The following is a 115,343-nucleotide window of genomic DNA, read 5'->3' as shown; positions in this document are numbered from 1 at the left end:
AGCTCGTTGAAAATATGGTTGTAAATGCACAATCAGAGATGAGAGCATTGCTTCTTCATTTACGCCCAGTACAGTTAGAAGGTAAGAAACTAACAGAAGGTATAGAAGAATTATTAACAGAACTATCTAGAAAGCAACATATGAAAATTGAATGGTTAATTGAACCGATTCAATTAAAAAAAGGTGTAGAAGATCACTTATTCCGCATTGTACAAGAGGCGCTATCTAACACTTTACGTCATGCGAAGGCAAAGAAAACGGAAGTGCGTCTTCGAAAAATTGATCAATATGCAATATTGAAAATTATTGATGATGGTGTAGGTTTTAAAGTAGGAGTGAATAAGGCTGGTTCTTACGGATTAAGGTCAATACAAGAGCGTGTTCATGAAATTGGTGGGACATTAAAGGTACTTAGTTTTCCGAATAAAGGTACACAAATAGAAGTAAAAGTACCGATTATGATTGAGAGAGGGGGAGAATCATGATTAAAGTATTACTAGTGGATGATCATGAAATGGTTCGAATGGGTGTATCAGCATATTTATCAACGCAGCCAGATATTGAAGTAGTTGGAGAAGCTGAAAATGGAAGAAAAGGTTCAGAGTTAGCTTTGCAATTAAGGCCGGATATTATTTTGATGGACCTTGTCATGGATGAGATGGATGGTGTTGAAGCAACACGTGCTATTATTCAAGAATGGCCAGAAGCAAAAATTGTAGTTGTAACGAGCTTTTTAGATGATGAGAAATTGTATCCTGTTATTGAGGCCGGAGCGACAAGTTATTTATTAAAAACATCAAGAGCGAGTGATATAGCAGACGCTGTACGAGCTACTTATGATGGAGAAACGGTATTAGAGCCGAAAGTTACTGGTAAAATGATGTCTCGTATGCGTCAGAAGAAAGAACAACCTTTGCATGAGGAGTTAACAGAAAGAGAGTCTGAAATTTTGTTATTAATTGCAGAGGGGAAAAGTAATCAAGAGATTGCAGACGAGTTGTTTATTGCCCTCAAAACAGTAAAGACACATGTGAGCAATATATTAAATAAGCTAAATGTAAGTGACCGGACACAGGCGGTTATTTATGCTTTTCGACATCAATTGACGAAATGATAAAGTGAAATTTTAACCAGTGGGGTGATCCCCACTGGTTATTAGTTTGTACAAAATCTTTTTATTGACGCTAATAAATGTAAGCGTTATCATTTAGTTGTTAACAGTACATACAAAGGGGAGAATGTATATGCTAGTTCAAACGATATTTGGCATGGATAAATCAAAAAAATTAGGGGATTATGTGAACGCATTACAAGCGCTTTGTGAACAATATAATGTTGAAACAGATAAAATTGCAATTGTTGAGGCGACAGAAGAGTACTATTTATTTTTAATAAAGCAAGAAGAGTGCTACGATGTTGTCAAAGTAGAAACAGTGGATACAAATATCGACTATTATACGAAAGCGTATAAAATAAGCAGTTTTAATCATACTGCTTATCAAAAGTAAAAAACTCCCTTTTGGGAGTTTTTTTAGGATGCTTTTACTTCACGAGATTCGGTTAGTAAGGGAACTTTTTTCGCGCCACTTAGCTTAGCGATTGCAAGGCCAATAAGAGCTCCGGATAATGCAGGTATTAGCCAGCCTATGCCTTCATTATATAAAGGGATAAATTCAAAATATGATGTGATAAATGAAACTGAAATACCCCCTTGTTTTAATCCATCAAATACGCTCACTATAGCTGCTCCAATTAAAGCACCTACATAAACAGAACGATATCCACCAAAATATTTATGAAGTAACGATAGTAGAACAAGTACAATCGCAACTGGATATACAACGAGTAGAATTGGAACAGAGATGGAAATGATTTTTGTTAAACCTAAGTTGGCAACTAATAATCCCAATACACAAATGATACTTGCGAACGTTTTGTATGAAAATTTAGTCAATAATGTCGAGAAATATTGACTACATGCAGATACAAGTCCAACACATGTTGTTAAGCAAGCGAGTGTAACGATAAGAGATAATAAAAGTAGACCATATGGACCGAATAATTGTTGTACGATCACAGTAAGTAATTGTCCACCATTCTTTGCATATCCGAGCGAGACGCTAGTTGCACCGAGCCAGCCAAGCGCACCATATACAAGTACGAGGCCAGTAGCAGCAATAAGTCCAGCTTTGGCTGTTGCGATGGCAATGGATTTACGATCCTTTACACCTTTAGAGCGAATGGTATTTACAACGATAATTCCAAATGCAAGTGCTGAAATGGTATCCATCGTTAAGTATCCTTCCATAAAGCCTTTGAAAATCGGAGAAGTTTGATACTCTTGCATTGCAGGTCCGGATTGTCCAAGTGGTGTAAATACACTTTTAACAAATAATAAGAAAATAGAGAGTAATAAAATAGGTGTTAATATATTTCCAATACGATCTACAAGTTTAGATGGATTCAAACTCAGCCAATATACGATAGCAAAGAAGATGATTGTATATACAAAAAGTACGAGGTTGCTAGAGCGAATCGTTTCTGGTAAGAAAGAACTAGCGCCCATTTCATAAGCGACATTTGCAACGCGTGGAATACCCATAGAAGGGCCAATGGCGATGTATACAACTACCGTAAAGAATATTCCGAATAATGGGTGAACATGACTTGCAAGTTGTTGCATACCATTTCCTGATAAAGAAATTGCGATAACTGTTAGTAGTGGTAAACCGACTCCTGTTAGTAAAAATCCAATCATTGCCGGCCAAAAGTTTTCACCTGCATTTTGTCCAAGCATGGGAGGGAAAATTAAATTACCTGCCCCAAAAAATAAAGAAAATAGCATAAGACCCGTGAAAAAAATATGTTTTTTTGATACAGTGTTCATTGTTTTTCCTCCTTTTTTAAAATTCATTTGTAAGAACACAAAAAACTCGTCCCTAAAGAAAGGGACGAGTTATATTTACCCGCGATACCACCCTAATTTATACATGTAGAAATAATTCTATATGTATACGGCTTTGCAACGTACAACATGATACGTGTTCCTTGTAACGGGGGACAGCCGGTAAGAACTTACTATAACATTCGGTTCTACTTCTCGGAGATGATTTTCGGCTACGCACTGAACGTTGGCTTTCAGCAAATCGCCAACTCTCTGGGGAACAGTTCTATAACGTACTCGTTCTCGTCAATGAATTTTTATTCAAGTATTCTGACAGTATTGTTACATTTTTTTTTTAGAAAGTCAATATATTTTTTAATAAAATATATATATGCGGAAATGTTATTTGTTTTGAAATGAATAGTTGATGTAAATTGAATTGTAAAACAGAAGTAAAAATTTGCGGAGAATTGTAAAAATTATAGAGAAAGTTGATATTTATAGGAGTAAAGAAGGGATTATTTGAATTTACAGAGAATAATACAACAATCCACTTGCTGGAAAGAACAAACCAAAAGAGGTGACTGGAATGCTTGCGATGGGAGTATTATTTGGCATTATTGCTATAATTGGTTTTATGTGGTTATATTATTCGCGTTCGTTTAAACAAGCAGAAGTTTTACTCTTTCAAAAAGGTAGTTTGTTGACAAATCAGTCTAGATATTTAGTATGTCCGAAGTGTGGAAGTGCACAGGCCAGAAGTGGAGGGTATCAAGAGTGTTGCAAAATTAGATTATGAAAGAAGGAAGCCTCACATTATTTTGTGAGGCTTCCTTCCTTACAACTTCATGGCGCTCCAAATGGTCCACCGATCCCTTTCGATAATAGGAGAGACGTTTTGTAAGGCAGTCTGTACTTGTTGTAGAAGTTGAGAAAGTTCATAATCTGTTAATTCGTATAGAATGGATCGACCTGTTCGGGGGGATAAATCTTGCAATAATGCTTCGACAGACTCATGTATTTTTCGTACTTCCCATTGTGTTTGAGTGGGGAACACGTGAAGAAAATATTTTTGTAATTCTTGTTGTATCGTGGTGGTTTTTGGTCGTCTTTTTGATTCTATTTCGATAAGTTTCGGAAATATAGAGAAAAAATATCCACGAATGTGTTCAGGGCTTCCAGGAATTGTACAATCTTCAATGGTTCGGTCTTGTACAATAAGTACACCGTTTTTCTTTAATATACGAGAAGCTTCACGTAGAAATGTAGGAATGTCTTGCAAATGATGAATAACCGCACGCGAAATAACAATGTCGAATGTATCGTTAGGATATGGAGTACTATGTGCATCACCGTGAATGAATGAAATATTTGAAAATCCACTACAGTTTTCTTTTGCAGCTTGTAATATTTCTTTTGAAAAATCAAGCCCAACAACACTTTTTGCTCCCATAAGAGCAAGTTCTTTCGTATAAATCCCGCCACCACAGCCGATATCAATTATTCTTTTGTTTTGTATGTCTGTAATATTTTTTATCATTTCTCTCCAAGAAATATGGGCGTTTCGCTGTGCGTATGTGTATTTATTATTTGCATCGTGAAAATTAATGGGCATGAAAAAGACCTCCTTTCAATGCTTAGTATAGCGTATTTTATAGTGTGTCACGTTTTTGTTTTTTATATGAAGATTATAAGAATTTCTTATTGTAAAAGGAGGATTCAGTTGAAAAGGAAATATGTATTGTTGTTATTTGCTATGTTACTAGCATCTTGTAGTCAAGTTGAGCAAAAAAAAGAAACAAAAAAAGTGGAAGAGACGGTGAATGAAGTGAAAGAAACAATAGAGGTAACCGTTATACAAAAAAAAGATAAAGAGAAAAAGTTACAGGAATCTGAAGCTAATGTAGTAATAGACATTATAGATAAAGCTGAAAAACAAGAAATAACAGGTAGCTTCGGTGAACCTGAATATGAAATACAAATTAGTAGAGATGGGAAAAAGGAAACATATTATGCATGGCTAAGAGGAGAGGATAGACGAGGATGGATACAACATAAGAAAGCTATGTATATGCTGGATAAAAAAGATACAGAAAAGCTTTTGGCTATATTTCCAAATGTATCAGAACAAAAAGAAGGTGAGATACAAGTAGGTCCTTTAACGGAAGTAACGAAAAAAGATTTGCAGATTACCGCGTTTCATATTAAAGCGGGCTATCAAAAAGTGAATTATACAGTACGGTATACGATTTCACAATCACTATACAACAAGTTAGAGAAGGAACAAAAATACTATTTGCAGGTTATTTTTCCAGAAAAAGTTCAAAAATTAATTGGAGCAAAAGAGAGTGAAAAAATCTTAGGAGAAAAGGTAAAGGAAGGATATAAACAGTATGAATTGCATGCTACTGTTCCGGTACAAGGTGCTTCAGAATCACAATTAAAGTCATTAGAAACATATTATAAAAATTATGATTTAAAAATATTAAATAGTAAACAAGAAAAAATAGGTGTTTTTCAAAATATTATTCAAATTGTTAAAGAGTATGGTGAAAAAATGAATTTACAAAGATAAAGTGAATCTTTATTTAGTCCTTACGGATTGGGGTGAATAAAAATTTGTCAATTTTATATGTACTTTCCTAGGAAATGATAATAGAGAGGGGACGCCCCTCTCTATTACTTTGCTTTTGCAGATGGCTCATTCATTGATTTTCGTGTAATAAGGAAAGAAATCATAAGAGCGGAAAGGATGATAAGGGCAATAAATACGTGATTGGGCAACAAATCTATTAATAATACGTAACTAACGGTATAAAAAATAAGAGTTGAAGCTAAAAACGATAGAGCGCCTATTATGAGAGATTGTAAATTCAATTGTGTGCACCTCCTTTTATTTATATTTTTGGCTAAAAATGGATTATATAAACATTATTTCTAACAATAGAAAAAAATATGTCATAATAGAGAAAAGAACAAGCTTTGATGAATGTATATGATTCATTAATGAAAGATAAAGGAGAGGAATATGAAAAATAATAAAAAAGGATTATGGGGAATTCTTGTTGCAATAGGGCTATTTTTACTTTCTAAGTTAAAGTGGGTATTTGCAATTTTTAAATTAGCAAAGTTTTCAACGGTATTTAGTATGTTTCTATCACTTGGTGCGTACGCGGTTATATATGGTTGGAAATTTGGGGTAGCGCTCATTTATTTGTTGTTTATTCATGAAATGGGCCATTTATGGGCTGCGAAAAGAAAAGGTATACCAACATCGCCAGCAATATTTATTCCATTTATGGGCGCTCTTATTGGGATGAAAGAGATGCCTAAAAATGCAAAAGATGAAGCATATATTGCCTATATGGGACCTCTTTTCGGATTACTTTCATTTTTACCGGCTATTCCACTTTATATGATAACGAAAGAGCCGTTTTGGACGCTCATTATTTTACTCGGAAGTATGATTAATTTCTTTAATTTAATTCCGGTTTCTCCGTTAGACGGGGGACGGATTATTTCAGTTGTAAGTACGAAAATTTGGGGAGCGGGGCTTGTTTTATTACTTGGGTATTCAATTTATTTTAAAAGTATTTTGGGAGGGTTTATTGTTATTATCGGCTGTATGGAATTGTATAGAGTAATAAAAAGAGATGAGCCAATTAAGGAATTAGGATATAAAATTGATGGAATGAAAGAATATGTTGCAAGGCTTGAAGAGGAGTTAAAAGAAACTGGTGCTGTGCATCGAAATATATATATGATGCAACATGAAATAAATGTATTAAGGCAAAAAGAAAGAGAGAAAGAATTAAAAACAGGAGAATTTCAAAAGATTCAAGTGTTAGAGTATTTGTTACCGAAGTTTGAGCCACTGGATTACGTCCCGTATGAAGATGAAAAAGAAACACATACCATTCATATAAGAGAAGCATTTGAAATGTCAGAAAGAAAATTAGAGGAATGGGATGCGGAAAAGAGACAACAGGAAAACTACTATAAAGTGGATACAAAAACGAAATGGACGGTATTTGCTTGTTATATCGGATTAATGGCTATACTTGGCTACGCAGCTTATGAAGGATATATTGTTTTACAAGAACATTTGCCAACGAGAAATGTATAAAAGAATATTGTCGAAATGATAGGAAGAATTTATACAGGAATTATATTTCTACGAGAGAATGTTACAAGTATAGTCATACATTGTAATATCTTTAGTAGAGAAGGAGTTCTGTATATGAAGAAATTGTTAAATGTATTCGTGATTATTATCGTAATGATCATTGCGAGCTATAGTCTTATGAAAGTATTATTACATTATGCGAATAAGCCCGCTGAGGTAAGTACAACAGCTGAAATAGAAGATGTGCAAGAAGAGACAAAAGTACTAGATTTTATTCGTATGACACATGAAAGTTATAATAATTTCTTAAATTATGGCAAAGCAGAGAATTATACAGAAGGGGACTGGAACCAATTTAAACAATGGTTTCAACAACAAGAATCATCGTTAAAAAATATACATACAGACATAAAGAATGAAAAAATAAAACGTGATGTAAATAGAAGCTATGAAATTGTAAAAAAAGGTGTGGAGCTCCAAAATATTGAGTATGTAGTGTATGCACATCGCGTATACCATGACTTAGACATTATTGTAAATAAATATAGGGGTGAAACGAACATCTGGGGGTATACAGAAGTTGGAGATGGGAAAGATATAAGGGTAATTGAACAAGCGATACAGTCTAAATAATAAGCGAGCTAGCATTCTAGTTGGCTTATTTTATTTTGTAAGTTCAATGTTCATATATTTTTCACAAAAACACCGTGTTAATAGTGATTAAAATCACAATCTGTATTATACAATTCAGTTAAACTAAAAACAGTTAAGGAAATAGAGGAGTGGGATACAATGTTAAGTGAAAAAACAATTGAAATCGTAAAGTCAACAGTACCATTATTACAGGAAAAAGGCGTTGAAATTACAACGAGATTTTATGAAATTTTATTTTCGGAACATCCGGAGTTATTGAATATTTTCAACCATACAAATCAGAAAAAGGGAAGACAACAACAAGCGTTAGCGAATGCTGTTTATGCAGCTGCAACGTACATTGATAATTTAGAAGCTATTATTCCAGTTGTAAAACAAATTGGTCATAAGCATAGAAGTTTAGGTATTAAAGCAGAGCATTATCCGATTGTGGGTACATGTTTATTACGTGCAATTAAAGAGGTCGCAGGTGCACCTGATGAAGTATTAAACGCATGGGGAGAAGCGTATGGTGTCATTGCTGATGCATTCATTAGCATTGAAGCAGAGATGTATGAAGAAGCGGCACATAAAGAAGGTGGATGGAAAGATTTCCGTAACTTTGTAGTTGTTAAAAAAGTGAAGGAAAGCGATGTTATTACGTCATTTTATTTAAAACCTGAAGATGGAGGGAAAGTTTCTTCATTCATCCCAGGACAATATGTAACGGTTCAAATAAATATCGAAGGTGAAACATATACACATAATCGTCAATATAGCTTATCAGATGCTCCTGGAAAAGAATATTATCGTATTAGTGTAAAGAAAGAAAAAGGTATAGATACGCCGGATGGGAAAGTATCTAATTACTTACATGATCATGTAAAAGAAGGCGATATGTTACCAGTAAGTGCACCAGCAGGAGATTTCGTATTAAATATGGATTCAACTTTACCAGTTGTCTTAATTAGTGGTGGAGTAGGTATTACACCAATGATGAGTATGCTAAATACGTTAATTGAACAAGATTCAAAACGTAATGTATGTTTTGTTCATGCAGCGATAAATAGTAATACACATGCAATGAAAGAACACGTTGAGACAGTAGATAATGAATATGAACAAGTTAAAGCATATACTTGTTATTCTGCACCAACTGAAAAAGATTTAGAAATGAAGAACTTTGATAAAGAAGGCTTTGTTGAAAGAGAATGGTTACAAACTATTATTCCGACAACTGAAGCAGAGTTTTATTTCTGTGGTCCAATACCATTTATGAAACATATAAATGCTGTACTAACTGATTTAGGTGTGAAACAAGAACATATTCATTATGAATTTTTCGGTCCAGCAGCAAGTTTACAATAAATTGAGCTTTAAGAAGCAAAAAAAACGAGGTGTTATTTTACCTCGTTTTTTATTTGTTCTCGTAATAGTCGATTTACTGTTTCACGGCGTATACCGATCAGTTGACCAATTTCAGTTTGCGTTAATATTTCATATATAGGAATGTCACCTAAATATAGTGTGAACCATTCTTGTAAGCGATGAAGGCGTTCTTTCGGAGAGACGGTCGTCAATTGGTCGATACGTTGCTGCATCATTCTTAATTTTGACTGTAATTGCATGGCGATATTTGCATATGATGCAGGATCCGCTTGAAGTTGATCATACCATTCATTACTCATTATAGGTTCAACTTCTGTTTTCATTAAAGCGATTGCTGTACCGTGATATTCCTTCGGTGAAATTAAAGAATGGTGAGGTATCGTTTCTCCTGGAACGATAATATTGAATAGAAATGGTGTTCCATTTTCTTCTAACCTTACTACTTTTAATAAACCTGTTTTTATAAAATATAAAGGACCGTCCTCACCTTGACGGAATAGTACATCTCCTTTGTGTAAAATCAATGTTAGCCCCCCATTTAAACATCTCTATTTCTTTTATTTTAGCGTATATGTATAAAGATAATATACTTTACAACAGCAATTTCATTGACGAAATATATGCTATTACAGTAGTATACTATTTAGTGTGTAATAGTACTAGCAATGAATACGCTGTAGGGGGTTTAGTATATTGTTAGATGCGATAAAAATGACGGATATGAGAATTCCAGCGAATGCCATCATTCATGTAGAAGAGATGAAAGGTGGAGTCGTGTTATCCGTTGAAGTAGACGGCCAAATTATTTATACGATGGCTTATGATGAAGAAACAGATAGTTATGCTGAATTATATGATCGAAACGATAAGAGGGCGTGCCAAGTACATGAAGATTTTATGGGATGGTCACTTCTTCATTAAAAAAGATGTCAATATGACATCTTTTTTTATTAAACCGATAGAATATACAAAGAAATGAAATATAAGGATAAAATTTGTAATAAATGATTTTGCATTGTTAGCACTTTGTAACTGCAACTGAATTATTTTTTCGCTATCATAAAGATAACAGTCGCAGTCATAGGAGTGGTCAACGTGAAGAAAGTACATATTTCCAATTACATGTTATTATGTGTTTGTCTAATTTTATTTGTTCTCTTAGGAGGATTTTTATATTCATGTGTATAAAAAAAACGCATTCTAAAAAGAACGCGTTATAAAAAAGAAGTAATGATTAATCTAGTCCCAAGAATAATTAATGTGATACGCAATAAATTAATTACGGCGTTACCGCTTAATTTTGTATTAATATATGCCCCGATTTTTCCACCAATCCATGCACCAGGAATAAGAATTAATGCGTAAATCCAGCTGACATTTCCAAGGGAGATGTGAGTTGCAGAACTTACAATTGCTGATAGAAATACGATAAACATCGAAGTTGCTACAGCAATATGTGCTGGGAATGCAAAAAGTAGCATCATTGCTGGAACAAGTAAAGCACCGCCACCAATTCCAAATAATCCAGATATAAAACCAACTATAAAGGCGATAAAGATAGCGAGAAGCGGTGGGAATTGATAGTGTACAGTGTTTCCTTCGTTATCTGTAAAAGAGCGCTTGATTACAGTCATATTTGATAAAGAAAGGGGTTTTAATTTGTCTCGTAACATAAGAAGAATGGAGACAAAAATAAGAAAAATCCCAAAATATAAAGAAAATGTATCTTGGTTTAAAAATTTATTCGCCCACGAGCCGATGATACCACCAGGGCCACTCCCGATAAATAAAATAAGTCCACTTTTGTAATCTACTCGTTTATGCTTCATATAAGTAAGGGTGGAAGATAGTCCCGTAAAAACGACTGTTACCATTGAAGTTCCTACTGCAAGTTGTGGTGACAGGCTATGTAATCCGATTAATAACGGAACAATAATAATTCCGCCGCCAAGTCCGACTAGACTCCCGACTGTCCCGGCGATTAGCCCGATGAAAAGTAACATGATGTATTCCAAAATTGCCAACTCCTCTATATAACTTATCCACTAATTATTATACACGCTTTTTCATGAGAAAAAGCTTTGTTCACAAAAAAGTCGTCTTCCTAGAAAAATAAGGAAGACGACTTTTAATTAAAAGATTAAGTGCAATAAAGAATAAAATAAAGCAGCTAATGAAGCTGAAATAGGAAGTGTAATAACCCAAGTAATTAACATGCGTTTTGCAGTTCCCCATTTTACACCTTTTACACGATGAGAAGCACCAACCCCTAAAATAGAAGAGGAGATAACGTGCGTCGTACTAACTGGTAAGTGAATGAATGTTGCCCCGAAAATAACAAGAGATGATGATAAATCAGCAGCTACACCATTTACAGGACGAATTTTCATAATTTGTCCACCGACAGTTTTAATAATTTTCCATCCGCCGACAGAAGTACCAAGACCCATTGCAATGGCACAAGATAATTGTACCCAGAACGGAATGTCGCTAGAAGTATGATAACTATTCGCCATAAGAGCCATTGTAATAATTCCCATTGCTTTTTGCGCATCATTCGTACCATGTGTATAAGCTTGTAATGCAGCAGTGAAAATCTGGAATATACGGAAGTTTTTGTTCGTCTTCGTTAAATTAAAGTTTTTAAAGACGACTTTAAAAATACTGTATACGATATAACCAATAACAAATGCGATAATTGGTGAAATGATTAAAGCTTCAATAATTTTTATGAATCCTTTAAAGTTTAATGAACTAAAACCAGCAGCAGCGATAGCTGCACCTGCGATGGAGCCAATGATTGCATGCGAAGAACTACTTGGAATACCGTAGTACCAAGTAATCAAATTCCATGCTATTGCCGCAAGTAAAGCGGCTAAAATTACAAGAGAACCATTTTGTAAAGCGAACGGATCAACGATATCTTTCGTAATCGTTTTTGCTACACCTGTAAATGTCATCGCACCTAAAAAGTTCATAATAGCTGCCATAATAATTGCATGTCTAGGCTTTAGAGCTTTCGTTGAAACAGCCGTTGCAATAGCGTTTGCTGTATCGTGAAATCCATTAATAAAGTCAAAAGCTAAAGCGCAAATGACTACTAAAACGGTCAGTATCAAGAGTGTATCCATGATCAAACTCCTTACGCGTTCTTCATAATAATTGTTTCTAATACGTTTGCAACGCTTTGGCAGCTATCCGCTACTTCTTCAAGCTCTTCGTAAATCTCTTTGTATTGAATGATCTTAATTGGATCTTTTTCACGAGAGAATAAGTGCTTAATCGCGTGACGGCGAATATCATCACATTGTGATTCATAATCTTTAATCTTAATCGCATTTGTACGAATGTCGACTAATTTTTTGTTAGACATTAATTCAACAGAGTTTGCAATTTCAATCGCACATTGATTAATTGCTTCTACGAATTTAATCATGTATTCATCAGCTTCTGTAATAGAATACATTTCGAATAGACCAGCACTATGATCTAATCCGTCTAATACATCATCCATACTCATTGCAAGCTGTAGGATGTCCTCACGTTCAATAGGAGTAATAAACGCTTTATTTAGCTCCATAATGATTTCGTGAATAAATGAGTCACCTTTTGACTCATACTCTTTCATGCGCATAGAAAACTCTTTTAAATCGCTAGCATTTTTAATTTTATACTCCACGAAAAACTGCGCGCCTTCTTTTAAATTTTCGGAAACATTCATTAACATTTCAGAAAATTTATCTTTTTTTGATTTAAAGACCATTATTAGTTACCCCCACAAAAGTAATATATGTAAAATATATTGGCTAGTCAATTCTAACAAAAAACTGTCGTTTTTTAAAACATTTTATCGAAAAGTTTACAAAAACTTAACATAACTCTTATTGTTGTATTAATAATATTAATAATCAATATTGAATATCTTACTTGTAGAATGTCCTTTTCTTGCAAAAAGTATGAATGTGAAAGAAAAGCTTTACACTACAGGAAAGACTACGTTATTATAATAAATTTAAAAGGAGGTATATTCTTCCTTTTGAAAAGAAGAGTGTAAACAAACGAAGGAAGTGAACGAATGAAATTGAAGAACACTCACTTAAAAAAAATGCAGGAGTGGTTCAACAAGAGGAAGAAGCTTCGTAATTCATTAATTGTATTAGGAAGTTTGCTCGCTACTCTATTTATTGCTATAAATATAATAATTTCTATTCAAGACATATCTGAATTAAAGCAAGCTGTTCCGCAGCCGACCTTAATTTATGATGCAAATAATGAAGTTGCGACTAAATTAGCTTCTTCTAAAACAGAAGGCGTAAAAAAGAAAGATATTCCTGATATTATGGTTCAGGCCATTGTTGCAGTAGAAGATAAGGAATTTTTTAACCATCACGGGATTTACTATAGTGGAATTATAAGTGCAGTTTTTAAAAATATTACAGCAGGAGAAGTTGTAGCAGGGGGAAGTACAATTACACAACAACTTGCGAAAAATGTATTTCTGACACAAGACCGCACATACTCTCGAAAAATTAAGGAATATTTTTTAACAAAAAAAATAGAGCGTACGTATACGAAAGATGAAATCATTGAAATGTATATGAACCAAATTTATTTTGGTGAAGGTGCTTGGGGTATAAAAAGAGCAGCTAAATCTTATTTTGATAAAGATGTAAAAGATTTAACAATTTCAGAAGCAGCAACGATTGCGGGCTTGATTAAAGCACCATCTGCGTATTCACCTTATAAAAACTTTAACAAGTCAATTGAAAGACGTAATGTCGTATTAAGTTTAATGAAAGAGCAAGGGTATATTTCGGACGAACAGTATAATAAAGAAAAAGAGAGTGGACTTGTGTTAAAACGTGGCGTTGATGATAAATACAAGGGAAAATACTCTCAATATGTAGACTATATTGTTAGAGAGGCGATGGACAAGTACGAATTAACACAAAATGAAATTTTAGCAGGTGGTTATCGTATTTATACAGAGCTTGACCCGAAAAAACAACAGGCCGTAGAAGACGTTGTGAATAATGATAGTTATTTCAAAGATAGTGGCTCAGACCAACTCATGCAAACGGGTGTAGTTCTTATGAATCCCAAAACAGGTGGTATACCAGCTTTAGTTGGAGGCAGAGGGCCGTATCAGTTTTTACAGTTTAACCATGCAACCCAATTAAAAAGACAACCGGGCTCAACGTTAAAACCTTTGGCTGTATATGTACCAGCGTTAGAACAAGGATATGAAGTATACGATATATTAAAAGATGAACCATTTAACATTAAAGAATATAAACCACAAAATAGCGATCATACTTTTCACGGTGATGTGACAATGTATGAAGCCGTAGCAAAGTCGTATAATGTTTCAGCTGTGTGGCTATTAGAACAAATTGGATTAGATAAAGGATTGAAATCTTTAGAGCGATTTGGTATTCCATTAGTGCCAGAAGATCGTACGTATCCGATTGCTTTAGGCGGTATGCATGTGGGGACATCTCCATTTGTAATGGCTCAAGCATACAGTACATTTGCAAATGACGGAGTCCAAGTGGAAGCTCATGCAATTAGGGAGATACAAAATGCTGAAGGTGAAACGCTTGGAAAGTGGTATAAGAAAGAGACACGAGTGACGAGTGAGAAAGTTTCTCAAAAAATGACATATTTATTAAAAGGTGTTGTCGAAAAGGGAACGGGCGAAAAGGCAAAAGTTAATAATGTTGATACGGCAGGTAAGACAGGAACTACTCAAATTGTAAATGGCCCGAGCACCGGTGCAAAGGATTCATGGTTTGTTGGATACACACCAGATTTAGTAGGTGCGATTTGGGTAGGATATGATAAAACCGATAGCGATCATTATGTTCCGGGTGGTAGTCAAATTACGACGACAATGTTCCGGGATATTATGAAAAAAGCGAACGCAAATCCAGCTCAAAAAGCATTTCAGTTATCGCTCATATCTGAGGCTGATTATAAAAAACAATTGACTACAATAGAAGAGGAAAAACGAAGAAAAGAAGAAGAGAAGAGAAGGAAAGAAGAGGAACAACAACGAAAACAAGAGCAACAAGAGTGGCTTGATAAAGTGAAAGAATGGATTCCTTCATTTTGGTAAAAGAAAGAGGCGAATAAAAAAATTCGCCTCTTATTTTGTATGAAAACAAAATAAAATTTTAATCGGTAGAGATTTTTGTCTATCTTAATTAGCTATTAATCCATATCCGTTGAGATACATGAGATTACTCGTTAAGTACAATATTCGTACTGCCAAAGGATTCGGAATCGTATGTTACGATTATTTTGCCTTTACTAATAGGTTCGTAAGGTAATTCTTCTTCGTAATTACCGTTATTTTCATTGTGGATAGAAAGTGTAATTTCATCGATTTTTTTATTTGTATACTGATTTTTAATCGTTTCAGCAATTTGGAGTAACGCCTCGGAACTAGAAGCTTTCGTAATAAGCATTCCTTTTATAACCCTTTTTTCATTATTTGTGGAATTGGAATAAGGGATGTTGCTTTGTTTTGTATACAAAAGTTTGTATGGAGCAGTTTTTCTCTCTGCTTTTGATATAGTGGAATATTTTAGAGTTAAAAAAAATCCTACACATAAAATAATGCATACCATAAGTGCAAACCAAATGCGTATTAGTGACATAACTCTCATTTTCATCCCTCTTTCATATCTTTGACTTCACTATTTATCATACAAAATAAGGATTAAGATAGAGTAAATTTGAGGTAAAGAAACGTAAAGAAGGAGCACTTATCCTCCCAAATAAGTGCTCCTTTCTATATAAAGAGAGATTTAATGCACGGTTAAACGATACATATTATTATAAATATACTTCTTAAGCGAAAATTAGTAAATTCGGAATACAGATAGTGTTGCTGTTGTATCGCCTGTGTTAGGAATAGAAATAGTGTTTGCTGTAGGCTGTATAGCAATCGTTGTACCAGCTTGTAAAGTAACAATTGTAGAGAAAGAAACAGCACTACCGATAACGTTAGTTGAGAAATTACGAGTAGGTGGTTGACCATTGAATGAAATACCGAATCCAAATGGTGAAGACCCTGGGAAAGTTGTAGACGCTGAGAAACTAATATCATATACGCCTGTTTCTAAAATCGTTAAAGTATCTGAAGTATCATTGAAAGAGATATTAGTTAATTCAAACACTTGATTGAATTGAAGGTTTGTTCCAGGTGATATAGTTTGTGGATTTGAGTTTCCGATTGCCGCGATCGTTACAGGAATTGGTGTACCCGCTGGTCCGGTTGCACCAGTAGCACCTTGAGCACCAGTAGCACCTGTTGCGCCCGCCGGTCCTTGAGGTCCAGTAGCACCTTGAGCGCCTGCTGGTCCTTGAGCACCAGTAGCACCTTGAGCGCCTGCCGGTCCTTGAGCACCAGTAGCACCTGTTGCGCCCGCCGGTCCTTGAGCACCAGTAGCACCTTGAGCGCCTGCTGGTCCTTGAGCACCAGTAGCACCTGTTGCGCCCGCCGGTCCTTGAGCACCAGTAGCACCTTGAGCGCCCGCTGGTCCTTGAGCACCAGTAGCACCTTGAGCGCCCGCTGGTCCTTGAGCACCAGTAGCACCTTGAGCGCCTGCTGGTCCTTGAGCACCAGTAGCACCTTGAGCGCCTGCTGGTCCTTGAGCACCAGTAGCGCCAGTAGCCCCTGCAGGCCCTTGAACGCCTTGAGGTCCTTGAGCACCAGTAGCGCCAGTAGCCCCCGCTGGTCCTTGAACACCTTGAGGTCCTTGAGCACCAGTAGCCCCTGCTGGCCCTTGAACACCTTGAGGTCCTTGAGCACCAGTAGCGCCAGTAGCCCCTGCTGGTCCTTGAACGCCTTGAGCACCAGTAGCGCCAGTAGCCCCTGCTGGCCCTTGAACGCCTTGAGGTCCTTGAGCACCAGTAGCGCCAGTAGCCCCCGCTGGTCCTTGAACACCTTGAGGTCCTTGAGCACCAGTAGCGCCAGTAGCCCCTGCTGGTCCTTGAACGCCTTGAGCACCAGTAGCGCCAGTAGCCCCCGCTGGTCCTTGAACGCCTTGAGGTCCTTGAGCACCAGTAGCGCCAGTAGCCCCCGCTGGCCCTTGAATACCTTGAGGCCCTTGAGGTCCAGTAGCGCCTTGAACACCTGCAGGTCCTTGAGCGCCTTGAGGTCCTTGAGGTCCTTGAGGTCCAGTGGCACCTTGAGCCCCCGCCGGTCCTTGAGGCCCAGTAGCACCAGTAGCCCCCGCCGGTCCTTGAGGCCCAGTAGCGCCAGTAGCGCCGGTAGCACCAGTAGCACCGGTAGCGCCTCCGCCTCCAAGACAACCTGATCCGTATTGAACTAGGATAGCTTGGATCTCTGTTATGAGTTTAACTAGTTTGTCGGTCGTACAACAATCTACTTTGAATAACTTAGCGATATACAATAAATAATTAAGCAGGCTTTGTAGTTCAACGTACAACGCTCCGCATGAGAAAGGTGTTGTTCTTAAAATAGTTAATAGATTAGCAATGATAGAATTTCCAATTTGTTTTTGTGCTGGAGATAAATCTAAGCAATTGAGAAATTTTTGTAAGTTATTTAGGGCAGCGATTAAGTTATCGATATTATTTTGAGAAGGGTTTTGAAAGACAGCTTGAATAGCTTGGCCAAGAGCTTGAAGAAGTCTAACAAATTCTGTAAGTTCGGACTTAGAGATGTTAATATGACTACAAGCTCTGACTTCGCAACAGTCATTACCATAAAATACTTTTCCTTTATTTTTATTGTTCATCTTTTCATTCCTTTCTTTCATAGAATCAATAGTCATTACTATATATTAAAATGAAATTTATACTGAATTCGTGATGGACAAACTACCATTTCTAAAAAAATAAGAAATTGGCCCGCTTGGCAAACAAATAAGTAAGATATAGAGAAGGTTTCATATAATGTAAAGAAGAAAAGTTCAACATAAAAAACTGCATGTCAATTGTTAAGGGATTTAACAATTGACATGCAGTTCGTGGATTGGATTTTATTTGTCTTGATTTAATCTTTCAAGGGCTGTTTTAGGTAAGATTGGAATTGAAATAGTAAAAGTAGTACCATCTTCATTACTAGTCATTTTTAATGTACCGTTATGATTTTGAATAATTTTTTTCGTTACTGCCAAGCCGAGTCCTGTACCGGAATCTTTTGTTGAGAAGAATGGATCAAAGATATATTCTTGAATCGCTGATGGAATACCAGTCCCATTATCAGTGAAAGTAATACGAACAAAATTATCTAGGCGGTAACTAGTAATTTGGATAGAAAGTTTTTTTTCCCCTTGAGCATCGACAGCGTTCTGGAATAAGTTTAAAAAAACTTGCACAAGTTCATGACGATCAATATGAACTAAAATATCATCTAATTCGGTAGAAAAATTATAATTAATTGAAATGTTATGTAAAAAGACTTCGCTAGCTAGTAACTGTTGAATATACTCACGTAAAAATGTATTAATTTGAAAGGGTTCTCTTGTAAATTCACGTGTTTTTGAAATAGATAAAAATTTTGTAATGATACTATTTGCGCGATCTAATTCAGGAATAAGTAAGTTTTTAAATAGTTCTTTATTAGATGGAGAAACAGTTTCTTGTAAAAATTGTAAATAACCTCGTACGGTTGTAAGAGGATTACGGACTTCATGTGCAATACCAGCTGCGATTCGCCCTGCTAACGAAAATTTTTCTGCATCACGTTCTGTGTTTAAATAATGAAAGACACTAATAACTCTAAAAATTTCTCCGTTATAATCACGAATAATTCGGTTATTTAAAATACCATAGTTTTTGTCTAAAACTTCTTCATTATATATTTCTGTGCCTGTTCTTAATGTTTCAAGAGCTTTAATTTTTTCTTCAGGTAATTTTAGTAATTGTTGAATTGGCTTTCCGATTATATCATTTCGTACTACACCAAAATCATCTGCCGCAGCCTGATTACATAAAGTTATATTTCCTTTATTATCAACAAAGGTTACATGATGTGAAAAAGCATCAAAAATATGAACAAAGTATGTTTCAAGTTGTTTAAATAAAAATAATGAATCGCAAGTAAGCTGAAAATCAGCCTCTTTATTCTCTTTTTGTATGTTTTGAATAGAATGAGTTGATCTCGTTTTCTTTATTTGTAAACCAATCTGTGGATTTTTATATGTGAAATGATGTGGTAATTGATTCACAAGTTCTTCATAAAAACGTACTTTATTTTCTAATTCTTCTATTCGTTTTTCATGAGACACAATATCATCTTTTGGAAGCATAAATAAATAACCCCTCAATTTAAAAATTCTTCCATCTAGTATATCATATTTTTATACGGATACTCTTAAAGAAGGGACTACTTAATGAAATTGATTGGTCGAAGTGTTCAGGAAGTGAGTAGAATGGATAGTAGGTGAAGTTAAAAAGGGAGGAATATATTTGCTTTTCATTGGAGTAACAGGGTGGGGAGATCATGATTCTTTATATATAGACCCCTATGAAAATAGAAATAAATTACGAACATATAGTGAGTATTTCCCTATAGTAGAAGTGGATAGTTCATTTTATGCGATGCAACCTGCACGAAACTATACAAAATGGGCAATGGAAACACCGAAAGATTTTTCTTTTATCGTCAAAGCATATCAAGGAATGACAGGACATATGAAAGGTGAAGTTCCTTTTTCTACGTTCGATGAGATGTTTGATGTATATAAACAATCTATTCTTCCTTTAATTGAAGCTGGTAAATTAAAAACGATTTTATTTCAATATCCACCATGGTTTGATTGTAAAAAGAAAAATGTAGATTTTCTTCGATATACGAAAGAAAAAATGGAAGGTTTGCCGTGTGCAATAGAATTTCGAAATCAAACATGGTTTTATCCAGAAATGAGAGATAAGACGTTACAGTTTCTAGAGCAAGAAAAATGGATTCATACAATTTGTGATGAGCCACAGGCAGGAATAGGTTCAGTACCACTCGTATTAGAAGTAACGAATGCAGAGATGGTGTTAATACGTTTTCATGGCCGAAATGTTCATGGCTGGCTTGATAAAGGGGAAAATTGGAGAGCGGTTCGTTGCTTATATCGCTACAACAATAAAGAATTAGAAGAATGGGTAGAAAGACTAGAACAATTAAAAAAGAAGACAAAGGACATATACGTATTATTTAACAATAATTCAGGCGGAGATGCAGCTGATAATGCGAAACAGCTTATGAAAATGATGAACATTACATATGGTGAGCCAAAGCCTGAGCAATTAAATTTGTTTGAGTGATAATAAACAAGAAAGGCACTGTACAAACAGGGGGAATGTACAGTGCCTTTCTATATGAAAAAGAGGGGTAACAATGTTACTGAGCGTTTGGTTGATTCATCAATTGTTGGCTTCGTAATAAATGATAATGGTTATCATTATCATTGTCAATGGTTTTCCTGAAAATAAATAAAAAATTTTTTATGGGATAGTAACGATAGGGAGATCCCTAATAGGAGTTTGACTAAAGTAAAGAATTGTTTCGAGGTAGATTTCCTGCAAACCCCTGATAAAGTGAAACTTTAATCAGGGGGGTGTTCATCCCCCACTGATTATCAGCCCTCACCAATCGGGCTTTTACGGGCAGCCCGACCTCCATCTAACTTCTTTACTTCCGCTGAATTTTGAGGTGGGGGTCTTACTGCCCGTTAATGCGGGATAAAGTATAAAAAAAGAACAGCAATTAATGCTGTTCTTTGCTAGTGATGAATTGTTGTAAATCAAAAGGAGTTATCGCTTGGATAAATTCTTTTGAGATAAGTGTTTGAACAAGAGTACTCTCAGAAATAGAAGCACCTGTTTTCTTTTCATAAGCTTGTTTCAATAAATCAAGTTTTTCAGCCGTTTCTTTCGGTAATTCAATTGTTAAAGTGTTCATAATTTCTCCCCCTTACTATTAGAGTACCACTACAATATAGGAGAGACAAGAAAAGAGAATGTGAAACATAAAAAAGGTTACCATTTATAAATGGTAACCTTTTTTATGTATAAGAGTTATTAAGCAATACCGATATACTTTAAAGTTTTTGATGGAGTACTATGATCAAAGAAGTGTTGTAAAAATGCGATATCAACACCTGATTTGTATGCGCAATATCCCCAAGTTTTTCGAAGTGTATGTGAGCTAATCCCTTCTAATCCAACTTCTTTTGCAGCTTTGTTTAAAATGTACCACGCATGTTGTCTCGTAATAGATTTTGTTCCTTTTTGAGACTTTAACAATGGTTCATTACGTTTCCAAGTTTTACGTTCTTTCATGTAGTCTTCGATCGCGTGCTGTAAGTCTTCATTTACAGCGAACCATTTATGTTTCTTTACTTTTTCATTGTAAAATAAAATGGAATGGCGAACATTTTCATTTTCATCGATTACATCACTAACTTTTAATTGTAAGATTTCACTTACTTTTAAGCCAGAATTTACAGCTAATACGAATAATAAGCCATCACGTTTCGAAGATTGTAAAAGTATATTTTTGATAGTTTCTAATTGTTTTTCATTTTGAATAGGTTGTCCTGCTTGTTTCATTTCACGCACTCTCCTCTTTTATATGTGTAAAGGAAAGGATTAACTTGTTTCTTACTATAAAGGGAGAGTGTGAATTTCATGTGAACTCCTAGTGAAATTAAGACAAATTATTTGACTTCTTTTACTTTTTGTAAATTAAAGTAGAATACAACACTATTAGTTGTGTTATATACACCGTACTCCGCATGGTGAAGGTCTAAAATGTTTTTTACAATTGATAATCCGAGACCAGTACCACCAGTATGACGGCTACGAGATGCATCTAAACGGTAGAAACGATCCCAAATTTTTTCAAGACTTTCTTCTGGGATAGGGTTTCCTGTGTTTTCGATTTGTATTTTTACTGTATCTTCCATTGCTATAACGGAAACTTGTATTTTTTCTCCTTCTGGCGTATAGCGAATGGCATTGCTAAGTAAGTTCACAACCACTTGTTCAATTCGACTACGATTCGCTTGAACAAATATAGAAGAGTCTACATCTATATTCACTTGTAAATGCTTTTCTTCCATGCTAAATAATAACTTTGTATAGACTTGTTGAATTAGTTCACCGATTGAGAATGTCGTCATATCTAGCTTGTACGTACCTGATTCTAATTTTGCTAATTCTAACATTTCAACAATAAGTCTGTTCATGTTTTCGGTTTCTTCTAAAATAACATCTGTGTAATACGTCGTATCTTTACTAACGCCATCTTTAATTCCTTCTGCGAAACTTCTAATTACACTAAGTGGTGTTTTTAATTCGTGTGATACACCAGAAATGAATTCTTTTCGCGTTTTCTCTAATTGACGTTCACGTTCAATATCTTGTTGTAATTTTGTATTGGCAACATTTAATCGATCAATTCGGTCTTTTAAGTTTACAGATAATGTATTAATACTACCGGAAAGTCCACCAATCTCATCGTCTGCTGTCACAGGTAACTTCTCGCTAAAATCAAAATTGGCCATTTTTTTTGTAACGCGATTCATTTTAATTAATGGTTTCACAATGATTTTTGAGTAGTAGAAGGATAATAAAATAATTACGAGAAATACGATGATTAAGGCATAGACATAATAATCTTTCAAAACGAGCATCGCTTCATTAACAGGTTGCAAGGATGCTATCGCAAAAGCATATTCTGTAATCTCTCCATTTTTCATAATAGGTTTTACAAAGATACTATTCTTTATATTCTCCCCGCTATCTATTATATAAGTGTTTAATTGCTGCGAGTTAGCAGTGCCATTTCTAATAAGCTCTGCAAAATATTGAACGGCTTGCAATGTTTCAATATCATTTGCAAGACGAACCTCCGCTTTCGATGGAAGTTGTAACTTAGAGATCGTACCAGTAAACTCAATTTGAGTAACAGTTTTGTATCGGTTTGTAAGTCTATTTTTAGAAGGGTTACCATTAATAGATGAAAAATCTGAATTGGTATATTCGTTTTGCCATCGATTGTAATTTGTTGTCAATTTTATTGGTGTTATTGTTTTGTTTTGTAGCAAACCGACGACATTTATCACATCGTCTTTTTTCAATCCTAAGTTTTCGAATTTCTTATATTCTTCGGGTGTTAAAAGATTATTGAGAGGAATAGAATATGTCTCATTATTTTTAGGATTAAATACGTCAATATAGTAATTGTTGTCGCTTTTAATAATGCCATTCGTATTTAAAAATTGCATGTCAGCATTTGTTTTATCATGAAATTCTTGTTTTAGTTTTCGAATTTCTTCATAAGTTTTCCCACTTTTTTCGTACGTATCTACGAACTTTTCAAAAGCAGTTTGAACTGTTTTTACTTTTTTATTAATATAAAATTTCTCTAAAAATAGAGATTGTCCTAAGAAAAAAAGGAGGAATATGATTGTAAATAATGTCGATGTTAATAAAAATAGTTTAAAGACGATACTTCTGTTTTTCACTGCGTCACCTCTTGTGAGAAATACTGTAAATGATTTCTTTATTATAACAAATGGTACAAAAAAGTAGAGGAGAAAATCTGTCTCTTCCGAAAGTAGTTTTTAATAAAAAGTCACATAAAAAGAACTCGACAGACGTATGACGAGTTCTTTAATGTATTATTGTTGAATTGCTGCATCTAAAGCGATTTCAATCATTTCGTTAAATGTAGTTTGACGCTCTTCAGATGTTGTTTCTTCACCAGTGAAGATGTGATCACTTACTGTTAAGACAGATAATGCATTTACACCGTATTTCGCTGCTAATGTGTAAAGCGCAGTTGTTTCCATTTCTACTGCTAGTACACCGTAATCTCCAAGCTTTTTCACCATGTCCATGCTCTCACGGTAAAATACATCTGCTGTTAAAACGTTACCAACACGAACGTGTAGGCCTTTTTCAGTTCCAGCATCGTAAGCTTTTTTTAGAAGGTCGAAGTTTGCAGCTGGTGCAAAATCAAATCCTGGGAATGTTAAACGGTTCATATTAGAATCCGTACAAGCTGTCATTGCAATAATAACGTCACGTACTTTTACGTCTTTTTGAATAGCACCGCAAGTTCCAACGCGAATTAAATTTTTAACTCCGTAGCTTTGGATTAATTCGTTTACATAAATAGAAATAGAAGGAACACCCATACCTGTACCTTGCACAGATACACGTTTTCCTTTATAAGTTCCAGTGAATCCTAACATTCCACGTACGTTATTATAGCAAGTAACGTCCTCTAGAAATGTTTCAGCAATATATTTTGCACGCAATGGATCACCAGGTAATAGAATAGATTCAGCGATTTCACCTTGTTTTGCTTCAATATGTACACTCATGAAAAGTCCTCCTTATAATGTATTGATAGAAATCAATATCATTTGCATTATACACTATGAATCCTTTCAATTAAAATCTTTTTTATCCTTTGTAATATGTGCAAAACAGAAGGATTTCATAAATCATAATCTAGAATATATATGAAAGAAGTTTTGTATGAATAGAGACTATAAAAATGGTAGGTGATGTTTTGAAAAATCTTGTCATTGGACTTGTTGCTTTGTTATTTATTGTGGTAGGTGGATTTTACATAAAAAAGTATCAGGAAACTACAGAGACTGTAGGTGATGTTCAGGAAGTAAAATGGGATGTATCAAATGGAAAAGGAAATAAGAAAACGGATATTTCATTTCAATTATTAAATAATAAAAATAGCGAAGTTCGTGGTGTGAATGATCAAATTCGTGCAGTTATTGTAGACGGACAATTAAAACACGTACAACAAATGAAACCTACATTCGCAGGAAATGGATCATATAAAGTATCTTCTAAAATAGCGAAAGATGAAGGATATACAATATTTTTATATGAAGACAAAAATAAGTCTGTGCAATCATTTGCGAAGAAAGATTTTGGGAAAGAAATAGACGAGAAAAATAAGAAAAAAGTAAAATTTCCAATCGATAGTGTACTTACAAAAAAAATAGGGGAGTATGAAGTTTCTCTATTATTTGGTGCATTGCATCCGAATGAGCCAGTGACGTTAACATTTCAATTTCAAGCGAAAAAGGGTGAGAAATTGAAACTACATGCAGAGAGAGGAGAAGTGGAGGCGCTCTATATCGTGGACGAAACGAGAGAAAACTTTTTATATGCAATCCCTGTTGATACAGATGAGCAATTACAATATCGCATTACATTTCCTGCTGAAGGAACGTATAAAATATGGGGAGATTTCTATATAAATGGTAAGAAATATGAAAAAGAATTTATTGTACAAGTTCAAAAAAGAAAAAACAGCTAACTATTTAGCTGTTTTTTCTTTTTCCTATTAATTTTGTTACAGAGAGCATTGTAATTGGTAAAGAATGATTCTTTCTAAATGCTAAATATTTACCGCTCCATGCTGGTTTATATTTTTCTTTAAAATGTCGTAACCCGCTGAAACTATATGTATAACGAACATTATTAAAGATGGCAGCGGCAACTCGTTCAGACCAGAAAGATTGTGTCGATAAACCTACATTCGAAAGTGGCGCCATGCCAATATTAAAGGAGTGGTATTCATTTTCTTTTGCCCACTGGAATAGGTGGATGAAAATGGCATCCATAATGCCGCTAGGTGCATCTGGATAATACCGCATTAAATCAACAGACAATGATCCGTCTTGATATACTGGCATAAAAGTTGTAAATGCGATGATTTTTCCATCTGCATCAGATAATGTAGCGATAGGTGCTCGGCTAATATATTCATGATCAAAGTATCCGAGTGAGAAACTTTTCTCTTTTTTTCCACCGAGCCACGCATCTGAAACTTTTCGTAATTCTTCAAATAATTCGTTTGAGAACGGTGGCTGGTGAATAGAGAATGTATAGCCCTCTCGTTCAAAACGGTTGAAAGTTGCTCGCATACCGGCGCGTTTTTTTCCTGTTATTGTAAATGCATTCAAATCAACGACAGCTTCTTCACCAAGCTTAAAGAAGTTGTAACCAAAATCATGATATAAACTCATCCATTTACTTTCGATTTGGTAGAATACACAAATGTATCCAAATCGGTCAGCTTCAGCTAAAAACTCTTGTAACACAGTACGGTAGGAGGAAGGATCTCCAATTGGATCACCTAGTACAACAAGACGTTTTCCAGTTATAGAGAAGAGAAGGAGCGCTTTCCCATCGCTACTGAAGAAGAATTGTTTATCACCTAAAAATCCTAAATGACTAAGTACATTTCCGCCATGTTCATCTAAAAAGTTTTGCAATCTTTTATCATTAGCTGGTTGCCCGGGAAATTCATTTCGATAACGATTAGCAATGAGTGAGCCAATCAATAAAAATGTAGGAACGAAAAAGGCAGCAGCTAATGCACTTCGTTTCACTTGCGTAATATTACGAACGACAAAATCGGGTTTAAAAGCTTCTTTTGCACCTGCAAATAAAATACCTAAGTTTTTATATAAATATAAAGTTATAAGTAAGAATATAAAAACTTTTACGATATCAGAAAGTGAGACTTCCATTTTCTCGCGTACAAATCTTTTACGAAGCATATATAATACAGCGAGTACAATTAATAAAATAAACGTTTCTTCAATATCAATCCCTTTTAGCGTATTAAAGATAGCTGCTCCGATTAAAGAAATAATCGTCATATAGTAAGAACGCTTTGTTCCATAATATATGCCTCGTGAAAGGATCAGGAGGAGAATACCGAATGTTAGTGATAAGCTAAAAGAAAATTGAATAAGATGTTTTGGAGCTAGAATATGTAAGGCGTGTGCTCTGTTTATACTTGTCGGTAGAATGGTCGATAAAATAACCATTAATCCAGCAAATACTGTTAAAGCAGCAGAGGCCCACGAACCTAGTTTTCCTAGAAAATCACGCTGCAAAGTCCATATAACACCAGTTGTTTCTAATGCAGGCGCAATAAAAGGCTTATCTTCAAACTTTTTAATGGCCACGCCTGTCATTTCAAAAGCTGCAAAAATAAGACCAAGGCAGAATGGTAAAATGTAATAGACGAGGCGATATAATAACATAGCAGGTAGTAATACGCCTGTATCAATGCCATATTGTCCGAGCCCAGTTAAAAAGACAAGATCAAATGAACCTAGTCCACCAGGAACAAGACTAACAACACCAGCTAAAGCAGCAATTACATACACACCTAAAAACTTTTGAAATTCGATATCGATCCCAAATAATATTAATATGACGTACATAACAATACCAGCAGATACCCACTCAACTAATGAAACTAATGAGTATAAAACAGTTGGATTTTTCTCTTCTTCTCCTTCATCTTGTCCTTCCGCTTGCTTCGTTTTTCTATTTTTTAGTTTAGAGAAGCCAATGTATATAGGGACGAAAAGAGCGAAGAAGATAAGAACAGGCCATAGCCACGGTTTTTCATGCAAAATAAAACTTGTGTCTAATATTCCGATAAGACCGAGGAACGAAAGAATAGCTAGTCCGTTAATAAAAGCGGTTGTCATCCAAGCGATACTTTTAATAAGTTTGCCATTTTCTTTTATGTATGGACGATACAGCATTGTGCGTACACCTGCTCCAACGAGACCACCAAATCCAATAAATCCATTTAAGGTATTAGCAATCCATGAGATACGAAAAATCTTTTGGACAGGTATATCAGCTTTTAAATAACGAAGCATAACATAGTCGTAAAAGAACATTGTTGATACGGCAAATGCACCAAGTGTAATGGCTAAAAAGACTCCTCCGGTTGGAATGTTTTTAATTGTATTGATTGCTTCTAAAAAAGAAATGCCTGCTAATTCTTTTTTTGCTTGAAAGAATACAATTGTTAATACAACAAATGGGAAGATAATTTTCCCGATTTGTAAGAAACGTTTCCATGAAAACGACATAAATACAACTCTCCTTGTATAAGAAAACTGAGACAATAATATTATTATGACAAACTTCAAGAAAAATAAAAAGGTAAATTCCTGTATAAGGAAGCTATTTTTTATAAGGGTTATATTTAAAAGAGTATTTCGTTTGTCAGAAAATTAAGTTAAAATGAATTGAAAGAAGGAAGAGAGGGGAAGTAGATGATTATAATAGGTTATGCGGGATATGAGCTAGAGAAAGCAAAACCTAATACGTCAGAAGATTTTTTTAATAGATCTGAAGTGACATATATATTAAATGATAAAGAAAGAACCTTTTCTGTTTTATATGTTCGGTATTTTGAAGAAGTTGTACAAGAAATTACTCCTTTTGAAGGAAATCCGGTATGTAAAGTAGAAAATCAAGACATATATTTGCGGGATATTGTAGCGATCTGTTGTTTACTGAAAGAGAATGAGCTTCGCATGCAAAAACGTTTGTATTTAAATAATATAGAAGAATTCCAACAATATTTTGATGAGGAAATAGTCGTGAAAGTACAAGAAATATTGGCTGAATTACATAAAAATAAAAGAGTAGAAATAGAGTGAACTGGCAAAGGAGAGGGAAAAATGTCTAATCTAATGGTGGAAAATCAAACAGAACAAGTCTCTATGTTTTTAGAAGATGTTATTCATTTGATAACCAATTATGTAAATTATCATACGTTGCCTTCTTTATTAGAAGAGACACCGGCAGGAAACGAACAATATTATAAAGGGTTATTAGCGTCAATAAGACGTCTTCTCGTTTTTTGTGAAGAAGGGCATGATGCGTGTTTTGTTTTGTTAAATAGCCAGCCATTTCGAAAGACAGCAGCTGAAAAGATTTTATATAAAATTTATCATCAAGTAATTGCAGAGTTTTTTTCACCAAAGAGTGATCATTGGTATGAAAATAGTCGGTCTGCTTATACAGGGAAAAACTCCATCGTTTTTCAACAAACACCACCTGCATCTGTAGAGGAAGTAATGAAGAGCTTAGAGGGGAAATTCCAATTGATGCGTGAAGAATTAGAATATTATGAGACGGATTATCAAACAAAGATGTTACACAAATATTAACTGCGAAAAAGAAGCTGAGGGGACTTAGCTTCTTTTCCTTTTGTACAGTTATATAAGAGATTTCCTTTGAATATATTTAAGGGGATAGCATTAAGGAGGTGTAACATGAGTCAGCAAGGTGTATTCACAGATTACTTTCATGAAGTAGAAAGCTGGTGTGAAAGTGTTCTTCACGTATTAGATAGCCGTGCAATGGAAGTTTATGATGTCCATATGCTTGCTTATAAAATTCAAACGTTATTAGACCGTATGAAAGAGCATGAGTATGATACAGATGCAGAGTTTATGTATGAAATAAGTGATGATGTAGAACATATTCAACATCATTTGCAGGAAGTATTCGTGCAGGGGGAAGAGGAATATGAACTATGTGAAAGAGGGGATAGTGAACGAGCTGTTCCAATTGGAGGGCATACACTCCCACCACTACCTTATCCATATAATGCGTTAGAACCGTATATTTCTAGAGAAATTATGATGTTACACCATGATAAACATCATCGTAGTTACGTGGAAGGATTAAATAAGGCAGAGAAGATGATGGAAGAAGCGAGAAAAACAAATCAATTTGATTTAATTAAGCATTGGGAAAGAGAAGCTGCTTTTCATGGATCAGGTCATTACTTGCACACAATATTTTGGAATAACATGAAAAAAGGTGGCGGCGGAAGTCCAAGAGGGGCTCTTTCACACCGGATTGAACAAGATTTTGGAAGTTTCTTGCGTTTTCAAAAACATTTTACAGAAGCAGCCTCTAAAGTGGAAGGTTCAGGATGGGCAATTCTCGTTTGGGTTCCCCGATCGGGAAGATTAGAAATTTTACAGAGTACACTTCATCAATTATTTACACAATGGGATACGATACCGCTCCTTGTACTAGACGTGTGGGAACATGCGTATTATTTACAATACCAAAATCGAAAAGATGAATATATTAAAAATTGGTGGAATGTTGTAAATTGGCCGGATGTAGAAAAAAGATTTGAAAGTGCAAAACAAATAGAATGGACACCTTATTAGACGCAGGTTCTCTGCGTCTTTTTTATTGGAAGGAGAGGGAGATTTCGTTCATATTTTAAAAGGCCAAGCATACACTTGTACAAAAAGTGCCAAAAGGACGTGGGGGGAAATATGAGACGAATTTGTGTAATCATTACGCTTCTTATTATGTACGCAAGCGTTATGCCAATTCCTACATATGCAAAGATGACCAGCAATGTTAGTGCTCGAAATGCTGTATTAATGGAGCAACAGTCAGGTCGCGTATTATACGGAAAAGCAGAACATGAGCCGCAAAAGATTGCTAGTATAACAAAAATTATGACTGCCTTGTTAGCTGCTGAGTCAGGAAAAATGAAAGAAATGGTCTCGGTTAGTAATGAAGCAGTGAGAGTAGAAGGCTCAGCAATTTATTTAAAGCCTGGACAGAAAGTAAAATTAGAGGATTTAGTATATGGACTCATGCTTAGATCTGGTAATGATGCAGCACAAGTAATTGCTGAAAATGTAGGAGGAAGTATAGAAGGGTTTGTATATTTAATGAATGAAAAGGCGAAACAAATTGGAATGAAAGATACTCACTTTTCAAACCCACATGGTTTGGATGGAGATGGATCCCATTATTCGTCGGCCTATGATATGGCACTTTTAACAAGGTATGCAATGGGGAACGAAACCTTTAAGAAAATTTTTGGAACAAAAACGTATAAATCAGATTCGTGGGATTATCCGTGGAAAAACAAACATAAACTTGTGACGTCGTATTATGAATTTGCAACAGGGGGAAAAACAGGTTTTACGAAGAAAGCAGGAAGAACGCTTGTTACAACGGCATCAAAAGATGGACTAGATCTAATTGTCGTAACTTTGAGCGCTTCTAGTGATTGGGATGATCATATGAATTTATTTGATAAAGGTTTTGACCGTTTCGAACAAACAAAAGTTTTAGGACAAGGAGCACTTGCTGAAATAACCGAAAAGAAATACGCCAATCATGTTTACACGAAAAATAGTTTTTCAGTACCTTTAACTGAAGAAGAAAAAAAGAGCGTAGTATTAAAAGTTGAACTAGATAAAAGTGCAAAGCTTGTGGATGGAGTAAAGGTTGGAAAGACAGACGTTTATGTTGGCAATGAGAAAGTTGGAGAACGGAATTTATTTTATAGTAAACGAAAGTTAGTAGCTACAACGGGAATGTACTGGAATAATGTGAAAGAAATTTTTTCTTACATGATAGGTGTTGGGAACGATGGTTAATCTCGTATGGGTAGCGATGGCTGTCATTGGGATTGTGTATGCGATGATAAATGGAACAATGGAAGAAATAAATAAAGCTGTATTTGATGGAGCGAAAGATGCGGTAACGATTTGTATAGGACTCATTAGTGTTTTAGTATTTTGGCTCGGCTTAATGAAAATTGCAGAGGAAGCTGGATTGTTAAAAAAGTTAGTGGCACTTTTTATGCCGATAGTAAAAAGGCTGTTTCCAGAAATACCGAAGGATCATCCGTCAATGGGATTTATTTTATCAAATATGATGGCAAACTTTTTTGGTTTAGGTAATGCAGCGACCCCTCTTGGCATTAAAGCGATGGAACAATTGAAAGAGTTAAATGGAGGGAAGGATTCGGCGAGCCGTTCTATGGTAACGTTTTTGGCATTAAATACATCAGCGATTACTTTAATTCCTACGACCGTCATTTCGATTCGAATGACGTATGAATCAGCAAATCCAACTGAAATTGTTGGGGTAACATTCATTGCACAAGTACTCTCTATGATCGGAGCGATTTGGATTGACCGCTATTTTTACCGAAGAAGGAGTAGGAAGGGGCGGAAAAAATGAGCATTGTCAATACGATATCATTATGGGTAATCCCTTGTGTCATTGGTTTTATCCTTCTATATGGCACGATAAAGAAAGTTCCGACGTATGAATCGTTCGTTGAGGGGGGAAAAGAAGGGATTCAAATTGCAATCTCTATTTTACCGTTTATGGTTGGAATGCTCGTATCTATTTCCATATTTCGAGCTTCAGGTGCATTAGATGCAATGATATCAGTAATGAAGCCGATGTTAGATTTAATTCATGTCCCAGCAGAAATTGTTCCACTAGCACTTATACGTCCTATTTCGGGCTCTGCTGGTTTAAGTATTACGACCGATTTAATTGCGACGTATGGACCGGACTCGTTCATTGGGCGATTGGCTTCTACGATGCAAGGGAGTACAGACACAACTTTTTATATTTTAACAGTATACTTCGGAGCTGTTGGAATTAGAAAAATGGGAGATGCATTAAAAGTAGGACTTTTTGCCGATTTAATCGGAATTATTTGTTCGATTGTATTTGTTTCTCTATTGTTTCAGTAATGCTATTCATTTTTTATGCTATTTCGCTTATAATACGTATACGACCACTATTAAGGTGTTGCTTAATAGTGGTTTTTTTATGCGGTATTTTTGACAAAATAATGAACTTTTATTGTGAGCAATATGAAAAATATGGACAATAATAAAAGGTAAAAACATGATTTGACCTTTATATGTTTATTATCATCGCTATGTTGTTTAAGTAAGATGGAGCAAAAAGCCGTCAAGCGTATGCGGTTGCCAAGTCTTTCTAATGTAAGGTAAGATAAATTCGAGGTGAAAAAAAGAAATGGAACGATTACAAAAAGTGATTGCGCAAGCAGGTATTGCATCGAGAAGAAAGGCTGAGGAATTAATTCAGCAAGGAAAAGTGAAAGTTAACGGAAAAATAGTGAAGGAGTTAGGAACGAAAGTAACTCCTCAAGATAAAGTAGAAGTAAATAACATCCCTCTTGAAAAAGAAGAACCTGTTTATTTTTTACTATATAAACCAACTGGCGTAATTTCAAGTGTATCAGATGATAAAGGAAGAAGTGTTGTAACAGACTTTTTCCCGGAAATTACACAACGTTTATTCCCAATCGGACGTTTAGATTATGATACGTCTGGCGTATTATTAATGACAAACGATGGGGACTTCGCAAACGTATTAATGCACCCTAGATATAAAGTTGAAAAAACATATGTTGCAAAAATAAAAGGGCCTCTAACAGGTGAAAAAATCCGCATGTTAGAACGCGGTGTGATGTTAGAAGACGGAAAAACAGCACCAGCACGTGTGAAGATTATTTCTTGGGACAAGCGTAAAGAAATGGCGATTGTACAATTAACAATTCATGAAGGACGTAACCGTCAAGTACGTCGTATGTTTGAAGCGTTAGATTGTAAAGTAGTGAAACTAAAGCGTGAACGCTATGCTTTCTTAGAAGTAGGAAGCCTGCGACCTGGTGATGCAAGAGAATTGACACCACATGAGGTAAAACAATTACGTGCATTGGCTTCTACAAAGCCTCGCTAATCGATATTGTGAAAATTTCACCAGTGGAATGCTCCGCTGGTGATTTATTAAAAAATACATATATTCATCACTCGTCGAAGAGAGGGGAGACAATATGAAAAAAAATCGCTTATTATTTCGCGTTATTATTCTGCTCATTTTATGTGGTGCTGTAGGATTTACACTTTATCAAGGATATTTCTCTAAAGAAGAGAAAATGGAAATTGGAAAAGAAGCACCTAACTTTGTTGTGACAGATTTAGAAGGAAAGAAAATTGAGCTAAAAGATTTTAAGGGAAAAGGTGTATTTTTAAACTTTTGGGGTACGTGGTGTAAACCTTGTGAGAAAGAAATGCCTTATATGAATGAACTATATCCAAAGTATAAAGAAAAAGGCGTTGAAATCATTGCGTTAGATGCAGATGAAACGGATATTGCTGTTAAGAATTTTGTGAAACAATACGATCTTAAGTTCCCTGTTGCAATCGATAAAGGTGGAGAAATTATAAAAACGTATGGAGTAATACCATTACCAACAAGCTTCTTAATTGATAAAGATGGTAAGGTGATTCAAGAGATTAAAGGTGAACAAACGAAGGAACAATTGGAGGAGTATTTAAAGAAAATCACTCCGTAATAAAGAAAACCTTTACATACAAGGCGCTTACCTATAGTGCCTTTGGTTTAAAAATTCTGAGTATTGCGGTAACTTGAGGTTAGAATATACAATAGTACATATAGATACAGGGGCGGTGAGAGTGTTGAAAGAAATTAAATGTGAATGTGGACATGTGAATCCGATAGGAACTGTTTTTTGTGAAGCTTGCGGGAAACCATTTGAAAGCAATGAAAATATAAAACTATTGGATATGCGCTATGAGGGGAGTGCTCGGAGATCTCTCACGCAAACAAAAACGATTATTGATAAAATTTGGAGCTTTTTCTCTTCTGTAAAAGTCGGTGTATGGCTCATTGTAATCACTTTAGCTGCATCGGCGATAGGGACTATTTTTCCGCAAGAAATGTACATAACTCCAGGAATTGCACCAGCTGAATATTATAAGCAAGAATACGGATTTTTAGGGCAATTATACTATCAATTAGGCTTTAATAATTTATACGGTTCGTGGTGGTATATGATTTTAATTGCTTCAATTGGTATTTCACTTGTGATATGCAGTTTAGATCGTGTCATTCCACTTTATAAAGCTTTAAAGAAGCAAGGGGTGAAAAGACACCCTAGCTTTTTAAAGAGACAAAGATTATACGGTACTGGTACACCGCAAGATGGTGATTTTGAAAGAGTTCAAAAGAATTTAAAGAAAAGAAACTATAACGTAAAAGTGGAAGACGGAAATATTTTGGCGGAAAAGGGACGGTTTTCACGCTGGGGTCCATATGTGAATCATATCGGTCTCATCATCTTTTTATTCGGTGCGATGCTCCGTTTTTTACCAAGTATGTACGTAGACGAAGCGATTTGGTTACGTGATGGAGAAATGAAAGAAATACCAGGGACAGATGGTCAATACTATTTAAAAAACGAGAAGTTTATAAAGGAAGTTTATGATAAAAGTAAGGACAAGGAGGTTTTTGATGAAGCAATTGACCGTGTAGGTGATAAAATGATTGCGAAAAACTTCCAAACGAATGCTGTATTGTATAAAGCAGTAGGGGAAAATATAGCAGGACAAAAGCCGAAATTGGAAAAAGTAAAAGAAGCGGAAATTCGAGTGAATGAACCACTGAAATTTGATAAGTTTGCAGTGTATCAAGTGGATTATAAAGAAAATGAATTTAAAAGTATGTCCTTTAACTTGCAAAATAAAGAAAATAATCAAAAGTGGGGACCGATTAAAGTTGATTTAACAAACCCTACAGAAAAATATGATTTAGGAAATGGTTATTCTTTAGAACTATTAAGCTATTTCCCTGATTTTTATTTTGATGAGAATGGAAGACCAAATACAAAAACAAAATTACCAAACAACCCTGCATTTGTATTTAAAATGTTTACACCTGAAACACCAGATGGTGAAGTGAGTTTTGTTGGTATTCAGCAAAATATAGAACCTGATGGGAATAACAAATATAAAATGTCCTTTGCAGGTGTGGAAATGCAAAATGCAACAGCACTTACTGTAAGAAAAGATTTAACGCTTTGGATTCTCGGTATTGGAGGGTTTATATTTATGGTTGGTGTCATTCAAGGAATGTATTGGAATCATCGCCGTATTTGGATACAACGCGTTAATGATGAATGGTGGATTGCAGGACATACGAATAAAAACTGGTTCGGTTTAAAGAAAGATATTGAAAGAGTACTAGAAGGTACAGCAATTCCGCAACCAAATGATAAAGTAGTCGATAAAAAAATTAGTTAAGGTGGGGAAACGATATGGTGCAAATAAGTAGTAACTTTCTCTTTACCGCATTTATTTTATATTTAATTGCCACTCTATTTTTTGGGGGAGCAATTAAAGAAAAGGGTCATAAATGGGCAAATGTAGGAATAACGATTACAATTTTAGGGTTTATTGCACAAACAGTTTATTTTGTAACAAGGTGGATTGCATCAGGTCATGCGCCAGTTAGTAACTTTTTTGAATTTGGTACGTTTTTCGGCATGATGCTTGTCGGAGCATTTATTGTCATGTACTTTATGTACCGCGTAAGTATAATCGGACTATTTGCATTACCAGTTGCGCTTTTATTAATTGCTTATGCAAGTATGTTTCCGAGGGAAATATCACCGCTTATTCCATCTTTAAAAAGTAATTGGTTACATATTCACGTGACGACTGCGGCTGCAGGACAAGCAATTTTAGCAATTAGTTTTATTACGGGCGTTATGTATTTATTGAAAAATGTAGATCAATCAGTGAAAAGTAAACGTACATTTTGGCTAGAGACGGTAGTATTCACACTTGTTTGTACAGTTGGGTTTATTGGAGTAACAACGGTATATTCTAGTATGAAATATGAAGCAAAGTTTCAATGGATTGATAAAAATGAACAACAAGTGGAAATGAAATACAATCTTCCGGCTTTAGTGGGGCCGCATGAAGGGAAGTTACTGACAGACAATAAATTAGAGCCGACAGTTGAAGTTCCGGCGATTGTAAATGCGAAAAAATTAAATACTGTTATTTGGTCAGTGTTAGTCGGAACGTTACTCTATATTGTATTAAGACTAATTTTACGTAAACGAGTATCAGCGGCACTTCAGCCGTTAGTGAAAAATACGAATAGCGATTTGTTAGATGAAATAGGATATCGTTCTATTGCAATTGGATTCCCAGTTTTCACATTGGGTGCATTAATTTTTGCCATGATTTGGGCTCAAATAGCGTGGACACGTTTTTGGGGTTGGGATCCGAAAGAGGTTTGGGCACTTATAACGTGGCTCTTTTATGCGGCGGTATTACATTTACGTTTATCAAAAGGATGGCATGGAGAGAAGTCAGCATGGTTAGCGGTAATTGGTTTTGCAATCATTATGTTTAACTTTATTGTAGTAAACTTAATTATCGCGGGTTTACATTCATACGCATAGAGAAATAAAATAGGAGAGTGTATGTCACTTTCCTATTTTATTTTTGTCAACTTTTCTTCTTTTTTGAGAAAAACATGACAAAGTAGCGGTTGATTTTGTAAAATGATGTCGAGGACATTATATACTGTTCAAAAAAAATACATAGTTTTGGAAAAAAATTGAACAAACTTTATTATTCTTGTGAAGCATAATATGGGAAGTGAAACATTTAGAAGATTGCTTAAATAAACGAGAATAGCGCAACATAATAGTATAGAAGGGTAGGTGTGAACCGTTGTGGTAAAAGTACGCAACGGGTAGAAATGGAAAATGAATCAAGAATTTTAATTGTAGACGATGAGGATCGTATTCGTCGTTTGTTGAAAATGTATTTAGAGAGAGAACAATACACAATTGAAGAAGCAGACAATGGTGATACAGCTTTAGAAATGGCGCTGCAAAATGATTATGATTTAATTTTATTAGATCTTATGATGCCTGGTAAAGATGGTATCGAAGTATGTAAAGGGGTTCGTGAGAAGAAAGCGACGCCAATTATTATGTTGACAGCAAAAGGTGAAGAAGTAAATCGAGTACAAGGGTTTGAGGTAGGAACTGATGATTATATTGTGAAACCATTTAGTCCACGCGAAGTAGTGCTTCGAGTGAAAGCGGTCTTACGCCGTTCTGTACCAACAACATTCTTTACACAAGATACAACGACAAAAGATGTTACTGTGTTCCCTCATTTAACAATTGATAATGATGCACACCGTGTTACAGCAGATGGTAATGAAGTGAATTTAACACCGAAAGAGTACGAATTACTATTATTCTTAGCGAAAGCGCCTGATAAAGTATTCGATCGTGAGCAATTGTTAAAAGAAGTATGGCAATATGAATTCTTCGGAGATTTACGCACAGTTGATACGCATGTAAAGCGTTTACGTGAGAAGTTAAGCAAAAAATCACCAGATGCTGCGAAGATGATTGTTACTGTTTGGGGCGTAGGTTATAAGTTTGAGGTTGTGAACGACTGATGCTTTGGAGAAGTGTAGTAGGGAAGTTATGGATGACCATATTACTTCTCGTTTCGTTCGTGCTTGGATTTGTTGCGATTTTACTTTCACAGTTTTTTAGAACATATTATGTTGATATGAGTGAAGCTAGGCTTCAAAAAGTTGCAACAAGTGTTTCAGAGTTAATTGAAGAAGGTGCCGATGTAAAAACGATTGAGAATATCGCATACAAATTCTCTGATCCACTTTCAAGGATCATTATTGTAGAAGATGGTAAAGAAATATCTTCTTCACCGAAACAAGAAGGATTAGTCACTCTTACAATGGATGACTTAAAAGAAGATAAAGAATTAGCGGCTGTTTTTACAGACAAAAAAGAAATTAAGAATAACATTAGAAAAGCCTCTAATAGTAGAAAGAATAAAAATACTGAAAATGATATTATGATTGTCGGAAAACCAGTGCAGTCAAAAAATCAAAGTGCAGTGTTTGTATACGAATCTTTACAAGTACCGATACAAGGTATGGAAAGAACGACTGATTTTATATTCTTATCAGCAGGGATTGCGATTATATTAACAACTTTCTTTGCATTCTTTTTATCTACTCGAATTACAGCGCCACTTCGTAAAATGCGTGAGGTTGCTTTTGAGGTGTCGCGTGGGAAGTTTGATGCAAAAGCTCCTATGGTATCCCAGGACGAGATTGGTGAGCTTGCAACGGCCTTAAATCAAATGGGGAAACAGTTGAAGTTTAATATGAATGCCCTGCAGCAAGAGAAAGAACAGTTAGCTAGTATATTAAGTAGTATGGCAGATGGGGTTATTACATTAAATCAAGAAGGTGAAGTCGTTGTAATCAATCCGCCGGCTGAACATTTCTTACAAGTTTGGCAAGAAGAAAAAGAGATAGAGCTCAGTAAAAAACTGCCTTCTGAACTTGTTGAACTATTCCATCTCGTTGTAGAAAGCGAACAACAACAAGTGGTTGAAATTAATTTACAAAAAGGTAACTATGTAGTTCTTATGACGCCGCTTTACAATCAAACGAAAATTCGCGGGGCTGTAGCTGTATTGCGTGATATGACGGAAGAACGCCGTCTTGAGAAGATGCGTCAAGACTTTATTGCGAACGTATCACATGAACTTCGTACACCGATGGTCATGCTTCAAGGGTATAGTGAAGCAATTTTAGATGATATTGTGCAAACAAAAGAAGAAATTAATGAGTTTGTTCAAATCATTTATGATGAATCCGTTCGTTTAGGGAAACTTGTAAATGAATTGTTAGATTTAGCGCGTATGGAAAGTGGTAATGTAGAGTTACATATAGGTGAAGTTGATATTCATCCTTTCGTTGAAAAAATAGGTCGTAAATTCCAAGGGATTGCGAAGGATAAAGAAGTCGCGTTAACAGTTGATTTCAAAGATCCAATTGAGCAATACCCGTTTGATGCAGATCGTATGGAACAAGTATTGACGAATTTAATTGATAACGCAATACGTCATACGAACGCAGGCGGACATGTAACGCTTGTAATTGATACGAAAAATAATGGTCTTATTTTTGAAGTGCAAGATTCAGGCGCCGGTATTCCAGAAGAAGATATTCCATTTTTATTTGATCGTTTCTATAAAGCTGATAAAGCAAGAACACGTGGAAAAAAAGGTGGAACAGGACTCGGGCTTGCGATTGCAAAAAATATTGTGCAAGGTCATGATGGGAAAATTGCTGTTTCAAGTGTTGTTGGAGAGGGAACTACATTCTATGTCTATTTACCGAATCGTATAATTTAGATATTTGTTTTTAAAGTTGATAATGAATAAAGTTCTACTGTTTTTTATTTTTTTGTAAAATCAATTAAATAAATAATAGTAGAACTTTTTTTCTAACTTAGTCGAATGAAGAATAATGAGAGGGGTGTCGTAAAGCGATGAAATTATATACAAAAACAGGAGATAAAGGAACAACAAGTGTAATAGGTGGCAGAGTGGATAAAGATAATATCCGAGTGGAAGCATATGGCACGATTGATGAGGCGAATTCTCATATTGGATATGCGATGACTAAACTACAAGGCGGGGTTTTCGGAGATATTTACAATGAACTTGAAACGATTCAACATGAACTATTTGATTGCGGGGGAGACTTGGCGATAGTAGGTAAGAAAATTCCTTATAAAGTAAAAAATGAAATGGTCGAAAACTTAGAAGGTAGAATTGATTCATATATAGAAGAAGCACCGCCGCTAGAGCGCTTTATTTTACCAGGTGGAAGCGAGTCGGCAGCTGCTATTCATATTGCACGTACAGTTGTAAGGCGAGCAGAACGATGTATCGTGTCCTTGCAAAAGGAAGGAGAAATAAATGCAGTTGTTCTAAAGTATGTCAATAGATTATCTGACTATTTATTTGCAGTAGCTAGAGTAATAAACGCTCGATTACAAGTAAAAGATGTAGAGTATAATCGCAGTGCAATCGTTTTTCGTGATAAGAAAGAGAAGGAAGTGGAGTGATTCACTTTCTTTTTTTGTATACTTTTTTCTGTAATATACCAAAATAGAGAAGGTATGGTCGTAATTAGAAAACGGAGGATGTATATGAAAGCTTTAAAATACGGCGTCATGTTATTGACAGTACTGTTTTTATCTCAATTACATGTGTACGCAGAGGGAAATCAATGGGCATGGCCTGTTGAAGGACAGATAAGTGATTATTTTGGGACAAGGCACGGAAAACACTACGGTATAGATATAGCGGCACCGATCGGCGCGCCTGTGTCAGCTATTCAAGAAGGGAAGGTAACAAAGTCTTATTATTCAAGTAGTTATGGAAACGTTATATTTATTAAACATGGAGAATATGAGGCTGTGTATGCACATTTAAATAAGAGATATGTAGTTCAAGGGGATTATATTTCAAAGGGAGAAATAATTGGAGAAGTAGGAAATACAGGAGAATCCCGAGGTGCACACTTACATTTAGAAGTTCATCAAGGAAGATGGACGATGGCAAAAAAAAATGCGATGAACCCATTGCTTGTTTTACATGAACAAAGAAATGAAGCAGTTTCTTCATCGTTATACGTCGTCCAAAAAGGCGACACTCTAGTTAGCATTGCGCGGAAATTTAGAATGTCCGTTAAGGAAATTCAAGAAAAAAATGGGTTGCAACAAGAGCTGATTTATCCTAATCAACAATTATATGTAAAGTAAAAAAAAGAGCTAGTAACTAGCTCTTTTTTACCAAAAAATAAAGACACATATAAATCCAGAAATAGCTAAGTAGCTATATAAGTAAAATACTTTCGCTCTTGTTTTTTCGTTTGTTCGAAATAGTACAATAGTCGGTTCAATTAAACCAATTGTCAAACAAAGTAAACCAAGAAGCATACAACCGATTGAAATAGAGTACAGGGCGATTTGTGGTCCTTGAAATGGAATCATCCATTTTAATAAAAATGCAATGAGTGCAGTATAGCAAATGCTGCCGATGTATTTATTCAACGGTGCATTAGAACGGAAACCAGGAAGTTTTTTTAAGAAAGAGCGGGAAACAACTTCAGTTTGTAAAGATGTATGCTCTTCGATTATTTTTTGAGCTTCTTTTCCTTTTTGGAAAAGGGATAATATCCAGTTTCGCTCACCTTGAAAAATAAATTGTGAAGTTGTTAAATAATGATCCACCTTCACTTTATTCCAACTCTTCCACGGATGACGCTCACATAATTTTAATTTACTTTCTGTCTTTTTATCATACTGATAAATACTGATGCCATCTTCATCGAAAGCAGCATAGTATGTCTCGCTTGAGAATGTGCCTAAATCAATTGGACAGTAGAAAAGTAATTCTTTTTTTAAGTAAAAGTATTCTTTCCTTAAGTTTTTTTTCATTGTTTCTCGAATAGAGTGTCTCTTCTCTTTCTTCATGACATTTCCTCCATAATCCAGAAAATGTTCTTATCTTAACAATTCAACATCTTATCACTTTTAATTATATATGACTAGGGGATTCATAGGAGAAATGCCGAATACTAAAAAATATGGAGTGTATTGTAAAATATAATGAATGATTTTGATTATGTAAAATCAATAACTTATTTTTAATAAGTTACGATTTTTTTGTTCACAATACGATCATGTTGTTGTATAATGAAGTGGAAAATAGAATATCGGTCTATCTTCGGGGCAGGGTGAAAATCCCGACCGGCGGTGATGAACTATATGTGATTTTGTTCTAAGCCCGCGAGCCGTTAAGGCAGGATTTGGTGTGATTCCAAAGCCGACAGTACAGTCTGGATGGGAGAAGATGGAGGTTCAAGCGTTCAAAAAAGATAAGTATTTGAACGTCTGTTTGATGTGCCTTAAATTCTCCCTTTGTGTAAAACACAAAGGGTTTTTTCGTTCTATGAAAAAGTAGGCATAGCAGAACCTTTCCACTTTCCATGAGATGATCGATGGAAAAGGAGAGAGAAAGATGAAACAAAAAAACAGTGTAGTGCAGATGGTGAGTGTAGCGATGCTAAGTAGTATTGCATATTTACTGATGATGTTGGATTTCCCATTCCCAGGGCTTCCGCCATTTTTAAAAATTGATTTTAGTGATGTACCAGCTCTAATTGCTGCAATTATTTTCGGGCCGGTTGCAGGGATAATTGTAGAAGCGATAAAGAATATTTTACATTACGGGATTCAAGGGAGTTTAACGGGAGTACCAGTTGGAGAAATTGCTAACTTTATTGCAGGATGTTTATTTATTGGACCAGCAACTTTCTTATTTAGAAAGTATCGTACTGTTAAGAGTTTAACGACAGGATTAATGCTAGGGACAATTACAATGGCTCTTATTATGAGTGTATTAAATTACATCATCATATTCCCAGCTTACACTTGGTTTTTAAATTCACCAGCTATGTCTAGCGAAGCGATAAAGACAACGGTTGTAACGGCAATCTTACCATTTAATTTGATTAAAGGAATTGTTGTGACAATTGTATTTGTAGCGTTATTCTCACGCCTGAAAGTATGGGTGTTTGCAAAAATGAAAAATGCATAAAATATAAAATAAAACCATTAGTAGTATGTAACGACTAATGGTTTTTTAATAAGGAGAATGAAAATAGAAAACAAAAAATACCCCTCAAAGGAATGAGGGGTATTTTTTGAAGTTAATAAAAGACTATTCGAATTTTAAAGCATCGCCGTCGAATGATTCGTCAGCAACTTTAATTGAGTCAGTTGGACAACCTTCGAATGCATCCATCATATCTTCAAGTAATACATCTGGAATTTCAACAATACCTTGGTTATCGTCTAATGTTACGAATGCAATACCTTCATCATCATAGTCATAAATGTCTGGTGCAGCAGCGCCACAAGCACCACATGCGATACAAGTATCTTTATCAACGATTGTATATTTTGCCATCTTTTTTCCCTCCTGATAATATGTATGTGAAAAGCTCGCCATAAAAATTATAACCTTATTGTAAAACGGTTTTTAAAACTTTTCAACATAAAATTATAATGATAATCCTTATCAATTAGAGTGTCAACTAATTTCTGCATTATGTCATAAGATTTTCAAAATACGTAAATGTTATTTCGTTTGGTACAATAGAATATATACAAGTACATATTGCCCATATGATAAGTTTAATGAGTAACTAAGTTAGATTGAAAGGTGGAAGCGGTAATGCAAATACAATATACTGTATTGTATTGTTTAAAACAATTGAATGGTGAAAGGACCGTTTCTTCTATTTATTATTTATTAAAGGGAAAACGTTCTTCGCAAACGTTACAAGATGGAAATATGTTCCGAATTTCTTTTTTGTTTGGAATATATAAATCGCTAAATAGAGCTGAATATGATCGTGAAGTTGCAAAGTTGTTGCAAGCAGATTTGATTCAAGAGATACATGAAAATACATATTTGTTAACACCTAAAGGTAAAATGCAGTTACATACATGGGAGGAAGGGTATGCTTTTCCAGCGCATTTACATGGTTTGCACTATGGTGAATTAGGTGAAACATTTTGGAAAAGATTATCTTTAATTATTCAAACTATATCTAATTTACAACAGAATAATACGAAGTTTATTCCTATTCAACAAGATACAGAAATAATGGTGTGGGTGAAGCGATTTTTAACAGGTATGCCGTATAGGCGAAGTGAATTGGCAAAAAGATTATGGAAAGAAATACATACTCTTTTAAGGAAATGTGATGTGATAGAAGCGACGATTGTAACATATAGATTAACAGGATATGAACGTATCGGTTGTACATTGCAGCAGTTAGCGGAAATTACGAAACGAGATATTTTCAGGGTGTATTTTTTATTTTGGGGTACAATTCATTTCCTTATACAAGAAGTTCGCGATAAAGAAAATGAATTTCCGTTATTAGCTGAGATTATCTCTTATCCAAATGAGAGAGCTGAATTATTTAGTTTATCAACGAAAAAAACATATAATTTTTGGAGGCAAGGGCGCTCGTTAGAAGAAATAGCGACAATTAGAAATCTAAAGGTTGCAACGATAGAAGATCATTTTGTTGAAATTGCTTTGCGAGAAAGAGATTTTTCTATCGAGATGTTTATGGAAAAAGAAAAAATAGATAAAGTAACAGAAGTAATTGATGCATTACAAACACGTAAGCTGCGTGAGTTGAAACAAGCGGTTGGAGAGGGTATCTCTTATTTTGAAGTTCGTCTTGTATTGGCGCGGATGGAGGGTATAAATGAAACTTGAGGAATATTTATATAGGTGGTTTGGATATTCTGAATTTCGTCCAGGTCAAAAAGGGGTAATTACAGATTTATTGGAAGGTAAAGATGTTATAGCGATGCTTCCGACCGGAAGAGGGAAGTCTATGTGCTATCAACTTCCAGGGCTCATGCAAGAAGGGACAGTACTTGTTGTATCACCATTATTATCTTTGATGGAAGATCAGGTTACACAATTAAAATATGTTGTGAAAAACCGAGTGATAGCATTTAATAGTTTTCGGACATTACAGGAAAAAAGAGAAGCGATGAAAAGATTAGCTTCTTATAAATTTATTTTTGTATCACCAGAGATGTTGCAGTCGGAATTGTTAATAAGAGAATTGAAGAAAGTTCATATTTCATTATTTGTTGTGGATGAAGCTCATTGTATTTCGCAATGGGGTTATGATTTTAGACCAGATTATAAAAAACTAAATGTAGTTATTAAGAATATCGGGTCTCCTACGGTGCTAGCATTAACTGCAACAGCGACGAAAGATGTACTCCGAGATATAGCAGAGAGTTTGAATTTGGAGAATGTGACGCAGCATGTATACTCTATTGATCGTCCAAATATAGCAATGGAAGTACAATTTGTAGAGACGATAGAAGAGAAGAAAGAGGCGCTTTTGGACCAGGTGATGTATTTACAAGGGCCGGGGATTGTATATTGTTCAAGCAGAGCGTGGACAGAACGTTTAACGGAATATTTAAGAGGAAAAGGCGTTACTGGTGTCGCTTTCTATCATGGTGGTATGGAACATGAAGAGCGTATGTTAATTCAACAGCAGTTTATGAATGACCAATTACAGCTTGTAATATGTACAAGTGCTTTTGGTATGGGAGTAAATAAATCAAACACGAGATATATTATTCATTTTCACTATCCGACTAATATAGCTTCTTATTTACAAGAAATCGGAAGAGCTGGAAGAGATGGTGAACCAAGTATAGCTATTTTACTATGTAGTCCGTTAGATCACGATTTACCAATTTCAATAATTGAAGATGAATTGCCAAGCCAGTCACAAATACAATTTTTATTTTCTTTACTACAGGAAAGAATGTTTCAAACGAAAGAATTACCAATAGAAGAGGTAGAAGAAATTTGTTATAATGCAGCAAGATTTAATGAACAATATTGGCGTTTCATCCGCTATCATCTTGAACAGCTTGGAATCATACAACAGAGAAAATTAATATTAGAGAGCTTGTCAGATGAAATTATGACAAGATTAATAGCTGAAGTAGAAATCAGGCTACGTAATAAATATAGTGAGCTAGAAAACATGAAATCATGGATACAAGTGAAAGAATGTAGACGAGAATATTTGCTGCGACAGTTCGGTTACAGAAAAGAGGGCGAGTTAAAGAATTGCTGCGACTATTGTCATATTACAAAAACAGATTATAAAAAAAGACAAGCGCAACAATCGGATTTCGACTATAATTGGGAAACAGAGTTACAAAAGCTTTTCGGTCTAGAAAAGATGGGGGAATGATGAACATTCAAAGGCATAATATTGAAGATATGAGTCCGAAAGAAATAAGGCTGAATCTGTATATTACACAGTTCATTATTATTGGTATCGGTTGTTTACTAGCATATATACTATTCCGAGATATAAAATCGGTGTATAGTCTGTGGAAATGGGAACCGGTGTCTATACTTATAATAGGTGGCTTGTTAGCAATTGGTATTGTGTTATTAGATTATGTTGCAATGCGGGTGTTTCCAGAGTCTTGGTTTGATGATGGTGGTATTAACGATAGGATGTTTCAAGGGATGTCAGTTATGCATCTACTCGTTATTACGTTCATTATCGGCTTTGCAGAAGAATTTTTATTTAGAGGTGTAGTGCAGACGCACTTTGGAATTGTAATAGCGAGTTTTGTATTTGCAGTGTTACATATTCGGTATATAAAAAAGCCATTTTTGTTTTGTTTCGTCTGTTTCATTAGTTTTGTCTTTGGTTACGTATTTGAATGGACAGGAAATTTGTTTATAACAATCTTTGCACACTTTCTTGTTGATTTTATAATGGGACTCCAATTAAGAAAATAAATGGAAGGTGGTGGTGAACAACATGAGGAAACGAATTCCTGATTTTGAAGAGGAATTAGAAGTTGAGCGAGTGGAAGAAAAAGAAGGTTTACCGCCGCGTAGTGAAATTCATAGAAATAAAGAAAAAAAACAAAAGTTTAAAATGAATCATATTTTCGTTCGAGTTTTAACATTTCTATTCATATTACTACCAATTAGTATTTTATGGTATACAGATAAATATATTCAGGTGAAAAGTGATAGTAATAACGCTGGAAAAAGTGCATTTGAGGTTATTTTTTTTGATTCAGCTAAATCTGAGTCCGAGGCATCATCTGAGAAAGTCGTCACGCATACGGTGAAAGAGGGAGAAACTTTAGAAAGTATAGCGAAGCAATATTTTTCAGATGAAACTGGGATCGAAGTGATTAAAAAGTATAATGATTTACAAAAAGATGAAGTGAATGTAGGTCAAGAATTAAAAATTCCGATAAAAGATAAGTCCACAAAGCGAGAAAGTTAGTAAAATACTTACTATAAAAACTGAGGATTATCTTTATGAGGAGGGGAGTAAAAATATATGATATGGATTATCTTATTAAGTACTCTCGTTTGTATTGGTATTATAATGCTTCTTGTAATGTATACAGAAGCAATGCGTAATACGGTGCTAGAACATACTTTAATATTTGAAGAATTTCCGAAAAGTTTTCAAAAAGTAAATGTATTTTTTATATCTGATATTCATAGAAGGGTCATTTCGAATTCGTTAATTGAACAAGTAAAAGGAAGAGTTGATCTTGTAATTATTGGTGGTGATTTAGCGGAAAAAGGTGTCCCTTTATCGAAAATCTCTGCAAATATACAAAAGCTAAGAGCGATAGCTCCTGTATATTTTGTATGGGGAAATAATGATTATGAAATTGAATATCATGAATTAGATGCTTTATTATTAGAAAATAATGTAAAAGTTTTAGATAATACAAGAGTTGTATTTGAGTCTGAATTAGGAGAGAAAATTTGTTTGCTCGGTGTAGATGATGTTGGTTTGGAACGTGATCGTTTAGATTTAGCGTTGGCTGATTGTAAAGAAGATGGTTTTCGCATATTAATTAGCCACAACCCTGATATAATAAATAAAATGTCTGGAAAAGAACAAATTTCACTTGTGCTAAGTGGACATACACATGGAGGGCAGATTCGATTATTCCCATCTAAAAAATATTTAAAAGGTGGCGTATATAAGCATTCAAATATAACTCTTTTTGTTAGTAATGGGTATGGAACAACGTTGATTCCACTTCGCTTCCGAGCACCTGCTCAAACACATATTATTACGTTATGCGGAGGGAAATGATGCCAACTCTAAACGGAAAATATAACATAAAAGCTGTTTCAAAAATAATTGGAGTTCAACCAAGTACGCTTCGTGCATGGGAAAGAAGATATCAAATGATTGCCCCAAAGCGGAATCATGCGGGGCATCGATTATATACAGAAGAGCATATTCAAATTTTGAAATGGTTAATGGACAAGGTTTCTTCCGGCATGATGATTGGACAAGCAGTTCAATTATTAGAAGGGAATCGTTTGCAGAATAGTGTTCAAAATGAAATACATTACGATAGAGAAGTTGTTTTAGTGGACGATTTACTACAAGCTTTGTTAAAATTTGATGAAATTACAACTTCTGCATTGTTAAACGAGGCTTTTAGTATTTATGCAACAGAAAAAGTTATCGCAAGTATTGTTCTTCAAGTGTCAAATAAATTGTTAACGTTAAAAAATAATAATGAAGTTACAATGGTGCAATTCCAATATGTCGTATCATTTTTACAAACGCGTCTAGGGATGGTATATCATAATGCATCATCGTTTTCTTCTATACACAAAGTTGTTGTGTTAGAAAGTAATATGTTGAAAGGGTTTGTTTTCTCAACGTATTTACGATTAAAAGGATATGAGGTGATATATATTAGGGCAAGCTTAGCGGAAGATGGTATTACGTTAGCTGTTGAGCAAATAAGACCTAAATATGTAGTAATCTCTTTTGATGACGGACGAGAACTGAAGAACGCAACGAGCTACTTGAATTTGTTGCAAGAAAAAAGTGAAAACCTTTCTGTTGGGGTTATAGGAGAAATAGGTGCTGGAGATCAGTTGAACATTCAAACAAGCCTAATTGGTGACACGAAAGAAGAATGGGATGATTGGTTAAAAATGTTAGAATAGTTGTTCGAAAAGAACCATCTATTTTCTATTTCATATAATAAAAATTATATTCATTGGTTGCGTAGGGAGGGTATGAGATGAGGCTGGAACGATTAAATTACAATAAGATAAAAATTTTCTTAACATTTGATGATTTATCTGAACGAGGATTAACGAAAGAAGATTTGTGGAGAAATGCACCGAAAGTACAGCAATTATTTCGTGATATGATGCAAGAAGCAAATAAAGAATTGGGATTTGAAGCAGATGGCCCGATTGCAGTTGAAGTATTTTCTCTACAAGCGCAAGGAATGGTCGTAATTGTAACGAAAGAACATCAAGAAGCGGATACAGATGATGAGTTCCGTGACGAGTTTATTGAAATGCAAGTGACTCTAGATGAAAGCGAGCATATCCTTTATGAGTTTGCTACACTAGATGACGTAATTAACCTGTCGAATCGTTTATATAACCTTGATGTAACTGGCGGAAAATTATATACGTGGGATGGGCGTTTCTATCTTTGGATGGAAGAAGAGGAGCAAATACAATTACTGAAGGCAGATTTTATAGCTATTTTAGCGGAATATGGTAATCCGTCTACAGCAACTATTTATCGTCTAATGGAGTATGGTAAAGAATTAATGGCTTCTCAAGCAATTGAACAAATACACAATTACTTTGTGAAAAAACAAAACCTTAGCTAACGTAACATAGCTAAGGTTTTGTTTTTTACCTTACTTAAATGTATTTTTTCAAAGTACTGTACATGAATAAAATAAAAAATATTTAAATATTTAAGTATTTTACTTTTCTAAAAGCGATAAAAGGACTATAATGATAGTGAAAACGCTTGCAAAAGAAAATACTTTGTATATATTTGTTAGCGTTTTCTATTGCATTCCAAATTTAACGGTGTATACTAGGCAATGAAGGTTTACTAAACAAGTGAAATTACAGGGGGTTTACTTACTATGGTAGCCGAAAAGGGAACTCAAACAAAAACACAACAACAAAGGGAACAACATTTTGAACTATTGAATTCAACACAAATTGTTATCAGTGAAGCGTTAGAAAAATTGGGTTATCCAAACGAAGTATATGAATTATTAAAAGAACCAGTTCGTATGATGACAGTGAAAATACCAGTTCGTATGGATGACGGGACTGTTAAAATATTTACAGGATATCGTGCACAACATAATGATGCTGTTGGTCCAACGAAAGGTGGAATTCGCTTCCATCCGAATGTAACAGAAAATGAAGTGAAAGCACTTTCAATTTGGATGAGTTTAAAATGTGGTATTGTTGATTTACCATATGGCGGAGGTAAAGGTGGAATTATCTGTGACCCGCGTGAAATGTCATTCCGTGAGTTAGAAAGATTAAGCCGCGGTTATGTACGAGCAATTAGCCAAATCGTAGGACCGACGAAAGATATTCCAGCTCCAGATGTATTCACAAACTCTCAAATTATGGCATGGATGATGGATGAGTATAGCCGTATTGACGAATTTAATTCACCAGGATTTATTACAGGTAAGCCACTTGTATTAGGTGGATCACATGGACGTGAAACAGCAACAGCGAAAGGTGTTACAATTTGTATTCGCGAAGCTGCAAAAAAACGTGACATTGATATTAAAGGTGCACGCGTTGTTGTTCAAGGATTCGGTAATGCTGGTAGCTTCTTAGCTAAATTTATGCATGATGCAGGTGCGAAAGTTATTGCGATCTCAGATGCTTACGGCGCATTACATGATCCAAACGGATTAGATATTGATTATTTATTAGACCGTCGTGATAGCTTCGGTACAGTAACAAAACTATTTAATAATACAATTTCAAACAAAGAATTGTTAGAACTTGATTGCGACATTTTAGTTCCAGCTGCAATTGAGAACCAAATTACAGAAGAAAATGCTAATGATATTAAAGCAAAAATCGTTGTTGAAGCTGCAAATGGTCCAACAACATTAGAAGCAACTAAAATTTTAACAGATCGCGGAATTTTACTTGTTCCAGACGTATTAGCGAGTGCTGGTGGGGTAACAGTATCTTACTTTGAGTGGGTACAAAATAACCAAGGTTACTACTGGACTGAAGAAGAAGTAGAACAACGTTTAGAAAAAGTAATGGTAAGATCATTTGATTCTATTTATGAAACAGCACAAGTTCGTAAAGTGAATATGCGCTTAGCAGCGTATATGGTCGGTGTTCGTAAAATGGCTGAAGCAAGTCGCTTCAGAGGTTGGGTATAATATTATATTGTGAGAAAACGTGATTCCTTTCGAGGGAATCACGTTTTTTTGTTGAAGTATTAGAGTGAGGTGTCGTAAATGGGAAATGAAATGATGGAACGGGTAGAACAATTAGAAGAAAAGGTTAAGAGGTTAGAGGGAGAACTTGCAAGAACGACGAAAGCCAAAAAGACAAGTATTGTTCGGGTGTTCGGGGAAGGGCTACTGTTTTTAATATTTGGTGCGGTTGTAGTAGGGCCAATTATCGCCTTTGTAATCACGATTCTTACTGGATTTGCTGAAAAATAAAATAAAAACAAAAAGAACGCTTGTTCTATGCGAACAAACGTGCTATACTCTCCTTAGATAAACAAAACGGAAATGATTTTAAGGAGAGATAAATGATGAAAATGACAGTAGACCAAAGATTTATGATGCCAGCGGATGTTGTAGAACGAGTGGAAGTATTAAGAAACAAACAAAGTAAGCGCGGCACATTATTACAATCAGTAAATAAATTTTTCGGTTTAGATACGAAAGAAGATTGTGTTTGGTTTTACGGTTTTTATGGAGTTGCTGTAAGTATTTTATTATTTATGGTGTTCACATCAAATATTTTCGATTTTCTCTTCGCGTAAGAAATATGCTATAAGGACATTGCTACCGAATACATATATAAAGAAGTAAGGTAATCTTCTGAAGCGGGAGTTGGTAGTAATGGCGATGTTTCCTATAGAGCGTAACTATATTGGATATGGAAGTTCACGGCCGGGAATTCCTCTTTCTAAAGTAAGGTTTATTGTAAGCCATGATACGGGGAATCCTGGTAGCAATGCGATTGGGAATCGGGATTATTTTAATGAAATACAACCGAAAGCTTCGGCACATACATTTATAGATGACAAAACAATACTAGAAATTATTCCTATAAATGAAGTTGCCTACCATGTTCGATATGGTGTGCCGGCAGATAATGACTTATATGGGTATGATGCTAATAAGGCTGCCATTGGAGTGGAGCTTTGTTATGGTGGTGATGTTAATTTTTGGGAAGCATATACACGTTTTACGTGGTATCATGCGTATTTATGTCAAAACTTCGGCTTGAATCCGAAAAAAGATATCGTATCACATAAAACACTTGATCCAGCCAGAAAGATTGATCCTGAAAATGTTTTAGGGAAACAAGGTATTAAATTTCAGCAGTTTTTAGCAGATGTCTATCGGATGTACGTTTCGTTTAGATGACAAATATATGAAAAATGAATACAATAAAGATAGGTGCCTACTGCTGTAAGTAGGTTTTTTCTTGTTTTTATAAATAGTGTATTGGTAGAAGACTAGGAGTGAACCGAGTATGCAGAAAGAAACAGCTATCATAATTGGAGGCGGTCCGTGCGGATTAGCAGCAGCAATTTCGTTGCAAAAGGTAGGGATAAATCCGTTAGTAATTGAAAAAGGAAACATTGTAAATGCGATTTATAATTATCCAACCCATCAAACATTTTTCTCTTCTAGTGAAAAATTAGAAATTGGTGATGTAGCTTTTATTACAGAAAATCGTAAGCCTGTTCGAAATCAAGCGCTTGCGTATTATCGTGAAGTAGTAAAGCGTAAATCTGTACGTGTAAATGCTTTTGAACGAGTGGAGAAAGTTCAAAAAGATGGAGAAGTTTTTCAGGTTGAAACGACAAAGCGTGACGGAAGTAAAGAAATGTATATAGCGAAATATATTGTTGTAGCAACTGGATATTATGACAATCCAAATTATATGAACGTTCCAGGTGAGGAATTGAAGAAGGTAGCTCACTATTTTAAAGAAGGACATCCTTATTTTGATCGAGATGTAGTAGTTATAGGTGGGAAAAACTCGAGTGTAGATGCCGCGTTAGAGCTTGTGAAAGCTGGTGCGCGTGTAACGGTACTATATCGCGGAAGTGAGTATTCACCAAGCATAAAGCCGTGGATTTTGCCAGAGTTTGAGGCGTTAGTCCGAAATGGTACAATTCACATGCATTTCGGGGCTCATGTGAAAGAAATTACTGAACATACATTAACGTATACAGTTGATGGCGAAGCATATACAATCCAAAATGATTTTGTATTTGCGATGACTGGTTACCATCCTGATCATAGTTTCTTAACAAAGATGGGTGTTCGGATTGATGAAGCGACAGGACGTCCAATTTATGCAGAGGATACGATGGAAACGAACGCTGCAAATATTTTCATTGCAGGTGTAATTGCTGCTGGAAATAATGCAAATGAAATATTTATTGAGAACGGTCGATTTCATGGAGATGCAATTGCGCAAACCATCGCAACAAGAGAAATATAAAAAGAAGCTGTCGGAATAAACTTCGACAGCTTCTTTTTTAATCGTGCATAAACATGTTTTGGATTGCTTCATGAGAAGTTGTATTCTCTAATGCAACTAATAATTTAATACGTGCTTTTTGAGCGTTTAAACCGTATGTGAATACAATACCCATATCTTTTAATTGTTTGCCGCCACCTTCATATGAATATACATCTTGAACGATCCCATTGAAACAGCGAGAAACTAATACGACAGGAATTCCTTTATTTATTAGCCGTTCTAGACTAGGAAGTGTTCTTGGAGGTAAATTACCTTGTCCAAGCGCTTCAATAACAATCCCGTCTACTGGAAGATTTTCAATTGCTGCTAACAATGTATCGTCCATACCAGCGTACGCTTTTAGAACGACTACATTTTTAGAAACCTTATTTACTGAATATGTTTCGTGATGTACTAAAGCATGGTGGAATACAACACCACGTTTTGTTACCATACCGATTGGTCCATACTGTGGACTTTGGAATGTTGCTACATTACTTGTATGTGTTTTCGTTACGTTTGTAGCGCAATGAATTTCGTCGTTTAATACGACTAAAACGCCTTTTTCGGCAGCTTCACTACTGCTAGCGACTTTTACAGCTGATAAGAAGTTATATAGACCATCAGCACCTAATTCATTGCTAGAGCGCATTGCGCCTGTTACGACGATCGGAATAGTTGCTTGTACTGTTAAATCTAAGAAGTAGGCTGTTTCTTCTAATGTATCCGTACCATGCGTAATGACTACGCCATGAATGTTGTCTTGTTTTACTCTTTCATCAATGATGACTTGTAATTGTAACATTTCGCTCGGTGTCATATGAGGAGATGGTAGATGAAACACATCTTCAACGATTAAATCAACATCGCCTTCTAAATCAGGAATGAATTTTAAAAGAGGATTTTTTTTACCTGGTTGTACGACCCCAGTTTCTTTATCTTCCTCCATTGCAATTGTTCCACCTGTGTGTAAAACTAGGATTCTTTTCAATGCTTATACCCCTTTCAAGTAAAAAAATACATTTAGAACATAACATGTTTTGAGTAAATTCGACAATGGAAATGTATAAAAGTATGCCTCGAAAATGACAATAAAATGAAATGCAATATGTACGATGTATAAAATTACGAAACGAAATGTGCAAATACAGTATAGGAGGGAGCCATTACGTTGAAAAAGATGGAAAGAATGCTTATTCGTATATTAATAATACAATTCATTTGTCTTTCTGTTGTGCAATTGTTATTTATACATAAGTCATCAGTGAAATATTTATCTAAAATTGTTTATTATGAAGGTGTCATGGTAAAAAACAAAGCAGAAATCTTACAGGTGAATAGGTAGTTTTCATTTTCTTCTATGAAGGATTATGCTACAATAATTGAGGATTTAATGACGTGAAGCAAATGAGAAGAAGCAGGAGAATACCTGCTTTTCGTTTTGTTTTATAAGTGAAAAAATGAGGTGTTACGATGGATAAAAGAATTTCAATTGCTATAGATGGTCCAGCAGCTGCTGGAAAAAGTACAGTTGCGAAAGTTGTAGCGAAGAAGCTTTCTTACGTTTATATTGATACAGGCGCAATGTATCGTACGATTACATACGCAGCCCTTGAGCAAAAAGTGGACATTGAAAATGAAGAGCAGCTAATGGAAGTTGTAAAGAATGTGAAAATCGAGTTTCAGCAAGGAGAAAATACACAACTTGTATTTTTAAATGGACAAGATGTTTCTGAAGTCATTCGTACACCTGAGGTAACGAATCGAGTATCGATTGTGGCGAAACATCGCCTTGTTCGTGAAGAAATGGTACGCCGTCAACAAGAGTTAGCGGAAAAAGGCGGCGTTGTAATGGATGGTCGTGATATTGGTACGCATGTGTTACCAGATGCTGAAGTGAAGATCTTTATGCTTGCTTCTGTTGAAGAAAGAGCAGAAAGAAGACATTTAGAAAATATGAATAAAGGTTTCGATTCTAATTTAGAGCAGTTAAAAGAAGAAATTGCTCAGCGTGATAAATTAGATTCAGAACGCGAAGTTTCTCCTCTAAAAAAAGCTGATGATGCATTGGAATTAGATACAACTTCTTTATCAATTGAAGAAGTTGTCCAAAAAATTATGGGTATTGTTTCGGGAGTGTTTGCGAAATAAAGAAAGGGGGTAGCCTCTTTCTTTTTTGTTTATATAAAAATGTAAAGGATACGTGAATTGTGAGTCTCTTTCCTTGACAAATGACCGGATTTATAAGAAGTTAGTTAAAGAGGAATAAAACTGTCAGAATATATTCGCTATTATATTTCAAAACATACTTTCTTCAACATGATTTTGCTGTATACTATTTATATAGGTTTAATATATTTTCTAGTGAAATGTATGAAGCTTACGTATGTGATGATAAATTCTTAAACATGCAAATGAAAACAATTGTTTTCATTTCGTATATACATAAAAAATGCTTTGTCAATTCTGTAGGGAGGTATTTCCATGGTAGAGAAAATGAATGAAGAAGTTATGGATTCAAAAGAATTACAAGTTGGTGACGTTGTTACAGGTTCTGTAACGAAAGTTGAAGAGAAACAAGTGCTTGTAAATGTTGGATACAAAACAGATGGCGTAATTCCAATTAGTGAATTAGCTAACGTTCATATTGAAAAAGCAAGCGATGTTGTAGAATTAGATCAAACACTAGAATTAAAGGTTATTAAGTTAGAAGAGGATGATCTTGTATTATCTAAACGTGCTGTTGATGCAGAAAAAGCATGGGTAGAATTACAAGAGAAATTTACTTCTGGTCACGTATTTGATGTTACCGTAAAAGATATCGTGAATGGTGGATTAGTTGTGGACCTTGGTGTTCGTGGCTTTATACCAGCTTCACTTGTAGAAGTACATTATGTAGAAGATTTTACTGACTATAAAGGCAAAACATTAGCCGTGAAAATTGTTGAATTGGACCGTGAAAAAAATCGTGTAATCCTTTCGCATAAAGCGGTAGTAGAATTAGAACTAGATTCTAAGAAGAAAGAAGCAATTTCTTCATTAAAAGAAGGCGACGTTGTTGAAGGGACAGTACAACGACTAACGGATTTTGGTGCTTTCGTTAATGTTGGCGGTGTGGACGGTTTAGTTCATATTTCACAAATTTCACACGAACGTGTAGAGCAACCTTCTGAAGTATTAGAGCAAGGTCAAAAGGTAAAAGTAAAGGTATTATCTGTTGATGCTGACACACAACGTATTTCTTTATCAATTAAAGCAGCTCAACCGGGACCTTGGGAAAATGTTGGTGGCGAAGTAAAAGCTGGAGATATTCGTGAAGGAGTAGTAAAACGTCTTGTTACATTCGGTGCATTCGTTGAAATTTTACCGGGCGTTGAAGGTCTTGTGCATGTATCTCAAATTGCAAATCGTCACGTGAAAAATCCAAATGAAGTATTGGAAATGGGACAAGAAGTAAAAGTGAAAGTGCTTGAAGTGCATGTAGCAGAGAAACGTATTTCTTTAAGTATAAAAGAAGCGCTTGAGGAAAATAATGTAACTGAAGATTATAGTCAGTATGAACCGAATGCTGATTCTGCTACTTTCCAATTAAGTGACATTATTGGTGAACAACTGAAAAAATTAAAAAAATAAAGAGGGGTACAAGTGGTAAGGGCAAAACGTAAATTAGATCATATTGAATACGCTCTTTCTACTGGTCAGTCTCGTACGCATGGCTTTCATGATATTGATTTTGTGCATCAAAGCTTGCCAAATTCAAATTATGACACAATAACATGTGAAACAAAAATCGGCGAACTTTCACTAAGTTCGCCGATTTTTATCAATGCGATGACTGGTGGTGGAGGAGAGAAAACGTTACATATTAATGAGCAATTAGCATATGTAGCGAAACATCATAACCTTGCTATGGCTGTAGGATCGCAAATGGCAGCGTTAAAAGATGAAAGTGAGGCTGCTTCTTATAAGATTATTAGAAAGGTAAATCCAAATGGTATTTTCTTTGCTAATTTAGGTAGTGAGGCAACTGTTGAACAGGCAGAGCGTGCTGTTGATATGGTTGAAGCGAATGCATTGCAAATTCATTTAAATGTCATACAAGAGTTAACGATGCCAGAAGGAGACCGTGACTTTACTGGTGTACTTCAGCGTATTGAGAAAATTGTTTTAAATAGTAAAGTTCCTGTCATTGTAAAAGAAGTTGGATTTGGGATGAGTAAGGAAACAATGCAACAGTTAGCGAGCGTAGGTGTAACGGCAATTGATATTGGCGGACAAGGTGGTACGAATTTTGCTGCTGTTGAAAATGAAAGAAGACAGCGAATGCTTTCTTATTTTAATAACTGGGGCATACAAACAGCTACCTCGATTATTGAAGCAACCTCTACAAATAATAACCTCTCTTTTATTGCATCTGGGGGTATACAAACAGCGCTTGACGTAGCGAAAGCAATCGCATTAGGGGCGAATACAACTGCATTCGCTGGCTATTTTTTACGAATTTTAATGCAAGATGGTATCGAGAAGTTAGTGGATGAAATTGATCTATTACATACAGATTTGAAATTTATTATGACAGCTCTCGGTGCGAAGACGATAGAAGAGTTACAATCTGTACCTCTTGTTGTAAAGGGCGAAACGTATCATTGGTTAACGCAGCGTGGTATTGATACGACGCATTATAGTAGGAGATAAAAAATCAACCGTTTGGTTGGTTTTTTTGTATTCTTTTCTTTTTTTAAAATTATAGCGCGGGAAGGGAGCTATTGTTACGTATAATCCTAAAAATGGAAGCGTTAATATTGCCAAGGGAATTAGGACAAGACAAGAATAATCCATCAGAAGATTCATATGTAAATTATTATTTCGATATACCAAATGATGTGGATTTAAGTACAGCTGAAGTAGTCTTACTTTCTGATCAAGGAAACATCATAGGAAGCAGAAAAGTTAAAAAGGAACGAGAAAATATTGCTGATGTGAAGAAGGAAGTGGAGCGAAAGTTAAAAGAATTAGGGGAGACGAATTATGTACGTGTAGAAGTAAATAGTAAAGATTCTTCTCTTCAAACGTATTATGTTATTACATATTCTAAAAAACCAACAGGTATAGTTACGATTGATGCCACGTCAAGTGATCGGATCTATAATGCTAAAAGAAAAGAATTATATTATGAGTATAAAATATGAAAGAATTATGTAAAAGACGGTTTCGTACAATATCGAAACCGTCTTTTTGTATTCATTAGTGCTGATTCTGTTTTCGAGCTTGCTCAGGTGTATCAAGTCCAGTTGCACCCGGATATTGTAGTGATTGGTCACGATCAGATTCAACGCGGCGAGATTCTCTTAGTTTTCGTTCTTGACGATCTTTACCCATAATGAATAGCACCTCCTTATTAAAAGTGTTGCTGTTATATGAAAAAACTATGCGCGAAGAAAGTGGATTAACTTTCATAAAAAGTTCCCATAATGGAAAACATAGGAGGTGAAATGATGGAAGGGAGTACTTTTTATTTTGTAGCTTGGATAGGGTGGATTGTCGTAACATTTTTTATGAAAAAGGACTCTATTCGGTGGAAGATAAGCGCCTGTATATTGATTTTTATTATTTGTTCTCCGTTACATGTAACGATTGCTTCATTTACGGTATCAGTAAATGCACTTTTACTTTCTGGTATAGCTTTTATAGGACTCACGCTCTATTCTATTTGGAAAAAATTATATAGCTTACTTTCGGCACTTATTATTGCAATGTTATATACAAGTTTTCATTTGTTAGAAGTATATGATCCAATTTGGATTGTGGTGGACAGGTTATTTTTGTTAAGTAGTGCTCTTGTATATGCATCCGTTTTATTACATGAGGATCGCATATTACGACTATGTTCTCTTTATATAGGAATGTTACAGGGAGAATTGTTTGTGACAATTATTTTTCGGAAACTGCATTTTCCTTACGATTACGGTAGTTTAGCGTTTTTTGATATCGTTGCTGTTTCTACATTATTCATGGCAATTTTATTTTGGATTGCGAAAGCCTCCGTACACATGGAACAGTTTAAGAGGAAAACACGTAAAAGAAAGGCGAGGGTAATACATGATTGAATATACACCGGCCATTTTATGCGGCGTAATAGCAGGGACAGTAACGAGAGTGCTCATGCTTCGGACAGATACCCGGCAATATCCGACGAGGCTCCACGGGAAAATTATTCATATTGCGATGGGGTTAATTGCGGCGGCTTTAGGAGCGATTGCAATTCCGTCTATATTGAAAAAAGATTTTTCTGCCATTACGTTTCTTACGTTAGCAGCAACACAGTTTCGTGATGTGCGTAATATGGAAAGAAATACACTTCAACAATTAGATGGTTATGAGCTTGTACCACGTGGGAATACATATATTGAAGGAATTGCATTAGTTTTTGAAAGTCGCAACTATTTGGCGATGTTAACGTCGTTTGTAACGACGTTTGCTTATATAGGGTTCCGTTCATGGATTGCTGGAGTCGTTATGGCTATCATCGCATTTTTTATCGCGAAAACATTAATGTCTGGTAAGAGGTTGCATGATCTTGTTGATATCGAGCATGTTCCACTTCGTTTTGAAGGGGCGGGGCTATATATTGATAATATTTACATTATGAATATTGGATTGCCAGCAAGACAAGAGGAAATTATGAAATATGGAATGGGCTTTATTTTAAGACCGAAATCAATTGATGCGATGGTGACAATCTCAAACTTAGGGCAACGACAAGCTATTTTACATGATGTTTCTGTTGCTTTAGGGATTTATAGAGATTCTGGTACGCCGGCACTTGCGCCGCTAGCAAAGCGTGATTTAGAGGATGGCAGGGTTGGAATCTTTGTCTTACCACAAGATCAAGATGTGGAGAAAGCAATAGGTGTCATAGGGAACGTGCCGACGTTAGAGAGTGCTGTTCATATGTCATCGGAAGCCCCGAAAGGAAGGGGAGATAAGAGATGATGTTAGAAAGTGTAATTCTTGCAGTTATTACAACGACTCCGGAGAAATTTGCTGGTGGTGCCCCTCTGTTTACTTGTGAATCGACAGAGGAGTTAGAATTTGTTGCAAATAATTTAGAGGCAATTCTAGATGGCATTGCGCATCGCTTACAAGAGAATGTATATATTATTGTGAAACATTAGCAACGTGTGTTATAATGTGAGGTGTTTTGATACGCTGAGAAATATTCTGGAATGCAAATCCCTTCTTGCACAAAGAAGGGTTTTTTACATAATAAACAGAAGCAAGTTGAAAGGATGAAAGTATATGCCGAAACCAGTAATAGCAATAGTAGGCCGCCCGAACGTAGGGAAATCTACTATTTTCAATAGAATTGTTGGAGAGAGAGTTTCAATTGTAGAAGATATTCCAGGTGTAACGCGCGATCGTATTTATAGCGCTGGAGAATGGTTAAATCATGAATTTAACATTATTGATACAGGTGGAATTGATATTGGAGACGAGCCATTTTTGACACAAATTCGTCAACAAGCTGAAGTGGCAATTGATGAAGCGGATGTTATCATTTTTATGACAAATGGTCGTGACGGTGTAACAGCAGCTGATGAAGAAGTTGCGAAAATATTATATCGTTCAAATAAACCGGTTGTACTTGCAGTAAATAAAGTGGACAATCCGGAAATGCGCAGTGACATTTATGATTTCTATGCATTAGGATTTGGTGAGCCATTCCCAATTTCAGGTACACACGGATTAGGATTAGGTGACTTATTAGACGAAGCTGCACAGCATTTTCCAAAGATTGAAGAAGACGGATATGATGAAGATACAATTCGTTTCTCTTTAATTGGACGTCCAAACGTAGGGAAATCATCACTTGTAAATGCTCTTCTTGGTCAAGAGCGTGTAATTGTTAGTAATGTAGCAGGAACAACTCGTGATGCTGTCGATACACCATATAGTAAAGATGGAAAAGATTATGTAATTATCGATACAGCTGGTATGCGTAAAAAAGGGAAAGTGTATGAAAGTACAGAAAAGTATAGTGTACTTCGTGCACTAAGAGCGATTGAACGTTCTGACGTTGTTTTAGTCGTTTTAGACGGTGAAGAAGGAATTATTGAACAAGATAAAAAAATCGCTGGATACGCTCATGATTCAGGGCGAGCTGTCGTGATCGTTGTAAACAAATGGGACGCAGTGAAAAAAGATGAGAAAACAATGAAAGCATTTGAAGAAAACATCCGTGCTCATTTCCAATTTTTAGAGTACGCACCGATTGTATTCTTATCTGCAAAAACGAGAAAACGTACACAAACGTTAATACCGGTTATTGATGAGGTAAATGAAAGCCATAGTATCCGTATTCAAACGAACGTATTAAATGATGTAATTATGGATGCGGTAGCGATGAATCCAACGCCAACGCATAATGGTAGTCGTCTGAAGATTTTCTATGCAACACAAGTTGCGGTAAAACCACCAACATTTGTTGTGTTTGTAAACGATCCAGAACTATTGCACTTCTCATATGAGCGCTTCTTAAAGAATCGTTTACGTGAATCATTCGGCTTTGTAGGAACACCGATTCACATTATCGCTAGAGCAAGAGACTAATGGAGAGGATGTGATTTTATGACAAAAATCACAGTAGTTGGAGCAGGTAGCTGGGGAACAGCGTTAGCGATGGTATTAGCTGACAATGGGCATGATGTACGTATTTGGGGAAATCGTTCTGAACTTATGGATGAGATTAATACAAAACATGAGAATAGTCGATATCTCCCAGGAATTACATTGCCAAGCACAATCGTAGCCTACTCTTCTTTAGAAGAAGCATTAGTAGATGTAAATGTAGTACTTCTTGTAGTACCAACGAAAGCGTATAGAGAAGTACTGCAAGATATGAAGAAATATGTAGCGGGCCCGACTACTTGGATTCATGCAAGTAAAGGAATTGAACCTGGTACGTCAAAACGTATTTCGGAAGTGATTGAGGAAGAAATTCCAGAGGACTTGATTAAAGATGTTGTTGTACTGTCTGGACCGAGTCATGCTGAAGAAGTAGGGTTGCGTCAAGCGACAACTGTTACGTCTGCAGCAAAGCGTATGGAAGCGGCTGAGGAAGTACAAGATTTGTTTATGAATAGTTACTTCCGTGTATACACAAATCCAGATATCGTTGGAGTTGAACTTGGTGGTGCGTTAAAAAATATTATCGCATTAGCTGCTGGGATAACTGATGGTCTTGGATTAGGTGATAATGCGAAAGCGGCATTAATGACGCGTGGTTTAACGGAGATTGCTCGTTTAGGAAGAAAAATGGGTGGAAATCCGTTAACGTTTGCTGGACTAACTGGTATGGGTGACTTAATTGTAACTTGTACAAGTGTTCATAGCCGAAATTGGCGTGCTGGAAATATGCTTGGAAAAGGACACTCTTTAGAAGAAGTGTTAGAAAGTATGGGTATGGTTGTCGAAGGTGTAAGAACAACGAAAGCTGCTCATGAATTGGCAGAAAAAATGGAAGTAGAAATGCCGATTACAGCTGCTTTATATGATGTGCTATTCAATGGGAATAATGTAAAAGATGCAGTAGGCTCATTAATGGGGCGTGTTCGAAAACACGAAGTGGAAGCTATACCTGACTTACTTTAAAGAAAAGCGACAGAAGTACATTTGTACTTCTGTCGCTTTTTATTTTTTGGGTCTTTTCACCATTTTTTTATTTTTGCATAGGATGAAGAGTAACTTGAGGAGAGGGTGAAAAGAATGGATAACAACATTTTTAATAACATTGAAAAAGAAGCGAAAGTGAATAAAGAAGATATTTTTAAATTAGCATCATCTGTACAAAATGCGAATTTACGTGATGAGACTGTACTTCGTCAATTGATTCATCAAGTGGCTCTTATGGCAGGACGTGAAGTGCCGAAAGAACAAGAGGATCAAATTGTAAAAGCGATTATTAACAATAATATGCCGACAGATTTTGGCTCGTTAAGCAAAATGTTTAAAAAATAAAATATGAGAAACAAAGAGTTTGTAAATTGCATATGATAGCCATGAAAGTATGGGAATAGAGCTGTTTTGGGCATATTTGGTCAACCGAAGCGAGAGATATGCTCGCTTCGGTTTTATTTTTATCTAGACTGGTGGAAAATGCTGAAAAACCTATTGATTAAAACTACATATTCTCGATTTGTAGTAAAATGTTCTTTTTTGTATTTGTTTAAAGATTTTAATTTGTTAAAATAGTATAAAAATAGATTAATAAAAAGGGGTGTGTATATGTCGGAAGGGCTTATAAAAATGTGGTTTGCTTTAGGAGCAATTGGATTTATGTTTTTTGCAGTAAGTTTTATTTTACTAAGCAGATATAAAATAAAGAATAAAGTTTTGAAAGGGATTACAGCATTGGTAGCGTACACCCTCATGATTGTGTCAGGAATTGTTATTTTTCTTGTTGTATTTAGTGGTCCTGTACAGCAGTAAAGGGCATGGTACGGAGCGAGTTATATTAGTATGAAAAGGTGATTACTAGTGAAAAAAGTCCATATTATTTTAATATTTTGTTGTATGAGCATTTTAACAGGGTGTCTGTATCCAAAAGAAAATATGAAACAAAATGCTGTTCCTTATGAAGATCAGCTACAAGTCGTTCAAAAAGCTGTTGCGACATTTAAGGAGCAAAATGACGGGATATTGCCAATTAAGACGCGGGATATGAATACGCCTATTTATCAAAAATACCCAATCGATTTTCAAAAGATTTCTCCGCGTTACATACAAGAAGCACCAGGGAATGCCTATGAAAGCGGGGGAGTATATCAATACGTATTAATAGACGTTGAAACAAACCCAACAGTAAAATTAATTGATGTGAGGATGGCTGAACAAATTCAGCAATTATCATTAAAGCTGAGGATGTATCGAGATGAACATCAATATCCACCTTTTAAAAAGGTAATTTCAGATGGTGTGTATGAATTAGATTTCAAAAAACTTGGATATAAAGATGTACCGCAAGTGACAAGTCCATATTCTGGTAAAGGCCTTCCTTTTGTAATTAATGAGAAGGGAGAAATTTATGTTGATTATAGAATCGACTTATATGAAGCGTTGAAAAAAAATGAAGGGCAATTTAAGGAGGGGGAAGATATTCGAAATATACTTTCGAAAGATTCTCCGTTTGTACCTGCGTATTCTTTACCGTATACGGTAAAGAGTGGAGAACCAATTTTTTTAAAATCATAAGTCATGAACCTTTCTTTTAGTGAATAAGTTCTAGAAGAAAGGTTTTTTATGTTACACAACTTGCGATGCAAACAAAAGGTATTTTTTTAATAGTCATATGAAATTGGACAAAATTATATGATATATTGTCCGAACTTCTAGAATACCATTATATTATATCAGATATTATAGGCAACGTTAGAGAAGGTATTAGTTGACTATAAACGTGGAATTATTCCCAAAAATATTGAGGGAGGGAATCACTTGGAAAAGGTAGATATTTTTAAAGATATTGCGGAACGCACAGGCGGTGATATTTATTTTGGAGTTGTAGGAGCTGTTCGAACAGGGAAATCAACATTCATTAAAAAATTTATGGAACTTGTAGTTATTCCTAATATTGAAAATGAGTCTGACCGTCAAAGAGCGCAGGATGAACTACCTCAAAGTGCTGCTGGCCGTACAATTATGACGACGGAACCGAAATTTGTTCCAAACCAAGCGGTTTCTATCGAAGTAGATGAAGGTCTTGAAGTGAATATTCGATTAGTAGATTGCGTCGGATATACTGTTCCAGGAGCAAAAGGTTATGAAGATGAGAATGGCCCGCGCATGATTAATACTCCTTGGTATGAAGAACCTATTCCATTCCATGAAGCTGCAGAAATCGGAACACGTAAAGTAATTCAAGAACATTCAACAATTGGTGTTGTAATTACAACAGATGGAACGATTGGTGAAATTCCAAGAAGAGATTATATAGAGGCAGAAGAACGCGTCGTAAATGAGCTAAAAGAAGTCGGAAAACCTTTCATTATGATCATTAACACTGTACAGCCGTATCATCCAGATACAGAGCAATTGCGCCAAAGCTTATCTGAAGAATATGATATCCCAGTCATTGCGATGAGTGTTGAAAGTTTAAGAGAAACAGATGTATACAATGTACTTCGAGAGGCGTTATTCGAGTTCCCTGTTTTAGAAGTGAATGTGAACCTTCCGAGCTGGGTAATGGTGCTAAATGAAGGGCATTGGTTACGCCAAAGTTATCAAGAAGCCGTTCAAGAGACTGTGAAGGATATAAAACGTCTTCGTGATGTAGACCGTGTCGTATGGCAGTTTAGTCAGTATGAATTTATTGATCGAGCGAGCCTAGCTGGCATTGATATGGGGCAAGGCGTAGCAGAGATTGATTTATATGCACCAGATGAATTATATGATCAAATTTTAAAAGAAGTAGTAGGAGTAGAAATTCGAGGGAAAGATCATTTATTGAAGCTTATGCTCGATTTATCTCATGCGAAAATAGAATACGATCAAGTGGCGGATGCTCTGCGTATGGTCAAACAAACAGGATATGGTGTAGCGGCGCCTGCGTTAGCTGACATGAGTTTAGATGAACCAGAAATTATTCGTCACGGTTCAAGATTTGGTGTGAAATTAAAAGCTGTAGCTCCATCTATTCATATGATTAAAGTAGATGTGGAGTCTACGTTTGAGCCAATCATTGGTACGGAAAAACAAAGTGAAGAACTAGTTCGTTACTTAATGCAAGATTTTGAAGATGATCCATTATCAATTTGGAATTCTGATATATTTGGACGTTCACTGAGTTCTATTGTTCGGGAAGGCATTCAAGCGAAACTATCTTTAATGCCAGAAAATGCGAGATATAAATTAAAAGAAACGCTAGAAAGAATTATTAATGAAGGATCTGGCGGATTAATTGCGATTATATTATAAGAAAAAATCCCTCTCATCGTAGAGGGATTTTTTAATTTTCGCATATAGAATAGGAAAATAAACAGCTATTATCTAATATATTGTTGTAAATTGTCAAGTTTCATCAGATTTTCACATTTTAAGAGTAACAATTTCCTTAAAAATATTGAATTATAAAGGAGAATCGTATAATATAGGCGTTGATAATGATTTATCTACATCTTTGTAGTATAGAATTTGCAAAAATTGCCTACAAATGAAAGTAAGACTCATTTTATGATCATTATACAGTCTTATCTTTGGGAGGAGGTGAATGGCATGAACAAGACAGATTTAATCAATGCTGTTGCAGAAGCAAGTTCCCTTTCTAAAAAGGACGCAACAAAAGCAGTAGACGCTGTTTTTGATTCTATCTTAGAAGCTTTAAAACAAGGTGATAAAGTACAACTGATCGGATTCGGTAACTTCGAAGTTCGTGAGCGTGCGGCTCGTAAAGGTCGTAACCCACAAACAGGTGAGGAGATTGAAATCGCTGCAAGTAAAGTACCTGCATTCAAACCTGGTAAAGCGTTAAAAGATGCGGTTAAATAATCCTTACATATTAACAGGGAAGAAGAGTTTCCTTTTTGGAAACTCTTCTTTTTGCTTTTAAAAACATAAATATGCTAGAATGTGTTCGTATCACTTTTAGGTTTTCGGGAGGGCTAGCGGATGGCAAAAGTTAATTTAGAACAAATTGAACATGCAGTACGCCTTATTTTAGAGGCAATTGGAGATGATCCTAATCGAGAGGGAGTACTTGATACACCAAAGCGTGTTGCAAAAATGTACGCAGAAGTGTTCTCAGGTATGCATGAGGATCCGAAAGAACATTTACACAAAGTGTTCGGAGAAGATCATGAGGAGCTTGTACTAGTAAAAGATATACCGTTTTATTCGATGTGTGAGCATCATTTAGTTCCATTCTATGGAGTTGCTCACGTTGCATATATTCCGCAAGGCGGAAAAGTGACAGGGTTAAGTAAATTAGCTCGTACTGTAGATACAATTGCACGTCGTCCACAACTGCAAGAACGTATTACATCAACAGTAGCGAACTCTATTATGGAAGTACTAGAGCCGCATGGTGTAATGGTAGTAGTAGAAGCGGAACATATGTGTATGACGATGCGCGGTGTGAAAAAGCCAGGTGCAAAAACAGTAACAACAGCAGTACGTGGTGTGCTAGAAAATGATGCTGCGGCACGTAGTGAAATTTTATCTTTTATTAAAACGAAGTAAAGAAAAGTGGGAAACTGCTTTTCTTTTTTTTTTTTTGTAAATAAATGATATAGTTTTAGCGAGGCAGAGTGAGAATAGAAAGATTACTTAAAAGAATAGAAGATGTTATGTAGTTCGGTAGAAGTTTGGAAAGAGTAGCCAAGTTTTGGTTATAGAAAATAGAGTGTATGTGTTATAATAAGTTTTATGAATTAGAAAACAAGGGTGATTTTTGTGTGTGACATCTACGGAGGGTATGCGGGTATAAGAGAGAAATTGATGGTGAAATTACGCCATCCTTATTTTATAAACTATATTGAAGAACCATTTATTGACGAAGAGAAAATCGCATTGTTATATGGTGCTTTAAAAGGTGCAAATTTACATATAGAACAAATTGAGCATTATGTAGTGACGATTATGCTTGTGCAAATTGCGCTTGATACACATGAAAGAGTATCAAATAAAGCAGGGGAAGAAGCGAATGAATCGCATAAGCGTCGCCAGTTAACAGTGCTTGCTGGTGATTACTATAGCGGGTTATATTATTACTTATTGTCTATGAATCGTGATATTGTTTTAATTCGTGCGCTTGCTGAAGGAATTAAAGAAATTAATGAACACAAAATAATGTTATATCAAAAAGCGCATAAAACGGTGGATGACATAATGGAGAGTGTAGTAATGATTGAGTCTGCACTGTTGCAAAAAACATGTGATCATTTTCATTTAGTGCATTGGAAGCCGTTTATAACATATGTACTAGGGAAAAATCGTCTCCAAAAAGAATGTGAACTACATGTTAATAAACAACATTCACCTGTTTTTCAAGCTGTTCAAGGGATTGTGAACGATAAAGCAGATGCAGAAACAGTTATGAATGGATGGATGATGAAACTTAGGAAGAAAGAAAATCAATTTTTAGAAAATCACACAGATATAAGCGAAATAAACTCTGTGTTAAGAGATACATCGAAGACATAAGCAATTTTACATTGGAAGAAGGTACGAGCATGCAACAATCAAAAGAAGAAAGAGTACATGATGTATTTGAGAAAATCTCTGATAAATACGATGTGATGAATTCTGTAATTAGTTTTCAAAGACATAAAGCGTGGCGCAAAGAGACGATGCGCATTATGGATGTAAAACCAGGTAGTAAAGCGCTTGATGTATGTTGCGGAACAGCGGACTGGACAATTGCGCTAGCTGGAGCGGTGGGTGAACAGGGCAAGGTTGTTGGTTTAGACTTCAGCGAAAATATGTTATCTGTTGGTAAGCAAAAGGTAGAGGCGTTACAATTAAAACAAGTAGAACTTCTGCACGGGAATGCAATGGAACTTCCATTTGAAGATAACACGTTTGATTATGTAACGATTGGATTTGGTTTACGTAATGTACCGGATTATATGCACGTATTAAAAGAAATGACGCGTGTAGTAAAACCAGGTGGAAAAGTAATTTGTTTAGAAACATCTCAACCAACAATGATTGGTTTTCGACAAGGTTATATTTTATACTTTAAATATATCATGCCGTTATTTGGAAAGTTATTTGCGAAAAGTTATAAAGAATATTCATGGCTACAAGAATCTGCTAGTACATTCCCAGGTATGAAAGAATTGGCTAATATGTTCGAAAAAGCTGGACTTGAACGTGTGCAAGTGAAGCCATTTACTTTTGGGGTAGCAGCGATGCATTTAGGCATGAAACCAGAATCAAAATAGAAAAAAGAAGTTTTAGGTTAAGGTGAACAATATGAAGTTACAACTTATGTACTCTTTTTTACGATCGGATATTAATGTGATAGAAAAAGAATTAAAAAAGACAGTTGCTTCTGAACAGCCATTAGTAGAAGAGGCGGCATTACAACTTATTGAAGCTGGTGGGAAGCGAATTCGTCCTGTATTTGTGTTGCTTGCGGGGAAATTTGGAGATTATAAGTTAGATGCAATTAAGCATGTAGCTGTTGCGTTAGAACTTATTCATATGGCTTCTCTTGTTCACGATGATGTTATTGATGCTGCGTTTTTACGACGTGGTAGTGCAACTGTGAATGCGAAATGGGGAGATCGTATTGCAATGTATACAGGGGACTATTTATTCGCTAAGTCTCTTGAATGTATAACGAATATTGAAATTCCAGAGGCGCATCAGGCGCTATCGCATACCATTTTAGAAGTTTGTAAAGGTGAAATCGAACAAATTAAAGATAAGTATAACTATGACCAAAATTTAAGAACATATTTAAGAAGAATAAAGCGAAAAACCGCTTTATTAATTGCTGCAAGTTGCCAACTAGGAGCGATTGCTGCTGGCGCTAATCGTGATACGGTAAGCCGTCTGTTTTGGTATGGCTATTTCGTAGGGATGTCGTATCAAATTATTGATGACATTTTAGACTTCGTTTCTACAGAAGAGAAACTTGGAAAACCTGCTGGGGGCGATTTATTGCAGGGAAACATTACGCTTCCTGCCTTATATGCTATGGAAGATCCAATCCTTTGTAAGAAAATCAGATCTGTACATGAAAATACAACAGCGGACGAAATGAAAGAAATTATTGAAGCTGTAAAGAATAGTGCTGCTATTGATAAAGCATTTGCGTTTAGTGAACGTTATTTACATAAAGCATTAGAAATGATAAAACCACTCCCACGTGGACAAGCAAAGTATGCATTACAAAATGTAGCAAAGTATATTGGAAAACGAAAATTTTAGTGTTTTTTCTAAAAAATAAAATAATCTCTCTATTTCAAAACTATTGCACAATTGTGATAAGGGTGTTAATATGTGTGTGGGGATATACAATTACATACATAATTCAGAAGTGGAGAGATTTTTTATGGAAAAAACATTTCTAATGGTTAAACCAGACGGTGTACAACGTGCCTTCATTGGGGAAATTGTAGCTCGTTTTGAGAAGAAGGGCTTTCAATTAGTTGGTGCAAAATTAATGCAAGTCACTCCAGAAATCGCTGGACAACACTATGCTGAGCACACAGAAAAACCTTTCTTTGGTGAATTAGTAGACTTTATTACATCTGGTCCTGTATTCGCAATGGTATGGCAAGGTGAAGGTGTAGTAGATACAGCTCGTAACATGATGGGTAAAACAAGACCACATGAAGCAGCTCCTGGAACAATTCGTGGAGATTTCGGTGTAACTGTTGCCAAAAATATTATCCATGGTTCTGATTCGTTAGAAAGTGCAGAGCGCGAGATTGCTATTTTCTTTAAGGAAGAAGAATTAGTTGACTACTCAAAATTAATGAATGAATGGATTTACTAATTATTTTGAAATAATTTGTAAACGCTTTAATCACTGTGATAATAGTAAAAAGTGCAAGGAGAATAGGGGTATTCTTCTTGCACTTTTTTTATTTCTATTAGTTACGAAGTTAGAGCTGTTATGATATATTGATATGTAAAGTAAAGGCCTATCGGAGAATAAGCGAATGGCTGATGTATGAATAACTCTTTCATATTTTTAGAGTAATGAAAGATAAAATTATTGCTTAATATAGCGAGATAAATACATATACGAAAAGAGGAATAACGTATGCGATATATTACAGCTGGTGAATCTCATGGTCCACAACTTACAACGATTATAGAAGGTGTTCCAGCCGGACTACCATTAGTAGCGGATGATATAAATGAAGAGTTAGCTAGAAGGCAAAAGGGATATGGGCGTGGTAGACGCATGCAAATTGAAACAGATCAAGTGCAAATTGTAAGTGGTGTTAGACATGGAGAGACATTAGGTTCTCCAATTGCACTTGTTGTTGAAAACCGTGATTTTGCACATTGGACAAAAATTATGGGTGCAGAGCCGTTAACGGAACAAGAAGAAAAAGAAATGAAAAGGAAAGTAACAAAACCAAGACCTGGACATGCTGATTTAAATGGTGCGATTAAATATGGTCATAGAGATATGAGAAATGTACTGGAACGCTCTTCGGCACGCGAAACGACAGTACGTGTTGCTGCTGGTGCGGTTGCAAAAAAAGTGTTAGCGGAACTTGGTATTGCAGTAGCAGGCCATGTAATTGAAATTGGCGGTGTACAGGCTAAAGAGACTACGTATCGTTCAATTGAAGAATTAAAAAGTATTACAGAAGCATCACCTGTACGCTGTTTAGATGAAGAAGCTGGTAATCAAATGATAAAAGCAATTGATGATGCGAAATCAAATGGTGATTCAATCGGTGGCATCGTGGAAGTAATTGTGGAAGGAATGCCAATTGGAGTAGGCAGCTATGTGCACTATGATCGAAAACTAGATGCAAAATTAGCAGCCGCAATAATGAGCATTAATGCCTTTAAAGGGGTCGAGATTGGAATTGGTTTTGAAGCAGCACATAGACCGGGTAGCGAAGTTCATGATGAAATTTTGTGGGATGAAGAGCATGGATATACAAGAAGAACAAATAACGCGGGTGGTTTAGAAGGCGGTATGACGACTGGAATGCCAATTGTTGTGCGCGGAGTGATGAAACCGATACCTACACTATATAAACCTCTTCAAAGTGTCGATATTGATACGAAAGAGCCTTTTACAGCAAGTATTGAACGTTCAGATAGTTGTGCTGTTCCAGCAGCTAGTGTCGTTGCGGAAGCGGTTGTAGCTTGGGAATTAGCGACAGCTTTAATAGAACAATTTGGATTAGATCGTATGGACCTTATTCGTGAAAATATTGAGAAACATAATGAATATGCGAGGGGATTTTAATGGAAAACATACATATTCAAACGAAATCAAAAGAATATGATGTACATGTAGGAAAAGAATCGTTGTCACATTTGACAACAATCGTTCAAAACATGCAGCCATCTGTATCAAACATTATGATTATTTCAGATGAGGCTGTTGCACCTTTACATTTACAGACAGTTGTAGATGCGTTGCAAATAGATCAAAAAGTATTTTCATTCGTTGTACCAAGTGGTGAAAAAGAGAAGTCCTTTGAAAATTTCTATGCGGCTCATACGTCAGCTCTTGAAAATAAATTAGATAGAAATTCTTTAATTATCGCACTTGGAGGCGGGATGATTGGAGATTTAGCTGGTTTTGTTGCTGCGTCGTTTATGCGTGGAATTCGCTTTGTTCAAGTTCCCACTACTTTATTAGCTCACGATAGCGCGGTAGGTGGGAAAGTAGCAATCAATCATCCGTTAGGTAAAAATATGATAGGTGCATTCCATCAACCAGAAGCAGTTGTATATCATACGCCGTTTTTACAGTCTCTTCCTGAAAAAGAGTGGCGCTCAGGTTATGCAGAAGTGATAAAACATGCTCTAATTGGTGATGTAAAGCTATATCATTGGCTAAAAGAAGAAGTGCAAACATTAGCAGATCTTCGTGATGAGAAATTAATCCACATATTAACGAAGGCGATTCCTGTAAAGGCAAACATTGTAGCGCAAGATGAAACAGAAAAAGGCGTACGTGCACATTTAAACTTTGGACATACGTTAGGCCATGCTCTAGAAAAAGAACTAGGATATGGAAATATTACTCACGGTGACGGAGTAGCGGTTGGAATGTTATTTGCTATATTCTTAAGTGAACAAGTGTATAAGGTAAATCTTGCTTATGAAGAGATGAAGCAGTGGTTCTTGAAGTACGGCTATCCAAAAATGCCAAGTGATTTAAGTGTAGAACGCCTCGTCGGGTTGATGAAACAAGATAAGAAAGCGAATGCAGGAACAATTCATATGGTACTTATGCAGGAATATGGGGTAGTGAATGTCGTATCTATTCCTGATGAGACTGTTCATATTGCGTTAGAGGCATTTCAAAAGGATATGGGTATAAGAAGTAGATAACAGCTATGGAGAGCCTATTTAGAAGCATTTTCGTAATAGTGACAGTTATGATAAACGATTATAGTAAGGGAGTATAACCGTATTGTAATCGAATTGAATAAAACGACTGGGGGAAGAAAAATGAGAGTGAAAGAGCAATTGTTAACTTTGAGAGCATATGTACCTGGGAAAAATATTGAAGAAGTAAAAAGGGAATATGGATTATCAAAAATTGTGAAATTAGCATCGAACGAAAATCCATTCGGTTGCTCAGCACGCGTAACAGAAGCATTAACTTCTTTAGCGAGTCAATACGCTCTTTATCCAGATGGACATGCCTTTGAACTTCGGACACAAGTAGCAAAACATTTAGGTGTTAAAGCGGAACAACTGTTATTTGGTAGTGGATTAGATGAAGTTATTCAAATGATTAGTCGTGCGTTACTACACGAAGGAACAAATGTTGTAATGGCGAATCCAACATTCTCACAATACCATCACCATGCTGTTATTGAAGGAGCAGAAGTTCGTGAAGTACCACTTAAAGATGGCGTTCACGATTTAGATGCGATGTTACAGCAAGTAGATGATCAAACGAAGATTGTATGGATTTGTAACCCGAATAATCCGACAGGTACATATGTAGAAAAACAAAAATTACTTTCATTTTTAGAATCAGTTCCTAAGTCAGCGCTTGTTATTATGGACGAAGCATATTATGAATATGCGGGAGCAGAAGACTATCCGCAAACATTACCACTTCTTGAAAAGTATGAAAATCTTATGGTATTACGTACGTTTTCAAAAGCATATGGTCTAGCTGCTTTCCGTATCGGATATGCAGTTGGTAATACGGAGTTAATCGGGCAGCTAGAAGTAGCGAGGTTACCATTTAATACATCGACTGTAGCGCAATCTGTAGCACTTGCTGCATTAGAAGATCAAGCATTTTTACAAGAATGTGTGAAAAAGAATGAAGAAGGATTACATCAATATTACGCATTTTGTAAGGAATATAACGTATTCTATTATCCATCTCAAACAAATTTCATTTTCTTAAAACTTGGTATTCCTGGTAATGAAGCTTTTGAACGATTAATGAAAAAAGGATATATTGTTCGTTCTGGTGCTGCATTTGGTATCGATGATGGCATTCGTATTACTGTCGGTTTGAAAGAAGAAAATGATGAAATTATAGAGTTACTGAAAGAACTTGTAAATGAGCAAGTACAGAAAGAGGAAACATATTCTTAAGAGATTGTGAAGGCTCCTATTAGAGGAGTCTTTTTTATCGCATTAAAAAAGTTGAAGTTTGGTAATTAAGTTGTTCTGTAAATCAAGATTGGTATGGCTCGATAATTAGTGGGAGAAGTTATTTGCACGGTCATAAAAGAAAGCGGTACAATAGAAGAAGATAAGAAGGTATCGGTATCATATCCGAACCTTTGAACAATTAACTACTCTGTAAGAAGAAGCATGCTCATTCTAAAGGTTGCGTTCTAACAATGAGTTGCTTATGATAAATGAACAGAAAAGAATATTTTTTAGAATTAAAGGAGACGTTTATGCAAAAGTTTGAACAAGCTGTTTCATATATTGAAAATGGTGAAGCGGAAAAAGGATTACAATTATTAAAAGAACAATTAAAAATTGCGAATGATGAAGAGAAGTATGATATCGCTCGCTATTATCATACACTTGGATTTACGGATGAAGCGTTAGCTATTACAGAAGATTTGCGTTTATTGTATCCAGAAGAAAGTGAATTCACTGTATTTTTAGCAGAATTATATATTGATCTAGACAAAGAAGATGAAGCAATTGAAGTGCTTCATGATATTCCAGAAAATGATGATTTATATGTTCAATCATTATTACTAGTTGCGGATTTATTCCAAATGCAAGGTTTTGATGATGTAGCAGAACAAAAACTATTAAAGGCGAAAGAAATGATGCCTGACGAGCCTGTCATTACGTTTGGATTAGCAGAGTTATATAGTAGTAAAGGTGAAGAACAAAAGGCAATTACTTATTATGAGTCGCTATTAGCGGAGCATAAAGTAATGGGTGGTGTTGTCATTGCACTGCGCCTTGGAGAAACGTTAAGTGCCATTGGAAATTGGGAAGAGGCGATTTCTTACTACGAAGCAGGTTTAGAGGAACAAAAAGATATTCACTCATTATTTGGATATGCATTCACGTTATACCAAGGTGAAGAATACCAAAGAGCAATTGGTGCTTGGCAAGAACTGAAAGAATTAGATCCTGAGTATGCATCTCTTTACATGTATTTAGCGAAAAGCTATGAAAAAGAAGGAATGCTTCAAGAAAGCTATGAAACACTTCATGAAGGAATTAAAGTAGATGAACTTTCTGTACCATTCTATGTAGAATTAGCGAACATTGCAGCGAAATTAGGGGAAATAGCGGAAGCAGAGGAAGTGCTTCAAAAAGCGCTTGAGTTAGATCCAGGACATTTAGGTGCAACATTAAAATATGCATATATCTTAAAGGAACAAGAAAAGTATGAAGAGCTAATTGCCGTTGTAGAGCGTGCTATCGATAGCGGAGAACCAGATACACAACTACTTTGGGATCTTGCGTTTGCAAAAAAACAATTAGAAATGTATTCTGATGCATTAAAACACTATGAAAGTGCATATACTTCTTTTAAGAATCATCCAGACTTCTTGGAAGAGTACGGTTATTTCTTATTGGAAGAAGGTATGCGAAAAGAGGCGAAAGAAGTATTTACTCAGTTAATACAACTAGACCCGACACAAATTCATATTGAAGAATTGTTATATAATTTAGAGGATTTTTCATAAGTTGGAAGGAAACTGAATACCGCTTCTTGAATCTAAAAAGAAAAGAGAAAGACAGAGGAGGGACTTAATTGCTATGAATACCCCTGTTTCTGTAAACGAGAAGAAGGATTTTGTAAAATGGTTTTTGAATAATTACCAACTGAAACAGCGTGAATGTGTATGGATTTTGAATTATTTAATGAGTCACGACCAATTGATGCATAAAGTCCACTTCGTAGAGCATGCAAAATATTGTCCGCGTGGCTTAGTAATGTCCGCGAATTGTGTAAAAGACACACCGTTTCACTTTTTTAAACAAAATGTTATGACAACAGATGCTGAAAAATCGTTTCATGATATTCGTTTAAATCGAGATGAGGATATTTATATTCAACTCAATTTTAAATCATCGTTTCAAAATGCCAATTACGTAGCTGTATTAGAAGAAAACCCATATTTACCAAAGCACATTGAAGTAAATGAAAAAGATCGTTTACTTGCAGAAAGGTTTTTAGAAGAAAGTGTATTTTCTTTTAGAAGAGAACGTCTTTTGAAACAAATTGATGAAGCGCTGGATAAGCAAGATAAGGAAGCGTTTCATAGGTTAACAGCGGAGTTAAAGATGTTATAGAATTCATTTGGATTCATAAAATTTTACAAATTTCAGACTTTTTCAAGAAAAACTACCTTAATATAGGTAGTTTTTCTTTTTTTACCTCTTTTAGTATGGTTTAATATATATAAAGTGAAAGTTCTGTCATTTATAGATGGGGGAGGGAAGACATTTGAAATGGATTGTAAAAGATGTGGAACAGTTTGAGCAAGCAAGAGAATATGTAGATACGGGTGTTATACCACTTTTATCAATTTCAGCAGCGAAAGAAATGAAAATGGTAGTAGAACAAGGGGAATTTATCGAATTGTTGAGTATGGAGCTAGAAAGAGAATATAAAGGAAGAGTGCTTTTATTACCTGCATTTACGTATTTAGTAGAAAGTCAAAAAAACGAAAAAGGTCGTTTGCAAGAATGGACAAATCATTTGAAAAAGCAAGGTTTTAAGCATATTGCTTATGTTACAAGTGATTTTTCATGGAAAGAAGATATGCAAGAATTGCAGGGAGATTTATTTTGGTTTCCTTCATTAGCGTTAGAACAATTTAGTGATCAAGTGAAAAGAGAAGTGATTCATGCACATATAAAAAATATAATGGTAATGTTAGAAGAAAAATGGGGAAAACAATAATAAACAGAAAGTTCTTATTATTATGAGTAGTATGATATTGACCTGTGCATGAGCGTATTATATCATGATAGTGTCCTAGTTTTTATTTTTTATATAATTTATCACGAGGGGACAATTTCTGATAGAGGGGGGAAATTTTCGTGAGCGAGAAAGAACATCGTGTGTCAAGAAGACAGTTTTTAAATTATACCCTTACAGGGGTAGGAGGCTTTATGGCGGCGGGTATTTTAATGCCGATGACGCGATTTGCGCTTGATCCGGTGTTAAGAAAAGAAGCGGGAACGGATATGGTTGCTGTTGCACAAGTAAAGGATATTACAACAGAGCCGAAACGTTTCGACTTTAAGGTGAAGCAGGTTGATGGTTGGTACAAGTCCGAAGAGCCAAAATCAGCTTGGGTTCATAAAGATGAAAGCGGAGACATTGTTGCGTTCTCTCCAGTATGTAAACATTTAGGATGTACAGTGAACTGGAATTCGGACAAAGCACATCCGAATCAATTCTTTTGTCCATGTCACGGGGGCCGTTACACAAAAGACGGGATAAACATTAAAGGCACGCCGCCCCTTGCTCCACTTGATGTATACGAATCTAAAGTGAAAGATGGAACGCTGTACTTAGGAAAAGCGAAGCCAAGAGGGGGTGCAAAGTAGATGCTAAATAAAATTTATGATTGGGTAGATGAAAGGTTAGATATTACACCAATATGGCGTGATATCGCTGATCATGAAGTACCTGAACATGTAAACCCGGCACATCACTTTTCTGCATTCGTTTATTGCTTTGGCGGACTTACCTTTTTCGTTACTGTAATTCAAATTTTATCTGGAATGTTTTTGACGATGTATTATGTGCCTGATATTAAAAATGCTTGGGAATCGGTTTATTATTTGCAAAATGAAGTTGCATATGGGCAAATTGTTCGTGGTATGCACCACTGGGGTGCTAGTCTCGTAATTGTAATGATGTTTTTACATACACTTAGAGTTTTCTTCCAGGGTGCGTATAAAAAGCCTCGTGAGCTAAACTGGATTGTTGGTGTTCTTATTTTCTTTGTTATGTTAGGTCTTGGTTTTACCGGATATTTATTACCGTGGGATATGAAAGCGTTATTTGCTACGAAAGTAGGGATTCAAATTGCAGAGCAAACGCCGCTCATTGGTCCTTACATTAAAACATTACTCGCTGGTCATTCCGAAATTGTTGGCGCTCAAACATTAACTCGCTTCTTTGCTATTCACGTCTTCTTCTTACCAGCAGCACTTCTAGGTTTAATGGCCTTCCACTTCATCATGATTCGCAAACAAGGTATTTCCGGTCCACTATAAGAGATTGCTAAATTAAAGGGGAAAGAACTAAAGGAGGGAGATTATGCATCGCGGCAAAGGGATGAAGTTTGTAGGAGATTCTCGGGTACCAGTAGCTCGGAAACCAAATATTCCAAAAGACTATTCGGAATACCCAGGGAAAACAGAAGCATTTTGGCCGAACTTCTTGTTAAAAGAATGGATGGTTGGTGCAGTTTTTTTAATCGGTTATTTATGTTTAACAGTGGCGCATCCGTCACCGCTTGAAAGAATGGCGGATCCAACTGATGCTGGGTATATACCACTTCCAGATTGGTATTTCTTATTCTTGTATCAGTTATTAAAGTATTCTTATGCTTCTGGCTCATTTACTGTAATTGGAGCGTTCATTATGCCAGGGATTGCGTTTGGCGCATTACTGTTAGCTCCATTTCTTGATCGAGGCCCAGAAAGACGCCCATTGAAGCGTCCTGTAGCAACGGGATTTATGCTTTTAGCAGTTGCATCGATTATCTTTTTAACTTGGGAATCTGTAGCACACCACGACTGGGAAGCTGCAAAAAAACAAGGAGCAATTGTAAAAACAGCACCAGTTGATAAAAATGATGACGGTTATAAATTAATGCAAAAAAATACTTGTTTAACATGTCACGGTGACAATTTACAGGGCGGCGCAGCAGCACCAGCACTGCAAAATTTAACTTTAAAGCCAGAAGAAATTGCTAAAATTGCGAAAGAGGGAAAAGGTTCCATGCCTAAAGGTGTATTTAAAGGTACAGATGAGGAACTGAAGAAGCTTTCGGAATTCGTTGCAAAGTATAATAAAAAATAATAAAAAGCTGACTACAAAATTTGTAGTCAGCTTTTTATTTTGATGATAGAAAGTTTACTATATAATAGAGTAGAGTTTGATGAAAGAATGAAAGGTGTTGGACATACAGCTTGGTTTACTTGTATGCAATGTTAAGGCAACGCTCCGTATTATCATTTTTATTAGTTGTTAACATATTAGGTACAATATACGGATTTATATGGTATGGAAATCAATTAAAAGAAACTTTACCTATATTTTGGCCGTTTGTACCCGATAGTCCTATGGCAAGTCTCTTTTTTGTCTTTGTTTTAATCGCTTTTTTAATAAAGAGAAATTGGGGATTAATAGAGGCGCTAGCGATTGTTACTTTAATAAAATATGGTATATGGGCTGTTGTTGTAAATGGGGTTATGATCTATGTAAAAGGTCCTATTGGCCTTATCGGGTATATGTTAATGCTTTCGCATTTTGCGATGGCAGTACAAGCAGTGCTATATGCACCGTTTTACCGTATAAAAAAATGGCATTTTGCGGTAGCCGCTATATGGACATTACATAATGATGCAATTGATTATTTGTTCTGGCAAATGCCGAGATACGGAATTATGCATTTGTTTGTAGGAGAAATTGGTTATTTTACGTTCTGGTTAAGCATTGCTGTGCTTTGTATGACATATTATTATTGCTTACGTGAGAATCGAAAACAGTTTTCTTTATGATAGTTAGAATATGTAGGGGGAGAAAATGAAGAAAAATACGAGTGGTACAAAAATATTGGATCGATTGATTACGATAGTTGTTTCATATAGCATAGCATTTTCTATATTTGCACTCGCAACAACGGCGGTTGTATATGGAAAATGGCTATATTATTTTGAAATTGATTTTTTAAACATTCCAGATTTAGCGGATATGACGAAAGGTGACATTAAAAGAAATTATAATGTGCTGATCACATATTTATCGCCATTTTATGACGGAGCATTACATTTGCCAACACTAGATATGTCTACAAATGGCCGTATTCATTTTGTAGATGTGAAAAACATTTTAGTAAAGATTCAATATGTAATGTATGTGACAATTATAATTGCAATAGTAGGCGGCATGTATTTGTTAAAAAAGAAAAATGAAAAGTTTTTACTACATGGATCTATTTTAACAATCATTTTTCCAATAGCGTTAATGTTACCGATTGCTATTAATTTTGAAAAGAGTTTTGTGATATTCCATAAGCTTTTATTCAGTAATGATTATTGGGTTTTTGATCCTGAGAAGGATCCGATTATATTAATGTTACCAGAAGAGTTTTTTATGCATGCAGCGTGTGCTATTTTATTATTTATTTTATGTGGTAGCATAATTTGTTATAGCTTGTATAAATATTTCGTAAAAAAGAAAAGGATTTCAAAAGAAAAATTCTCTGTTTAAAGAGAATTTTTTTTGTTTGTAAAACGATAATATATTTTTCGGTCCAGTTCTGTTCTATTCTTGTCCACATTAACATATTTTGTACTAGTAGTTATAGGGGGGACCGTGATGAAGAGAACATTAATTGGACTGATTGCATTTCTAATTATCATGTTTCCGTTACGTATATATGCTGAGGAGTGGAGTGAACTAACAGGGTTGTTAGATGACTCATTACAATTAGTGAAGCGTAATGAAGATGAAAAAGCAGTACAAGTACTGCAACATTTCTCGGAGCAGTTTGTAATAAAGGGGAATGAAAAGAAGCAGGAAGTAACGCCAGATCAAGTTAGAGTTATTTCTTTAGCTTACGACAAGGCGAAACAATCTCTCGCGGAAGAAGATGTAAGGAAACAAGTTAAAATTGATAATGTGTTAGCCCTGCAGCTCGCTGTCGATGCGCAAGTATCGAAATATCAACCACTTTGGATGGAAAGAGAAGGAAAAGTAATGGATGCCTTTTCTCAAATGGAAAAAGCGATGAAAAAAGAAGATACGGGACAGTTTCAACAAACGTTAAACACATTTTTACATGAATTTAATATTATTTATCCAAGCTTAATGATTGCCTTGCCAGAAAATGAAGTGCAGCGTGTAAATGCCCATTTATCTTATTTGGATGAATTTCGTAACGTTATGTTAAAAACAAAAGGTGGGCAAATGCAATTAGGAATCATTAAAGGAGATTTGCAAAAAATATTTCATACAGTAAAAAAAGATGAAATTGCACCTTCTCTCATTTGGTTTATGACAATTACTGGAGGTCTTATTTTATTCACATTAACTTATGTTGGGTGGAGAAAGTATAAAGGAGAGAGAGAAAAAAGAAAAAGTAATGTACATTCTAAGAATAGATAATGTAATAAATAAAGATTCGGATTGTAAGGTTTATTCATTGACAATGGTGGCAGAAGAAAATAGAATGAGAAGTACTATAATTAAAACTTCAATGGAGGTTCATGATGTTTTATTTAATTTACTTCGCGATCATTTTGATCATACCGTTGTATGCACAGTCAAAAGTACGTAGTGCCTATAGCAAGTATTCACAAGTTTATTCAACATCAGGTATGACAGGAGCAGAAGTGGCTCGGAAAATCTTAGATGAAAATGGATTATACAACGTAGCTGTAGAAGAAACACCAGGTCATTTATCAGACCATTATGATCCAACTGCCAAAACAGTTCGATTATCAACAGATAACTATTACGGTCATTCAGTTGCTGGTACAGCAGTTGCAGCACACGAAGTAGGACACGCAATTCAAGATGCAAAAGATTATAACTTTATGCGTATTCGTCATTCGTTAGTGCCAGTTGCGAACTTTGGTTCAAATATTTCTTGGATATTTATTATGATCGGTATTTTTGCATCGATGGCCAACATGATATTTTTAGGTATCATTTTAATGGCAGCAGGTGTTGTGTTCCAACTTGTTACATTACCAGTTGAGTTTGATGCATCAAAGCGTGCGATGCAACAAATTGAAGCGTTAGGAATCGTATCAACAGATGAATATGGCCAAGCTCGTAAAGTATTAAATGCGGCAGCATTAACATATGTAGCAGCTGCAGCCGTAGCGGTATTTGAATTATTACGTCTCGTATTAATTTATACTGGTATGCAGCGTAGCGATGACTAAAGACTATCAATTTTGATAGTCTTTTTTGTTTTGTGGATTGAATTATATAATGTATTGCAAATAGAAATAATAGAAGTAATGCGGAAAGGCGGTGGGGAAATGAAATATCCAGACCATTTAGTAAAACAGGTGAAAGAGCGTAGTGCTCCTTATCAATTAGAAGGTTTTTTAAGTGGACAAGGCCCTGAAAATCCGAAATTTATGTTGTTAGGAGAAGCGCCTGGTGAAACAGAAATTCATAATGGGATTCCGTTTAGCGGGAGAGCCGGAAAACAATTAATGGGTTTTTTAGAACGTATTCACGTTACAAGGGAAGAAGTATATATTACGAGTGCTGTTCGGAGTAGACCTTATAAGTGGCGAGAGAAAAAAGAACGAAATGGTTCTATTATACAAAAAAGGTATAATAGAACGCCAAATCAAGGAGAAATAGTTGCCCATGCACCTTTGTTAGATTATGAATTAGAGAAACTAAATCCGAAGCTAATTGTCACGCTTGGCAATATCGGTCTTCAGCGTTTAACAGGAAAAGGTAAAAAAATCACAGATGTACACGGGCAATTATTAAAACAGCCCATTCAAAAATTAAAGGATATGCAAAGTGCAGAATTTACATGGTCAGAGAAAGAATATCATATTTTTCCGACCTTCCATCCTGCTTCCATTTTTTATAATCGGAGCTTATTGGAGCTTATTTATGAGGATTTAGAGAAACTTAAGCAATACGTAATAAAAAACTAGAAAAGCTAAAAAGCTTTTCTAGTTGTGTTTATGTATGTAATGGGTTTTTATTTTCATCCAACGTAAAACCTTCACCAACTACATCATGTACGTCACTTACTGCAACAAATGCATGAGGATCTACAGAAGTAATAATATTTTTTAATTTCACGATTTCATTTTTAGCAACAACGCAATACAATACGTTCCGTTCCACTTTTGTATACGATCCAACAGCTTTTAAAAAGGTCGCTCCGCGCTCCATCTCAGATAAAATTTTAGCAGCAATTTCATCGTTTTTATCGGAGATAATCGTTGCTCCTTTTGCTGCATAGGCTCCTTCTTGCATAAAATCAATGACTTTCGCCCCGATAAAAACAGCAACTAACGTATACATACCCTCGCGATATGATAAATAGGTAAGGATAGAGACGATAATGACGATAGCATCAAACATAAACATCGTTTTCCCCATACTCCAGCCAACATATTTATGAGCGAGTCTCGCAATAATATCTACACCGCCAGTAGTTCCGCCGTATTTAAATATGATCCCAAGACCGATACCAATAAATGCCCCAGCAAATAAAGCTGCGAGTGTCATATCATTTTGTAAGTTTAAATGTAAGTTGAGAACTTCGTAACGCTGAAAAATCCATAGAAATAAAGATACGCTAAATGTGCCGATTAGTGTATATATAAATGTCGTTCTTCCAAGTAACTTCCAACCAATAAAAAATATAGGGATATTTAAAATTAAGTTTGAATAAGAAGGGTCAAACTTAAATAGAAAATACAATAATAGTGTAATACCGGTAAATCCACCTTCTGCAAGGTGATTTTCAATATTGATATTCACAATACCGAAAGAAAAAATAGCGGAACCGATTAAAATAAAAATGATATTTCGAATCTTCAAATTTGATGTCATATAGAAATCCCCCTAATTATGTAAATGGCATTGCTCCGCTGAAACGGTAAAACATAATGATAAGTAATTTCTAGTTGCTAGTGAAAATAGTGAAGGCTATAAAAAATGATTGGTTTAGGCTAATTTTTTGCCAAAAACGCAAAAGAAGTTTCACTTTACCCCGTTCCAACGGCTGATAGGAGATAAAGCTCTGAAGAAAGGCAAACCAGCCGTAGGAACCCGATTGGTGCGGGCTAATCTTTTGCAAAAAATGCAAAAGAAGTTTCACTTTATTATAATCTTTCCCAAAAAGGGTCGCAAATAGGTGTTTGGCGGGGAATAATATTTGTCAAATCGCGATGAATTGGCTAACATGAAAGAGGAAGGATTAGAGGTGAATTGTATGGAAGCGAAAACGATGAAGGATATGCAGAAAGAAGTTGATGCATATATTGGTCAGTTTAAAGAAGGTTATTTCAGTCCACTTGCAATGATGGCTCGTTTAACGGAAGAAATGGGGGAGCTTGCAAGAGAGGTGAATCATTATTATGGTGAGAAACCGAAGAAAACAACTGAAACAGAACGTAGTATTGAAGAAGAGCTTGGAGATGTATTATTTGTTATGATTTGTATGGCAAATAGTTTAAATATTGATTTAGAAACAGCACATAACATTGTAATGAATAAATTTAATACTCGCGATAAAGATCGCTGGACACGTATTGATGAGGGAGAGAAAGAATAATGAAAGAAATTAAAGTAATTATAGCTGGACCAAGAGGACGTATGGGACATGAAGCAGTTCTTCTTATGGAAAGAACGGAACATTTTAATTTAGTAGCAGCAGTGGATTATAAGCATGGTGGAGAGAAAATCTCTGATTTACAGGGAATGCCAGCGCTAGATGCACCTATTTACGCAGATTTACATACTTGTTTAGAGGAAGTAGAAGCAGATGTGTTGTTAGATTTAACAACGCCAGAAGTTGGGAAACAACACGTTACACTAGCAGTTGAGCGTGGACTTCGTTCAGTTATTGGTACAACTGGATTTACAGAAGAAGAGCTAAAACAATTAACCGAGACTGCAAAAGAAAAAGCAGTAGGAACAATTATCGCTCCAAACTTTGCAATTGGTGCAGTTCTTATGATGAAATTCTCACAAATGGCAGCGAAGTACTTCCAAGATGTTGAAGTAATTGAATTGCATCATGATCAAAAATTAGATGCACCATCTGGTACTGCGGTAAAAACAGTAGAATTGATTCGTCAAAATCGTGAATCCAAGCAGCAAGGTCATCCAAATGAAGTAGAGCAATTAGAAGGAGCTCGTGGTGCAAATGTAGACGGCATTCACATTCATAGTGTACGTTTACCAGGACTTATTGCACACCAAGAAGTAATGTTTGGTGGAGACGGACAAATGTTAACAGTTCGTCATGATTCATTCAATCGTGCATCATTTATGTCTGGTGTAAAACTATCAATTGAGACAGTAATGAATCTAGATCATCTTGTGTACGGTTTAGAGAATATTATCGACTAAAGGGGAGACAACGGATGAAAATTGCCTTAATCGCACATGACAAAAAGAAAGACGACATGGTTTCGTTTGCATACGCATATAAACCAATTTTTGAACAACATGAATTATTTGCAACAGGAACGACAGGGCTTCGTATTATGGAAGCGACCGGTTTAGTTGTAACAAGATATCAATCTGGTCCTCTTGGCGGCGATCAAGAAATTGGTGCAATGATTGCGAAAAATGATTTAGACATGGTAATTTTCTTCCGCGATCCATTAACAGCACAGCCGCATGAACCGGATGTGAATGCATTGCTTCGTTTATGTGATGTATATGCAATTCCACTTGCAACGAATATGGCAAGTGCTGAAATGTTAATGCACGCATTAGAGCGAGGAGATTTAGATTACCGCAAGTTAAGAAAATGAGGGGAACAATTATGAGTGGATTACATATATTAGCGTTTGGTGCCCATGCCGATGATGTTGAAATCGGCATGGCGGGTACCATTGCTAAATATACGAAGCAAGGGTATGAAGTAGGTATTTGTGATTTAACAGAAGCTGATCTTTCTTCTAACGGAACGATAGAGTTAAGAAAAGAAGAAGCAAAGGCGGCAGCTCGTATAATGGGAGTAAAAACGAGACTAAATTTAGCGATGCCAGACCGTGGTTTGTATATGAAAGAAGAGTATATACGTGAAATTGTAAAGGTAATTCGTACATATAAACCAAAACTAGTTTTTGCGCCGTATTATGAAGATCGTCATCCAGATCATGCAAATTGTGCAAAACTTGTGGAAGAAGCTATTTTTTCAGCGGGAATTCGCAAATATATGCCAGAGGTTCCACCACATCGTGTGGAGTCTTTTTATCATTATATGATTAATGGTTTTCATAAACCGAATTTTTGTATAGATATTAGTGAATACGTATCGCAAAAGGTGGAAGCATTAGAAGCGTATGAAAGTCAGTTTTCAACAGGGAGTGATGGTGTGAAAACGCCGTTAACAGAAGGTTACGTTGAAACTGTAGTCGCCCGTGAGAAAATGTTTGGAAAAGAAGTTGGAGTTTTATATGCCGAAGGGTTTATGAGTAAGAAACCGGTTTTATTACATGCTGATTTAATAGGGGGATGTAAATGAAATTAAAAATAGGTATTACATGTTATCCTTCTGTAGGTGGTTCTGGAGTTGTTGGAACAGAATTAGGAAAGCAATTAGCGGAACGCGGGCATGAAATCCATTTTATTACATCGGGTTTACCATTCCGGTTAAATAAAGTGTATCCAAACATTTATTTTCATGAAGTGACGGTAAATCAATACTCTGTATTTCAATATCCACCATACGATTTAGCATTAGCGAGTAAAATGGCAGAGGTTGCACAAAGAGAAAATCTAGACATTTTACATGTGCATTACGCAATACCACATGCCATTTGTGCTTATTTAGCAAAACAAATGATTGGAGAGCGTATTAAAATTGTTACAACCTTGCATGGAACAGATATTACTGTGTTAGGATCCGACCCTTCGCTAAATAATTTAATTCGTTTTGGTATTGAGCAATCTGATGTTGTGACGGCTGTCTCGCATTCATTAATTAACGAAACGCATGAGCTTGTAAAACCAAATAAAGACATTCAAACGGTATATAACTTTATAGACGAACGTGTATATTTCAAACGTGATATGACCCAATTAAAGAAAGAATACGGTATAAGTGAGAGTGAAAAGATACTCATTCACATTTCAAACTTCCGTAAAGTGAAACGTGTGCAAGATGTTGTGCAGGCATTTGCTAAAATTGTTACAGAAGTAGATGCGAAGTTGCTTCTTGTTGGAGATGGACCAGAATTTTGCACGATTTTACAGTTGGTGAAAAATTTACATATTGAAGATCGCGTCTTATTCTTAGGGAAGCAAGATAATGTTGCAGAACTACTTGCGATGAGTGATTTAATGTTGCTTTTATCAGAGAAGGAGAGTTTTGGTCTTGTTTTATTAGAAGCGATGGCGTGTGGTGTACCTTGTATCGGAACAAGGGTTGGAGGTATTCCAGAAGTCATTCAACATGGTGATACAGGATATTTATGTGAAGTTGGCGATACAACAGGAGTGGCAGATCAAGCCATTCAGCTATTAAAGGATGAAGAACTTCACCGTAATATGGGAGAGCGAGCAAGAGAAAGTGTTTACGAGCAGTTTCGCTCTGAAAAAATCGTCTCACAATATGAAACGATTTACTATGATGTACTAAGGGATGACAAAAATGGAAAGATTTAAAAAAGCTAGTTCTATTATTGAGACTTTAAAGCAACAAGGGCATGAGGCTTACTTTGTCGGTGGAAGCGTAAGAGACCTTATTATCGATAGGCCGATTGGAGATATTGATATTGCGACATCTGCTTTACCAGAAGAAGTGATGGCTATATTTCCAAGACATGTTCCTGTTGGTCTTGAACATGGAACTGTAATTGTAGTAGAAAATGGTGAGCCTTATGAGGTAACCACTTTTCGAACAGAGAGTGAATATGAAGACTTTCGAAGACCTAGTAGTGTTCAATTTGTTCGTTCATTAGAAGAGGATTTAAAACGTCGTGATTTCACAATGAATGCAATTGCAATGACAGAAGAAGGAAAAATGGTCGATTTATTTGCTGGACAGGAAGCGATTCAAAAGAGAGAAATTGTGACAGTGGGAAATGCTGCGGATCGGTTTCAAGAAGATGCCCTGCGAATGATGCGTGGTATTCGGTTCGTAAGTACGTTAGGTTTTTCTTTAGAGACGAAAACGAAGCAAGCAATTGAAACATATGGACATTTGCTGGAACATATAGCAATTGAGAGAATTACAGTGGAGTTTGAAAAACTGTTAACTGGCACATATTGTGTGAAGGCTCTCAAAGAATTAGTAGAAACGAAACTATTTTTTCATCTACCATATTTACAGATGTCAGAAGAGAAATTGTTAAAAGCTACGCAGTATAAATGGGATTCTTTTGAAGCAGACATTGAGGCGTGGGCGTTTTTCTTATATTGTATTGGAGAAGAACATCCAGCTGTCTTTTTACGTCAATGGAAGTTTTCGAATAAAAAAATAAAAGATATCGTCGCAGTTTTATTAACAATCCGTAAGAGAAAGGAGAAGGATTGGGATACAGTTCTTCTTTATAAAACGGGAATTCATATAGCTGAAATGGCAGAAAGAGTATATGAAGCGATGATTGAAAGCTATGATCATACAGCTGTTAACCGGGTACAAACGTTGTTTCAAGCATTGCCAATTAAGAGTCGACAAGAGATGAATGTGACTGGGAATGATTTGTTAAACTGGGCAAGTAAAAAGCCAGGTCCGTGGGTTGCTGAAATGATTCAAAAAATTGAAGAAGCAATTGTACAAGGAAACGTAGTAAATGAGAAAGAGTGTATAAGGGAGTGGCTGCAAGAATGCAATCTACTATAAGAAAGCAGTTATTGCAAGTTTTTTCGGAAGCGGATGGCGAGTTTGTATCTGGTCAAACGATTAGTGATAAACTTGGTTGCTCAAGAACTGCTGTGTGGAAACATATGGAGGACCTTCGGAATGAGGGATATGAACTTGAAGCTGTGCGTCGATTAGGTTATCGAATTGCAAGTAAGCCAGACAAAGTGACTGCGAATGAAATACAGTTAGGGTTACAAACGAAACATATTGGTAGAACAGTGTATTTTGAAGAGTCCGTTGAATCGACGCAACATATTGCAGCAAAGCTTGCTTATGAAGGTGCAGAAGAAGGAACAATTGTTGTGGCAGAAGAACAAACGGCGGGTAGAGGTCGTTTAAGCAGAAAATGGCATTCACCAAAAGGAACAGGAATTTGGATGAGTATTATTTTACGTCCATCAATCCCGGTTCAACATGCACCACAACTTACTTTGTTAGCCGCTGTTAGCGTTGCGCAAGCAATTGAAAAGTGCACAGGTGTAAACGTAGGAATAAAATGGCCGAATGATATTTTAATTCAAGGGAAAAAGGCTGTAGGAATATTAACAGAAATGCAAGCTGATCCTGATAAAATTAATGCTGTCATTATGGGTATTGGTATTAATGCGAATCAAAAGCAAGAACATTTTGATGAGGAAATTCAGCATATTGCTACTTCTTTAGCGATTGAATCTGGTAAGCCAATTGTTCGTGCGGAGCTTATGCAACAAATCTTTTTACAACTAGAAAAATTATATGAAGAGTATTTACAAAATGGTTTCTCTGTCATTAAAATTCTTTGGGAAAGTTACGCTGTAAGCATCGGGAAAGAAATTAACGCTCGAACGATGAGAGAGACAATTACAGGGATAGCAAAAGGAATTACAGAGGATGGTGTATTGCTCCTAGAAGACCATGAAGGAAAAGTACATCATATTCATTCTGCGGATATCGAAATTAAGTAAAAGAAGTTCCTCTTTTGGAACTTCTTTTTTATTTCCATATTAATAAAATCTTTTAATATTTAAGTTTTATTTTAAAAGATCGTCCAGTTGAGTTTGCTTCTTATTTGACGATTACTTTACCTTCCATTCCTTTGAGGAGATGGTATCGACATATTAATTCATATGTACCGGCACTGTTAGGTTTCACGGTAATGTTTTTTTCTTTTCCTGACTCGACGACGACATCAATACCGAGTTTTTTGATTGTAAAGGTATGCTCACTCTTACCTTTATTTTTCAACAGTAATGTTGTTGATTCGTTAATTGGAATCGTGATGACGTTTGGATTAAAGTAATCATCGTTTAGCTCAACTTCAATCACTTTCGCTGACGCAATAGGTTGTGCCAAGTCGTTAACTGAGGCAAATACATTGAGGGAATTTAAAGTTGTTATTACCACAAGCATCACAAGAAAACCGATGAATCGAAATAACCATTTGTTTATAGACATTCGCAATTCTCCTTTTGTAAGTATATCTCCTCAATTAACCTGCATCATTATTTTATGAGTTATACCATGTATTTAAAAAGTTTATCTTTCTATGATTGAATCGTTCACTTATAAATTTCACATACCGTAATAAGAATAAAAATTATTTTTTCAAAAAAATGTAGTAATTCCTTTTTGGAGTTTGCTATAATTAGTTCGAATGTGGGCAGTATCAGAGCGAACTGCACCATGATTCGAAGCAATACGAAAAATAATAACTTGGATTCTGCCTTGATCCAATAACGGACTGGGACAGAGGGATGAATAATGCCGACTAACACACAACCCTTCTGCCCTTTTATGGCCAGAGGGGTTTTTATATGATTTCGGCCATCTCCTCTCTCCTGTATAAAGGAGGAGTAGTTTTTGAAAACAAAAACAGATTTTTTGAAAATGAAAGAGCAAGGTGAGCCGATTACAATGCTAACGGCGTATGATTATCCATCTGCTAAGTTAGCAGAAGAAGCGGAAGTTGATATGATTTTAGTTGGAGATTCCCTTGGGATGGTTGTGCTCGGCTATGATTCAACAGTACCTGTAACAGTAGAGGATATGATTCATCATACGAAAGCTGTACGCCGAGGAGCGAAAGAGACGTTTATTGTAACTGATATGCCATTTATGTCGTATCATGTTTCGCCTCAAGATACGATGGTGAATGCACGCCGCATCGTTCAAGAGAGTGGTGCTCATGCACTGAAGGTAGAAGGTGCGGGAGAAGTGATATCAACTATTCATTACTTGACGAGTGCGGGAATTCCTGTCGTGGCACACTTAGGCTTAACTCCTCAATCTGTAGGAGTGTTAGGTGGCTATAAAGTACAAGGAAAAGATGCTGAAAGTGCAAAAAAATTAATAGAAGATGCGAAGAGATGTGAGGAAGCTGGTGCGATAGCACTTGTATTAGAATGTGTGCCAATGCAGCTAGCAGAATTTATTTCGAAGCAACTAACAATTCCAACGATTGGAATTGGAGCAGGACAAAAAGTGGATGGGCAAGTACTCGTTTATCATGATCTTATCTCATATGGCGTAAATCGTGTTCCGAAATTTGTGAAGCAATATACGTCTGTTCAAGAGGAGATTGTGCGAGGGATTTCACAATACGTAACTGAAGTAAAGACAGGTCAATTTCCGGAAGAAAAACATTCATTCACAATGAAAGAGGAAGAATGTTTAGCGTTATACGGAGGAAAACAATAATGAAAATCATAAATACAGTGCAAGAGATGCAGCAAATTACAAACGAACTACGTGCAAGTGGAAAAAGTATTGGTTTTGTCCCAACGATGGGTTATTTACATGAAGGTCATGCGACTTTATTACGTAAGGCAAGAGAAGAAAATGAAATTGTAGTTTTAAGCGTGTTTGTTAATCCGCTACAGTTTGGACCAAACGAAGATTTAGATCGATACCCTCGTGATATTGATAGAGATGAAAATGTAGCAAAAGAAAACGGTGTAGATTATTTATTTTATCCGAGCGTAGAAGAAATGTATCCAGCAGAACAAACGACAACAGTAGAAGTTGTGAAGCGTACCGATGTGTTATGCGGAAAACAAAGACCTGGTCATTTCGCTGGTGTTGCGATTGTACTAATGAAACTATTTAATATTACATTGCCAACACGTGCTTATTTCGGTATGAAAGATGCACAGCAAGTTGCTGTCATTGAAGGATTTGTCGCTGATTTTAATATTCCGGTTACAATCGTACCGGTGGATATTGTAAGGGAAGAAGATGGATTAGCCAAAAGTTCTCGTAACGTGTATTTATCACCAGAAGAGCGTGAAGAGGCTCCTCATTTATACCGCAGTCTATGTATAGCGAAAGAAAGAATTGAGACAGGAGAACGTAATGCAGAAATCATTACAACTCTTGTGAAAGAGTATATTGAGACGTATACGAAAGGCACTGTAGATTATGCTGATTTATATGCGTATCCTTCACTACAAGTAGTGGATAAAATTGAAGGACGAATCATTTTAGCAATTGCAGTTAAATTTGACAATGTAAGATTAATTGACAATATAACATTAACGGTTAAATAAGGGGGAGCATCTATGTTTCGCACAATGATGAGAGCGAAGCTACATCGCGCAACAGTAACAGAAGCAAATTTAAATTATGTAGGTAGTATTACAATTGATGAAGATTTAATGGATGCAGTAAATATTGTAGAAAACGAAAAAGTCCAAATTGTAAATAATAATAATGGTGCTCGCTTAGAGACATATGTTATTAAAGGAGAACGTGGTAGCGGTGTTGTTTGTTTGAATGGTGCAGCTGCAAGGCTTGTACAGCCAGGAGATAAAGTTATTATTATTTGCTACGGTTTAGTGGCAGAAGAAAATATTCATAAACAAGAGCCGAAAATTGCAGTATTAGACGATGATAATCAAATTATTGAAATGTTAGGTGCTGAAAAAGCGGGTACGATATTATAAGTAAGAAGGCTATCTCTATTATGGAGATAGCCTTTTTTGTGCATCTTTTCATTAAGATGAGATAAAACGTGGTATAGTAACATTATATAATTTTCTGTTTGATAGGTAAGAAATTGAGGTGTTACATATATGAGTAAGCGTTATGTCGTTGTGGATTTAGAGACGACAGGGAACTCCTGGAAGGATGGGAAAGATAAAATTACCCAAATTGCAGCTGTTGTAGTGGAAGATGGAGAGATATTAGAGATTTTTTCATCTTTTATTAATCCGAAGAGAGAGATTCCACCATTTATTACAGAGTTAACAGGGATTGATGAGAGTATGGTTAAGCAAGCCCCGTTATTTGAAGATGTAGCCCCGATGGTTGTTGAGCTATTACAAGGTGCAGCTTTCGTTGCACATAACGTTCACTTTGATTGGAATTTTTTAACGGAAGAATTAAGGCAGGCTGGATATACAGAAATACATTGTCCAAAAGTTGATACAGTTGAGTTGGCGCAAATTCTTTTGCCAACGGCTGATAGTTATAAATTACGTGATTTAGCTAAACAACACGAATTAGAGCATGATCAACCGCATCGTGCGGATAGTGATGCTCTTGCAACAGCGGAATTGTTTTTACAATTTTTAAATGAAATTGAGAAGTTACCCCTTGTCACCTTGCAATCGCTTTATGAATTGAGTGATGTGTTTCAAAGTGATATAGCGGATGTGCTTTCTGAAAATATTTTAAAGAAAATGATGCATGGTAAAAAAGGAGCAGAGGGATATGAAGTGTATCGAAATATTGCCCTTCGAAAACGGAATTATTCTTTAAACTTAAGTGAAACATGTGCATTTAAATTTGATGCTTTCTTGCATAAGACAATTGATAAACTTGAGTCGAATATGCCAAAGTTTGAAAAAAGAGAAAGCCAACAGAGTATGATGAAGGAAATATATACAGCGCTAAGAGATTCTAGGTTTTCACTAATTGAAGCAGGAACAGGAACAGGAAAGACTCTTGCATATTTGCTTCCAAGTATTTATTTTGCAAAGAAAAAAGAAGAACCTGTCATCATAAGTACCCAAACTGTACAACTGCAGCAACAAATACTAGAAAAAGAAATTCCATTATTACAGAAAATAATGCCATTTTCATTTGAAGTAGCTCTTCTGAAAGGAAGAAAGCATTATCTTTGTCTACATAAATTTGAATATGCTTTGCAAGAAGAAGAGAAGAATTATGATATGGCGCTCACGAAGGCAAAAATTTTAGTGTGGTTATTGCAAACGGAAACGGGCGATCGTGATGAATTAAATATTCCTGAGGGCGGAAAGTTACTTTGGAACCGGATTTGTAGTGATGTACATAGTCCGGGTGGGATGCAAAGCAACTGGTTTAGTCGTTGTTTTTATCAACGAGCAAAGAATAGAGCATTATTTGCAGATATCGTTATTACAAATCATGCGTTATTATTTCAAGATTTTTCAAGTGAAGAACCACTGTTTGCTTCATGTGAACATATTATTTTTGATGAGGCTCATCATATCGAGGAAGCAGCGAGTAGAACATTAGGTGAACAGTTCTCCTGTATGTATTTCCAGCTAGTTTTATCTCGTCTTGGTACGCTAGAAACAGATGATGTACTTTCTAAAGTATATAAAATGATGAAAAAATCAGAGCAAGCCTCCCGTTCTACTTTCCGCATGGTAAGTCATAGTTTGAAGGAATTGAAATTTGATGCGGATGAGCTATTCCAAATGTTACGTGCATTCATCTTTAAACAAACAAAGCAGGAACAAGGGATCAGCAATATGCCACTCATTTATCGATATAACACGGAAGTAGAGAAAGGTAAGTTATGGGATAGTATTACCGAGTTAACAAATCGCTTTGTATATGATATAAGGAAATTACTCTCTACACTTGAGAAGCAAGTTGATATATTGCAAAGTAAATTAGAATGGGAAATGCATGTTGTTACAGGTGAATTTATGCATTTAATTGAGTTGTTGAGAAAGATGGCGCAATCTTTACAAGTACTCATTTTAGAAAAAAATTCATATGTGACATGGATGGAAACTGAAACGAAGGGAACCATTCATTCAACTGTTTTATATGGGCAACCTGTTCATATTGGTGAAAGATTTGCTGATGAATTTTTAACAGAGAAAAAGAGTGTTATTTTCACATCAGCAACGCTAACAGTAAACGATTCATTTGACTATATAAAAGAAGAGCTAGGCTTACATGATTTTGCTCCAAATACATTACAGGTCCCATCACCATTCCATTTCGAAGAACAGATGAAATTAATGGTTTCAACGGATGTGCCTTTTATTAAGCAAGCAAGTAATGAAGAATATATTGAATCTGTGTCGGCTCATATTGCAAAAATAGCGAAAGCTACAGAAGGTAGAATGCTTGTTTTGTTCACTTCGTATGAAATGTTGAAAGAAGCGTATACGAATTTGAAAAATGATGAGGAATTAGAAGGCTATTTATTATTAACGCAAAGTGTGAATAATAAGAGCAGAAGTCGTCTCATTCGTAAGTTTCAAGAGTTCGATAAATCAATTTTATTAGGAACAAGTAGTTTTTGGGAAGGGATAGATATACCTGGAGATGCCCTTAGTTGTCTTGTTATTGTCCGCCTTCCCTTTACGCCTCCTCATCAACCGATGATGGAAGCAAAAGGAGAGTGGTTAAAAAATCAAGGAGAGGACGTATTCGCTAAGTTAGCACTCCCGCAAGCAATACTGCGTTTCAAACAAGGATTTGGTCGTCTTATTAGAACAAGTACAGATACCGGAACGGTGTTTGTACTAGATCGTCGTTTGACAAGCGCTTCCTATGGAAAACGTTTTTTACAATCAATTCCAACTGTTCCGCTTTATGAAGGCCCTCTAGAAGAATTGTTAGAACAATTAAAGGAACGGCCAATTGAATAAAATTGGAAGGAAAAATACGCCTGAAGTGCATGTAAACTTCAGGCGTAAAAAATGTGGGTAGGAGGAATTTTATTTTTCTTACTTCTTGTATACAAAATGTATCGGTTTTCGACTTGAAACCTTTTTTTGCTGTACATGTCCTGCTATAATAGATGGGTGATGAAGCAGGGGTTGTAAAGAATGTACTCTTATTGTAACCGCATTGCGTTCTTCTATAATTAGAAATTTTTGTGTAACGGAGGAGTTTTTTCATGGATAAGAAAATCGAAGTCCTATCAACGACGCGTATTAAATATTCGTCTGACTTGTATAAAATCGTTGATAGTTTGAATCGTACGTTAAAAGAGCAGGACCTCATGTTCGGATTAGCATTAGACGAAAAAGATAAAGAAACAGCTGTATTTACGATTTACAGAACGTAGTGATACAATGAAAAAGTGGATCTTTGCAATCGTTATCGTAATCGTTGCTAGCGGAATATATGGGGCGTATGTTTATAATAAAGCAATGGAAAAGAAAATCCCTAAAGAGGCAAAATCTGTAGAAATTGCAAAAGAAAAAGCAAAGCTTGTAAAAGTAAAATCTGTGGATTATTATAACGGAGAATCTTCATATACTGTCGTACAAGGTACAGATGAAAAAGGAGAACAACTTATCGTTTGGGTGCCTGAGAAAAAAGGGGAAACTATAGTAAGGAAAAAGAGTGAAGGTATTTCTGAAAAAGAGGCTTTACAAAGAACGATTGAACAAGTCGGAGATGACAGTAAAGAGCACAAAAGTAAGCCTAAAGAAATTTTAAAAATAAAATTAGGCTTTGAAAACAATATACCATTATGGGAAGTTACATATATTGATGATGAAAATCGTTATAGTTATTACTATCTTGCATTTAAAGATGGGCAGTTTTTACGACGATACAGCATTGAAAAATAGATGTAGGGGGAACTACAAATGAAATTAGCAAAGCGAGTAGCTGCTTTAACACCATCTGCAACTTTAGAAATTACAGCAAAGGCACAAGCATTAAAAGCAGAAGGTCATGATGTAATTGGATTAGGGGCAGGAGAACCTGACTTTAATACGCCAGAACATATTATGGATGCTGCACATAAAGCGATGTTAGAAGGACATACGAAATATACACCAACAGGTGGGTTACAAGCGTTAAAACAAGAAATTGTGAAGAAGTTTACTCGCGATCAAGGAATTGCGTATGATCCGTCTGAAATTATTGTATGTAACGGTGCAAAGCATGCATTATATACATTATTCCAAGTGCTACTTGATGAAGGTGATGAAGTTATCATCCCTACGCCATACTGGGTAAGTTATCCGGAACAAGTAAAGCTTGCTGGTGGTAAGCCAGTTTATGTAGAAGGCCTTGAAGATAATGAATACAAAATTACAGCGAAGCAGCTGCGTGAGGCAATTACAGAGAAAACGAAAGCAGTTATTATTAATTCACCGAGCAATCCAACAGGAATGATTTACAGCAAAGAAGAATTACAACAGCTTGGAGAAGTATGTTTAGAACACAATATTTTAATCGTTTCAGATGAAATTTATGAGAAATTAATTTATGGTGGAGCAGAATATACTTCGGTTGCCCAGCTTTCTAATGCATTAAAAGAACAAACACTTATTATTAATGGTGTATCTAAATCTCATTCTATGACAGGATGGCGTATTGGATATGCAGCAGGAAATAAGCAGCTTATTAAAGCGATGACGAACTTAGCGAGTCATAGTACGTCAAACCCTACTTCAATCGCTCAATACGGCGCAATCGCGGCATATGCAGGCTCACAAGAACCTGTAGAAACAATGCGTCAAGCATTTGAAGAGAGATTAAACATTATTTATGATAAATTAATTCAAATCCCTGGCTTTACTTGCATTAAACCACAAGGTGCATTTTACTTATTCCCTAATGTAAAAGAAGCAGTAGCTTTATCAGGATACGAAACTGTTGATGATTGGGCAAAAGCTCTATTAGAAGAGGAAAAAGTAGCTCTTGTACCAGGTACAGGATTTGGTGCTCCAAATAACGTTCGTTTATCATATGCGACATCTCTTGAACAAGTGGAGAAAGCATTAGAACGTATTCACACGTTTATGAAAAGTAAAGTGCAAGCTTAATTGTATATTTTATTAATGTAATACAAAAACCTTCCTACATAATAGGGAGGTTTTTTTGACGAATTGTGGCAAAAAGAAATAGCGAAAGGTGTGTTATACTAGAGAGCGAGGTGTTTGGTGATGAAAAAGAAAATGATGTTACAGTGGTTTGAGCAGGGAAGCATCGCAATTCCAAAATTACTTATGATGCATTATAAAAAATTAGGGTTAAATGAAACGGAATTTATGGTTGTACTTCATGTACATACATTTTTAGAATCGGGCAATTCGTTTCCGACTCCGTCAGAGATTTCAGAACGGATGACGATTACCGAAATGAAATGTATGGAAGTAATTCAGGCATTGATTCAAAAAGGTTTTTTATCACTAGAAGGTGGACAAAAATCAGAAGCGATGATGTGTGAAAGTTATTCTTTACAACCGTTATGGGAAAAAATATTGCATTTCTTAATGAATGAATCAATAGAGGAAGAACAAAAAGAAATAAAGCAATTGCAAGTAAATTTATATACAGTATTTGAAAAAGAATTTGGAAGACCACTTTCTCCATTTGAATGTGAAACGTTGGGAATGTGGGAAGATCAAGATCAACATCATCCGAATTTAATTCAAGCGGCCCTCAGGGAAGCTGTAATGAGTGGTAAGCTTAATTTCCGATATATTGATCGTATTTTATTTGAATGGAAAAAGAATGGTATTAAAACAGTAGATCAAGCCCAAAACCAAGGACGGAAATTTAGAGCAAATCAACAACGAACGCAGCAAACGACAAAACAAGAGACGAAATTTACTGGAAAAGTGCCTTTTTATAATTGGTTGGAGCAGTAATGTAGGAGGAAGTATATGTTAAATAAAACGCAAATTCGCTATTGTTTAGACACAATGGCGGATATGTACCCAGAAGCACATTGTGAATTAATTCATGATAATCCATTTGAACTAGTAATCGCGGTAGCATTATCTGCACAATGTACAGATGCACTTGTAAATAAAGTGACGAAAAATTTATTTCAAAAATATAAAACACCAGAAGATTATTTAAGTGTTTCGCTAGAAGAATTACAACAAGATATACGTTCTATTGGTTTGTATAGAAATAAAGCAAAAAACATTCAAAAATTGTGCAGAATGTTATTAGATGATTACAATGGGGAAGTGCCGAAAGATCGAGATGAGCTTACGAAGTTACCAGGTGTAGGTCGGAAAACAGCAAACGTAGTTGTTTCGGTAGCGTTTGGTATTCCGGCAATTGCTGTTGATACGCATGTAGAAAGAGTGAGTAAACGGTTAGCGATTTGTAGATGGAAAGATTCGGTGTTAGAAGTAGAAAAGACATTAATGAAGAAAATTCCGATGGATGAATGGAGCGTTACACATCACCGTATGATTTTCTTTGGACGTTATCACTGTAAAGCGCAGCGACCACAATGTGAAGAGTGCCCTTTACTAGAAGTATGCCGAGAAGGAAAAAAGAGAATGAAGGGGAAATAAAGGATGGAGCGAGTTATAGAAATACCGAAAGAATTTCGATGCTTACCATTTTTTAAAGAAAGTATAAATTCGATTGTATATTATACAGAACAGTCTTTTGAAGAAACAATACAAAATACTTATTTTATATATGATATGGAAAGACAATATGAGCCGTGGAATGAAATTGAAAATAGTATTCCAGTACTATTGAATGTATGGAAAAGTAAGCATGAAGACATTGCGACACTATTTCGAAACAGAAATAAGCAAGAAGCTGAAGGCCCAATGATTCTTTTTGCAGCGCATTTGTTATCAATTGTATATTGGCTAAACGAGCAACCTGTTCATTGTTTGAACAAAATGGCAGATTACACGAGTAAGTTGGAAGTACAACCAGTTAATTTTATAGAGCGATATTCGTTCATTATAAAGAAACCGAATAATTATCATTCTTATATTCAGTTAGCGCAGTTGTATATTGAAATAGAAAAACTATATGTAAAGAAAATGATAACAAAAAAGAAGTCCTATTCTCGTTAAGAGAAAGGACTTCTTTTTTTGTATTAAGACTCTGTTGTAACAACATTTCCGTCTGCGTGAGGTGTATCTTCGCCGGTATTTTGTTGTTGTTGTTGTTGTTCTTGTTGTTTCTTAGCTTCTTCTTCAGCTTTTTTTCTAGCTTCCTCTTCAGCTTTCTTTTGAGCCTCTTCTTGCTGTTTACGTTGTTGTTCTTGTTGTTTCTTAGCTTCTTCTTCAGCTTTTTTTCTAGCTTCCTCTTCAGCTTTCTTTTGAGCTTCTTCTTGCTGTTTAAGCTGCTGCTCTTGTTGTTTCTTAGTTTCTTCTTCAGCTTTCTTCTTAGCTTCTTCTTGTTTTAGTTTATCTTCATTAGCCTTTTTCTGAGCTTCCTCATCAGCTTTTTTCTTAGCTTCTTCTTCAGCCTTCTTCTTAGCAGCCTCATCTTCAGCTTTCTTCGCGTCTGGAGTTCCTCCAGGCGCAGTGAAGGATGCACCAACGGCAGGGCTTGTTCCAGTACCTTTTTTCGCTACTACAGAGAAGCTGTAAGTAACGCCTGGTTTAATACCACCAAGAGTAGCTGTCGTACCTTTTATTGATAAACTACCACTTGAACCGTCAGTCGCTTTATAGCTTGCGGCATACGCATCAACTTCTGCTGGTCCAGACCAGTTTAGTGTAACTGTGCTAGCGCCATCGAAAGTGACATTAAGACCACTAGGTGCATCTACTTTAATTTGTTTCACTGCATCCTTTTTAGCGCCTTTTACGTACAATTCACCATTTAATTCTTGTACAGAAGAAGGGCGTTCGAAACGAGTTTTATCTGTAGCGAATTTACTCATCATTACTTGGAACATTTGCTGTGCAATTCTAGTATAACGATCACTAATGTAGTTTTCTGGGCCATTTTTTTCGTACCCAGTCCATACTGCCATTGTATATTGCGGTGTATATCCAGCGAACCAGCTATCTCTGTTTGCATCAGCTGGAATACCATATTCTTTTATAACGTCTGCATCAAAGTTTTGTGTTCCTGTTTTACCGGCAACATCAACACCTGAAACGTATGCTGTTGGACCAGTACCGCCAGAACCAGGTTTTACTACGTCACGAAGAACGTCAGTCACCATGTAAGCTGTGTAGTCTTGCATCGCACGTTGTTCTTTCGGTTTAAAACTTTTCTTTTTCCCATCTGGGAAGGTAACTTCTTTTACGAAGTGCGGTTTATTGTAGTTCCCACCATTACCAAAGGCTGCATATGCACCTGCTACTTGTAATGGAGAACTATCGTTACTACCAATTGCTGTTGATTCATATGTTTTGCCGTCTTTAAATGTCATACCTAAACCTTCAGCAAACGCTTGTGACTTAGGAAGACCAACCGCTTGAGCTGTCTTTAAAGCGGGAATGTTTAATGATTTTTTCAAAGCTTCACGTAGTGAAACGTCACCTTTGTAACTATTTGTTGCATTTCGTATTTTTTTCCCATCGGAATACGTATATTCTGAGTCATTTAATTGATGGTATGTAGACCATTGTAAATTCTCAATTGCTGGACCGTAGTCGAAAATTGGTTTCATTGTTGAACCAACTTGGCGTTTTAAATCAGTGGCCATATTATGACCTTTGAAAGTAGACTTACTTTCTTTACGCCCAGCTCCAATTGCTCGAACTTCTCCAGATTGTGTATCCATAAATACGAATGATCCTTGGAATTGATCGTTCGGATACTTAATAAGATTGCCATCCATAATTTTATCAGCATAATCTTGCGCATCTTGATCAAGTGTTGTATGAATCGTTAAACCATCTGAACCGATATTTACATCGGGATATTCTTTTTCAACTTCTTTTACAACAGCATCTAAAAATGCTTGATACTTCATCTCCGTTACTTCTGAAGATGGTTGAAGACCTTCAGTTACAGGGATTTTCGTTGCGTTATCCATCTCAGCTTTTGTTATATAACCATGTCGATTCATTAATGATAATACGACGTTTCGACGTTGTGTAGCTCTTTCAACGTTGTCTTTTTTTGTAGGATCATAAATATTAGGACCTTGGGGTAAACCTGCAAGCATTGCAGCTTCATGTAACTGTAAGTCTTTTAAATCTTTGTCATAATATTTTTTTGCTGCTGTTGCAATACCGTACGAACGGTTACCTAAGTTAATCTTATTTAAATACATTTCTAAAATTTCATGTTTAGAGTATTGTTGCTCTAATTTGTAAGATAGGTACCATTCTTGCACTTTTCTCTTTGCAGTTTTGTCCATCGTTAGAAAATAGTTTTTGACTACTTGTTGTGTAATCGTACTACCACCTTGAGATCCGAATCCCCCAGTGACATTTTCCATAACTGCTTTTGTAGTTCGTTTAAAATCAATTCCATTATGATCATAGAAACGTGAGTCCTCAGTTGCAAGGAATGCATTTTCAACTACTTTTGGAATTTGATCATACGTAACGTGGGTTCGTTTTTCAGCACCGTATTCATAGAAAAAGTTCCCATCTTTATCAAGAAACTTTGTTGATAAAGGATTGACGAGTTTTGATTTGTCTAATTTTGGAGCATCCTTCACCATAACAAAGAAAGCGGAAACGCCAGCTACAAGACCAACGATACCAAGAAGTAGACAACCTATAAGGAATTTTTTAAAAAAGGAGCCTTTTTTCTTTGGTTTTTTCTCTGTATTTGTTTCTTGCTTTTGATTTTTTACATGATTTCGTTCTGTACGAGAACGATAATTATCTGACATTATACTTTCTCCTACCTTTCATTCTCTCCCCAAAAGTCGAAAAAAGAGCCTTAGTGATGACTCTATCACGAAAAATAAACCGTGTCTAGTACACGGATATAATCAATCCGAGGGTGATAACCGCATGATAATAAAGATCCATGCTCTTCTATTTCTTCTTTCGTAATCGATTTTCTTCCACCTGTATTTTGACGATTCCAAAATGCAATAATATGTTTTGCATCTAATAAATAAAGTTCATCAAAAAGTGTAAATTTAATAATAACAAATGCAATTCCATTATGAGCGATTACTTGCTTCATATGCTCAATTTGATGAAGGTGGAAGTTTTGAAGTGGAAAACTCGTTTTATTTTTTGTTTCTTTCGCTTCAAAATCGATGTATTTCCCTTTATATACACCGTTGTAATCTGTTGTAGAAGGTTGTTTAAAATACGCTTCTTTTACCACTGCAGCACTTCGAGCGGGGTAATCTACTTTTACAATTTGAAGAGGTGTAGGTTTTTTATGTACGCATGCAATATTATGGGTTAAGTAATATTCATTCGTTTCATTCAATTCCTCTTCAAGGGACATACCTCTGTTACTATAAGTATGTTTTTTAATTGGTGTTTTATGAGGTTGTGAAGCTTGATTGTACCGTTTTCCATTTGGGTAACGAATGGTCATAGTGTGTCCACTCCCAACTTGCTAAGAATTACTTACAAAGGTGATTATAACAAAAAATGAAAAAAGATGTGACCTTTTTGCAGAAAGGTATGATGACTTATTCATGTTTACATGGAATGATTATGAAAAAATTAAACAATATCGTAAAAATACGGTCTGTACAGAGAAAGAAAAAACAATGGTTTACAACATGAAGAGGGAAATAGAAATAGCTAATATGGACAACATTTCTCGAACGCAGTGTTATCAAGAATATTATGTAAGAAATAGTGAAATTAGGTGGGCTTTTTTAGCGAGTATGGTCTCGAGAAATGCGGGGTGGAATATGACTGATTTACAAGGGAGGTATTATGCTACTGTTTTACCTCAAACAGTAAAAAAACATTTGTTTTTGACTTATGAAGAAGCGAATTGGATTATTTTTTTAGATGCATTTCCTCAGCTGTTGTTATACGAAGAAAGTAAGAGGAGGCAGATCCCACTATTCCATTTGTTACAATATTTTAACGTATCCATTTTTATGGAAAAAGAATGGATATATTTTTGGGAGAAAAAAGATATAAATAGACTTATGACAGCGCTTATTATAAATGAACAAAATAAAATTCAAAAACCAGTTATTGAGAATGCATACTTTAAAAAACATGTATTCCATACAGCCCTTTTTAAATTACAAGAAATGCTTCATATTAGTGCCGTTATATTCCCAACCGTTGAAGGGAAGGTGTATGGTTTTTCAGTTTATCAATTTGAAACGTTACAGAAGCGTATAGAACTAGGAAAGAAATTAGCAGCGTTACTGTTCCATCCGAATTACAAAAGTTTATTCCATAGATTTGTATCGCAAACGATACACACAGGATCAAGAGCAGATTATGAATGTTATGTAAGTGAAGCTAGAAAATCTTGTACACCAGCTCTTAGAGAAGTTTATCCTGCTGTTGCACATGATGAAATAAGTATGAGAGATTGGTTTTGTAGAGATACGGAAATAAATGAACTATTTTTACGAGAAGAGTATACGGGTGAAGTTGATATAACAGAATGGTATAAAAGAAAGAGGGAGCAAATCTATATTGCTTCCACCGTAAATCGTTTTGTTAAAAGGATAGATGAGTTCGTGATATAATAAAAAAGAAGTCCCGTCTTCATAAATGAAGACGGGACTTCTTAATGTGAAGTAACCCTACTATGCGTGGTAAACATTTAATCTCAAAACGTAATGAATATAAGAGATTAAAGAAGTTTCACTTTATGTAGCAGGGAAGTTTGGACCATCTAATTTTGGATTGCCAGTTTCGGGTTTATTTTGTTTATTTTGTTTTTTCTTTTTTTCGTTTTTGTTCTTTGCCATTTTCATGCACCTCCTTTTTGTATTGTTACCATTTCTATAAATGACATACAAAATGATTTCTTTGACGAATAACAACTAGTTTTGTCATGTGGGCAGGAGTGAAGAATCATTCGGCGAAATTACATGACAAAGGAAAAGCAAAGAAGGAGGCGTTTTGTATATGGCGATGGTTCAGAAGGAAGATGTAATGAAAACAATGGATCAAATGTTAAGTTCTCTCGATTTGCTGGAAATGAATATAGGGATTAGAATGAATCATGCATTAAAGGATAAGAGTGAAAAAATATGCAACAAGATAGAAATAACAGAAATGCATATTGAGCATATGGAAAATAAATTAGTGCATCACGAAGAAAAAGGGAATTGGGTGAAGGCATTTCAAAACGTCGTAGTGAGTGCATAATAAGGTGGGAATAAAATGAAGTATGAAGCATTAATACAGTCTTCGGAAAAACTTATGCAACATAATAATGAAGCGAATGTGAAAAAAAGAGAAATGATTGAATACGATTTTTATAAGGATATGAAACCGTTTGTAGATATGGTAGATGAGGAATTAAAAGTGTGGAAAGAATTAGCTTATGAATGGATTAAGGAAGAAAAACCGAAGTATATACATGTACAGCAAATTGATCAAGTGTACGATAATTTACAAACAAATGTGTTGCAATGCTTTGTAAATAAAGGTAAAGGTAAGCGATTCTTTGAAACGCATCAAGCCATTTCGTATACTTTGCAAAATATAATTGAGCAATGTAAGTAACAAGAGGGAAAACCCTCTTGTTTTTTATGCTTCTGTCACTGTTGTAGGTTTTGTTGCCCCGTTTATTTCTAGTTCTTTTATTACTGTTCGGTAATCTGAAATACATATTTTCCCTTCGAGATACCAATGTCTCGCAAAGTCTAACAATTCATTTACATTCTCTGTGTAATACCCCTTTTTTTGAGAAAACGCTTGTTTTAAATCCCCTAATACCATGTTGATTCCTCCCCCATGAGAATCTTCTTCTTTTTTATCATAGCATGGAAGGGTTTTCTTTTATAATTTTTTAAAAATTTAAACTTCCGACAAAAATAGACAGATACTCCGTCACACAAATTATTTTACAAGTACATATTATATATGTAGAAACTTATGTGAAGGAGGAGAGAATGCATGTTTCAACAATCTAACGTATATCAGCAATCTAATCCATATGCACAGCAAAATATGTACCAATATAATACGGATACATATTTACGTTATAATATGTATCCTTTCGAGCCTCATTATGGAAATCAAAATTATTACCAGCCATTTGAAGTATCGTTTATGAATCAACCGCAGCAACCGTATATGAATCAACAACCGCAACCTTATATAAATTCACAATACTATATGCCACCACCATCTCCCTATGGCAATCAACAAGCGATGTTTTATCCACCAAAACAACCGTATCCGACACAAAATAAACAAAAGCAACAGCAGCAACCAAGTCAATTTTCTAGTTTTGTTTCCCAATTTAAAAATTCAGATGGTAACTATGATGTAAATAAAATGATGAATACAGCTGGACAAATGATGAATGCGATGAATCAAGTGACAGGTATTGTAAAGCAAGTGGGAGGCTTTTTTGGTAAGTAATGTCGAAGGTTTGTCTATAAAAAGCATTGGATAGAAAATCAAAGACTAGACAAATTTCCTTAGAATAAATGGGTATATATAACAAGCGGCTTACCCTCTTTTCTCATACTGTAAAGTGTAATCAGATTTTTTTATGAGAGAGGAGAGAAAAACTATGCATCATTGTCATCCTTGCTTTGGAGGGCATAAGCCTACAGGACCTATTTGTACAACTGCTCCTGTCATTCATCCGACGAAACAATGCGTAACACATTCTTTTTCAACAACGGTGGTGCCACACATTTTCCCGACGCATACAACACATGTACATCATCAACAAATTAAAAACCAAAACTTCTTCCCGCAAACAAATTCAAATGTAAATGTTGTGGACCCAATCGATCCAGGATTCGGCGGATGTGGACCATGTGGCCATGGTCATCACCACCACCACCACGGTCATCAAATATCCCCATTCGGACCAGGACCGAATGTATCGCCGTTTGGACCAGGACCAAATGTATCACCATTTTTACCAAACAATGTATCACCAGTAGGTCCGAATATTGGACCAAACGTTGGTGGAATATTTAAAAAGTAAATGATATGTTAGAACTAGCGAAATGCTAGTTCTTTTTTTGTAATTGGAGTGTTGATATGAAAGTGATTGCAGTAACAGGCTATAAGCCTTTTGAACTTGGAATATTTAAAAATGATCATCCAGGAGTAGAATGTATAAAAAAGGCGTTGCGTCGTAAATTAATTGCTTTTGTAGAAGATGGTTTAGAGTGGGTTATAATAAGTGGCCAGTTAGGTGTAGAATTATGGGCTGCTGAAGTTGTTTTTGAAATACAAGTAGAATATCCAGATTTAAAATTAGCGGTATTTACTCCATTTTTAGAACAAGAAGAAGGTTGGAAGGAAGATAACCGTGAATATTACGAGTTTATTCTCTCTCAAGCAGACCATGTTGATAGTATCACGAAACGTAAGTACGAAAGCCCAGAGCAATTTAAATTAAAAAATCAATTTTTTATTGAAAAAAGTGATGCGCTTTTAGCTGTATATGATGAAGAAAAACCAGGGAGTCCTAAATATATTGTAGAAGCAGCAAAGAAAAAAGGAGAAATAGAAAATTATCACAGTTATTTCATTCTTTTTTCCGATTTACAAGATATAATAGAAGAGGAACAGTGGAATAATGCTGAGTAATATGTAATATAGTACTCGTATATATGATTGACAAAAAGCATTGTTTCTGAAAAAATTTAGTTAATGAAAGTTTTGGCAAAAATTTGAGGTGAAGAAAATGATTTCGGATAAAATTAAATTAACGGCGAAAGATATTTTAGAAAAAGAATTTAAAACAGGTATGAGAGGTTATCAACAAGAAGAAGTAGACAAGTTTCTTGATATGATCATTAAAGATTATGAAGCTTTTCACAAGGAATTTGAACAATTAAAGCAACAAAATGCTCGTTTAAAGCGTGAATTAGAAGAGCAAAAGCTAGCAGCAACGCAAGTTCCACAACAACCAGTTGTACAAACACCAGTTGCACAACCAGTATATAACAACACGAATACGGACATTTTAAAACGTTTATCGAATTTAGAAAAAGCTGTATTTGGAAGTAAGTTATACGAATAATTTCTGGTGATAAAAAGGTTACAGCATTTTACATAGAAAAAAACATTGCAAAATCTTTTTGTTTCCACTATACTAATGGATGTCATAACGTTTGGGTAATCGCTGCAACGCCAACGTTGTAGAGGAAAGTCCATGCTCGCACGGCCTGAGATGGCTGTAGTGTTCGTGCCTAGCCAATTCATAAGCTAGGGTATTCTGGCTGTAAGGCTGGTTTAACGGCAGGGAAAAAACCTAAGTCCTTTCGGATATGGTTTGACTACCTTTAAAGTGCCACAGTGACGAAGTCCTTGAAGAAATGATAGGAGTGGAACGAGGTAAACCCCACGAGCGAGAAACCCAAATAATGGTAGGGGAATCTTTTCCAAGGAAATGAACGATGGGAAAGGACAGGTTGTATAACCTGTAGATAGATGATTGCCACCGGAGTACGAGGCGTGGGCCGTTTGCAGTACAAAGGAACAGAACATGGCTTACAGAACGTTATGAACCAACTATGAAATAACTCAGCTCTCCTTTGTTAGAGGAGGGCTTTTTATTTGTATGAAGTTATATATTATGAGTTAAAATGGTTAATGAGAAAATTCTTCGTAAAATGTAATAATTAATAGAAGAAATGTCTATTAATTATTGTTTGAATATACATAAGAGGTGAATGCAAATGGGAAAAGTTACTTTAATCGCAACAGCGGCAATGGGTATTGAAGCTTTAGTTGCCCGAGAAGTTCGTGATCTTGGTTATGAATGCCAAGTAGAAAACAGCAAAGTAACATTTGAAGCAGATGAAAAGGCGATTTGTCGCACGAATTTATGGTTACGTACTGCGGACCGTGTGAAAATTAAAGTTGGCGAATTTAAAGCGACAACATTTGATGAGCTGTTTGAGAAAACGAAAGCATTAAACTGGGGAGATTATATTCCAGAAAACGGTGAGTTCCCTGTTATCGGTAAATCTTTAAAATCTGAGTTATTCAGTGTTTCGGATTGCCAACGTATCGTTAAAAAGGCTGTCGTTGAAAAATTAAAAACAACATATAAACGTACAACTTGGTTTGAAGAAGATGGCCCGTTATTCCGTATTGAGATTGCAATGTTAAAAGATATCGCAACATTAACAATCGATGCGAGCGGTGTTGGACTTCATAAACGTGGATATCGTGTGGATCAAGGGGAAGCTCCTTTAAAAGAAACATTAGCTGCGTCTTTAATTAAATTAACAAACTGGAAGCCAGATCGTCCTTTCGTGGATCCTTTCTGTGGATCAGGTACAATTCCGATTGAAGCAGCATTAATTGGACAAAATATCGCACCAGGTTTTAACCGTGGTTTTGCATCGGATGAGTGGGGCTGGGTTGGTAAACAAAACTGGCGTGAAGCTCGTCAAGAAGCAGAAGATTTAGCGAACTATGATCAACCATTGCAAATCATTGGATCAGATATTGATCATCGTATGATCCGTGTTGCTCAAGATAATGCAGAAGAAGTCGGTTTAGGCGATTTAATTACATTTAAACAAATGCAAGTAAAAGATTTCACAACAAAAGAGGATTATGGCTATGTTGTAACGAATCCTCCATACGGAGAACGTTTAAGTGAAAAAGCACTTGTTGAACAACTATATAAAGAAATGGGACAAGTATTCCGTCCATTAGACACATGGTCGGCATATGTATTAACAAGTTACGAAGCATTTGAGAAGTGCTACGGAAAAGATGCATCGAAGAAACGTAAACTGTTTAACGGATTTATCCGTACAGATTACTACCAATACTTTGGAAAACGTCCACCTCGTAATTCATAGTATAAAACTCCTCCAGCGCGCATATACTGGCTATTATGTAATGCGTAAAGGAGGAACTGATATGGATAGTTTCCAATTATCAATGATTCAAAAAGCTATTCACCGTACGTATGATGAGCTCGGAAAAGAAGTGGATAGCCAAGGTGCGATTGTAGATGAAATACAAAAAGCACAAGAAGAATATTTGTCAGCTCTTTCACATGAAACAGCGATTGATAAACGGTATTTAAAGTCATTAATATAGAAGAAAATTTTCCTTTTTCGAAAGGAAAATTTTTTTTCGTGTATTTCTATGTATTGCAACAGGGGAAAGTGGCTGCACACATATGAGTAGCAGTTGCTATATCTTTTATAGAAAAACTTTTTGGTTGGAGGCTAAGGATGTTTACTGAGAAGAGATTACCATTTGAAGTAGGGAAACAAGACAATTTTTATGATAAGTTGAATGAGTGGATTGGAGATGTGTTTTACGACATCCTTCCGGAAAAAGGCTTTGAAGAGCGTGATGAACAAATTTTTATGGCATTTCAATTAGAGCGTGCTTTTCAAGAAAAGAAAGTTATGTTCGCAGAAGCTGGTGTAGGAACCGGGAAAACAATTGTATATCTTCTATATGCAATTTGTTATGCACGTTATACTGGAAAGCCAGCGATTATCGCTTGTGCAGATGAAACGTTAATTGAGCAGCTTGTGAAAGAAGAAGGGGACATTGCTAAATTATCTGAGGCATTAGGCTTATCGGTAGATGTAAGACTTGCGAAATCAATGGATAATTATTTATGTTTACGTAAACTTGAAGATGTTATGAGTGGACGAGCTCCAGAAGTAATTGAAGATGTGTACTACGAATTACCGCAGTTTGTATTTGACCATGGTACGATGCAAAACTTTACTCACTATGGTGACCGAAAAGAATTTCCGCTTTTAAATGACGAGGAATGGTCAAAAGTAAATTGGGATTACTTCCAAGATTGCTTCACTTGTGATTCTCGACATCGTTGCGGGCAAACTCTATCACGTGAACATTATCGTAAAGCAGCAGATTTAATTATTTGTTCTCAAGATTTCTATATGGATCATATTTGGACGTACGATGCTCGTAAGCGTGAAGGACAAATTCCGTTATTACCAGAAAGTAGTTGTGTTGTATTTGATGAAGGACATCTTGTAGAATATGCAGCTCAAAAAGCTTTAACATATCGTTTAAAGCAAACGATGATGGAGCAACTTTTAACGAGATTATTACAAAATGATATTCGCGAGGAGTTTGCGCATTTAGTAGAAGAAACAATTTGGCAAACAGAGCGATTCTTTGATGTGTTACAAGAGAATAAAAAAGAAATTGCTGGTTCTGATCGTTTAGAAATTACTGTGACAGAAAAAGTAACGGCTGAAGCGAAGCGACTTTATGCGAAAATTGGTGAAGTCGGTGATGCATTAGTATTTGAAAGTGAAATGCATACAGTAAACACGTATGATTTAAATATCGTTGATGAACATTTAGATGTATTAGAGCATTCACTTCGTCTGTTTATGCACGAGAAAAATGTAATTACATGGGGTGAAGAAGGTGATGGAGCTTTCACGTTAGTAATTATGCCGCGTGCAGTTGAAGAAGTATTACAAGAGAAAGTATTCTCGAAGAAAATCCCGTATATTTTCTCTTCTGCTACATTATCTAACAACGATTCATTCGCATTTACAGCAAATAGCTTAGGGGTAAAAGATTACTTATCATTCTCAGTTGCCTCCCCGTTTGATTACGAAGAGCAAATGGCAGTAAACTTACTATCTCATACGAAAGAAAATGAATGGGAAAGAAAGTGTCAATATACACTTGAAAATATACAAAAAACAAATGGACGTACACTTGTATTATTCCGTACAACGCAAGAACTTGCAGCGTTTAAAGAATATGTAAGTAAAGAACAAATGTCAGTTCCGTTCCTATATGAAGGGGACCAAGAAATTAGTCAGCTTGTTTCTCGTTTCCAAAATGAAGAAGAGACTGTACTTTGTGCCGTTCATTTATGGGAAGGTTTAGATATTCCTGGTTCATCATTATCACATGTTATTATTTGGTCATTACCATTCCCTCCAAACGATCCTGTGTTTGAAGCGAAGCGTAAGCACGTAAATGATCCATTCTGGGATGTAGATGTACCATATATGATTTTACGTCTTCGTCAAGGGATTGGCCGTTTAATTCGTACGAGCGAAGATAAAGGTGCTATATCAATCTTCTTATCTGATACAGAAGATGAGAAAGTGGTAGAAGCAGTGAAAAACGTACTACCAGTAGAAGGTAAAGAATTATAAGGAGAAAGCTTGGCGCTTGCCAAGCTTTTTTTCTATTATAAAAGGAATTTAGATTTTCATGTCGAATTAAGTTTGAGGTAGAAAAAGGAGGTTTTTATATAATGACAGTAGCTACATATGAAGTAGAAAAACAGTTTTTAACATATGTGAAGAAGATACAAAATTACGGAGAAGCATTAAGCTTAATGTTTTGGGACTTGAGAACAGGGGCGCCTAAAAAAGGTGTAGACCAGCGTTCAGAAGTAATTGGCATGCTTTCATCAGAAGTATTCGCCATGTCGACCTCAGATGAGATGGGGAACTATTTAACAGAGCTTGAAACTTTAATAAGTGAAGACAAACTTTCTGAAACGACGAAGAAAATGGTGGAAGAGTGTCGTAAAGAATATGATAGAAATAAGAAAATTCCACAAGCGGAATATGAAGCGTATGTGAAATTAGAAGCGAAAGCAGAAAGTGTGTGGGAAGAAGCTCGCGAAAAATCTGATTTCGAAATGTTCCGTCCGTATTTAGAACAAATCGTTGAATTTAAAAAGAAATTTATTACATATTGGGGTTATGAAACATATAAATATAATACATTATTAGATATGTATGAGCCGGGCATTACAGTAGAAGTGTTAGACCACGTATTTGGTCAACTTCGTGAGCGTATCGTACCGCTCGTAAAAGAAATATCGGATTCGCAAAAGAGATTAAAGACAAGTGCTTTATCAGAACATTTTTCAAAAGAAAAACAAAAAAACTTTACATTAGAGCTATTAAAGCAATTAAATTATGACTTTGAAGCAGGTCGTCTTGATGAAACGGTACATCCATTTGAGATCACATTAAATAGAGGGGATGTTCGTATTACGACACGCTATGACGAAAAAGATTTCCGTATGGCTGTGTTTGGCACAATTCATGAATGTGGTCATGCTGTATATGAACAAAATATTGCAGAGAAATTTGAAGGTACACCGCTATGTAGTGGGACATCTATGGGTATTCATGAGTCACAATCATTATTCTTTGAGAACTTTATCGGTCGTAATAAATCATTCTGGAAGAAAAATTATGATTTATTAAAAGAGTATAGCGATGGTCAATTCAATGATATATCAGTAGATGAGTTTTATGATGCAATAAATGAATCGAAGCCTTCATTTATTCGCATAGAAGCAGATGAGCTTACATATCCGCTTCACGTTATGGTTCGTTATGAACTTGAGAAAGAGTTATTTGATGGCACATTACAAGTGAAGGATTTACCAGCGGCTTGGAACGATAAAATGGAAGCATATTTAGGAATTCGTCCGGCTAACGATGCACAAGGCGTATTACAAGATGTTCACTGGGCTGGTGGTTCATTTGGATACTTCCCATCTTATGCGCTTGGTTATATGTATGCAGCGCAATTTAAGCAAAGAATGGTAAAAGACATTCCGAATTTTGATGCATTATTAGAAGAAGGAAACGTAACGCCAATTCGTGAATGGTTAACAGAAAACATTCACCAATACGGTAAAACGAAAAAGCCACTTGAAATTTTAGAAGATGTAACAGGTGAAGGATTGAATGCAAATTACTTAGCAGATTATTTAGAAGCGAAGTATAGAGAGATTTACGAGTTATAAAAAAGGGCTGCTTATGAAGTGACCCCTAAAAGTTAGACACAGTTATTTCATTAGGCAGCTTGATAAAAGTGAGTCCGGTATTGTACCGGGCTCATTTTTAATTTTGCCTTAATCCGTTTCATATTATAATAATCTATATATTTTTTTAATTCTATTTTAAAATGATCTACACTTTCAAACTCTTTTATATAGAGGAACTCCGACTTCATAATCCCAAAGAAATTCTCTATTACTGCGTTGTCGTAACAGTTACCTTTTCGAGACATACTCTGTACGATCCCCCTTGATTCAAGTGTACGGACGTATTGTCTCATTTGATAATGCCATCCTTGATCCGAATGCATCAGTAGTTGGTGGTTTTCAGGTAAACGTTCTAATGCCTTCTCTAACATCTCTGAAACAAGTGAATACGTCGGTCTAGAACCAATTGTATAGGTAATAATTTCACCATTATACAAGTCTAATACAGGTGATACATACAGTTTTTCTCCAAACAATTTAAACTCCGTGATGTCCGTTACCCATTTTTGATTCGGGGCATCTGTGTAGAAATTACGCTCTAAAATATTAGGTGCAATTTTACCGACTTTTCCTTTATAGGATTTATATTTCTTCATACGCACAACACACTTTAATCCAAGCTCTTTCATAATGCGCTGAATCTTCTTGTGATTCACTTTCTGACCACGATTCATTAATTCATCACGAATGCGACGGTAGCCATAACGACCTTCATTTTCCTCATAAATCGCTTTAATTTCAGCTTTCAAATCGGCATCTTGATCCGGACGATTCATTTTCTTTACTAAATCATAATACGTACTCCGTGGAATACCAGCTAGCTCCACGAGTGCCTTCACCGAATATTTATGCCTTAATTCATAGACTACTTGTGCCTTGTCTTGTTTCGTGATTTTTCCTTGTTTTGAACTAAGGCATTCAACTTTTTTAAGTACTCATTTTCCATTTCAAGCTGTTGAATACGTGCTTCAAGTGCTTCGACTGACCCTTCAGCTAAAGCTTGTTTTACTTGTTTATTTGAATCTTTTTTC

Annotated in this window: 126 protein-coding genes, 1 other RNA gene, 1 pseudogene, 1 riboswitch and 1 other annotated feature (1 of these 130 running past the window's edge); of the genes and pseudogenes, 102 read left to right on the top strand and 26 right to left on the bottom strand. The window is 35.6% G+C overall.

The features are described from left to right. From ACTFNE_RS15790 to ACTFNE_RS15780, 3 genes are all read left to right on the top strand, one after another. Positions 1-485, top strand: partial view of a sensor histidine kinase gene (locus ACTFNE_RS15790; RefSeq protein WP_000744320.1) — the end only. 571 nt of this gene lie to the left of the window's left edge; only the last 485 of its 1,056 coding nucleotides appear in the window; the start codon falls outside the window, past its left edge; its stop codon occupies positions 483-485. Continuing rightward, positions 482-1,114 (top strand): response regulator, encoded by a 633-nt coding sequence (locus ACTFNE_RS15785; protein WP_000598709.1) that lies wholly within the window; start codon positions 482-484, stop codon positions 1,112-1,114. Before ACTFNE_RS15790 ends, ACTFNE_RS15785 begins: the two co-directional genes overlap by 4 nt. Positions 1,115-1,238: 124 nt before the next feature. Further along, positions 1,239-1,508 carry a DUF3992 domain-containing protein gene (locus ACTFNE_RS15780; protein ID WP_001997062.1) on the top strand — a complete coding sequence of 90 codons (270 nt, stop codon included), beginning with the start codon at positions 1,239-1,241 and terminating at the stop codon, positions 1,506-1,508. 23 nt (positions 1,509-1,531) lie between these two features. Here the strand turns inward: ACTFNE_RS15780 and brnQ3 are convergent, their stop codons facing one another. Continuing rightward, positions 1,532-2,887: a branched-chain amino acid transport system II carrier protein BrnQ3 gene (gene brnQ3, locus ACTFNE_RS15775; protein ID WP_046197246.1), complete on the bottom strand. Its 1,356-nt coding sequence runs from the start codon at positions 2,885-2,887 to the stop codon at positions 1,532-1,534. Between the two features lie 57 nt (positions 2,888-2,944). Beyond that, positions 2,945-3,203, bottom strand: a binding site (T-box leader). A gap of 270 nt (positions 3,204-3,473) precedes the next feature. Between brnQ3 and ACTFNE_RS15770 the strand changes: the two genes are divergently transcribed. Beyond that, on the top strand, positions 3,474-3,683 hold the full coding sequence (locus ACTFNE_RS15770) for a hypothetical protein (RefSeq protein WP_000880630.1): 210 nt from the start codon (positions 3,474-3,476) through the stop codon (positions 3,681-3,683). Positions 3,684-3,722: 39 nt separating this feature from the next. On the opposite strand, the gene ACTFNE_RS15765 is transcribed toward ACTFNE_RS15770, so the two are convergent. Beyond that, positions 3,723-4,499, bottom strand: coding sequence for a class I SAM-dependent methyltransferase (locus tag ACTFNE_RS15765; protein ID WP_001122122.1), 777 nt, complete (start codon positions 4,497-4,499; stop codon positions 3,723-3,725). 108 nt (positions 4,500-4,607) lie between these two features. On the opposite strand from ACTFNE_RS15765, the gene ACTFNE_RS15760 reads away from it, so the two are divergent. Next, positions 4,608-5,459, top strand: coding sequence for a hypothetical protein (locus ACTFNE_RS15760; RefSeq protein ID WP_270706225.1), 852 nt, complete (start codon positions 4,608-4,610; stop codon positions 5,457-5,459). A 104-nt stretch (positions 5,460-5,563) separates the two neighbouring features. Here the strand turns inward: ACTFNE_RS15760 and ACTFNE_RS15755 are convergent, their stop codons facing one another. Beyond that, on the bottom strand, positions 5,564-5,761 hold the full coding sequence (locus tag ACTFNE_RS15755; protein ID WP_046197248.1) for a hypothetical protein: 198 nt from the start codon (positions 5,759-5,761) through the stop codon (positions 5,564-5,566). 151 nt (positions 5,762-5,912) lie between these two features. Between ACTFNE_RS15755 and ACTFNE_RS15750 the strand changes: the two genes are divergently transcribed. From ACTFNE_RS15750 to hmpA, 3 genes are all read left to right on the top strand, one after another. Continuing rightward, complete coding sequence (locus ACTFNE_RS15750; protein WP_439998169.1) at positions 5,913-7,010, top strand: site-2 protease family protein; 1,098 nt, start codon at positions 5,913-5,915, stop codon at positions 7,008-7,010. A 114-nt stretch (positions 7,011-7,124) separates the two neighbouring features. After that, complete coding sequence (locus ACTFNE_RS15745; RefSeq protein WP_000735216.1) at positions 7,125-7,643, top strand: hypothetical protein; 519 nt, start codon at positions 7,125-7,127, stop codon at positions 7,641-7,643. Positions 7,644-7,802: 159 nt separating this feature from the next. Continuing rightward, on the top strand, positions 7,803-9,011 hold the full coding sequence (hmpA, locus tag ACTFNE_RS15740) for an NO-inducible flavohemoprotein (RefSeq protein WP_270706221.1): 1,209 nt from the start codon (positions 7,803-7,805) through the stop codon (positions 9,009-9,011). Between the two features lie 32 nt (positions 9,012-9,043). On the opposite strand, the gene ACTFNE_RS15735 is transcribed toward hmpA, so the two are convergent. Beyond that, positions 9,044-9,556 (bottom strand): Crp/Fnr family transcriptional regulator, encoded by a 513-nt coding sequence (locus ACTFNE_RS15735; protein ID WP_000600590.1) that lies wholly within the window; start codon positions 9,554-9,556, stop codon positions 9,044-9,046. Between the two features lie 169 nt (positions 9,557-9,725). Here ACTFNE_RS15735 and ACTFNE_RS15730 point away from each other — a divergent pair, with 169 nt between their 5' ends. Further along, a complete protein-coding gene (locus ACTFNE_RS15730; RefSeq protein ID WP_000882907.1) occupies positions 9,726-9,953 on the top strand; it encodes a hypothetical protein in 228 nt (75 codons plus the stop codon). Positions 9,954-10,246: 293 nt separating this feature from the next. Here ACTFNE_RS15730 and ACTFNE_RS15725 read toward each other — a convergent pair whose 3' ends face one another. The 3 genes from ACTFNE_RS15725 to ACTFNE_RS15715 all read right to left on the bottom strand — a co-directional run bounded on the left by ACTFNE_RS15725 (position 10,247) and on the right by ACTFNE_RS15715 (position 12,795). Beyond that, positions 10,247-11,047 carry a sulfite exporter TauE/SafE family protein gene (locus tag ACTFNE_RS15725; RefSeq protein WP_000455758.1) on the bottom strand — a complete coding sequence of 267 codons (801 nt, stop codon included), beginning with the start codon at positions 11,045-11,047 and terminating at the stop codon, positions 10,247-10,249. Positions 11,048-11,164: 117 nt separating this feature from the next. Continuing rightward, entirely contained in the window at positions 11,165-12,163 is a 999-nt protein-coding gene (locus ACTFNE_RS15720) for an inorganic phosphate transporter (RefSeq protein ID WP_000380271.1), read from the bottom strand. Between the two features lie 11 nt (positions 12,164-12,174). After that, complete coding sequence (locus tag ACTFNE_RS15715) at positions 12,175-12,795, bottom strand: DUF47 domain-containing protein (protein WP_000231448.1); 621 nt, start codon at positions 12,793-12,795, stop codon at positions 12,175-12,177. Between the two features lie 312 nt (positions 12,796-13,107). On the opposite strand from ACTFNE_RS15715, the gene ACTFNE_RS15710 reads away from it, so the two are divergent. Next, positions 13,108-15,150 carry a transglycosylase domain-containing protein gene (locus ACTFNE_RS15710; RefSeq protein ID WP_000769281.1) on the top strand — a complete coding sequence of 681 codons (2,043 nt, stop codon included), beginning with the start codon at positions 13,108-13,110 and terminating at the stop codon, positions 15,148-15,150. Between the two features lie 124 nt (positions 15,151-15,274). Here the strand turns inward: ACTFNE_RS15710 and ACTFNE_RS15705 are convergent, their stop codons facing one another. The 3 genes from ACTFNE_RS15705 to ACTFNE_RS15695 all read right to left on the bottom strand — a co-directional run bounded on the left by ACTFNE_RS15705 (position 15,275) and on the right by ACTFNE_RS15695 (position 19,318). Then, a complete protein-coding gene (locus tag ACTFNE_RS15705; protein WP_001265565.1) occupies positions 15,275-15,703 on the bottom strand; it encodes a hypothetical protein in 429 nt (142 codons plus the stop codon). 195 nt (positions 15,704-15,898) lie between these two features. Continuing rightward, on the bottom strand, positions 15,899-17,803 hold the full coding sequence (locus tag ACTFNE_RS15700) for a Gly-Xaa-Xaa repeat protein (protein WP_439998166.1): 1,905 nt from the start codon (positions 17,801-17,803) through the stop codon (positions 15,899-15,901). 243 nt (positions 17,804-18,046) lie between these two features. Beyond that, positions 18,047-19,318: a PAS domain-containing sensor histidine kinase gene (locus ACTFNE_RS15695; RefSeq protein ID WP_270706036.1), complete on the bottom strand. Its 1,272-nt coding sequence runs from the start codon at positions 19,316-19,318 to the stop codon at positions 18,047-18,049. A gap of 160 nt (positions 19,319-19,478) precedes the next feature. Between ACTFNE_RS15695 and ACTFNE_RS15690 the strand changes: the two genes are divergently transcribed. Beyond that, positions 19,479-20,324 (top strand): DUF72 domain-containing protein, encoded by an 846-nt coding sequence (locus ACTFNE_RS15690; protein WP_046197251.1) that lies wholly within the window; start codon positions 19,479-19,481, stop codon positions 20,322-20,324. A gap of 442 nt (positions 20,325-20,766) precedes the next feature. On the opposite strand, the gene ACTFNE_RS15685 is transcribed toward ACTFNE_RS15690, so the two are convergent. The 4 genes from ACTFNE_RS15685 to deoD form a co-directional block, all read right to left on the bottom strand. Then, complete coding sequence (locus tag ACTFNE_RS15685; RefSeq protein ID WP_001094859.1) at positions 20,767-20,961, bottom strand: DUF3924 family protein; 195 nt, start codon at positions 20,959-20,961, stop codon at positions 20,767-20,769. A gap of 119 nt (positions 20,962-21,080) precedes the next feature. Continuing rightward, positions 21,081-21,611, bottom strand: a complete 531-nt coding sequence (locus ACTFNE_RS15680; RefSeq protein WP_000806236.1) for a tyrosine-type recombinase/integrase — start codon at positions 21,609-21,611, stop codon at positions 21,081-21,083. Positions 21,612-21,718: 107 nt separating this feature from the next. Then, a complete protein-coding gene (locus tag ACTFNE_RS15675; protein ID WP_270706037.1) occupies positions 21,719-23,530 on the bottom strand; it encodes a sensor histidine kinase in 1,812 nt (603 codons plus the stop codon). A gap of 156 nt (positions 23,531-23,686) precedes the next feature. Beyond that, positions 23,687-24,394: a purine-nucleoside phosphorylase gene (deoD, locus tag ACTFNE_RS15670; RefSeq protein WP_000110707.1), complete on the bottom strand. Its 708-nt coding sequence runs from the start codon at positions 24,392-24,394 to the stop codon at positions 23,687-23,689. 176 nt (positions 24,395-24,570) lie between these two features. Between deoD and ACTFNE_RS15665 the strand changes: the two genes are divergently transcribed. Further along, complete coding sequence (locus ACTFNE_RS15665; protein WP_000232619.1) at positions 24,571-25,359, top strand: hypothetical protein; 789 nt, start codon at positions 24,571-24,573, stop codon at positions 25,357-25,359. A gap of 4 nt (positions 25,360-25,363) precedes the next feature. Here ACTFNE_RS15665 and mprF read toward each other — a convergent pair whose 3' ends face one another. Next, entirely contained in the window at positions 25,364-27,949 is a 2,586-nt protein-coding gene (gene mprF / locus ACTFNE_RS15660) for a bifunctional lysylphosphatidylglycerol flippase/synthetase MprF (RefSeq protein ID WP_270706038.1), read from the bottom strand. A gap of 186 nt (positions 27,950-28,135) precedes the next feature. Between mprF and ACTFNE_RS15655 the strand changes: the two genes are divergently transcribed. The 14 genes from ACTFNE_RS15655 to ACTFNE_RS15590 all read left to right on the top strand — a co-directional run bounded on the left by ACTFNE_RS15655 (position 28,136) and on the right by ACTFNE_RS15590 (position 41,175). Next, positions 28,136-28,525 (top strand): hypothetical protein, encoded by a 390-nt coding sequence (locus ACTFNE_RS15655; protein ID WP_000583786.1) that lies wholly within the window; start codon positions 28,136-28,138, stop codon positions 28,523-28,525. Positions 28,526-28,546: 21 nt separating this feature from the next. After that, on the top strand, positions 28,547-29,038 hold the full coding sequence (locus ACTFNE_RS15650; RefSeq protein ID WP_000067567.1) for a YpuI family protein: 492 nt from the start codon (positions 28,547-28,549) through the stop codon (positions 29,036-29,038). Between the two features lie 105 nt (positions 29,039-29,143). After that, positions 29,144-30,058 carry a superoxide dismutase gene (locus ACTFNE_RS15645; protein WP_000082669.1) on the top strand — a complete coding sequence of 305 codons (915 nt, stop codon included), beginning with the start codon at positions 29,144-29,146 and terminating at the stop codon, positions 30,056-30,058. Positions 30,059-30,169: 111 nt separating this feature from the next. Continuing rightward, the gene (dacB, locus tag ACTFNE_RS15640) at positions 30,170-31,294 is read left to right on the top strand and encodes a D-alanyl-D-alanine carboxypeptidase DacB (protein WP_270706039.1); all 1,125 of its coding nucleotides are present in this window, start codon (positions 30,170-30,172) and stop codon (positions 31,292-31,294) included. Continuing rightward, positions 31,287-31,883 (top strand): spore maturation protein SpmA, encoded by a 597-nt coding sequence (gene spmA, locus ACTFNE_RS15635; protein WP_000247808.1) that lies wholly within the window; start codon positions 31,287-31,289, stop codon positions 31,881-31,883. Before dacB ends, spmA begins: the two co-directional genes overlap by 8 nt. Beyond that, positions 31,880-32,410 carry a spore maturation protein SpmB gene (spmB, locus tag ACTFNE_RS15630; protein ID WP_000029510.1) on the top strand — a complete coding sequence of 177 codons (531 nt, stop codon included), beginning with the start codon at positions 31,880-31,882 and terminating at the stop codon, positions 32,408-32,410. The genes spmA and spmB overlap by 4 nt, the downstream gene beginning before the upstream one ends. 289 nt (positions 32,411-32,699) lie before the next feature. Next, positions 32,700-33,428, top strand: coding sequence for a 23S rRNA pseudouridine(2605) synthase RluB (gene rluB, locus ACTFNE_RS15625; RefSeq protein ID WP_000440555.1), 729 nt, complete (start codon positions 32,700-32,702; stop codon positions 33,426-33,428). 94 nt (positions 33,429-33,522) lie between these two features. Then, on the top strand, positions 33,523-34,044 hold the full coding sequence (gene resA / locus ACTFNE_RS15620) for a thiol-disulfide oxidoreductase ResA (RefSeq protein ID WP_000742198.1): 522 nt from the start codon (positions 33,523-33,525) through the stop codon (positions 34,042-34,044). A gap of 121 nt (positions 34,045-34,165) precedes the next feature. Further along, the gene (gene resB, locus ACTFNE_RS15615) at positions 34,166-35,791 is read left to right on the top strand and encodes a cytochrome c biogenesis protein ResB (RefSeq protein WP_046197256.1); all 1,626 of its coding nucleotides are present in this window, start codon (positions 34,166-34,168) and stop codon (positions 35,789-35,791) included. Between the two features lie 14 nt (positions 35,792-35,805). Next, entirely contained in the window at positions 35,806-36,963 is a 1,158-nt protein-coding gene (resC, locus tag ACTFNE_RS15610) for a cytochrome c biogenesis protein ResC (RefSeq protein WP_046197257.1), read from the top strand. A 302-nt stretch (positions 36,964-37,265) separates the two neighbouring features. Next, positions 37,266-37,982 (top strand): DNA-binding response regulator ResD, encoded by a 717-nt coding sequence (gene resD / locus ACTFNE_RS15605; RefSeq protein WP_000426862.1) that lies wholly within the window; start codon positions 37,266-37,268, stop codon positions 37,980-37,982. Further along, positions 37,982-39,757 (top strand): sensor histidine kinase ResE, encoded by a 1,776-nt coding sequence (gene resE, locus ACTFNE_RS15600; RefSeq protein WP_082112569.1) that lies wholly within the window; start codon positions 37,982-37,984, stop codon positions 39,755-39,757. The genes resD and resE overlap by 1 nt, the downstream gene beginning before the upstream one ends. A gap of 137 nt (positions 39,758-39,894) precedes the next feature. Further along, positions 39,895-40,476 (top strand): cob(I)yrinic acid a,c-diamide adenosyltransferase, encoded by a 582-nt coding sequence (locus ACTFNE_RS15595; protein ID WP_046197258.1) that lies wholly within the window; start codon positions 39,895-39,897, stop codon positions 40,474-40,476. Positions 40,477-40,560: 84 nt separating this feature from the next. Next, positions 40,561-41,175: a peptidoglycan DD-metalloendopeptidase family protein gene (locus ACTFNE_RS15590; RefSeq protein ID WP_046197259.1), complete on the top strand. Its 615-nt coding sequence runs from the start codon at positions 40,561-40,563 to the stop codon at positions 41,173-41,175. Between the two features lie 27 nt (positions 41,176-41,202). Here the strand turns inward: ACTFNE_RS15590 and ACTFNE_RS15585 are convergent, their stop codons facing one another. Beyond that, entirely contained in the window at positions 41,203-41,889 is a 687-nt protein-coding gene (locus ACTFNE_RS15585) for a hypothetical protein (RefSeq protein WP_000711807.1), read from the bottom strand. Positions 41,890-42,134: 245 nt separating this feature from the next. Further along, positions 42,135-42,274, top strand: a riboswitch (FMN riboswitch). Between the two features lie 162 nt (positions 42,275-42,436). Here ACTFNE_RS15585 and ACTFNE_RS15580 point away from each other — a divergent pair. Continuing rightward, the gene (locus ACTFNE_RS15580) at positions 42,437-43,015 is read left to right on the top strand and encodes an ECF transporter S component (RefSeq protein WP_000810854.1); all 579 of its coding nucleotides are present in this window, start codon (positions 42,437-42,439) and stop codon (positions 43,013-43,015) included. A gap of 123 nt (positions 43,016-43,138) precedes the next feature. Here ACTFNE_RS15580 and ACTFNE_RS15575 read toward each other — a convergent pair whose 3' ends face one another. Next, complete coding sequence (locus tag ACTFNE_RS15575; RefSeq protein WP_001151996.1) at positions 43,139-43,387, bottom strand: ferredoxin; 249 nt, start codon at positions 43,385-43,387, stop codon at positions 43,139-43,141. Between the two features lie 267 nt (positions 43,388-43,654). Here ACTFNE_RS15575 and ACTFNE_RS15570 point away from each other — a divergent pair, with 267 nt between their 5' ends. From ACTFNE_RS15570 to ACTFNE_RS15515, 12 genes are all read left to right on the top strand, one after another. Further along, positions 43,655-44,716 carry a helix-turn-helix domain-containing protein gene (locus ACTFNE_RS15570; RefSeq protein WP_046197260.1) on the top strand — a complete coding sequence of 354 codons (1,062 nt, stop codon included), beginning with the start codon at positions 43,655-43,657 and terminating at the stop codon, positions 44,714-44,716. Beyond that, positions 44,706-46,235, top strand: coding sequence for a RecQ family ATP-dependent DNA helicase (locus tag ACTFNE_RS15565; protein ID WP_046197261.1), 1,530 nt, complete (start codon positions 44,706-44,708; stop codon positions 46,233-46,235). Before ACTFNE_RS15570 ends, ACTFNE_RS15565 begins: the two co-directional genes overlap by 11 nt. Then, the gene (locus tag ACTFNE_RS15560) at positions 46,235-46,798 is read left to right on the top strand and encodes a CPBP family intramembrane glutamic endopeptidase (protein ID WP_001025765.1); all 564 of its coding nucleotides are present in this window, start codon (positions 46,235-46,237) and stop codon (positions 46,796-46,798) included. Before ACTFNE_RS15565 ends, ACTFNE_RS15560 begins: the two co-directional genes overlap by 1 nt. 22 nt (positions 46,799-46,820) lie before the next feature. After that, entirely contained in the window at positions 46,821-47,300 is a 480-nt protein-coding gene (locus ACTFNE_RS15555; protein ID WP_001231543.1) for a LysM peptidoglycan-binding domain-containing protein, read from the top strand. A 57-nt stretch (positions 47,301-47,357) separates the two neighbouring features. Next, positions 47,358-48,134 (top strand): metallophosphoesterase, encoded by a 777-nt coding sequence (locus ACTFNE_RS15550; RefSeq protein WP_000637818.1) that lies wholly within the window; start codon positions 47,358-47,360, stop codon positions 48,132-48,134. Then, positions 48,134-49,009: a MerR family transcriptional regulator gene (locus ACTFNE_RS15545; RefSeq protein WP_270706047.1), complete on the top strand. Its 876-nt coding sequence runs from the start codon at positions 48,134-48,136 to the stop codon at positions 49,007-49,009. The genes ACTFNE_RS15550 and ACTFNE_RS15545 overlap by 1 nt, the downstream gene beginning before the upstream one ends. Positions 49,010-49,086: 77 nt before the next feature. Next, positions 49,087-49,695: a genetic competence negative regulator gene (locus ACTFNE_RS15540; protein ID WP_001235392.1), complete on the top strand. Its 609-nt coding sequence runs from the start codon at positions 49,087-49,089 to the stop codon at positions 49,693-49,695. Positions 49,696-49,962: 267 nt separating this feature from the next. Continuing rightward, positions 49,963-51,249, top strand: coding sequence for an NAD-specific glutamate dehydrogenase (gudB, locus tag ACTFNE_RS15535; RefSeq protein WP_000225176.1), 1,287 nt, complete (start codon positions 49,963-49,965; stop codon positions 51,247-51,249). Between the two features lie 78 nt (positions 51,250-51,327). After that, positions 51,328-51,537 carry a hypothetical protein gene (locus tag ACTFNE_RS15530; RefSeq protein ID WP_000526181.1) on the top strand — a complete coding sequence of 70 codons (210 nt, stop codon included), beginning with the start codon at positions 51,328-51,330 and terminating at the stop codon, positions 51,535-51,537. 92 nt (positions 51,538-51,629) lie between these two features. Next, complete coding sequence (locus ACTFNE_RS15525; RefSeq protein WP_001983018.1) at positions 51,630-51,866, top strand: DUF3961 domain-containing protein; 237 nt, start codon at positions 51,630-51,632, stop codon at positions 51,864-51,866. A gap of 79 nt (positions 51,867-51,945) precedes the next feature. Further along, a complete protein-coding gene (locus tag ACTFNE_RS15520; RefSeq protein ID WP_046197265.1) occupies positions 51,946-52,476 on the top strand; it encodes a peptidoglycan recognition protein family protein in 531 nt (176 codons plus the stop codon). A 109-nt stretch (positions 52,477-52,585) separates the two neighbouring features. Continuing rightward, entirely contained in the window at positions 52,586-53,566 is a 981-nt protein-coding gene (locus ACTFNE_RS15515; protein WP_001168493.1) for a YpdA family putative bacillithiol disulfide reductase, read from the top strand. Between the two features lie 37 nt (positions 53,567-53,603). Here the strand turns inward: ACTFNE_RS15515 and ansA are convergent, their stop codons facing one another. After that, positions 53,604-54,578 (bottom strand): asparaginase, encoded by a 975-nt coding sequence (ansA, locus tag ACTFNE_RS15510; RefSeq protein ID WP_071727118.1) that lies wholly within the window; start codon positions 54,576-54,578, stop codon positions 53,604-53,606. 180 nt (positions 54,579-54,758) lie between these two features. Between ansA and ACTFNE_RS15505 the strand changes: the two genes are divergently transcribed. From ACTFNE_RS15505 to ACTFNE_RS15485, 5 genes are all read left to right on the top strand, one after another. Next, positions 54,759-54,932, top strand: coding sequence for a YpfB family protein (locus tag ACTFNE_RS15505; protein ID WP_000738061.1), 174 nt, complete (start codon positions 54,759-54,761; stop codon positions 54,930-54,932). A gap of 128 nt (positions 54,933-55,060) precedes the next feature. Then, positions 55,061-55,738: a (d)CMP kinase gene (cmk, locus tag ACTFNE_RS15500; RefSeq protein ID WP_000361264.1), complete on the top strand. Its 678-nt coding sequence runs from the start codon at positions 55,061-55,063 to the stop codon at positions 55,736-55,738. A gap of 333 nt (positions 55,739-56,071) precedes the next feature. Then, positions 56,072-57,220 (top strand): 30S ribosomal protein S1, encoded by a 1,149-nt coding sequence (gene rpsA, locus ACTFNE_RS15495; RefSeq protein ID WP_000229569.1) that lies wholly within the window; start codon positions 56,072-56,074, stop codon positions 57,218-57,220. A gap of 12 nt (positions 57,221-57,232) precedes the next feature. After that, on the top strand, positions 57,233-58,282 hold the full coding sequence (locus tag ACTFNE_RS15490) for a type 2 isopentenyl-diphosphate Delta-isomerase (RefSeq protein WP_046197267.1): 1,050 nt from the start codon (positions 57,233-57,235) through the stop codon (positions 58,280-58,282). A gap of 92 nt (positions 58,283-58,374) precedes the next feature. Continuing rightward, positions 58,375-58,776, top strand: a complete 402-nt coding sequence (locus ACTFNE_RS15485) for a hypothetical protein (RefSeq protein ID WP_333563704.1) — start codon at positions 58,375-58,377, stop codon at positions 58,774-58,776. Between the two features lie 55 nt (positions 58,777-58,831). On the opposite strand, the gene ACTFNE_RS15480 is transcribed toward ACTFNE_RS15485, so the two are convergent. Next, positions 58,832-58,966, bottom strand: coding sequence for a YpzI family protein (locus ACTFNE_RS15480; RefSeq protein ID WP_000513900.1), 135 nt, complete (start codon positions 58,964-58,966; stop codon positions 58,832-58,834). A 116-nt stretch (positions 58,967-59,082) separates the two neighbouring features. On the opposite strand from ACTFNE_RS15480, the gene ACTFNE_RS15475 reads away from it, so the two are divergent. From ACTFNE_RS15475 to ACTFNE_RS15335, 29 genes are all read left to right on the top strand, one after another. Next, a complete protein-coding gene (locus ACTFNE_RS15475; RefSeq protein ID WP_046197269.1) occupies positions 59,083-59,694 on the top strand; it encodes a YphA family membrane protein in 612 nt (203 codons plus the stop codon). Beyond that, positions 59,687-60,580 (top strand): YIEGIA family protein, encoded by an 894-nt coding sequence (locus ACTFNE_RS15470; protein ID WP_000575282.1) that lies wholly within the window; start codon positions 59,687-59,689, stop codon positions 60,578-60,580. Before ACTFNE_RS15475 ends, ACTFNE_RS15470 begins: the two co-directional genes overlap by 8 nt. Then, entirely contained in the window at positions 60,577-60,762 is a 186-nt protein-coding gene (locus tag ACTFNE_RS15465) for a capping complex subunit for YIEGIA (protein WP_000979054.1), read from the top strand. The genes ACTFNE_RS15470 and ACTFNE_RS15465 overlap by 4 nt, the downstream gene beginning before the upstream one ends. A gap of 124 nt (positions 60,763-60,886) precedes the next feature. Further along, positions 60,887-62,197 (top strand): ribosome biogenesis GTPase Der, encoded by a 1,311-nt coding sequence (gene der / locus ACTFNE_RS15460; RefSeq protein ID WP_001125893.1) that lies wholly within the window; start codon positions 60,887-60,889, stop codon positions 62,195-62,197. An 18-nt stretch (positions 62,198-62,215) separates the two neighbouring features. Next, positions 62,216-63,238 carry an NAD(P)H-dependent glycerol-3-phosphate dehydrogenase gene (locus ACTFNE_RS15455; RefSeq protein ID WP_000161776.1) on the top strand — a complete coding sequence of 341 codons (1,023 nt, stop codon included), beginning with the start codon at positions 62,216-62,218 and terminating at the stop codon, positions 63,236-63,238. 114 nt (positions 63,239-63,352) lie between these two features. Next, positions 63,353-63,604, top strand: a complete 252-nt coding sequence (locus tag ACTFNE_RS15450) for a stage VI sporulation protein F (protein WP_000369754.1) — start codon at positions 63,353-63,355, stop codon at positions 63,602-63,604. 267 nt (positions 63,605-63,871) lie between these two features. Next, a complete protein-coding gene (locus ACTFNE_RS15445; protein WP_001288998.1) occupies positions 63,872-64,075 on the top strand; it encodes a DUF2768 domain-containing protein in 204 nt (67 codons plus the stop codon). 48 nt (positions 64,076-64,123) lie between these two features. After that, positions 64,124-64,837, top strand: coding sequence for a hypothetical protein (locus tag ACTFNE_RS15440; protein WP_000755470.1), 714 nt, complete (start codon positions 64,124-64,126; stop codon positions 64,835-64,837). A 243-nt stretch (positions 64,838-65,080) separates the two neighbouring features. Next, positions 65,081-66,559: a stage IV sporulation protein A gene (spoIVA, locus tag ACTFNE_RS15435; protein WP_000416519.1), complete on the top strand. Its 1,479-nt coding sequence runs from the start codon at positions 65,081-65,083 to the stop codon at positions 66,557-66,559. A 297-nt stretch (positions 66,560-66,856) separates the two neighbouring features. After that, a complete protein-coding gene (locus ACTFNE_RS15430; RefSeq protein ID WP_001043860.1) occupies positions 66,857-67,129 on the top strand; it encodes an HU family DNA-binding protein in 273 nt (90 codons plus the stop codon). Positions 67,130-67,249: 120 nt separating this feature from the next. Further along, positions 67,250-67,819, top strand: a complete 570-nt coding sequence (gene folE, locus ACTFNE_RS15425) for a GTP cyclohydrolase I FolE (RefSeq protein WP_001151482.1) — start codon at positions 67,250-67,252, stop codon at positions 67,817-67,819. A gap of 213 nt (positions 67,820-68,032) precedes the next feature. Then, on the top strand, positions 68,033-68,782 hold the full coding sequence (locus ACTFNE_RS15420; RefSeq protein WP_139303657.1) for a heptaprenyl diphosphate synthase component 1: 750 nt from the start codon (positions 68,033-68,035) through the stop codon (positions 68,780-68,782). 29 nt (positions 68,783-68,811) lie between these two features. Further along, positions 68,812-69,525 carry a 2-heptaprenyl-1,4-naphthoquinone methyltransferase gene (menG, locus tag ACTFNE_RS15415; RefSeq protein WP_001187667.1) on the top strand — a complete coding sequence of 238 codons (714 nt, stop codon included), beginning with the start codon at positions 68,812-68,814 and terminating at the stop codon, positions 69,523-69,525. Positions 69,526-69,556: 31 nt separating this feature from the next. Further along, the gene (gene hepT, locus ACTFNE_RS15410; RefSeq protein ID WP_000776082.1) at positions 69,557-70,519 is read left to right on the top strand and encodes a heptaprenyl diphosphate synthase component II; all 963 of its coding nucleotides are present in this window, start codon (positions 69,557-69,559) and stop codon (positions 70,517-70,519) included. A gap of 124 nt (positions 70,520-70,643) precedes the next feature. Further along, on the top strand, positions 70,644-71,090 hold the full coding sequence (ndk, locus tag ACTFNE_RS15405; RefSeq protein WP_000415885.1) for a nucleoside-diphosphate kinase: 447 nt from the start codon (positions 70,644-70,646) through the stop codon (positions 71,088-71,090). 270 nt (positions 71,091-71,360) lie between these two features. After that, positions 71,361-72,533 (top strand): chorismate synthase, encoded by a 1,173-nt coding sequence (aroC, locus tag ACTFNE_RS15400; RefSeq protein ID WP_001269362.1) that lies wholly within the window; start codon positions 71,361-71,363, stop codon positions 72,531-72,533. After that, positions 72,533-73,630, top strand: coding sequence for a 3-dehydroquinate synthase (gene aroB / locus ACTFNE_RS15395; protein WP_000427694.1), 1,098 nt, complete (start codon positions 72,533-72,535; stop codon positions 73,628-73,630). Before aroC ends, aroB begins: the two co-directional genes overlap by 1 nt. Before the next feature lie 120 nt (positions 73,631-73,750). Continuing rightward, the gene (gene hisC, locus ACTFNE_RS15390) at positions 73,751-74,863 is read left to right on the top strand and encodes a histidinol-phosphate transaminase (RefSeq protein WP_001264009.1); all 1,113 of its coding nucleotides are present in this window, start codon (positions 73,751-73,753) and stop codon (positions 74,861-74,863) included. Positions 74,864-75,174: 311 nt separating this feature from the next. Beyond that, positions 75,175-76,437 carry a tetratricopeptide repeat protein gene (locus tag ACTFNE_RS15385; protein ID WP_270706048.1) on the top strand — a complete coding sequence of 421 codons (1,263 nt, stop codon included), beginning with the start codon at positions 75,175-75,177 and terminating at the stop codon, positions 76,435-76,437. A gap of 73 nt (positions 76,438-76,510) precedes the next feature. Further along, positions 76,511-77,047 (top strand): ReoY family proteolytic degradation factor, encoded by a 537-nt coding sequence (locus tag ACTFNE_RS15380; RefSeq protein WP_001095923.1) that lies wholly within the window; start codon positions 76,511-76,513, stop codon positions 77,045-77,047. A gap of 154 nt (positions 77,048-77,201) precedes the next feature. Further along, on the top strand, positions 77,202-77,660 hold the full coding sequence (locus tag ACTFNE_RS15375) for a YpiF family protein (RefSeq protein WP_270706042.1): 459 nt from the start codon (positions 77,202-77,204) through the stop codon (positions 77,658-77,660). A 140-nt stretch (positions 77,661-77,800) separates the two neighbouring features. Then, positions 77,801-78,313, top strand: a complete 513-nt coding sequence (qcrA, locus tag ACTFNE_RS15370) for a menaquinol-cytochrome c reductase iron-sulfur subunit (RefSeq protein ID WP_001290418.1) — start codon at positions 77,801-77,803, stop codon at positions 78,311-78,313. Beyond that, a complete protein-coding gene (qcrB, locus tag ACTFNE_RS15365; RefSeq protein ID WP_000932700.1) occupies positions 78,314-78,988 on the top strand; it encodes a menaquinol-cytochrome c reductase cytochrome b subunit in 675 nt (224 codons plus the stop codon). Between the two features lie 43 nt (positions 78,989-79,031). Continuing rightward, positions 79,032-79,799, top strand: a complete 768-nt coding sequence (gene qcrC, locus ACTFNE_RS15360) for a menaquinol-cytochrome c reductase cytochrome b/c subunit (protein ID WP_000554606.1) — start codon at positions 79,032-79,034, stop codon at positions 79,797-79,799. 110 nt (positions 79,800-79,909) lie between these two features. Then, positions 79,910-80,500: a DUF1405 domain-containing protein gene (locus ACTFNE_RS15355; RefSeq protein WP_000262841.1), complete on the top strand. Its 591-nt coding sequence runs from the start codon at positions 79,910-79,912 to the stop codon at positions 80,498-80,500. Positions 80,501-80,525: 25 nt separating this feature from the next. Next, complete coding sequence (gene lit, locus ACTFNE_RS15350; protein WP_046197272.1) at positions 80,526-81,212, top strand: lipoprotein intramolecular transacylase Lit; 687 nt, start codon at positions 80,526-80,528, stop codon at positions 81,210-81,212. Positions 81,213-81,320: 108 nt separating this feature from the next. Beyond that, positions 81,321-82,109, top strand: a complete 789-nt coding sequence (gene ypjB / locus ACTFNE_RS15345) for a sporulation protein YpjB (protein WP_000831595.1) — start codon at positions 81,321-81,323, stop codon at positions 82,107-82,109. 104 nt (positions 82,110-82,213) lie between these two features. Beyond that, the gene (locus ACTFNE_RS15340; RefSeq protein ID WP_000499536.1) at positions 82,214-82,894 is read left to right on the top strand and encodes a zinc metallopeptidase; all 681 of its coding nucleotides are present in this window, start codon (positions 82,214-82,216) and stop codon (positions 82,892-82,894) included. Between the two features lie 99 nt (positions 82,895-82,993). Then, complete coding sequence (locus ACTFNE_RS15335; RefSeq protein WP_270706049.1) at positions 82,994-83,635, top strand: uracil-DNA glycosylase; 642 nt, start codon at positions 82,994-82,996, stop codon at positions 83,633-83,635. Between the two features lie 28 nt (positions 83,636-83,663). Here the strand turns inward: ACTFNE_RS15335 and ACTFNE_RS15330 are convergent, their stop codons facing one another. Beyond that, positions 83,664-84,545, bottom strand: a complete 882-nt coding sequence (locus ACTFNE_RS15330) for a YitT family protein (protein WP_000203305.1) — start codon at positions 84,543-84,545, stop codon at positions 83,664-83,666. 382 nt (positions 84,546-84,927) lie between these two features. On the opposite strand from ACTFNE_RS15330, the gene ACTFNE_RS15325 reads away from it, so the two are divergent. Genes ACTFNE_RS15325 through ACTFNE_RS15295 form a run of 7 tightly spaced genes read left to right on the top strand, consistent with a single transcriptional unit; the run spans position 84,928 to position 90,482 of the window. Then, entirely contained in the window at positions 84,928-85,269 is a 342-nt protein-coding gene (locus tag ACTFNE_RS15325) for a nucleotide pyrophosphohydrolase (protein ID WP_001992677.1), read from the top strand. Further along, on the top strand, positions 85,269-86,069 hold the full coding sequence (gene dapB, locus ACTFNE_RS15320) for a dihydrodipicolinate reductase (protein WP_046197275.1): 801 nt from the start codon (positions 85,269-85,271) through the stop codon (positions 86,067-86,069). The genes ACTFNE_RS15325 and dapB overlap by 1 nt, the downstream gene beginning before the upstream one ends. A gap of 14 nt (positions 86,070-86,083) precedes the next feature. Next, a complete protein-coding gene (gene mgsA, locus ACTFNE_RS15315) occupies positions 86,084-86,479 on the top strand; it encodes a methylglyoxal synthase (RefSeq protein ID WP_000684755.1) in 396 nt (131 codons plus the stop codon). Positions 86,480-86,490: 11 nt separating this feature from the next. Then, positions 86,491-87,195, top strand: coding sequence for a bacillithiol biosynthesis deacetylase BshB1 (bshB1, locus tag ACTFNE_RS15310; protein ID WP_000015666.1), 705 nt, complete (start codon positions 86,491-86,493; stop codon positions 87,193-87,195). Continuing rightward, entirely contained in the window at positions 87,192-88,337 is a 1,146-nt protein-coding gene (gene bshA, locus ACTFNE_RS15305) for an N-acetyl-alpha-D-glucosaminyl L-malate synthase BshA (protein ID WP_000768296.1), read from the top strand. The genes bshB1 and bshA overlap by 4 nt, the downstream gene beginning before the upstream one ends. After that, a complete protein-coding gene (locus ACTFNE_RS15300; protein WP_270706043.1) occupies positions 88,324-89,517 on the top strand; it encodes a CCA tRNA nucleotidyltransferase in 1,194 nt (397 codons plus the stop codon). Before bshA ends, ACTFNE_RS15300 begins: the two co-directional genes overlap by 14 nt. Then, positions 89,502-90,482, top strand: coding sequence for a biotin--[acetyl-CoA-carboxylase] ligase (locus ACTFNE_RS15295; RefSeq protein ID WP_001192048.1), 981 nt, complete (start codon positions 89,502-89,504; stop codon positions 90,480-90,482). The genes ACTFNE_RS15300 and ACTFNE_RS15295 overlap by 16 nt, the downstream gene beginning before the upstream one ends. A 100-nt stretch (positions 90,483-90,582) precedes the next feature. Here the strand turns inward: ACTFNE_RS15295 and ACTFNE_RS15290 are convergent, their stop codons facing one another. Beyond that, complete coding sequence (locus tag ACTFNE_RS15290; protein WP_000026410.1) at positions 90,583-90,972, bottom strand: cupredoxin domain-containing protein; 390 nt, start codon at positions 90,970-90,972, stop codon at positions 90,583-90,585. A 405-nt stretch (positions 90,973-91,377) separates the two neighbouring features. Between ACTFNE_RS15290 and panB the strand changes: the two genes are divergently transcribed. The 10 genes from panB (at position 91,378) to ACTFNE_RS15240 (ending at position 100,544) form a co-directional block, all read left to right on the top strand. Then, positions 91,378-92,214 carry a 3-methyl-2-oxobutanoate hydroxymethyltransferase gene (panB, locus tag ACTFNE_RS15285; RefSeq protein ID WP_000853114.1) on the top strand — a complete coding sequence of 279 codons (837 nt, stop codon included), beginning with the start codon at positions 91,378-91,380 and terminating at the stop codon, positions 92,212-92,214. Continuing rightward, positions 92,214-93,062 (top strand): pantoate--beta-alanine ligase, encoded by an 849-nt coding sequence (gene panC, locus ACTFNE_RS15280; RefSeq protein WP_000691778.1) that lies wholly within the window; start codon positions 92,214-92,216, stop codon positions 93,060-93,062. Before panB ends, panC begins: the two co-directional genes overlap by 1 nt. Before the next feature lie 12 nt (positions 93,063-93,074). Further along, a complete protein-coding gene (gene panD / locus ACTFNE_RS15275) occupies positions 93,075-93,458 on the top strand; it encodes an aspartate 1-decarboxylase (protein ID WP_000490176.1) in 384 nt (127 codons plus the stop codon). 129 nt (positions 93,459-93,587) lie between these two features. Next, positions 93,588-96,392: an ATP-dependent DNA helicase DinG gene (gene dinG, locus ACTFNE_RS15270; protein ID WP_000044927.1), complete on the top strand. Its 2,805-nt coding sequence runs from the start codon at positions 93,588-93,590 to the stop codon at positions 96,390-96,392. A gap of 251 nt (positions 96,393-96,643) precedes the next feature. Next, positions 96,644-96,814 (top strand): YpmA family protein, encoded by a 171-nt coding sequence (locus ACTFNE_RS15265; protein WP_000358352.1) that lies wholly within the window; start codon positions 96,644-96,646, stop codon positions 96,812-96,814. A gap of 7 nt (positions 96,815-96,821) precedes the next feature. After that, complete coding sequence (locus ACTFNE_RS15260; protein ID WP_000758749.1) at positions 96,822-97,325, top strand: cell wall elongation regulator TseB-like domain-containing protein; 504 nt, start codon at positions 96,822-96,824, stop codon at positions 97,323-97,325. An 18-nt stretch (positions 97,326-97,343) separates the two neighbouring features. Further along, the gene (aspB, locus tag ACTFNE_RS15255; RefSeq protein WP_000761548.1) at positions 97,344-98,531 is read left to right on the top strand and encodes an aspartate transaminase AspB; all 1,188 of its coding nucleotides are present in this window, start codon (positions 97,344-97,346) and stop codon (positions 98,529-98,531) included. Between the two features lie 120 nt (positions 98,532-98,651). After that, positions 98,652-99,359: a DNA replication protein DnaD gene (dnaD, locus tag ACTFNE_RS15250; protein ID WP_000728540.1), complete on the top strand. Its 708-nt coding sequence runs from the start codon at positions 98,652-98,654 to the stop codon at positions 99,357-99,359. Positions 99,360-99,374: 15 nt separating this feature from the next. Continuing rightward, complete coding sequence (gene nth, locus ACTFNE_RS15245) at positions 99,375-100,022, top strand: endonuclease III (protein ID WP_000933025.1); 648 nt, start codon at positions 99,375-99,377, stop codon at positions 100,020-100,022. A 3-nt stretch (positions 100,023-100,025) separates the two neighbouring features. Beyond that, positions 100,026-100,544 (top strand): YpoC family protein, encoded by a 519-nt coding sequence (locus ACTFNE_RS15240; RefSeq protein WP_000442667.1) that lies wholly within the window; start codon positions 100,026-100,028, stop codon positions 100,542-100,544. Between the two features lie 23 nt (positions 100,545-100,567). Here ACTFNE_RS15240 and ACTFNE_RS15235 read toward each other — a convergent pair whose 3' ends face one another. Together ACTFNE_RS15235 and recU are read right to left on the bottom strand one after the other, a co-directional pair. Continuing rightward, positions 100,568-103,279 (bottom strand): PBP1A family penicillin-binding protein, encoded by a 2,712-nt coding sequence (locus ACTFNE_RS15235; RefSeq protein WP_270706044.1) that lies wholly within the window; start codon positions 103,277-103,279, stop codon positions 100,568-100,570. Between the two features lie 65 nt (positions 103,280-103,344). Then, complete coding sequence (gene recU / locus ACTFNE_RS15230) at positions 103,345-103,947, bottom strand: Holliday junction resolvase RecU (RefSeq protein WP_000155592.1); 603 nt, start codon at positions 103,945-103,947, stop codon at positions 103,345-103,347. Between the two features lie 103 nt (positions 103,948-104,050). Here recU and ACTFNE_RS15225 point away from each other — a divergent pair, with 103 nt between their 5' ends. After that, complete coding sequence (locus ACTFNE_RS15225; protein ID WP_270706045.1) at positions 104,051-105,076, top strand: DUF2515 domain-containing protein; 1,026 nt, start codon at positions 104,051-104,053, stop codon at positions 105,074-105,076. 123 nt (positions 105,077-105,199) lie between these two features. On the opposite strand, the gene ACTFNE_RS15220 is transcribed toward ACTFNE_RS15225, so the two are convergent. Continuing rightward, positions 105,200-105,376 (bottom strand): hypothetical protein, encoded by a 177-nt coding sequence (locus ACTFNE_RS15220; RefSeq protein WP_001982922.1) that lies wholly within the window; start codon positions 105,374-105,376, stop codon positions 105,200-105,202. 85 nt (positions 105,377-105,461) lie between these two features. Between ACTFNE_RS15220 and ACTFNE_RS15215 the strand changes: the two genes are divergently transcribed. Further along, positions 105,462-105,704, top strand: coding sequence for a hypothetical protein (locus ACTFNE_RS15215; protein WP_001252039.1), 243 nt, complete (start codon positions 105,462-105,464; stop codon positions 105,702-105,704). A 15-nt stretch (positions 105,705-105,719) separates the two neighbouring features. Continuing rightward, the gene (locus tag ACTFNE_RS15210) at positions 105,720-106,064 is read left to right on the top strand and encodes a YppE family protein (RefSeq protein WP_000872959.1); all 345 of its coding nucleotides are present in this window, start codon (positions 105,720-105,722) and stop codon (positions 106,062-106,064) included. 24 nt (positions 106,065-106,088) lie between these two features. Here the strand turns inward: ACTFNE_RS15210 and ACTFNE_RS15205 are convergent, their stop codons facing one another. Next, on the bottom strand, positions 106,089-106,280 hold the full coding sequence (locus tag ACTFNE_RS15205) for a YppF family protein (RefSeq protein WP_000242664.1): 192 nt from the start codon (positions 106,278-106,280) through the stop codon (positions 106,089-106,091). Between the two features lie 177 nt (positions 106,281-106,457). Between ACTFNE_RS15205 and ACTFNE_RS15200 the strand changes: the two genes are divergently transcribed. The 9 genes from ACTFNE_RS15200 (at position 106,458) to ypwA (ending at position 114,291) form a co-directional block, all read left to right on the top strand. Continuing rightward, positions 106,458-106,928 carry a YppG family protein gene (locus ACTFNE_RS15200; RefSeq protein WP_000487707.1) on the top strand — a complete coding sequence of 157 codons (471 nt, stop codon included), beginning with the start codon at positions 106,458-106,460 and terminating at the stop codon, positions 106,926-106,928. 154 nt (positions 106,929-107,082) lie between these two features. After that, entirely contained in the window at positions 107,083-107,508 is a 426-nt protein-coding gene (locus tag ACTFNE_RS15195; protein ID WP_000546265.1) for a CotD family spore coat protein, read from the top strand. Between the two features lie 56 nt (positions 107,509-107,564). Next, on the top strand, positions 107,565-108,119 hold the full coding sequence (locus tag ACTFNE_RS15190; RefSeq protein WP_000862920.1) for a DUF1273 domain-containing protein: 555 nt from the start codon (positions 107,565-107,567) through the stop codon (positions 108,117-108,119). A gap of 97 nt (positions 108,120-108,216) precedes the next feature. Further along, positions 108,217-108,555: a cell division regulator GpsB gene (gene gpsB / locus ACTFNE_RS15185; RefSeq protein WP_000622430.1), complete on the top strand. Its 339-nt coding sequence runs from the start codon at positions 108,217-108,219 to the stop codon at positions 108,553-108,555. 87 nt (positions 108,556-108,642) lie between these two features. Beyond that, an RNA gene (gene rnpB / locus ACTFNE_RS15180) (RNase P RNA component class B) lies at positions 108,643-109,033 on the top strand. 180 nt (positions 109,034-109,213) lie between these two features. Then, positions 109,214-110,353 (top strand): THUMP domain-containing class I SAM-dependent RNA methyltransferase, encoded by a 1,140-nt coding sequence (locus ACTFNE_RS15175; protein WP_000521234.1) that lies wholly within the window; start codon positions 109,214-109,216, stop codon positions 110,351-110,353. 61 nt (positions 110,354-110,414) lie between these two features. Beyond that, positions 110,415-110,597 (top strand): DUF3921 domain-containing protein, encoded by a 183-nt coding sequence (locus ACTFNE_RS15170; protein WP_000376895.1) that lies wholly within the window; start codon positions 110,415-110,417, stop codon positions 110,595-110,597. A 137-nt stretch (positions 110,598-110,734) separates the two neighbouring features. Next, positions 110,735-112,672, top strand: coding sequence for an ATP-dependent DNA helicase (locus tag ACTFNE_RS15165; protein ID WP_000493701.1), 1,938 nt, complete (start codon positions 110,735-110,737; stop codon positions 112,670-112,672). A 101-nt stretch (positions 112,673-112,773) separates the two neighbouring features. Then, on the top strand, positions 112,774-114,291 hold the full coding sequence (gene ypwA / locus ACTFNE_RS15160; protein ID WP_270706046.1) for a carboxypeptidase: 1,518 nt from the start codon (positions 112,774-112,776) through the stop codon (positions 114,289-114,291). 50 nt (positions 114,292-114,341) lie between these two features. Here the strand turns inward: ypwA and ACTFNE_RS15155 are convergent. Further along, a pseudogene (locus ACTFNE_RS15155) lies at positions 114,342-115,343 on the bottom strand (IS3 family transposase); the annotation flags it as partial.

It is taken from the genome of Bacillus cereus group sp. MYBKT111-2, from assembly GCF_051915205.1.
Classification (GTDB): Bacteria; Bacillota; Bacilli; order Bacillales; family Bacillaceae_G; genus Bacillus_A; species Bacillus_A paranthracis.
Note: the sequence above shows the minus strand (reverse complement) of the source record. Positions and strands in the feature narration are given on the sequence as shown.

Coding starts and splice junctions, on each gene's coding strand:
- ACTFNE_RS15530 (WP_000526181.1), top strand. CDS start 51,328: ATGGGAAATGAAATGATGGAACGGGTAGAACAATTAGAAGAAAAGGTT.
- ACTFNE_RS15445 (WP_001288998.1), top strand. CDS start 63,872: ATGTCGGAAGGGCTTATAAAAATGTGGTTTGCTTTAGGAGCAATTGGA.
- ACTFNE_RS15300 (WP_270706043.1), top strand. CDS start 88,324: ATGGAAAGATTTAAAAAAGCTAGTTCTATTATTGAGACTTTAAAGCAA.
- ACTFNE_RS15550 (WP_000637818.1), top strand. CDS start 47,358: ATGATATGGATTATCTTATTAAGTACTCTCGTTTGTATTGGTATTATA.
- ACTFNE_RS15650 (WP_000067567.1), top strand. CDS start 28,547: ATGTCTAATCTAATGGTGGAAAATCAAACAGAACAAGTCTCTATGTTT.
- ACTFNE_RS15430 (WP_001043860.1), top strand. CDS start 66,857: ATGAACAAGACAGATTTAATCAATGCTGTTGCAGAAGCAAGTTCCCTT.
- aroB (WP_000427694.1), top strand. CDS start 72,533: ATGGAAAACATACATATTCAAACGAAATCAAAAGAATATGATGTACAT.
- ACTFNE_RS15340 (WP_000499536.1), top strand. CDS start 82,214: ATGTTTTATTTAATTTACTTCGCGATCATTTTGATCATACCGTTGTAT.
- ACTFNE_RS15595 (WP_046197258.1), top strand. CDS start 39,895: ATGAAATTATATACAAAAACAGGAGATAAAGGAACAACAAGTGTAATA.
- ACTFNE_RS15765 (WP_001122122.1), bottom strand. CDS start 4,499: ATGCCCATTAATTTTCACGATGCAAATAATAAATACACATACGCACAG.
- ACTFNE_RS15645 (WP_000082669.1), top strand. CDS start 29,144: ATGAGTCAGCAAGGTGTATTCACAGATTACTTTCATGAAGTAGAAAGC.
- panC (WP_000691778.1), top strand. CDS start 92,214: ATGAAAATCATAAATACAGTGCAAGAGATGCAGCAAATTACAAACGAA.
- ndk (WP_000415885.1), top strand. CDS start 70,644: ATGGAAAAAACATTTCTAATGGTTAAACCAGACGGTGTACAACGTGCC.
- der (WP_001125893.1), top strand. CDS start 60,887: ATGCCGAAACCAGTAATAGCAATAGTAGGCCGCCCGAACGTAGGGAAA.
- hepT (WP_000776082.1), top strand. CDS start 69,557: ATGAAGTTACAACTTATGTACTCTTTTTTACGATCGGATATTAATGTG.
- recU (WP_000155592.1), bottom strand. CDS start 103,947: ATGACCATTCGTTACCCAAATGGAAAACGGTACAATCAAGCTTCACAA.
- bshB1 (WP_000015666.1), top strand. CDS start 86,491: ATGAGTGGATTACATATATTAGCGTTTGGTGCCCATGCCGATGATGTT.
- rluB (WP_000440555.1), top strand. CDS start 32,700: ATGGAACGATTACAAAAAGTGATTGCGCAAGCAGGTATTGCATCGAGA.
- ACTFNE_RS15200 (WP_000487707.1), top strand. CDS start 106,458: ATGTTTCAACAATCTAACGTATATCAGCAATCTAATCCATATGCACAG.
- resA (WP_000742198.1), top strand. CDS start 33,523: ATGAAAAAAAATCGCTTATTATTTCGCGTTATTATTCTGCTCATTTTA.
- ACTFNE_RS15485 (WP_333563704.1), top strand. CDS start 58,375: ATGGAAGCGTTAATATTGCCAAGGGAATTAGGACAAGACAAGAATAAT.
- dinG (WP_000044927.1), top strand. CDS start 93,588: ATGAGTAAGCGTTATGTCGTTGTGGATTTAGAGACGACAGGGAACTCC.
- ACTFNE_RS15780 (WP_001997062.1), top strand. CDS start 1,239: ATGTATATGCTAGTTCAAACGATATTTGGCATGGATAAATCAAAAAAA.
- ACTFNE_RS15380 (WP_001095923.1), top strand. CDS start 76,511: ATGAATACCCCTGTTTCTGTAAACGAGAAGAAGGATTTTGTAAAATGG.
- ACTFNE_RS15385 (WP_270706048.1), top strand. CDS start 75,175: ATGCAAAAGTTTGAACAAGCTGTTTCATATATTGAAAATGGTGAAGCG.
- ACTFNE_RS15705 (WP_001265565.1), bottom strand. CDS start 15,703: ATGAGAGTTATGTCACTAATACGCATTTGGTTTGCACTTATGGTATGC.
- ACTFNE_RS15520 (WP_046197265.1), top strand. CDS start 51,946: ATGGCGATGTTTCCTATAGAGCGTAACTATATTGGATATGGAAGTTCA.
- dnaD (WP_000728540.1), top strand. CDS start 98,652: ATGAAAAAGAAAATGATGTTACAGTGGTTTGAGCAGGGAAGCATCGCA.
- ACTFNE_RS15570 (WP_046197260.1), top strand. CDS start 43,655: ATGCAAATACAATATACTGTATTGTATTGTTTAAAACAATTGAATGGT.
- ACTFNE_RS15560 (WP_001025765.1), top strand. CDS start 46,235: ATGAACATTCAAAGGCATAATATTGAAGATATGAGTCCGAAAGAAATA.
- ACTFNE_RS15565 (WP_046197261.1), top strand. CDS start 44,706: ATGAAACTTGAGGAATATTTATATAGGTGGTTTGGATATTCTGAATTT.
- mgsA (WP_000684755.1), top strand. CDS start 86,084: ATGAAAATTGCCTTAATCGCACATGACAAAAAGAAAGACGACATGGTT.
- bshA (WP_000768296.1), top strand. CDS start 87,192: ATGAAATTAAAAATAGGTATTACATGTTATCCTTCTGTAGGTGGTTCT.
- qcrB (WP_000932700.1), top strand. CDS start 78,314: ATGCTAAATAAAATTTATGATTGGGTAGATGAAAGGTTAGATATTACA.
- brnQ3 (WP_046197246.1), bottom strand. CDS start 2,887: ATGAACACTGTATCAAAAAAACATATTTTTTTCACGGGTCTTATGCTA.
- menG (WP_001187667.1), top strand. CDS start 68,812: ATGCAACAATCAAAAGAAGAAAGAGTACATGATGTATTTGAGAAAATC.
- ACTFNE_RS15590 (WP_046197259.1), top strand. CDS start 40,561: ATGAAAGCTTTAAAATACGGCGTCATGTTATTGACAGTACTGTTTTTA.
- lit (WP_046197272.1), top strand. CDS start 80,526: ATGAAGAAAAATACGAGTGGTACAAAAATATTGGATCGATTGATTACG.
- ACTFNE_RS15715 (WP_000231448.1), bottom strand. CDS start 12,795: ATGGTCTTTAAATCAAAAAAAGATAAATTTTCTGAAATGTTAATGAAT.
- ACTFNE_RS15210 (WP_000872959.1), top strand. CDS start 105,720: ATGAAGTATGAAGCATTAATACAGTCTTCGGAAAAACTTATGCAACAT.
- ypjB (WP_000831595.1), top strand. CDS start 81,321: ATGAAGAGAACATTAATTGGACTGATTGCATTTCTAATTATCATGTTT.
- ACTFNE_RS15575 (WP_001151996.1), bottom strand. CDS start 43,387: ATGGCAAAATATACAATCGTTGATAAAGATACTTGTATCGCATGTGGT.
- ACTFNE_RS15235 (WP_270706044.1), bottom strand. CDS start 103,279: ATGTCAGATAATTATCGTTCTCGTACAGAACGAAATCATGTAAAAAAT.
- hisC (WP_001264009.1), top strand. CDS start 73,751: ATGAGAGTGAAAGAGCAATTGTTAACTTTGAGAGCATATGTACCTGGG.
- ACTFNE_RS15480 (WP_000513900.1), bottom strand. CDS start 58,966: ATGGGTAAAGATCGTCAAGAACGAAAACTAAGAGAATCTCGCCGCGTT.
- ACTFNE_RS15695 (WP_270706036.1), bottom strand. CDS start 19,318: ATGCTTCCAAAAGATGATATTGTGTCTCATGAAAAACGAATAGAAGAA.
- ACTFNE_RS15665 (WP_000232619.1), top strand. CDS start 24,571: ATGGTAGGTGATGTTTTGAAAAATCTTGTCATTGGACTTGTTGCTTTG.
- ACTFNE_RS15540 (WP_001235392.1), top strand. CDS start 49,087: ATGAGGCTGGAACGATTAAATTACAATAAGATAAAAATTTTCTTAACA.
- ACTFNE_RS15265 (WP_000358352.1), top strand. CDS start 96,644: ATGGATAAGAAAATCGAAGTCCTATCAACGACGCGTATTAAATATTCG.
- ACTFNE_RS15215 (WP_001252039.1), top strand. CDS start 105,462: ATGGCGATGGTTCAGAAGGAAGATGTAATGAAAACAATGGATCAAATG.
- cmk (WP_000361264.1), top strand. CDS start 55,061: ATGGATAAAAGAATTTCAATTGCTATAGATGGTCCAGCAGCTGCTGGA.
- deoD (WP_000110707.1), bottom strand. CDS start 24,394: ATGAGTGTACATATTGAAGCAAAACAAGGTGAAATCGCTGAATCTATT.
- ACTFNE_RS15770 (WP_000880630.1), top strand. CDS start 3,474: ATGCTTGCGATGGGAGTATTATTTGGCATTATTGCTATAATTGGTTTT.
- ACTFNE_RS15190 (WP_000862920.1), top strand. CDS start 107,565: ATGAAAGTGATTGCAGTAACAGGCTATAAGCCTTTTGAACTTGGAATA.
- aroC (WP_001269362.1), top strand. CDS start 71,361: ATGCGATATATTACAGCTGGTGAATCTCATGGTCCACAACTTACAACG.
- ACTFNE_RS15470 (WP_000575282.1), top strand. CDS start 59,687: ATGATTGAATATACACCGGCCATTTTATGCGGCGTAATAGCAGGGACA.
- resD (WP_000426862.1), top strand. CDS start 37,266: ATGGAAAATGAATCAAGAATTTTAATTGTAGACGATGAGGATCGTATT.
- ACTFNE_RS15680 (WP_000806236.1), bottom strand. CDS start 21,611: ATGAAACAAGCAGGACAACCTATTCAAAATGAAAAACAATTAGAAACT.
- nth (WP_000933025.1), top strand. CDS start 99,375: ATGTTAAATAAAACGCAAATTCGCTATTGTTTAGACACAATGGCGGAT.
- ACTFNE_RS15685 (WP_001094859.1), bottom strand. CDS start 20,961: ATGAACACTTTAACAATTGAATTACCGAAAGAAACGGCTGAAAAACTT.
- qcrC (WP_000554606.1), top strand. CDS start 79,032: ATGCATCGCGGCAAAGGGATGAAGTTTGTAGGAGATTCTCGGGTACCA.
- ACTFNE_RS15655 (WP_000583786.1), top strand. CDS start 28,136: ATGATTATAATAGGTTATGCGGGATATGAGCTAGAGAAAGCAAAACCT.
- ACTFNE_RS15465 (WP_000979054.1), top strand. CDS start 60,577: ATGATGTTAGAAAGTGTAATTCTTGCAGTTATTACAACGACTCCGGAG.
- ACTFNE_RS15555 (WP_001231543.1), top strand. CDS start 46,821: ATGAGGAAACGAATTCCTGATTTTGAAGAGGAATTAGAAGTTGAGCGA.
- ACTFNE_RS15170 (WP_000376895.1), top strand. CDS start 110,415: ATGGATAGTTTCCAATTATCAATGATTCAAAAAGCTATTCACCGTACG.
- ACTFNE_RS15330 (WP_000203305.1), bottom strand. CDS start 84,545: ATGACATCAAATTTGAAGATTCGAAATATCATTTTTATTTTAATCGGT.
- ACTFNE_RS15240 (WP_000442667.1), top strand. CDS start 100,026: ATGGAGCGAGTTATAGAAATACCGAAAGAATTTCGATGCTTACCATTT.
- ACTFNE_RS15475 (WP_046197269.1), top strand. CDS start 59,083: ATGGAAGGGAGTACTTTTTATTTTGTAGCTTGGATAGGGTGGATTGTC.
- ACTFNE_RS15525 (WP_001983018.1), top strand. CDS start 51,630: ATGATGAAAATGACAGTAGACCAAAGATTTATGATGCCAGCGGATGTT.
- ACTFNE_RS15450 (WP_000369754.1), top strand. CDS start 63,353: ATGGATAACAACATTTTTAATAACATTGAAAAAGAAGCGAAAGTGAAT.
- ACTFNE_RS15225 (WP_270706045.1), top strand. CDS start 104,051: ATGTTTACATGGAATGATTATGAAAAAATTAAACAATATCGTAAAAAT.
- ACTFNE_RS15720 (WP_000380271.1), bottom strand. CDS start 12,163: ATGGATACACTCTTGATACTGACCGTTTTAGTAGTCATTTGCGCTTTA.
- rpsA (WP_000229569.1), top strand. CDS start 56,072: ATGGTAGAGAAAATGAATGAAGAAGTTATGGATTCAAAAGAATTACAA.
- ACTFNE_RS15785 (WP_000598709.1), top strand. CDS start 482: ATGATTAAAGTATTACTAGTGGATGATCATGAAATGGTTCGAATGGGT.
- hmpA (WP_270706221.1), top strand. CDS start 7,803: ATGTTAAGTGAAAAAACAATTGAAATCGTAAAGTCAACAGTACCATTA.
- ACTFNE_RS15515 (WP_001168493.1), top strand. CDS start 52,586: ATGCAGAAAGAAACAGCTATCATAATTGGAGGCGGTCCGTGCGGATTA.
- spmB (WP_000029510.1), top strand. CDS start 31,880: ATGAGCATTGTCAATACGATATCATTATGGGTAATCCCTTGTGTCATT.
- resC (WP_046197257.1), top strand. CDS start 35,806: ATGGTGCAAATAAGTAGTAACTTTCTCTTTACCGCATTTATTTTATAT.
- ACTFNE_RS15455 (WP_000161776.1), top strand. CDS start 62,216: ATGACAAAAATCACAGTAGTTGGAGCAGGTAGCTGGGGAACAGCGTTA.
- gudB (WP_000225176.1), top strand. CDS start 49,963: ATGGTAGCCGAAAAGGGAACTCAAACAAAAACACAACAACAAAGGGAA.
- ACTFNE_RS15545 (WP_270706047.1), top strand. CDS start 48,134: ATGCCAACTCTAAACGGAAAATATAACATAAAAGCTGTTTCAAAAATA.
- ACTFNE_RS15710 (WP_000769281.1), top strand. CDS start 13,108: ATGAAATTGAAGAACACTCACTTAAAAAAAATGCAGGAGTGGTTCAAC.
- ACTFNE_RS15745 (WP_000735216.1), top strand. CDS start 7,125: ATGAAGAAATTGTTAAATGTATTCGTGATTATTATCGTAATGATCATT.
- dacB (WP_270706039.1), top strand. CDS start 30,170: ATGAGACGAATTTGTGTAATCATTACGCTTCTTATTATGTACGCAAGC.
- ACTFNE_RS15335 (WP_270706049.1), top strand. CDS start 82,994: ATGAAATATCCAGACCATTTAGTAAAACAGGTGAAAGAGCGTAGTGCT.
- resE (WP_082112569.1), top strand. CDS start 37,982: ATGCTTTGGAGAAGTGTAGTAGGGAAGTTATGGATGACCATATTACTT.
- ACTFNE_RS15165 (WP_000493701.1), top strand. CDS start 110,735: ATGTTTACTGAGAAGAGATTACCATTTGAAGTAGGGAAACAAGACAAT.
- ACTFNE_RS15580 (WP_000810854.1), top strand. CDS start 42,437: ATGAAACAAAAAAACAGTGTAGTGCAGATGGTGAGTGTAGCGATGCTA.
- ypwA (WP_270706046.1), top strand. CDS start 112,774: ATGACAGTAGCTACATATGAAGTAGAAAAACAGTTTTTAACATATGTG.
- ACTFNE_RS15290 (WP_000026410.1), bottom strand. CDS start 90,972: ATGTCTATAAACAAATGGTTATTTCGATTCATCGGTTTTCTTGTGATG.
- folE (WP_001151482.1), top strand. CDS start 67,250: ATGGCAAAAGTTAATTTAGAACAAATTGAACATGCAGTACGCCTTATT.
- ACTFNE_RS15295 (WP_001192048.1), top strand. CDS start 89,502: ATGCAATCTACTATAAGAAAGCAGTTATTGCAAGTTTTTTCGGAAGCG.
- ACTFNE_RS15205 (WP_000242664.1), bottom strand. CDS start 106,280: ATGGTATTAGGGGATTTAAAACAAGCGTTTTCTCAAAAAAAGGGGTAT.
- ACTFNE_RS15260 (WP_000758749.1), top strand. CDS start 96,822: ATGAAAAAGTGGATCTTTGCAATCGTTATCGTAATCGTTGCTAGCGGA.
- panD (WP_000490176.1), top strand. CDS start 93,075: ATGTTTCGCACAATGATGAGAGCGAAGCTACATCGCGCAACAGTAACA.
- spmA (WP_000247808.1), top strand. CDS start 31,287: ATGGTTAATCTCGTATGGGTAGCGATGGCTGTCATTGGGATTGTGTAT.
- gpsB (WP_000622430.1), top strand. CDS start 108,217: ATGATTTCGGATAAAATTAAATTAACGGCGAAAGATATTTTAGAAAAA.
- ACTFNE_RS15700 (WP_439998166.1), bottom strand. CDS start 17,803: ATGAACAATAAAAATAAAGGAAAAGTATTTTATGGTAATGACTGTTGC.
- ACTFNE_RS15195 (WP_000546265.1), top strand. CDS start 107,083: ATGCATCATTGTCATCCTTGCTTTGGAGGGCATAAGCCTACAGGACCT.
- mprF (WP_270706038.1), bottom strand. CDS start 27,949: ATGTCGTTTTCATGGAAACGTTTCTTACAAATCGGGAAAATTATCTTC.
- ACTFNE_RS15585 (WP_000711807.1), bottom strand. CDS start 41,889: ATGAAGAAAGAGAAGAGACACTCTATTCGAGAAACAATGAAAAAAAAC.
- ACTFNE_RS15175 (WP_000521234.1), top strand. CDS start 109,214: ATGGGAAAAGTTACTTTAATCGCAACAGCGGCAATGGGTATTGAAGCT.
- ACTFNE_RS15325 (WP_001992677.1), top strand. CDS start 84,928: ATGGAAGCGAAAACGATGAAGGATATGCAGAAAGAAGTTGATGCATAT.
- ACTFNE_RS15750 (WP_439998169.1), top strand. CDS start 5,913: ATGAAAAATAATAAAAAAGGATTATGGGGAATTCTTGTTGCAATAGGG.
- dapB (WP_046197275.1), top strand. CDS start 85,269: ATGAAAGAAATTAAAGTAATTATAGCTGGACCAAGAGGACGTATGGGA.
- aspB (WP_000761548.1), top strand. CDS start 97,344: ATGAAATTAGCAAAGCGAGTAGCTGCTTTAACACCATCTGCAACTTTA.